Origin of the sequence: Microbacterium sp. RURRCA19A (assembly GCF_900156455.1) — a bacterium.
In the GTDB taxonomy this organism is placed as follows: domain Bacteria; phylum Actinomycetota; class Actinomycetes; order Actinomycetales; family Microbacteriaceae; genus Microbacterium.
Map to the genome: position 1 here is coordinate 1 of NZ_FTNQ01000004.1, position 113,559 is coordinate 113,559.

Consider the following 113,559-nt stretch of genomic DNA (forward strand, 5'->3'; position numbering starts at 1 on the left):
CGAAACTCCGGCGGGTGGGCAGCAGGCATCTCACGGACTCCTTCCGAGACGATCATCGCCTCAACATTGGTGTCCGAGAAACCGGGTCAGGCTCCCTTGGGGCAGCTGCCAGCGTGTGATTATTTGGCCCTTTGTCCACGTGTTCCCGCTGATCGAGTCGACAGTGATCGGGACGCCCGGCAGCTTCCGATAGTCGGGAATTGTGGATTTGTCCGTGTAGCCGTTGAGTTCCAGTCGAGCCCAGTCTCGTAGCGCGCTCGAGCCGGTCTCGGCGCCGAGCAGCAGACACTTGCGTAGCAGCCCGGCAAGGGGCTCGGTCTCGTCGAGGGCGCGGTCCCGAAGTGATCGCAAGAGCGAGTCGGTCATGTCGGAATCTTAGGTGTCACCCACGACATCGCGGACCCACCGGCTTGCGGACGTCGCGAAACCGCCGGCTTCCCGGATACCTGATTCGGCACCATAAACTCCATCCTCGTTTCCAAGGTTAGGAGCGTCCAACAAACCCAGGGCGCTTCAGTTCGCCGTAACACTCGCATGAGGTGTCGTCGGGCGATCGCCTAGTAATGTCGCAACCCCGCGCTACTGTCGCCTTCATGAGAGGCATTCGCTGTCCGACTACCCGCGCTCCGATTGAGACCGAGGCCGAGGCGCGCACGATCGCGGCCGGCGTGTGGAAAGGGGCAACCGCGATGCGCTGCCCTTACTGCGGATGGTGGCACGTCGTCGGCAACGGTACCCCCATCGAGCGCCCGAGTAAGCCGATGCGGTCGAGGCGCAGGCGCTAACCTGTCACACTCTGACCTCGCCCTGGACGCGGTCCGCTTATCCAGGGAAGAACTTTGAGCATCGGCTCTATTCGGCTGACCCCAGGTCGGTGAAGAACGGAAGTGGAGATTCATTCGCGAGATTCGCGCGCTTCACTGGGACGTCCTCAGCCTTAACGTACGTCGCGACCGGAATCGTGCTGTTCCGCGCCCGCTGTTCCATCTCGCCCGTGACCGAGAGCTGAACTTCACGCGCGTGAGCTTCTAGGGCGAGTTCGTATTGCTCTGGAGTCAGTGACACCTGGACGACGCGAGGCACACCGTTCACCCGCGCGGACAGCTGGATGGTGCGGTCTGGCTTGGAAGAGACACGGTGAAGCTGCACCACTTCGCCCGAGATTGCCACGAGCTTGGGTTCAGGGGCGCTCTCGAAGTGCCGTACGGCGTCCGCTAGGACGATTGCGTCGGGCGGGACGAATTCGAAGGATGCCCCGTGTTGATCAAGCTCGGGCACGTCCAGCACATCGTCGTTGTTGTAATGAACTGCCACACTGGCCTCTGCGTCGCCCACAATCTTTGCCAACGCTTTGAGGAGCTCGAGAGACACCCCGTCGGTGACGTGCGTGTCGAAAGCTTCGACCGAACCGCCGTGCCGGACCTCATGTACTGACTCCACGACGGCGCCAAGAGCCGTCTGCAGAGTGCTCGTTATGGTGCGGCCGGCGTAAGCAGGGGCTTTGGCCGCTTCCTTCGCTTCGGGGGCGGACGTGCTGAACTTCCCGTGGGCAGGGGTGAGCGCTGTCACGACGTAACTGCCGATCTGCGTCTGGCCCATCAGGCATTTGTCCAGGAACGCTTCGGCTATCGCCGTGTCGTTGTTCAGGAATCGTCGCCGCGAATGACTGGTTGCCTTGGCGGCGGCGACGAGCAGGCCCCGCGTGCCTTCCACCATGCTGTCACCGTCCTTCCACGCAATGACGCCAGACTTGTTCCCTGTCTCGCGGCGGCTTAGCACCTCATCAAGCTGCCGGCTCACCATTGCTTCGACCATCTGCACTACCTGATCGAACTCCTGCCCGTACTCGCTGTGCAGCGCAAGCAAGGCTCGATGTACCAGGAGGGCACTGTCGGAGAGGTCGTCGCGGAGCGGTAGCACTACTTCCTGAATCGGACCCCGAAGCTCGCGGGTGGCCGGCTCCCAGTATTCGATACGGTCACGGAAGGTTCCGGTGGATTGCCAACCCAGGCGCTTGAGCGCGTTGCGGAGGACGCGAGGCTGCACTTCACCGTCACTCATGGCATCCCACCTGCCCTCAGCCTGGCCATGATCTGGCACAGAATTTCGTCATCGAAGACGCTAGTGCGGGGCACCGACACTGACACGGATTTGGTGTTCCCGGGGTGCTCGGGCATGCCCCGGAGGGACCGCCAATACAGCGCGTGCCGCATCAGACTGTATGGCGGGTGCACGCGCGACCATTGCGCCTGGTCGGAGGGCATGTCGAGCACAACGAGGATGGAATCCATTCCGGGCGAGGTGGAACGCATCTCGTCATAGCGAGCGCGCGACAGCGAAATGGATATCGCGGTGCCCGAGGCGTTCCAGCCTGCGGAGGTCGCCTTCAACTGAACGTCCAGCGGAACCTTCACACCGTTCACCTTGTGGGTCACTTGGAGGTCAATGCCGTCATCAACGGTGTAGCGGCTTGCGGTGCAGCCTGCAGCAGCGATGACTGCGAGCATGATGCCCTCTTGAAAGGCCTCCATGAGCGCTGTCTTGCGCGAAGACGAGCCGCGGACGAGCGGAGTGCCTGTCGTGGCCTCCGTGGCGCTCGCGAACACAGTCACCTTCGAATACTAAGGGCCAACCTGAGAACGGCTTTGAGTGTTGCTGCTTCGTGTTCGGTCTGCCAAGCGCGTGAATTGAGAGATGAGACGTACCGGCCGCCGGAGGAAGGGCGTGAAGAAACCGGCCCCACGAGTGAGTCAGGGCCACCGAACGAGGCGGCGGGATATGAACTGTTCTTGTCTGGGCCTCCGCGCGGCGGCGGCTCCACATCGCTGGAACAGACACGCCTGACGGGGGTTGTGCTGAGTGGCAGTCCAGGGAACGAGGGCCTGGCGTTGTGAACCTGGCGACACGGATGCCAGTTCCGCCCTCGGCGACCGCTTCAGTCGTGAGGTGCCCAGTTAGCGGGAGGCGACGACGACCTCGCGGAACAGCGTGCAACGTGGGCGCGGAGGGCCGTGACTCGTTCTGACTCCCAAAACCCCGTGGAGAGAATCTCCCCATCCGAGAGGATGGTGATGTCCGGAAGGAGGGCGAGGTCTTGGAGTCGGCTATATGCTTCCCGCCGAATCGTGAGAGCCTCCTCTTCCAAACCGGGAGGGTGGCAGAGCAGCAGATCCAGGTCAGAAGCGCGGGATATGCACTCGCCTGCCCCGGTACACCGAAGCGAGGATCCGAATAGCCCCACGATATACAGCGGCGGTGTGATCGTACGGAGAATTTGATCAGCGGCGTCTAGGTGGCATGTAGTCAAGGAATTTCTCACCATCATGATAGACCGCACCAAGCAATTCGACCGACTTGAAAAGACCGACTTGTCTTTCTCGACAGTATGCTTTCGCCTCCGGAGAATATTGGTTGTAGTTCATTGTAGAAACGATGCAATTGATTTGTGGCGACGCTTTCATGATCTCGATGACGTCGGCAACTGACAGTATGTACTTATTTGATAGATAGATTCGAAGTTCTGTCTTATTGCCGCGATTCAGGATGATATGGTGTTCGTCAATCTGGAAGACTTCCTCCACGACTGGATTGGTGGACAGTTTCTCGACGAGGAAGACCATCTGCTCGGGGCGGGGTCGCTTCTCGTAGTATCCGTGCTCGGGCAAGTTTCAACCATCGCTCTCATGAATCGGGATTGTCAAACACGGTCGCAAGTCCTGCAGGGAATCTTGGTGCTGTGACACCGACGTCAATTCCCAGATGGCGCTCCTCGAGCGCCCTGCGATGAGTGTCGAAGAGGGCGACCTCGACGTGTTCGCTGGTTTGCAGTAGGTGAGAATTAGCTTCGAGCATGGCGGAAATTCGCGCGTTGTTTGGGATTATTACCTCAGAAACCTGCCTCAGCCATGTGTCTGCTGACTCCGGTATAGCCGCGGCAGGGGAATCAGGGCCATATGTCATCCAGATGGCCTCATTCTGTGCCAGGAGTCTAAGGAGCGCGGCGTGAGCTTCCTCTCGAGTGGTGAACTGTTGGGCTCCCAGCATCCCGCGAAGGCGGCGTTCATGTCCTCTCTTCCACTGGACGAGTAGCTCCGTCGGGAAGTCGTCAGGGGACCGATCCACGATCGTGTGGCAATTCGGACACAAGAGTATGAGATTTGAGAAGCTCGTCAGGTCTTCGTCAGACAGGTTCTCGTCCCCACGTGGGCCGGCATCGCTCGCTGCCACAATGTGGGCAACCTCCGCGAGCTTCACCGCGCCACCGTGGGGGAGTTCGTACCAGAGTGATCCTGTTGGGCAGTCTGGCCGTTCGCACCATCCGCCCGCGGCCCCAACCAGACGGAGAACTGTCTGGTCATGGATGTTACGTCCACGGGCCCTTGCGCAGATCGCTTTTGCCATGGCGTGAACGCTCCTCAGGCCTCTTGTCCGATGCAGAATACTCCGCCGGATGAGGCGACGGGTTAGCTACGGCCTTCTCGGTCACCCGCCTACCCCAGCCCTGGACGACAGTGGCTGCCGAATCTGGAACCAGGACATCGAAGACGAGGCTTCCTAGCTGAGCGGTTGCCTCTTCGTCCCCGAAGAGGCCGCGATGGCGATTGCGCGAGGACGATGGACGGTCGAGACGGCGGCCAGGCGATTGGACGTCAGCGCTCAGATGATCAACTTCAGGCCGAATGCCGCTGGCGCCCGAGTTCGGGTAGCACGTGAGAGGCGTCGCCGTGTGGCGCAGAGCCTTGACGATTGTCTTCCTGGCACAGCTGCTGTCGTGCTGCTGCGAGAAGGCGCAGCGCGCATTGCTCGAGCGTGTTCGAAACGAAGAAGAGAAGGAGGCGGCGGGCGACAATCCGGTTACCGGTAGCTACCGCCGCGTAGGCGTAACTGCACTCCCTCTTTGACGAGGCGCTGCCGGACGTTGTTGTAGCTGGTGTCCAGGCGGGTTGCGATGGCCATGATTGACTGGCCGTGCTGGTACAGCATCCCTGCCATCTCGACCTGCTCGTGGGTCAGCGGCCTGCGCCGTAGCGCTACCCCCTCGTCTCGAAGCAAGCGCAAGACACCAGTCTTGGAGAGCCCGTAGGTCTGACAGAGACTCGGCGTCGTCGCGCCGGACTCGTAGTCAGCGACGATCCGCTTGATCTGAGCCGGTTCGAGGCGCCGGCGAAGCGATCGCGCCGCCTGTTCGCTGGGTGTGGTCGTGGGTGACAAAGTTCCGGCGACACCCGCTATCTTCCGCAGTTCTACCAGGGGTGGCGGGAGGAGTACCGATTTGTTCGAGTAGTGGTGTACTGGCTCTACTTCCGGTATGGGACTCTGGTCTTACTCGAACAATTGTGCCTCCGGCGGACCGCTTCTGTGTCCCGAACTCGATGCTCGTGCATGTCCTCACTGCCCCGAGTTCGCCAGCCGCTTGACCGTCACGGCAGCGTCAAGCAGGCATGTCCATAGTGGTGATCTGCGGTCGTTTCTCCGGCGTCGTCTGGCATGTGGTGTCTGGCGAGCGCTCCGTTGCGGTTGGCGGACTGGCTCTGCGCTTCTCGGCTAACCATCGTGACTTTGCTGAAACATTTCTATGTGTAGGGTGAGCATCACCTGGGGGCCAGGTTCTTGTCGCTCGGTTCGGGCGAGCTAGTCGGGGGTACGTGTTGCTGAGTCGCGCGCGCATTTTTTGGGTTTCGGCGGTCGCGATTTTCGCGCTTCTCGTGGGTGTGGGGGTTCCTGCGCAGGCGGCTGAGGTGCCGGTGTCGGAGCCCCCGGCCGAGGTGAGCGACCAGCCGGCACTCCCGGCTGGTGAGGCCTCTGAGGTGGTGGCTTCCGTGCCGGAGGGGTCCTTCGATGCGCCGACGGAGGAAGTCGCTCCGGAGCCTGTCTCGACGGTCGCGCCTGCCGCGCCCGTAACGACATCGTTCGGGTCGAGCGAGATCGATCACGACAACCTCGAGGTGGTCTCACGGACGGAGGATTCGACGACGTACCGGACGCCCGATGGTGGGTTGGCGAAGTACCTCACCCCGGGACCGCAGAACGTCGAGACCGAGGACGGGTGGAAGGAGATCAACACCGACCTGTCGTCCGCAGACGACGGGTGGAAGGTCGATGATCACCCGCTCCACCCCGCGTTCGCCCCCTCCGCGGCGGATACGGATGCTTTGTCGGTGTCCCGGGACGGGCACGACGTGTCGATGTCGCTGATCGGCGCGGTGGAGGGGGATGTGGCGGCGCCGTTTTGGTTCTGGGACGACCACACCGAACTGACCTACCGGGACGTTAAGCCGGGGATCGACCTGGAGTACGAGGTGCAGTCCGGTGGGATCAAGGAGAACCTGGTCCTGAAGACGCTGCCGACGACGAACGCCTGGGTGTGGCGGCTTGATCCGGGCTCGTTGACGCCGGCTCTGAGCGAGGACGGCTCGGTCGCGTTGTCGGACGACTCAGGCAAGACGGTGTTGCTGATTCCGGCGCCGGTAGCGTTTGATTCCTCGGGGGAGCAGGGCCAGCGGGAGCCGGTTTCGATTGCGCCGACTCCGCGGCTGACGAAGTCTTCGGACGGTACGTGGCGATATGGGCTACAGGTTTCATACCAGTGGCTTACCGACCCGCAGCGGGTGTACCCGGTCATCATCGATCCGGGATTCGCAATCACGGGTTCGACGGCGTACAAGTCCGATGGCGTGGTGCAGAACAACGCTCTGTATGTCGGAAACACGCGTCAGGGTAATTCCAACGTGTATTGGCGGTCGGTAGTTGGTGTCGATTACGGCGACATTCCGGGCCAGTTCATCGCTGGCGCGCAGCTAAGCCTCGGCTATGCCGGTGAGGGTACTACGACGAATCAACAGGGGTGGGTGCACGAAGCGAGCTGCCTTGGGTACGAGTGTCGGTCGTCACACATAACGGGCTACAACGTCGGCACCGGATGGGTGGATACCGACGGCACAGGTCTGGCGGAGCGTCTGATCAACCGATTCCGTGAGGGCGGTCGCCCCGCGTGGTTGGTCGGCGGCAACGAGGACGGTTCATATTCGTTCAAGAGCCTCGATGTCAGCATGTGGATCAGCTACTGGGGCTACCCGTCGGTGTGGACGAGTTCTCCCGCGAATGGTGCCAAGGGTGTGAGCGTGGCACCGGTGCTCACACTCGGGGCGTCCAATCCCGGTAACCGTCCCCAGACCTATGCGTTCGAGATCGCCACTGACCCGGGCATGAGCAACTTTGTCTTCACGAATTCGTGGCAGACGGGCACGAGTGTCCAGATCCCCGAGGGTGTGCTGCGTCCGGGCACGGACTACTACTGGCGGGCCCGTGTCGTTGACGACACGAACGGTCACCTCGGGCAATTGACGGATAAGTACTCGAGTGTGGTGAAGTTCACCACCAACCAGGTTCCGATGCCCCCGGTGGGTTCGGCGACGCCGGGCGCGTTGCAGACGGAGGCTGTCCCAGCGGTGACGACGCTTACGCCGACGCTGCAGGTCGACCATGTCGCGGACACGGATTCGGTTGGGGGGTCGATGACGTATCAGTTCAAGATCGCGACGGGTTCGGATGGTAAGTCGGGTGCGGTGACCGCGTCGGGGTGGATCGCGCCTGGGGCGGACGGGAAGGTGAAGTGGACCGTCCCGGTGGGTGCGTTGCAGGACGGCGGGGTGTACAGCTGGAAGGTCGCTACCCGTGATGGGGCGGACACGAACTGGTTTAACCCGTGGGTCAAACGGTTCCGCGCCGACTTGCGGTTGGGATCTTCCGGCCCGTCGCCGTTCGATACCGCGGGGCCGGTGACAACGAACCTCGCCAACGGGAACGCGACGGTGTCGTTCGCCTCGCCCACCGTCGATGCACTCGGCGGCCCGATGGGGATGTCGTTCACCTACAACTCCCAGGAGGTGCCGGGAGCGAACCGTGGCCTGACTGGGGAGTACTTCGATGCCCGCGTGAGCAGCGGTGCTCCGAGCAGTTTCGATCTCACTGGCAAGGTCCCGGTGTTGGTGCGGACGGATCCGGGGGTGTATTTCGACTGGGGAACCCGTGCGCCCGCGGATGCGCTGCCAGCGGACTACTTCATGGGCAGGTGGACCGGGTTCATTACCGTCCCGCCCGCATTCGTCGGCAAGCAGGTGCAGTTCGGGCTCCGTCAAGACGACGGCGCGCGCCTCTGGGTCAACGGGGAGAAGCTCGTCGACAACTGGGCCCTCTCCTCACCCACGAAAACATGGGGTCCCGCGCGCCAATTCGGTGGCAACGCGATGCCGGTCCGGTTCGAGTACTTCGAGAACAACGGAACCGCCGTCGCTGAGATGTGGGTCCGGGTCGACGGCGCGGAGTACGTCGTCCCGCCGAACTGGTTCACCAAGAAAGTACAGACACTCCCCGAGGGCTGGGGTGCGTCCGCCCCGATCGCGGGTGCGAGCTCCAACTGGGTGTCCGCACAGATCACCGATTCCTCGATCATCCTCACCGACGTCACCGGCCGTGCCCACACCTACCTCAAGGTCTCCGGCGGCGGATACCAGGCCCCGTCCGGTGAATACGGTGTGGCCAGCCTCGACGGCAGCGGACTCGTGGTGTTCACCGACGAAGACGGCACCGTCTATCAATTCACCAAGGAGGGACGGGTGTCTTCGGCCACTCCGCCGGAGGATGTCCGCAAGGCCGCCGCGCCGCAGACGATTCTGAACGCGAACGGTGTGGCCGCCCAGATCGTGGACCCAGTGTCCAAGAGCGGCAGCAGCTACCTCCGCCAGATCACCTTCACCTACCAAGACGGTAGCCAGCAGGCCTGCCCGACGCAGTCCGCGACCGGGTACGCCACGACTCCGGTGGACATGCTGTGCAAGATCGCCTACCCCGACGGGACGAACACGCAGCTGTTCTACAACACCGCGGGTCAGCTCGCCCTGATCCTGGACCCGGGCAACGAACGCACCATGTTCGGCTACCAGTCCAACGGGTGGCTCAAGCAAATCCGCGACGCCACCGCAAACGACAGCATCCCCGTCGATATCGCCTCCGGCACCAACGACGCCGCATCCACCCGCATCACCTACACGGGAGACAAGGTGGCCACGGTCACACTCCCCGCACCCGACGGAATCTCACAAAGCACCCGACCCTCCCGCACCTACGGGTACGAAAGCGGGCGCACCTCTATAACGATCGCCGGACTCACTGATGCCGTCCAATGGGCGGAGTACGACGCCGCGTGGCGGCAGACCGCTCGCGTCAGCGCAATGGGAGTCCGAACGACTCAGGCCTGGGATCCGGCAAAAGACCTCGTCCTCTCTAGCACCGATGCCACCGGGCTGGTCTCAACCCGCATCTATGACACCGTGGACCGGGCGGTAGAAGCGTACGCGGCGGCACCCGCGGCGTGCTTCGGTTCCGAACGACGCCCCGTTGCCAATGCGGAGAGTGTCAGCGCGTGCGGGATCACACCCGCGAAGGCCTCGACCGTGTACGACGAGGGACTGCGCGGCCTCCAGGTCGCCTACTACAGCAACACCCGGAAGCTGTCCGGCAAGCCCGAGGCGTACGCGCTAGGCGTGGGCGGTCCCGACGGGGCGTTCCAGAAGGACTGGGGAGAGGCATCGCCCATACCCGGCACGATCTCGGCCGACAACTTCTCGCTCCGCGCGACAGGACTGGTCACCTTTGCTCAGGCCGGCACCTACCAGCTCCGCACTTACAGCGACGACGGTGTAAGGGTCTGGCTTAACGACGTCCTGATGATCGATCGATGGGTCGATCAGTCACCGACGGATGCGGACAGCGCGTCTTTCCAAGTCGCCGCTGGTGAAGTACGACGTGTCCGCGTGGAGTATTACGAAAGCGCTGTCGGCGCGCGCGTTGACCTGCAGTGGAAGCTGCCCGGAGCGAGCGGATTCCAGATCATCCCCGGCAGCCAGCTACGACCCGACTACGGCCTCGTCACTAGGTCCCAGGCCGATGATGCGACCTCGGTCTCTGGCGCTATCGCTCCTACCGTCACCACCACGACCACGTACCAAGACCCCATCGTCGGCCAGCCAACCCAAACCGCCGTCGACCCGAGCGGGCTGAACCTGAAGACCACCGCAACCTACGAGACGCTCAACGGCACGGGCTGGCTCCGCCAACTCCGACGCTCGCTTCCCGCCGCCTCGGCGGTCGGTCCGACAGACGCAAACAGCACGACCCGCACGTACTTCAGCGACACCGGAACGTGGAGCACCGCGAACTGCGGCGTCCCCGCCGGGACTCCCCAGTTCGGCAAGCTCAAATCCGTCACCGGCCCAACGCCGACCTCCGGAACTCCCACAACTACGTACTACTTCTACGACGTAATGGGACGCCTCGCCGGCACGAAAGTTGACGGGGACACCGCCTGGTCCTGCACCACCTACGACGCCCGCGGCCGCGTAACCAAACAGGTTACTGCCGGCGCCACCGGTGTCTCGCCGACCACGGTGAACACCACTTACACTGCCAACGCGACCGGACTTTCCGTCGCCGTCACCGGACCCACGATTGCGGGCTCGACGAATTCGATGATCACGACCAAGACCGACCTGCTCGGCCGCACCACCTCCTACACCGACGTCTGGGGAACCGTCACCACTCCCACTTACGAGGCACTGACGGGACGTCTACTGAAGGTCTCGACGGCAGCGACCGGCATTCCCAGCACGGACACGGAGTACACCTACGACCTCGACGGGAAGATCACGCAGGTCAAGAGCGCCGGGCAGGTCTACGCCGTACCCACATACGACACGAACCAACGGATCAGTCAAGTCATCTACGGTGGCGGTGCCACCCTCGATGTCACTTGGGATGTCAAGCGGGGGACGGTACAAAAGAACACCTGGACGTTCCCCGGATCCTCGGTGATCACGGACTCGGTGACGCGGTCCACGGCCGGCCGAATCGTGCAGGAGAAGATTGTGGACGGAACTGCGAGCTATACCTCCACATATGGGTACGACTCTGCCGGGCGACTCATCAACGCCGCGATCCCAGGCCACGAACTGACCTACCAGTTCGCATCCAGCGGGGGCTGCGGCCCCAACACCGCCGCCGGTTTGTCCGGCAACCGGACCGGGTACATCGACGCGTATACAGCACCAGGAGCTAGCACCCCGGCTACCACGACGACGCAGTACTGCTACGACTGGGCGGACCGGTTACTTTCCACCGTCGTAACTGGCGCGTCGCCCAGTGCGACGACAGTGACCGACGGACTCGCTGCTAGCGACATCGCATATGACGTTCGGGGGAACACGAGTCGCCTCGCTGACATGACATTCAGGTACGACGCGTTCAATGCCCACGTTGGGACGACATATGCAGACGGTACAACGGTTGCAGTGGTGCGGGACGCAATAGGCCGTATCGTGTCACGCACGATGGACCCGGCCGGGTCGACGCCAGCGACTACGACCCGCTACGTCTACACAGGTGACAGCGACACACCCTGGGCATCGGTGCCGGCTTCGGGCATGCCGGTTCGCACGATCTCGCTACCGGGTGGAGTGAGTGTCGATGTGCCCGCGACTGGCGCAGCGACGTGGTCCTACCCATCCCTCCAGGGCCACACGCTGACTACTAGTGACGGCAGCGCTAATACCGGGGTGCGGCTGTACGACCCATTCGGTCAGCCCCTTGCGTCAGGGAGCTTGGCTATCGGTACCGCTGATGCGGACAACTCGGGCATGGTCAGCGACACCACCGGATGGCACGAGTCCGCTCAGAAGTTGACGGAAACCGCGGGAACCAGTCTTCTGATCGAGATGGGCGCGCGACTGTACGTGCCCGCGCTTGGCCGGTTTCTGCAGGTGGATCCGGTCGAGGGCGGCGTCGACAATGACTACGTATGGCCCACCGATCCCATCAGTCGCAATGACCTCAGCGGTCGAGCGTGGTGGGAAGACGCGGCCGGATTCGCCGGTCAGGCTTTTGGTGCCGCGGCCAAGTGGGTCTGGGACAACAGACGGGAGCTTGGGCATGTAGCCATCAACATTGCGGCCGGGGTGCTGACCGTGGCCGCAACCGCGGCTGTCTGCGCGGGAACTGTAGGGGTGGGCTGTGTCATCGCCGCTGGGGCTGCATTCGGGCTCTTGACGAATGTTGTTCCTCACTTTGCGCTGGATCGAGCAATGGGTCACAGGACAACTGCGGGGGAGGCCGTAAAATACGTATTGGGGGCTCCGATCCGCGGAGCTCTCGGTGTGCCGATGCAACAGACGAGGCAAGCGATTATGAGTAGTGCCGTGAGTGCATTGAGATCTGCTGTTGGGTCTTTTATGGGCGCGGCCAGATCTGCGGGCAGTGCCCTTGGAGGCGCAGTACGATCGCTAACGAGAGGATGGCGTTTCTTTTGAGCCAGGACTACAAAAGCTTCTTCGCTAGCTTTTCCAAGAGGCGCGCATTCTTTTGGTTTGCTTGTTTGGGCTTATCTTCGTTCCTCTTAACCTTCAATCATCTTTTTGGCGATTTCTACTGGCTGTGGACTCTTTCGCTTCCTCTCATCCTCATCCTCATCATCGGCGAGTGGATTCGGTCGCGGCGCGAAAAGGGGCGACGGGAGGCAGATGCTGCTGAATCGATCGACTAAAGTAGACGGTTCCAACTCAATTCGGCCGGGCTTGCCGGTTGGGTTGACCGTGCTATTGCACAAAATAGATCTACCGCTGATTAACGGAGAAAGATCCCATCTGTGATAGATGGACAACAGACGGTTTGCCCTCACTGGAGTGGGTGCGGCCGGCGGCTCCGGTGGGTGTCGGGCGCTCTAGAGTTGGTTCTTCGATCTTGGCTGGCTCGATCTCCGCGTCAATCACGTAGATGGACTACCCACAGCATCCACAGTCGCCCGAAGTCGGCGCGCGATGTGGCCCCTGAGGGGGCGGCAAATACCGTTACTCAATTAGTGGGACCTAAGAGTTCGGCCGATGTGCGAATAAGACCGTGAGCAGCATCCGATATTCGACGCTGCCGACCGCGACCAATAGGCAGCTTCTCAGCGCGGAACAGGCGGCGATCAGCTATCAGAAGGATTTCGCACAGGATAGTCTGAACAGGGCAAGCCCCGTGAAAAACGGCCGGACAGCTCTGGGCTACGTGATCATCCTGGGTCTCCAGCTGAAGAATGCCCAGTGTTCCACTTGGTGGGGGGATGGCGCTCATGCGAGGAGACATTTTGCCGGGGGTGGCGGCGTGCTCAGGATGATGCTGCGATGAACATTCCTGCCGACGATGAGACGTTCTCGCTGGAGTCCCTGGTTTCGCGGCTGCGCGGTCTTCCGGACAGCGTGATCGAGCTCCTCTGGGATCCGTTTGAGCTTCCCAGTCAGGATTTCGGGGGGATCCTGATGAGCCTCCCGGAGGGGTGGACCCCCAAGGGCTCTCCGTCGCTCGAAGAGGTGCGGCTCGCGGCGCGAATGGGCGTGGGGGTCGCGTGGGGGTCGTGCTTCGATCTTGAGTGGCTCGGTTCTGATATCCGGTACATCACCGCCCTGATGTGCTCTCCGACGGCTGAACAGACGGGCCACCTCGAACGGATTGAGGAGGCCTCGTCGCTGAGGTGCCTGATGACACCGTTTCTCGGGGTTGAAGGCGTCATCGATATCTCCCACTTGACTCAGCTTCGGAAGCTCGTCACCGGTCAGAGCGCGTTCCTCGGTGGATTCGGGCTTCCGCGTCTGGAGGATCTCCGGTACATGGGCGAAAGCTTGCCCGATGGCGTCCGCACGGGACCGGCCGTGGCATACGCCGTCTTCGACGTCGCCCGCTTCGACGCGAAGATTCTCGAGAACTCGAGTGGACTGCGTAACCTTCAGGTCGAGCGAGCACGTCACGTCGACCTGAACACCTTCGCGGGATTCACCTCGCTGGAACATCTGTCCTTGCGGCTCTGTAAGCGCGTGACGGGTGTCGAAGGTCTGAGTCGGCTGCCCTCCCTCAGAGAGCTGCAGATGGCCTTCGTCACCAAACTGGCGGAGCCGGAACAGCTGCTCGACCTCGATCAGAGCAGTCTGCACGCATGGGGCACCCCTGACCTGGATCCCGAGCTCGTCCGTAGGGCCAAGGAATCGGGGCTCACCTGGTCGGTGAGTCCCGTGTCGAAGCCCGCGGATATCGTCCGTGTCTCGGAGATCTGGGAGGGTGGCGGCTACGAAGTCACTTTCGACGAGTGGAACCACCTCGCCGCAGCTCTCGGTCCGGACGAGGGCGATCTCCCCTCCACCGAGGATGTAGAACGCGTCCTGCGGCGTGCGGTGGAGGTGCATGGCTCGCGCGCCCTTCGTCAGTCGGTGCTGTACGACTCCGAAGCCGAAGCGGTCATCGTCCAAGTGCCCAACCGTCGCAGTGCCAATCGTGTGCGCGACATCTGGCTCCAGGAACTCCACGATCCCGACATCCTGAACAAGATGCGCCCAGAAGGCTGACGTTCGCGGCAATCCAGGGGAGCAACGTGCGTCGCCGCGGGCAGTTCACTGATACCTACAGCCGCGTGTGCGCAGTTGAACTCCCTCTCTGATCAGACGCTGTCGCACGTTGTTGTAGCTGGTGTCGAGGTGAGACGCGATTGTGGCGATTGGATGGCCGTGCTCGTACATCGCTCGTGCGACCTGGACCTGATCGTCGGTGAGCGGTCTACGCCGTAGCGCTACCCCCTCGTCTCGAAGCAAGCGAAGAATGCCGGTCTTCGACAGACCGTAGGTCGCACACAGACTCGGGGTCGTTGCGCCCGACTCGTACTCGGCGGCGATTTGCTTGACCAGGACCGGTTCGAGACGCCGGCGAAGCGATCGACTCACCTGCTCGACCGGCGTCGCGGACGCGGCAAAATTAGGCGTCAGATCAGCTAATTTCTGCAGTTCCATCAGAGGTGGCGGGAGGAGCGCCGATTTATTCGAGTAGCCGTGTATTGGCTCTACAACATCTTCGTTCGCACGAACCAAGCGCCGGATACCGTCCGGCGCTTCGCGTTCACGGGCGGGCTCCCCGCGCCGGACGGCGCTCGTCACACGCGCCCCCACTTCTAGGGGTTCTCGGCCCCGATATCGCCGCTCCACCCTGTGCGCCGCGGGGACGGCTCCTATTCTGGCGAAGCTTCGCGTCGTCAACCCGAAAGGCACGCCCCGTGCGATTCTCCGAGACCATCACTCCCATCTCCGCCGTCGAATACCACGGATTCTGGGGTTCGTTCTGGGACCTGATCTGGTGGTTCCTGGCCGTCTTCATCTTCATCAGCTACCTGTTCGTCCTCTTCTCCGTCATCGGCGACCTGTTCCGCGACCGGAAGCTGAACGGGTGGGCGAAGGCGGCGTGGGTCATATTCCTGGTGTTCTTCCCGATCCTCACCGCGCTGGTGTACCTCATCGTCCGCGGTCGCGGGATGGGGGAGCGCAGCCAGGCGCAGGCCGCTCGTTACGAGGAGGCCCAGGCCGCGTACATCAAGTCCGTCGCGGGTCAGACGCTGACCCCCGCGGATGAGATCGCGAAGGCGAAGGCACTCCTGGACGCCGGGACGATCTCGCAGGCCGAGTTCGACCGGCTGAAGGTCAAGGCTCTCGGCTGAGCCCACTCCTCCACCATCCGAAGGAGAGCGCCGGTGCCCGGCACCGGCGCTCTCGAGAGTCCACTGGGAAGGTCACGATGACGGATGCGAAGACTTCGGCCGCGACGACCACGGGCACGGCGTCGTGGCTTCCGCTCATCGTCGTGGTGTTGACGCAGGTCCAGGCGTCGTTCGCCGTCAATGCCCTCACCGTCTCGATGGCGGGGATCACCACCGATCTCAACACTCCGGCCACGTCGGTGGGTACGGCGATCACCGCGGGCACGTTCGCGATGGCCGCCTTCATCCTTCTTGGTGCGAAGATCGGCGCGCGCTTCGGCACCCGCGGTGTCTTCCAGATCGCGGTCGCCATCCACGCGGCGGCCATGGCGGCCGTCGCGTTGAGCCTCAGCCCGGGGATGCTGTTCATCGCGCAGGCGTCGTCGGGTGCGGTCATCGCCCTGATCGCACCGGCGTTGACGGTGTTCATCGCCACGAACTACAGCGGCGATCGCCAGGCGAAGGCGATCGGGCTCCTGGCCGCGGCGATCCCGCTCGCCGGCATCCTCGCCCTCCTTCTGGCCGGCTGGTTCGCCGAGACCATCGGGTGGCGGTACTCCTTCGCCCTGATGGTGGCCCTCGGCGTGGTCAATCTGCTGCTCAGTTTCCGGTTGAAGCGTGTCCCTGCGCAGCGCGATCTCCGGATCGACTGGACGGGTGCACTCCTGGCGGCCGTGTCCATCATCCTGCTGAGCTTCGGCTTCTCAGGGCTGAACTCGTGGGGTCTGTGGCTGGCCACCGCGCAAGCCCCCTTCGACGTCCTCGGTGTTTCCCCCGCGCCGCTGCTCATCATCCTCGGACTGATCGGCGGACAGCTGTTCTTCCTGTGGGTCGGCAAACGTCAGCGCGAGGGCGCCCCGCGCATCTTCGACCTGCGGGTGCTGGCATCCGGAACCGAACTGGCCATCACCGCGTGCATGTCGATCATGCTGTTCGTCGGCACCGCGGCGAACTTCCTGATCCCGCTGTACATGCAGGTGGTGCAGGGTCTGACCGGCATCCAGACGTCGTTCTCGATCATCCCCTACACGATCTCGATCTTCCTGGCGTCGACCTTCGTGGCCTACCTCTACAAGGTTGCGCCGCCGCGGATCATCGGGTCGGTCGGGTTCGTGGTGGTGGCGGCGGCGCTGTCGCTGATCGCGTTCACGATCCGCGGCGACTGGGGCCAGGTCTTCATCGTGATCGGCCTCGTGCTCCTGGGCCTCGGCCAGGGAGCGATCGTCGCCCTCGTCTTCAACACGCTCCTCTCGTCGGCCCCGAAGCAACTCGCCGGTGACGTGGGAGCCTGGCGTGGCCTCGTCCACAACCTCAGCGGTTCGGTGGGGATCGCCGTGGCCAGCGCCTTCGCCGTCGGCATCCTGGCCGCCACCCTTCAGGCGAGCGCCGAGGCGCACCCCGAGATCTCTCCGCAGCTCATCAGCGAGGTCAATATCAACGAGGCCGACTTCCTCACGAACACCCAGTTGGAGGCGATCCTGCAGACGACGAGCGCCTCCGAAGCCGAGACCGCCGCTGCGATCCAGGTGAACGAAGAGGGACGCGTGCTGGCTCTGAAGGTGTCTCTCCTCGCGCTCGCCGGCCTCGCGCTGCTGGCGATCATCCCGGCGACCCGCATGCCGGGCCGTATCGCCGGGGAACTGCCCGAACAGGTGGAGCCCGACGACCCGGATGCCATCGACGCGAGCATCCCCCTCAACCCGGTGGCACAGAAGGAGACGTCGTCATGACGCAGGAGACCGCATCCATCGATTCCCCGTCCGTGCCGGGCCTCGTCGAGCTCGACGCGGTCGTCGTCACCCGGGGTGACGGAGCGGAGGACGCCGAGGCCGTCGGCTACGTGGTCTTCGCCGAGGGCGAGGTGCCGCCCGCGCTCGGACTCGATCGCGAGGCGCTCGTTCGAGCCGGCTTCGACGCGAAGGTGGGGAGCATCCTCTCCATCCCGGTGGCTTCCGGGCCCGATCTCATCGCGGTCGGCGGGGGCGCCCCGGGCGACCTGACCCCGGCGCTCCTCCGTGACGTCGCGGCCGCGTTCGCCCGCGCCGCGGCCCGTCGGGCGCGCATCGCGCTCGTCGTGGAGCGTGACCTGCCGGACGGCGCAGGACCTGCCGAGCCTGCCGCGCTCGTCGAGGGGGTTCTGCTCGCACGTTACGGCTACACGGGTCTGAAATCCGAGTCGAAGCGCGTCCCGCTCGAGTCGCTCCGGCTTTCGGTCGCGGGGGTCGCCGACGACGCCATCGAGCGGGGAGCGGCAACGGCGCGCATCACCGCGCGCGCCGCCGTCGTGGCGCGCGACCTCGCGAACACCCCGCCCGGACGCCTCACGGCGACACGGATGGCGGAGGTCGCCGTCGAGCTCGGTGCGACGTACGGGTTCGACGTCGAGGTGTTCGACCGGGCCGCCCTCGTCGAACTCGGCTGCGGCGGCCTGCTCGGGGTGAACCAGGGGTCCTCCGAGGAACCGCGCATGGTCAAGCTCGCCTACCGTCCGGCGGGCGGTGGCACCCGCCACCTCGGGCTCGTCGGCAAGGGCATCATGTACGACTCCGGCGGGATCAGCCTCAAGCCGTCCGACCCGATGCATCTGTTGATGAAGATGGACATGGCGGGGGCCGCGGCCGTGCTCGGCGCGTTCACCGCCCTGCGCGACAGCGGCGTCTCGGCGGCGGTCACGGGCTGGCTGATGTGCACCGACAACATGCCGTCCGGAACGGCGTACAAGCTGGGTGATGTCCTCGTCGCCCGCGACGGGACCACCGTCGAGGTGAAGAACACCGACGCCGAGGGGCGCCTGGTCATGATGGATGCCCTCGCGCTCGCCGTGGAGGACGAGGTGGATGCCATCATCGACATCGCCACCCTCACCGGCGCCGCGCTGATGGCCCTCGGCGGGTCGACCGCGCCGTTCTTCTCCAACGACCCGGCCACGGCCGACCTGGCCCTCGCGGCGTCCGCCGCGACCGACGAACCGGTGTGGCGGATGCCTCTGGAGAAGAAGTACCGGGCGCAGCTGGACTCCTCGATCGCCGACATGTCCAACCTCGGCGGTCCCTACGCGGGAGCGACCACCGCCGCACTCTTCCTGTCCCACTTCGTGCGCGACATCCCCTGGGCGCACATCGACATCGCCGGCACGATGCAGACGGAGAAGGACGACTCCTGGCGGTCGGCGGGGGCGACGGGCTTCGGCGCGCGTCTGCTGCTGCACGCCGCCGCGCACTTCGGATTGGATGCGTCCGCCTGACCGCGGGCCTCCGACCTTCGCCCTTCTCCTTCGAATCGGTGCCGAGATGGACCCCATCGTCGCGACGCTGACGATCCTTCTGCTCGCCGTCGTCGCCTTCGTCAGCAACCGCGTTCCCCTCGGCGTCGTGGCCATCGGAGTCGCTCTCGCGCTCTACTTCACGGGAGTGCTGCCGTTGTCGACTGCGCTCTCCGGCTTCGGTGACCCGACGGTCCTCTTCATCGCGGCGCTCTTCGTCGTGAGCGAGTCGTTGGATGCCACCGGGGTCACCGCCTGGGCGGGGAAGGTGGTGATCGCCCGGGCCGGCACGCGTCGCGTCACCCTGCTCGTCATCCTCAGCCTTCTCGTCGCGGGACTCACGGCCCTCATCAGCGTCAACGGTGCCGTGGCGGCGCTCCTCCCGCTGGTCGTCGTGGTCGCGGCGCGAGCGGGGATCCACACCTCCCAGCTGCTGATGCCGCTGGCCTTCGCCGCGCACGCGGGTTCGATGCTCCTGCTCACGGGGACGCCCGTGAACATCATCGTGTCGGAGGTGGCCGCCGAGAACGGCGGCCGCGCGTTCGGCTTCTTCGAGTTCGCCGCCGTCGGTGCGCCCCTGCTGGTCGGCACGGTGGCGATCTTGGTGGTCTTCGGCCGCCGACTGCTGCCCGAGCGCAACGGCGGAGTGATGTCCGTCGACCTGTCCGACCACGCGCGGCTCCTCCGGCGGCAGTATTCGCTCGAGGGCGACACCGGGCTGATCCTGGGACCGGCTCGGGGCGTGACCGAGGTCATCGTGCCCCCGCGGTCGCCCCTGATCGGGGTGCGGATGACACCGGGAATGGTCACGCCCAGTGGCGACCTGGTGCTGCTGGCCGCGCGTCGCGGCGAGGAGGTCCTGCGCGCGGGCGAGTTCCGTGCGCAGCTCGGTGACGTGCTCCTGCTGCAGGGGGCGTGGGACGACTTGGTCGCCCGCACGGAAGGACCCGAGGTCCTGGTCGTGGACACCCCCGCGCAGCTGCGTCGTTCGGTTCCGCTGGGCGTCGGAGCCAAGCGCGCGATGACGATCGTCGGACTCATGGTCGTGCTGTTGGCCACGGGTCTCGTTCCCCCCGCGGTCGCGGCTCTCCTCGCCGCGTGCGCTCTTGTCCTGACTCGGACGGTGTCGCCGTCGCAGGCGTACCACTCGATCTCCTGGACGACGGTCGTGCTGATCGCCGGCATGATCCCGCTCTCCACGGCGTTCACCGAGACCGGCACGGCAGATCTCGTCGCCGGCTGGCTCCTCGCCGTCGTCGGGGATGCCGGCCCCCAGATCGCGTTGCTGGCCCTGGTCGTCCTCACCGTCGTCCTGGGGCAGCTCATCAGCAACACGGCGACGGTGCTGATCGTCGCGCCGATCGCGGTGGCCGTGGCCACGACCCTCGGCGCCTCCGTGCAGCCGTTCATGATGGCGCTGACGGTGGCCGGAGCGGCATCCTTCCTCACTCCGATCGCCACCCCGGCGAACCTGATGGTGCTCGAGCCGGGCGGGTATCGGTTCGGAGACTATTGGAAGCTCGGCATCCTTCTGGCCGTGTTCTTCGTCGTCATGGCCGTGTTCTACGTGCCCCTGATCTGGCCGCTGTCATGAGCGCGACCTCGCGCGGCGCCTGGTGGCCGAGAAAGCTGCGAGTGCGGGCGACGGATCTCGTCGACGTCCTCGTCTACCTCGTGGTGCTGGGGGCGTTCATCCAACTCTTCCCCAGCGTCATCGCCGAATCCTTCCTCCTCGCCCTCCTCACCGCCGTCGTCCTCAAGATCGTGATGGACATCCTGCTGGCCGTGAAGAAAGCGACGGTCGCGAGACTGCGCGGCGCACGGACGGGAGTGGCACGCGCGGTCAACATCGCGACGCTGGTCCTCCTTCTGCCGGGGAGCAAGTTCGTCGTCCTGGAGCTCATCGCCCTCCTGTTCGGGGACGCCGTGAAGCTGGGCGGATTCTTCGCGGTGACGATCCTGGTCGTGGTGCTGACGCTCGCGCGGGGCCTGGTGCGGGCGCTCCTAGCGCCTTCGGCGACGCCGCGCCGGGAGGACGCGGCCCTCTGACGCCCCGCTCGGCGGATATCAGGACGCCGAGGTGTCCGGCCGGATCCCGGCGTCGTTGCCGGATCGATCGAAGGCCGCCCGCACCGTGCCCTGCGTCGTACCGGCCACGGCGGACACCGCGGCCGTCCGCCCCGGGGGGAGTCTCCGCACGGTCACATGCTCGAGCCCCGGCAGCTCGAGAATCTCCACGATCCGGTCGGCGAGCTCGTCCGAGATCCCCTCGTCGTCGACGCCCCCGCCCCCGATGAGGAGGACGCGGACGCCCCCCTCGCGGGCCGCGTCGATGGCGGCGGTCACGCGCGGATGGAACAGGTCGCCGGCGCGGAGACGGTCTCGGATCCGGCCCTCGACGATCCCGATCCGGCGCTGAGTGCGCTCGTCCAGGTGATCCGCCGCGGCGATGTCGCGCAGGAGGGGCTCGCTCTCATCTGTGACGCGGGCGAGTTCGTCCTGATACGCGCGGGTCGCCGTCACCGCCGCATCGGACAGCATCTCGGCGCGCTCCCGATCGGAGCGCGCAGACGTCTCGCGCCGGACGATGCGGCGCAGGGTGCTGAGCCAAATGAAGCCGATGGCTCCCGCGACGAGGGGCCCGGACACGATCCGTCCCCAGGACGGATCGGCCTCGCCGCTCGTCAGCGCCCAGCCGGTGCCCGCCGCGATCAGCAGGACGAGGCAGACGCCGCCGACGAGTGGTCGGCCGCGGGGAATGAGGAGCGCGATCGGGTACGACGCGAAATCGAACAACCAGACGATGTGCGACACGTCCGGGGAGGTCAGCACGATCACGGCGATCGTCGCCCCGAGCGACACGACCGCCGCGGTCGGTGCCGCCGGGAGTCGTCCCCGGGGTGGAAGAGTCACCGCGACGGCCGCGACGGCCGCCAAGGCGTAGGCGAGCAGCACCAGGCCCGTGTCGACCGCGAAGGCGTGGACTTCCAGACCGTGCGCGATCCCCGTCATCCACACGAACAGGAGGGCGACCCTCGCGGGGAGTCCGTCGAGGCCCGATCCGGCGGCGGGCGGAATCATGGATGCCACTCCACGACCACCGTCGTGCCCGCCGGGGAACTGTCGATGCGGGCGTCGCCGCCGGGAAGATCCCGCATCCGGCCGATCACGCTGGAGCGCACCCCCAGACGTTCGGGCGGGATCCGTTCGAGCACGAATCCCGGTCCTGCGTCCGTGAGCGACACCGAGAGGGCTCCGTGGGCGGCGCGAACCCTCGCCTCCACGGCGCAGTCCGGAGCGTGACGAGCGACGTTGCGTGCGGCCTCGGCCACGGCCGCGCGCACCGTTTCGGTGGCCCGTCTCGGCACGAGCGACGCATCCCCGTCGCTCGTCAGCACCACATCCGGCAGGATCTCCCGCAGCGTCGCGGAGATCCGGCTCCGCGCGTCCAGGCCGGTGACCATCGCCCCGTCGTCGGGGGCGACGAGCGTTCCCCGCAGCCGGCGCAGGGTGCGCCCCGCCTCGGTGCGCACCACGTCGGGCGTGGGGCCGGTGAGGTGGAGCGCGACGGAGAACACCGACAGCAGCTCGTCGTGCACGACGCGCGCGAGCTGTTCCTCGCGGCGCGCCCGCGCATCCAGCAGGGCGCGACGCGCCTCCTCCGCGCGGGCGGCGTTCTCGGCCCGGGACAGGGCGACCAGACGCGAACGCATGGCAAGGAACAGCACGACGAACACGATGTTGCCCAGATGGAGCGGTGTCTGGGCGGCGATGAGATCGGGTACGCGCCCCAGGAAGACGATGCCCGACAGTGCGGGGAGGAACGCGGCCAGGAGCGGGAAGATCACCGCCACGGGGGGAGCGGCCAGCAGGACGAGATAGCAGACGGCCACCGATTCAAACCGCCAGACCCAGGGGAACAGCGCGTCGGGGTCGGGGCCGCGGTACGCCAGGAACACGGTCATCTCCAGCACGATCACCAGGACGACGACGGCGGCCCACGTGAGCTGCAGGGTCGCCTCCGAGGCGCGGCGGCCCACGACCGCGTTCGTCAGGACGAGAAGGACCATGGCCGCCCCGAGCCCGTTCCACCAGGCGCTGAAGGACCCCACCTGGCTCGCCGCCCGGGTGTATTCCGCCACGATCAGAACGACGGCCGACAGCGACATGAGCATGCCGAGCGATCGGTCGACCGAGGGGCTTCGATCGCCGGCGCTGAGCGGATGCCGGATTCTCATTGTCCGAATTCGACGATGCCGTCCTCGACGGCCCGCCTGAGCAGATCGACCTTGGTGGTGGCCTTCCGCTCGACCGCGGCGTATTTGGCGCGCACTCGGCGGATGTGATCCAGAACGGTCTCGCGCGAGATGTGCAGAAGAAGTGCCACATGTTCCGCCGTCTCGCCCGAGGCGTACAGTCCGAGGACTTCCGCCTCCCGCGTCGACAGGGCGGCATCGACGAAGTGGGTGTCCTGATCCAACGCGGCGGCCCAGTCCGTCGTCGCCGACACCTCTCCGTTGTGCACCGCCCTCACGGCGTCTACGACGACGCGGGGGGACTCGCTCTTCCGGATCGTTCCATCCGCGCCCGCCCGTGCGGCATCCCGCACCAATTGCGGTCGGTCCCCCGACGTGTACGCGATGATCCGCGCGCGCGTTCCGGAAAGAGCAGCGATGTTTTCCGCCGGGCTGGAGCGATCCGCCAGGACCAGGTCGAGAAGGACGACGTCCAGCGCCGGAGAATCGCGCAGGAGCTGGTTCACGGTCGAACCCGTCGCCAATACTCGAAGATCGGATTGCGCATTGAGGAATGCGGCCGTACCTATGATCACCGCGGGATGATCGTCGACGATCCCGATGCGAATGATTTCTCTTCCCCCGGGCGGCACGCTCGAATGCTACCGCGGGAGGAATGGCCCGTGTGCGGCACCCGTCACCGCTGAGCCGCCTCCGGTTCGCGACCGCATCGGTGTCTTAGAGAAATCTCAGAGTCACCGCGTCACGATCTTCGCCATGACCTCGAACCCTCGTCCCGCGCCGCAGACGCGAGTGCCCGACCCTTCGCCGATCTTCTGGGTCGCGAAGGCCGTATCGACGGCGCTGGGGGAGGCGGTGTCGGACTTCTCGATCCGGGCTCTCGATCCGGTGGTCGCCGTGCTGCTGGGGTTCGTGTTCTTCGTCCTGGCCCTGGCATGGCAGCTCACCCGGCGGCGCTACCTCCCCGGGGCCTATTGGCTCGCGGTCGCGGCGGTCGGGGTCTTCGGGACCATGGCGGCGGATGTCGTCCACGTCGTGATCGGCCTGCCGTACGAGGCATCCGCTGCGCTCTACGCGCTCGCTCTGGCATCCGTCTTCGTCCTGTGGCGCCGTCGCGAGGGCACGCTGTCGGTGCATGACGTCACGACGACGCGACGCGAACTGTTCTACTGGGCCGCGGTCGTGGGCACGTTCGCGCTCGGCACGGCGGTGGGCGACCTGACGGCCGTCACGTTCGGGCTCGGCTATCTCCCCTCGGTCGCGGTGTTCGCCGTTCTCATCGCGGTCCCGATCATCGCCTGGCGGATGGCCTGGTGGACCGGCGTGTTCGCGTTCTGGTTCGCGTACGTCCTCACGCGTCCTCTCGGAGCGTCGGTGGCGGACTGGCTCGGCAAGCCGGTCGACGAAGGCGGGGTGGGCGTGGGCGCCGGGTGGGTGTCCCTCGCGCTGGCGGCGGTCATGGTGGTGCTCGTCGTCGTCATGCGGGCCCGCCGCGGGTCACCGGCGCCGGCGGCCGCGGCATCCCTCGGAGGACACTCGCGGCAGACTCTGATCTGATGTGCGCACGGCCGGTGTCGGCGTGGGGGAAGAGAGGCGGAGCATGAGCGGATCAGGGAGCGCGCGGCCGCGGCTGCTCCTGGTGGAGGATGACGACCAGCTGGGGCCCGTCATGGCCACCGTCCTCGACGAGGTGTACGACGTGACCCTCGTCGCGGACGGCGGCGACGCGCTCGATGTCGCGACCTCGCGGACCTTCGACGTGATGATCGTGGACCGGCGCCTCCCCACCGTCGACGGGCTGACCGTCGTCGAAACCCTCCGGCGCTCGGGTGCGGGCGTCCCGATGCTGATCCTCACCGCGCTCGGCGCCGTGCAGGACAAGGTGCGGGGTCTGGATGCCGGGGCGGACGACTATCTCGTCAAGCCGTTCGAGTTCGACGAGCTCTTCGCGCGGTTGCGTGCGATCCGGCGGGTGCGGACCGGGGAAGGGCCGTTCGTGCGCGTCGGCGACTGGGAGTTCTACCCGGAGTCGCGCGCCGTGTACTCGCCGTACGACGGGCGGATCATCCTGACGGAGCGCGAGAGTTCGCTCCTCGCCCTGTTCGCTGTCCACCCGCAACGCACGTTCTCGCGCGACGACATCCTCCGCGCCGTCTTCTCGCCGGATGACACCCCCGGAGCCGTCGACACCTACGTGCACTACCTGCGCAGGAAGACCGATCCCGGCATCGTGCAGACCGTCCGCGGCCGCGGGTACCGCCTGGGGCTGATGTGATGCGGCCGACGCGACCTCGTGACGCCGACAGCGTGCTCGTCCGGTCGGCGGCGTGGCGAGTGGCGCTCACGATCGCGGGCGCCGTATCGGTCCTGGTGCTCGCCGTACTGGTGGCGGCGTTCTCGGTGGTGCTCACGCAGATCCGCCTCGGCGACCTGCTGCACCCGACCCCCCGCACGACGCTCGTCGACGTGGACGCCGTGGACATCCTGCTCGGCGCGGTCGTCATCGGCGTGTGCGCCATCGCCTCGGCGTGCCTTCTGGGCTTGCTCGTCACTCGCCGGGCGGTGCGTCCGCTCGTGGATGCGCTCCGGCGCCAGCGCGAGTTCGTCGCCGACGCGTCCCACGAACTGCGCACACCGCTGGCGATCCTGGATGCCAGGATCCAGATGCTCCACCGCTCCGTTGCGGCCACCGACCCCCACGCGCGGGTGGTGGAGGAGATCCGCGCGGACTCGCGGACGTTGAACGCGGTCGTCGCCGATCTCCTGGAATCCGTGGAGATGCCGACGTCCTCGGGCGGCGAACCCACCCCTGTCGTGGGGATCGTGGAGTCGGCGGTGACGGCGATGACCGTCCTCGCGCGGAGGCGCGACGTCCACCTCGTGAGCGGGCCCCATGACGAGGGCCTTCGCGTCGACATCCCTCCGGCGGGCCTCCAGCGGAGCGTCGTCGCTCTCGTCGACAACGCCGTCAAGCACTCGCCCGCCGGCGGAATCGTGGTCGTCGTGGCGCGCCGCGACGGCCGCCACGTGCGCATCGACGTCACCGATGAGGGTCCCGGCATCCGCGGGATCGCCCCCGAGCGGGTGTTCGACCGATTCGCCCGTTCGGCGCACGCCGTGGACGGCGGCGGCTCTTCCCGCACGGGGTTCGGGATCGGTCTGTCGCTCGTCCAGGAGGCGGTGACCCGCTACGGGGGGTCCGCGAGCGTCTCGGACACCTCGGATGCCGGCACCACCATGACCCTCCGTCTCCCCGCCTCGGCTCGACGGCGTCGTTGAACCGGAGCGGGGGAGAGCCTCATGCTCCGGAAACCGAAGAAGCCCGGCGGTGTCGCTGACGACGTCCGCACGGGCTTCTTCTGCCGCTCGGGTGCGGCTCGGGTACGTGCTATTCAGTTAGAGATTCTTACTACTTGCGGTGTTTATTTCTTATTCATCGCACGGGTATCGGCTGATTCAGCGAAATCTCGCGCGAGTCGAAGAGGCCCCTTTTTGCGATGACCATGGTGTAGCCCCGGGATCGCAGTTCCTGTGCCGCCTCTTGCGTCAAAGGACGCCGGTCGATCTTCTCCCACCCATTGGCGAGCCGGTATCCGTGTGTGATTGTGCGTGCGCGTGGCATTACAGATTCCTCCCCACGCACATATTTGCATCATGCAGTGCCAAAATGCCAATCCAGTCGGAATATTCGCGTGAATATGCCGGGAACGGTGGGCTTCCGGTCGGTCGATCCCCGGTTTCCGTCCGGCTCGCCTCAGCCTGGCACGCAGCATCCTTCGCTGTGTAGGGACGCGAGGCAGCTCACATGCAGTTGATAGAAAGCGGATCCCGGGGTCTCGCCGATGTGGCCCGCGTCCAGATTCTCGTGGAGTTTGAATACGCCGTCCAAATTGTCCCTGGGATCGCTCCCAATTGCGGGATGGTGGGGAATTCCGTGCACACAGAACCGCGCCCTGCGGTGCAAACGCTCCCACGTGCAGGCTGCATTCCTTTAAAGGCATGACGCGGGGGAGTCTCGACGACCGAGAATCACGGATCCGGATGCGGCGGTCCGCGCCCCTCGTCAGGGTCCCCGGGGCGCGTCCGGTCGGTCCTCCACGTCCCACAGCGTGTAGGAGGTCACCGAACCGGCCGGAAGCCCGAGATCCTCGTCGGCGGCCCGCAGGCTCGTCTCGACCCCCAGGATCCGACCCGAGTCGAGGGACACGAGGAGCGTGGCATCCGTGTTCGGTGTGCCCGTCGGGATCCCGCTGAATCCGATGGCGGCGCGCCCGACACGGTCGGTCGTGCGGCCGAGCAGTCGGAGGTCCGACGTGCTGCGCACGACATCGAGGAGGGCGGCCTCCTGCGCGTCACTGAACGTCCACTCGCCCAGCAGGCTCTGCGCCGCGATGATCGCGTCGCCGGACGTCAGGGGAGACGGCGGGCCGACCGCCGCGGTCATGACCTCCCGCATCCCTTCGACCGTCGCGGGTGGCGGCTGGCTCGAGAGCGGGTGGAACTGACCCCGTACGTACGACATGTCTCCCACGACCGTGCCCGGTGCGGGTCCGTCGGCGGGCACCGTGTCGCCGGCGGCGTCGGTCGACTCCGCCGTCGTCGTGACCACGGATCCCGAGAGATCGGCGTTCCACGACACGTCGACCCACTCGCGTCGGAACACCGTCGCGTCGGGGTCGCCGACGGAGACGCTGAAGAACCACCCCAGAGTGAGCGACCGGCGCACCGCGTCGTCGCGCCCGGGGTTCTGTGCGAGGCGATCCTGCGCGGCGGCGAGAAGTGCGGGCACGTCGTCGTCCACCGCCGAATACTGCAGCGGCGCGGGCGTCAGCGCGGTCGCCGTGGGAGCGGGCCACCAGACCACGGCGCCCACCACGAGCGCCACCACGGCGGCGACGGCGGCGGCGAGGCCCGGCAGCACGCGCCGACGCCCGCCACCGGTCGCGCGCGGAGGGCGGTCCAGGATCTCGCGGAGGCGTCGCTCGGCGGACAGGGGCACGGGCGCGTCCGACGGTGTCCGCGCGGGGTCGAGGGCGCGCAGCGCGCGCACCAGATCATCGTCGGTCACCGGGCACCTCCTCCCACGCGGCGGCGGAGTCCTGCAACGCGGGTCGCAACCGCGCGCGCACCCGGTTGAGGCGGGTCCACACGCTCCCCGGGCTGAGGGACATCACCACGGCCACCTCTGCCGCGGAGAGCTCCTCCCAATAGGTCAGCCAGAGGATCTCCCGATCGCGAACGGGGAGTGCGCGGACGGCCTCCACCAGCCGTCGGGTCATCTCCGACTCGGGTTCCCCGGCGAGAGAGCGCACCTGGTGCTCGATGTGGGTCCACAGCGCCTCCTCCCGGTCCCGGCGTCGGTATTCGTTGGCGATGAGGTTGCGCGCCGTCCGGTAGAGCCAGGGCAACCCGAACGGCTCGGACGGGGTGCGCTTGCGCCAAGCGATCTCGAAACACTCCATCGTGAGATCGGCGGCCGCCTCGCGATCGGAGACCCGGCGCTCGATGAACCGTCGGACGCCGGTGTAATGCTCGCGGAACAGCCGGACGAACTCGATCTCGTCGTTCATGGGCGCGCGTTCCCGTGTGCTCGACGGGGCTGTGTCGCGCGCGCCCGGATCCTTACAGGGCGTCGCCGGGAAAATCTTCTCGAACCGGATGTAAGGAATCGCGGATGACGGACACGACAGAGGTGGGGGCGGGCGTCCGAGCGACGCCCGACGGCCCGCACCAGGCGGATGTTCGGATCTGAGGCCGGCGGGTGAGGGGTTGCGTCGCATGGGGGTGGCGCAACCCCTCGAATCCTCGTGCACCCCGGGGTGTCGGAGCGCTCGGGTGGCGGTGCCGGCGTCACAGGTCGCGTTCGGGGTCGGCCCGCAGCCCGTCGAGCGCGAGTCGGACGATGTCGCGCCCGAGCCGGTCGCCGTCGACCTCGCCCTCGGGTCGGTACCACTCGACGACCGAGTTGATCATCCCGAAGAGCAGACGGGCGGCCACCGAGGACTCGACGTCGTCGCGGACGCCGCCCTCGGACTGCGCTTCCGCGACGAGGACGCCGATGCGATGGTCGAACGCGCGGCGGCGCACCAGCGCGGCCTGCTCGACCGGTCCGTTGCCGCGCACGCGGAGGAGAAGCGTGACCGCCGGCAGATGCGTCACGAGGACGTCGGTCGCGCGGCCCAGGACGAAACGCAGACGGTCCGTGGCGGACCCCGCGGTGGCGCCCGGCTCGCCGAGCACGGCCTCGAGGGCGTCGAGCGCACTGTCCAGCGCGACCGCCAACAGCTCCTCCTTGGACGAGAAGTGGTGGTACAGCGCGGACTTCGTCACACCCAGGCGCGCGGCCAGGTCGGCCACGCTCGTGGCGTCGTACCCCTGCTCGTTGAACAGCCGCACGGCGACCGCGAGCATGCCCTCGCGGTCGTACCCGGGCCGACCGCGCCGCGCCGGGGGAGGAGACGGGGGGAGCGGACCGGTCACGGTGCCCAGTGTGGCATCCGCGGACGTCCGCCGCTCAGCGGTGATCGCGCCACGAGTGCTGCGGCGCGTACCCCAGCAGGCGCCGGGCCTTGTCGATCGAGAGCAGGGTCCGGGTGTCGTCCAGGTCGGTCCGCGTCTCGACGTCGGGGAAGACCTCGGCCACGAGCTCCGCGTTCGGGCGGGTCATCACGGTGTCGGCGGCGGCGATGATGAACGTGTCGAATCCGGCGGGGGCGTTCTCGAGCGCACGCTGAACGGCCTGGGCGCCGTCGCGGGCGTCGATGTAGCCCCACAGGTTCCACTTCCGCGTCCGGGCGTCGGCGTCGAACGGGAACTCGGCGTAGTCCTCCGGCACCATCACGTTCGAGAAGCGCAACGCGGTGATGGAGAGCGAGGGATGCCAGCGCACCAGCTCGGTCGCGAGACGCTCCTCCAGCACCTTCACCAGCGAGTACACCGACTCGGGGCGCGGGGCGTACTCCTCGTCGACCGGGATGTAGGGCGGGTCGATGTCGAACGGCAGACCCAGCACCGTCTCACTGGACGCGTACACGATGCGGTGGATGCCGAGGCGCACGGCTGCCCAGAACACGTTGAACGTGCTGGTCATGTTGTTGTGGAACGTCGCGATGTCCGACCGGATGCCGGGAGCCGGGATCGCTCCGAGGTGGACGAGCGCGTCCACACCGTCGTGCTGGTCGTTCACGCCCGCGAGGGCGTCGATGACCTGACCGTAATCGGTGAGGTCGACCTGGACGAACCCGGGTCCACGCTCGCCACGGAGGTCCAGGCCGATGACGTCGTGGCCCGCGGATCGCAGCTCGCGCGCGACGACGGTGCCGAGTTTGCCGGATGAGCCGGTGAGAGCGATGCGCATGGGCGTCCTTCGATCGGGGGCGTGCTCACGACGTTACCGGCCGCCCGCCGCGACGAGGTCTTCCGACGGCCGAAGGGCCCGCGCCGTCGCGTGGTACGGCACGGGCCCGGGGCGGGGACGCGTCAGGCGACGCGGGTCTCCTGCGGCTCGTCGTCGTCGTCGCTCGGGATGTACACGTCCACGACGGTGACGTTGATCTCGGCGACCTTCATGCCGACGAGCTCGGTGATGGCCTGGTGCACGGCGGCACGGACGTTCGAGGCCACGCGCTGCAGCTGCTCGGGGTAGTCGACCTGGATGTCGATGTCGGCGGCGACCTCGGTCTCGCCCACCTCGACGCTCACGCCCTGGGCGTGGTCCTTGGCGCCGACGGCCTGACGGATGTTGCCGATGACGCGGGCCGCTCCGCCACCGAGGGCGTGCACGCCCGGAACCGAGGCGGCGGCGATGCCGGCGACCTTGGCGACCACGGGGTCGACGATGACGGTCTTGCCGACCTCGGGGGTGGTGGGAGTGGTGGATGCCATGAGTTCGTCCTTTCGTCAACCGTCCGCGCGCTTCGGGCGCGGGGTGTTTCGCTATGGGGACGCGCCGGGGTCGTGATTCGTCACGAACCCGACCTGGCAATCTGCTGACAGGAACAGGCATGACCTCTTTGTCCACCGCGACCGACGCGTTCCTCGCGTCACGCGCGGCTGACGGTGATCAGATCGCCTTCGGAGTGCTCGTACGTCGCCACGCCCCGTTCCTCGTCGCCTTCGCCACGAAACTGACGGGCTCGCGCGCGGATGCCGACGACTGCGTTCAGGAAGCGCTCATCACCGCGTGGCGGCGACTGCCCGACCTCGCCGACCCCGAGAAAGTGCGCAGCTGGCTCACCACGATCGTCTCCCGCAAGGTGACCGACCGGATGCGCTCGCGGAAGATCTCCGAGCAGATCGACGAAGAGATGGTGTCGGTCGGGGATGACCCGGAGCGCTCGGTTGTGGCATCGTCGCAGATGGACGCGTTGAAGAAGGTCCTGGCCGATCTCCCCGAAGAACTGCGCGTCGTGTGGGTGCTCCGCGAGATCGGCGGCCACAGCTACGACGAGATCGCGACCGAGGTCGGAGAGACCGCCGCCACCGTTCGCGGGCGGCTCGCCAGGGCGCGCAAGACCGTGTTGGAACGCATGCAGGAGTGGAGGTGATCGGATGAGTGAGGACGTGGACGACGTGGACGACGTCGGCGGTTCGGGATACTCGCTCGAGGATCTCTCCGCGTATCTCGATCGAGGGCGCACCCCCCGGATCCTCGCGATCGAGCGCAACGCCGAATGTCAGGCCCTCTTGGGATCCATGGAGCGGATGGGCCGTCTCTCGCGCGAGATCGTCGACGAGCAGGCCTCGGAACCGCTCGCGGAGTCCTGGTACGACGAGATCATGCGCGAGGTGATGCGCGAGTTCCGCGCCGGCCGGGACATCCCCCTGACCCGCACGGCGGACGGAACGCAGCTCGTCGTCACCGAGGGCGCCCTCTACGAACTGATCCGCACGGTCGGCGACGATGTCGCCGGCGTCCTGGTCGGCCGCGTGCGCATCGATCAGCCGGAGCCCACCGATGCGCTCGACGTGCGGGTGACGGTGAGCGTGCTGTTCGGATATCCGATGCAGCGCACCGTGGACCTGATGCGCGACGGCATCCGTGCCGCGATCGAGCGTCATGGCGAGCTGAGGGTGGGGCGCGTGGATGTCACCGTGGGTGATGTGCACGTCGACGTGGAGGACGAATGATGACGGAAACCGCTGCCGATCTCGCGCCGCGCATCGACTTGGCCGTGACCGCTGTCGCCGGTGTCCGGGAGTCCTACTCGGCGCGACCGGTCGTGGCGCGCGCGTACGAGCGGATGGCCGAGGTCGAGGGATCCCTGTCGGCGGTCGACGAGAAGGACGGGGCGCGCGCGGTCACCGTCTGCATCGGCGTGTCGTCGGACGACGACAGCGCGGCGGTCGCGTCGGCGGTCGCCGACGCCGTGCGCCAGGCCGGGGCCGACGCTCCCGCGGACACCGTCCGTGTCCGGGTCGCGCGCCTGGTGGCACCTCGATCCTGAGCGATCTCGCGGCCACCTCACGGCGCCGCGCAATACGCTGAGAGGACCGAACTCTCACCCCCCACGGAGGTCGCATGACCGCGCAGCCCGTCATCGCCGTCACCGGATCCACCGGAGCCGTGGGAGGGCGCGTGGCCCGCGACCTCGCGGCCCGGGGCATCCTGCAGCGTCTGCTCGTCCGCGACGCGTCGCGCGCGCCCGAGCTCGCGGGTGCCGAGGTCCGCGTCGCCGGATACTCCGACGCGGATGCCGCGGTCGCCGCGCTCGCCGGGGTCGAGACGTTGTTCATGGTCTCGGCGTCCGAGTCCGCCGACCGGGTCGAGCACCACCGGACGTTCGTCGAGGCCGCCGCGCGCGCGGGCGTCCGGTCGATCGTCTACACGTCGTTCCTCGCCGCGGCCCCCGACGCCGTGTTCACCCTGGGACGGGACCACGCCGCCACGGAAGAGATCATCCGCGCCTCGGGGATGTCGTGGACGTTCCTCCGGGACAACTTCTACATGGACATGATGGAGCTCTTCGCGGGCGATGACGGCGTCATCCGCGGCCCCGCGGGCGGCGGGCGCTGCTCCCTCGTGTCGCGGTCCGACGTGGCGGCGACGGCGGTGGCGGTCCTTCTCGACCCGGCCGCCCACACCGATACGGCGTACGACCTCACCGGTCCGGAGGCCCTGACGCTCGCCGAGGTGGCGGAGAAGATCTCCGCCGTCCGGGGTCATCCGGTGCGCCATCTCGACGAGACGCTCGACGAGGCGTACGCCTCGCGTGCGGTCTACGGGGCGCCGCCGTGGCAGGTCGACGCCTGGGTGAGCACGTACACCGCGATCGCGAGCGGCGATCTGGCGCGCGTGTCCGGCGACGTCGAAGCTGTGACCGGCCGCCCCGCGCAGAGCTTCGACGAGTTCCTCGGCGCCGTCGCGTGAACGGTCGCGCCGCCGGAACGCGGCGACGCGACCGTTCGGGTCAGCGGCGGAGGATCCGGCGCGCGATCCGGTTCCCGAGGAACTGCGCCAGCTGGACGAGCACGATGATGATGCCGATGGCGATCCACATCGTGAGGAAGTCCCACCTGCGGAAGCCGTAGGTGAGGGCGAACGAGCCCAGGCCTCCCGCGCCGACCGCGCCCGCGACGGCGGTCATGTCGACGATGGCGACCACGACGAACGTGTACCCCAGGATGAGCGGGCCGAGCGCCTCGGGGACGAGGAGCGTTGCGATGATGCGCCAGGGTCCGGCGCCCGCGGCTCGTGCCGCCTCGATCACACCGGGGCTGATCGTGACCAGGTTCTGCTCGACGATCCGTGAGAATCCGAACGTCACCGCGATCGAGAGAGGCACGACCGCGGCCGTGGTGCCGATCGCCGTCCCGACCACCGCCGCCGTCACCGGGGACAGCGCCAGGATCAGCACGATGAAGGGGATCGGACGGAACACGTTCACGAAAAGGTTCAGCACCACGTTGACCGCGCGGTTCGGGAGCACCCCGCCCGTACGGGTGACGTAGAGCGCGAGTCCGAGGAGAAGTCCTCCGATCCCGCCGAACACCATGGTCAGCAGCACCATCGTGAGGGTCTGACCGATCGACTCGAGCAGGATCGGTCCGTACCGGTCCCAGCTCCACTGCGTCGCGGCGGGAACGATCAGAGCACTGAGTGTCGTCATCGTGCCACCTCCTCGACACGGGTGACCGCGCGCAACTGCGCGATCACGGCATCCACCGATTCATCCGACCCCGTCAGCTCGACCGTGAGCGAGCCGAAGGACCGCTGCTGTAGGGAGCTGATCCCCCCGTACAGCAGCTCGAAGGTCACGCCCGCGCTCGCCGCGCGCGACAGGATGCCGCCGATCCCGGCGCCGTCCACGACGTCGGCGATCACGATGCGACCCGGATGTGCCTCGCGCAGTCGCGCGAGGTCCTCGGTGCCCGGGCGGTCGTGCAGCGCCGTGGAGACGAACGCCCGCCCGGTCTCGGAGGTCGGTTCGGCGAAGACGTCGAACGCGGTCCCCGTCTCGACGATCCGCCCGGCGCTGAGGACGGCGACCCGGTCGGCGATCGACCGGACGACGTCCATCTCGTGCGTGATGACCACCACCGTGACGCCCAGTTCGCGGTTGACGCGGCGGAGCAGGTCGAGCACGTCCGCCGTGGTCGCCGGGTCCAGGGCGCTCGTGGACTCGTCCGCCAGCAGGATCGGGGGAGAGGTGGCCAGAGCGCGCGCGATCCCGACCCGTTGCTTCTGACCCCCCGAGAGCTGGTCGGGGTAGGCGTGCGCACGGTCGAGCAGCCCCACGAAGTCCAGCAGCTCGGCCGCACGCTTCTCGCGGTCGGCCTTCGACCAGCCCGCGACCTTCAACGGGTAGATGACGTTGCCGGCGACCGTGCGGGAGGCGAACAGGTTGAACTGCTGGAAGATCATCCCCGTCCGGCGGCGGATCGGGCGCACCTGCCGCTCGGGCAGGGTCGAGATGTCGACGCCGTCGACCACGACCGTGCCCGAGGTCACCCGTTCGAGCCCGTTGATCAGGCGCACCAGGGTGCTCTTGCCCGCACCGGACTGGCCGATGACGGCGAAGATCTCTCCCGCGGCGATCTCCAGGTCGACACCGTCGAGCGCGGTGACGGTGCTGCCGTCGACGTCATACGACTTGGTGACGCCCGAGAGGCGGATGAGTGGCGGCATGCGGGATCAGGCCCCCGCTTCCTTCTGCTTCTCGATCTGGGCGAGCCACTCGCGCACCTGCGCCGGCTTCTCCTCGACGATGCGGGCAGTTCCGCTGGACTCGGACACGACGATGTCGGTCACGCGCGGGTCGTGGTACGCCTCCCAGACCTTCTGGTAAACGGGGTTGTCCTCCTCGCCGGCGCGCGAAGCGATGATGTTGATGTACGGCCAGCTGTTCGCGTCGGAGGGGTCGACCGAGAAGATCGCCTTGTCGATGATCCCGGCGTCCGTGGCGAAGTTGTTGTTGACGATCGCGGCCGCGATGGACGGGTCCTGGAGAGCGGGGGCGGTGAGCGAGGCGTCGACCGGCTCGACCTTCACGCGGCTGGTGACGATGTCGGCCGGGGTCGGGGTCGTCGCGTCGTTCAGCGTCAGCAGCCCCGCGGACTGCAGCACCTTCAGCGCGCGCGCCTGGTTGGTGGCGTCCTGCGGGACGGCGACGCGGCCGCCCTCGGGGATGTCGGCGACGTCGGAGTACTGCTCCGAGTAGATCGGGAGGGGCACGATCAGGGTCGGCCCGACGACGGCGAGACCGTCGCCCGTGGCGACGTTGTGGTCGGACAGGTAGTCGATGTGCTGGAAGGCGTTCAGGTCGATCGATCCGTCGGCCAGCGCGGGGTTCGGCGTCTCGTAGGAATCGAACGCGACGACCTCCAGGTCGATCCCCTCCTCCGCCAGGATCTCCTTCAGGACAGGCCAGTGGCCCTGGGCCGCGTCGGTCGTTCCGAGGCGCACGGTGGTGCGTTCACCGCCCGCCGCGGGGGTGTCGGACGACGCGAACAGGCGCGGGATGAGCAGGGCTCCCGCGACGACGACGGCGACCGCGACGATGGCGATCGCGGCGTACAGTCCGCCGCGGCGGCGGGGCTTGGAGGGAAGGGTGGGCCCGGTCGGGCCGCTCGTGCTGTCACTCATGGTGGTCTCCTTGGTGCATCGCCCGGTTCGGGCGTCCGAGCACGGTACGCAGACCTCTGCGGCATCCCCAAGTCGCGTGACGAAGCGTGACCCGAGGTGACCGGATGCCACGCTTCCGCGCCGAAGCGACGGAATCGTCGGGTATGCTGACCGCGTGCTGACCTGTCGCTGTTGTCGCTGAACGCCCCCGCGTTCTTCTTCGACGACCCCGTCAGCCGCGCCCTCGGGCGCATCGACCCCCAGGACTCCATCGTGCGTTACGCCCAGAGCGTCGCCGACCTCGTCGGCAACACCCCCCTCGTCCGTCTGAACCGGGTGACCGACGGCATCGCCGCCACGGTCCTCGCCAAGATCGAGTACTTCAACCCCGGCGGCTCCGCCAAGGACCGCATCGCGGCCAACATCGTCGACGCGGCCGAGCGCGACGGTTCGCTGCGCCCCGGCGGCACCATCGTCGAGCCGACGAGCGGCAACACGGGCGTCGGTCTCGCCCTCGTCGCGCAGCAGCGTGGCTACCGCTGCGTCTTCGTCGTGCCCGACAAGGTCGCCGAGGACAAGCGCGCGGTGCTGCGCGCCTACGGCGCCGAGGTCGTCGTCACCCCGACGAACGTGGAGCCGGACGACCCGAACTCGTACTACAGCGTCTCCGACCGCCTCGTGCGGGATATCCCGGGTGCGTTCAAGCCCAACCAGTACGCCAACCCGAACGGTCCGCGCAGCCACTACGAGACCACGGGTCCCGAGATCTGGCGCGACACCGAAGGTGGCCTGACGCACTTCGTCACGGGCGTCGGCACCGGCGGCACGATCAGCGGCACCGGCCGCTACCTGCGCGAGGTCGCCGGTTCCTCCGTGCGGATCATCGGCGTCGATCCGGTCGGCTCCATCTATTCGGGCGACGACATCCACGGCTACGACGTCGAGGGCGTGGGCGAGGACTTCTGGCCGCCCGCCTTCGACCCGACGGTCGTCGACGCCTACGAGCGCGTGTCGGATGCCGAGTCGTTCGCGATGACGCGCCGCCTCGCCCGCGAGGAGGGGCTGCTCGTCGGCGGCTCCAGCGGCATGGCGGTCGTGGGCGCCGTGCGCGTGGCGCAGGACCTCCCCGCCGACGCCGTCGTCGTGGTCCTCCTCCCCGACCACGGTCGCGGCTACCTCAGCAAGATCTTCGACGACCAGTGGATGACCGCGCGCGGCTACGCCGTCGAGCCCGTGGCATCCGTTCTTCCCGTTTCGAGCCCTCAGGAGCACTCCGCATGAGCACCCACGACGCCGCCCGCGGCTTCGACAGCCTCGCCGTCCACGCGGGCCAGGCCTTCGACCCGACCACCGGCGCGGTGATCCCGCCCGTGCACCTGTCCACGACCTACGCGCAGGACGGCATCGGGGGCCTCCGCGGCGGCTACGAGTACGGACGCAGCGGCAACCCCACGCGCGCAGCGCTCGAGACGCAGATCGCCGCGCTCGAGGGCGGCGCCCGCGCGCTGTCGTTCGCGTCGGGCCTCGCCGCCGAGGACGCGCTGCTGCGCGCGGCCCTCGTCCCCGGCGACGAGGTGCTGCTCGGCAACGACGTGTACGGCGGCACCTACCGCCTGCTCGCGCGCGTGCTCGGTCCCTGGGGCGTGAAGCTCCGCGTCGTCGACATGAGCGACCTGGATGCCGTGGCCTCCGCCATCGAGGAGCGCGCGCCGCGCATGGTGTGGGTCGAGACGCCCAGCAACCCGATGCTGCGCATCACCGACATCGCAGGGCTCGCCCGCCTCGGTCACGCGGCCGGTGCGATCGTCGTCGTGGACAACACCTTCGCGTCGCCCGCGCTGCAGCGACCGCTCTCTCTCGGAGCCGACGTCGTGGTGCACTCGGCCACGAAGTACCTCGGCGGTCACTCCGACGTCGTCGGCGGTGCGCTCGCGTTCGCCGACATCGATCTCGCCGAGAAGACGCAGTTCCTGCAGTTCGCGGCCGGCGCCGTCTCGGGGCCGTTCGACGCGTACCTCACCACCCGCGGCATCAAGACCCTCGGCATCCGGATGGAGCGTCACAGTGCCAACGCCCACGCCGTCGCCGAGCACCTGGCCGGTCACGACCGCGTCGCGAAGGTCTACTACCCGGGGCTTCCGTCGCACCCCGGCCACGCGCTCGCGGCGTCGCAGATGAGTGCATTCGGCGGCATCGTGTCGCTCGAGCTCGCCGACGGCGCCACCGCGCGCCGCTTCGCGGAGTCGACGCGCCTGTTCACCCTCGCCGAGTCGCTCGGCGGCGTCGAGTCGCTCGTGAACTACCCGGATGCCATGACCCACGCGTCCGTCCGCGGCACCGAGCTCGCTGTGCCCGACACGATCGTCCGCCTGTCGGTGGGCATCGAGTCGGCTGCGGACCTGGTGGCCGACGTCGATCAGGCGCTCGCCGCGCTCTGACGCGTCGCGCACTGACGCGTCCGGGCGCTGCTGCGTCGGGTACTGGCGCGTCCCGGGCGCTGCGGCGTCGGGCGATGGCATCCAGAAACGCGATCCGCGACGAGAAACGTGCCGGCGTGGCGTGTCTCGTCGCGGATCGCGTTTATCGAGCGGTGTGGACCCGCGTCAGCGCTCGGCGCGGGCGAGGTTCTGCTCGAGTTCGTCACGGGTCTGGCGCACGACGTACGCCGGGGTGTCGCGCTCGACACGCCAGCTGTCGGCGAGCGGGCCGACGTTGACGGTGTCGAATCCGAACTCGTCGTAGATGCGCGTCACGAGGGCGACGGCCTCGTCGGAGTCGCTCGAGGTGGCCAGCGCACGGCGGCCCGGCGTGCCGGCCGGAGCCCCGTCGGTGAGGATGTCGGCGGCCGGGATGTGGTTGAACGCCTTCACGACGGTGCTCTCGGGCAGGTGCTCCTGCAGCATCTGCGCGGTGGTGGTGCGCTTCTCGTCGAGCTCGGCGATGTGCCCGTCGCGCTCCCAGTAGTAGTTGTTCGTGTCGAGCACGGTCTTGCCGCGCAGCGGCTCGACCGGCACCTCGCGGTACGCCTTGAGGGGGACGGTGACGACGACGAACTCTCCCGCCTCTGCGGCTTCCTGTGCCGAAGCGGCACGCGCGTGCTCGCCGAGCGCGCCGACGACATCGGCGAGCGTCTCGGGGCCCCGGGAGTTCGCGATCACGACGTCGTACCCGCGGTCGACGAATCCCTTCGCGACGGCCTGGCCGATGTTTCCTGCTCCGATGATTCCTACGGTGGTCATACCTGAACCGAACGAGCGGGACGCCGAACGCATTCCCGGCCAGATCGACGCATCGAGTTAGTTAGTTAGCAGCATGAGATATCTGTGTCAAGCGGGAGAAGCGTGGGCGTGGTCCCGGTAACTTCTCTTCTGTCGCACCCTCGCGATCGTGGTCGCAGACCGGTGTTCGGGTCACCGTTCCGCTTGACCTGTGAGGGCGACGGCCCCCGGTGGACGCGGCTTCGGACCACCGGGGGCCGCTTTCTTTCCCCGGGGATGCCGTGACGTCGCTGTGTCCACGAAGTGGAAGACTGGTCCGTCGGCGGGCGCCGGCCCGTGCAGCCCCCGTCTCGCAAGGATCTCCGCCCCGTGATCGACACCGCCCGCCCGAAACGTTCCGCCCGCTTCTACGCCGTCTGCATCGGGGTGGGGCTGCTCGCCGGACTCATGTCCGGCCTCTTCGGTGTGGGCGGCGGCACCGTGATCGTGCCCCTGCTGGTACTCGCCCTCGGATTCGATCAGCGCTTCGCCGCGGGCACCTCGCTCGCGGCGATCGTGCCCACCGCCTCCGTCGGCGTCATCACCTACGCCGTCGACGGGCACGTCGCGTGGATCCCCGCGCTCATCCTCGCCGTCGGCGCGGTCGGCGGCGCCCAGATCGGCACGTGGCTGCTGCCCAAGCTGTCGCAGACGGCCCTGCGCTGGTCGTTCGTGGCGTTCCTGGTGGTCGTGATCGTCAGCCTCTACTTCGTCATCCCCTCCCGGGACGCCGAGCTGGAGCTGACCTGGATCACCGGACCGGGGCTCCTGGTGCTCGGCGTCATCACCGGCATCCTCGCGGGTCTGCTGGGGGTCGGCGGCGGCATCATCGTGGTCCCGGCGCTGCTGCTGCTGTTCGGCACGAGCGATCTCATCGCGCGGGGGACGTCGCTGCTGATGATGATCCCCACGGCGATCTCCGGCACGGTCGGCAATCTGCGCCGCTCGAACGTCGACCTCGTCGCCGCCGCCTGCGTCGGCATCGCCGCGTGCACGACGACCGCCCTCGGAGCCTCGCTCGCGAAACTCGTCGACCCCTTCGTCGGCAACGTCCTGTTCTCCGTCTTCCTCGTCTTCATCGCCACCCAGATGGCCGTGAAGGCCGTGCGCGGGCGGCACCAGCGCTGAGGCCGCGGGGGAGCGGTCGGTAGACTGACCCGGTGCCCGTGAACCCCGAACTGGTCGGTCGTGTCTTCCCGCCGACCGCGCCGTACCTCGTCGGTCGAGAGAAGGTGCGCGAGTTCGCCCGCGCGGTCTTCGCCGACGCCCCGCAGCACTCCGATCCCGCGGCCGCCCGCGCGCTCGGCTACCCCGACGTGGTCGCGCCGCCGACCTTCGCGATGGTCGTACAGGATCTGACCCTGCAGCAGCTCCTGGGCGACCCGGACTCCGGCATCGTCCTGTCGCGACTCGTGCACGCCGAGCAGCGCTTCCGGTACTCGCGGCCGATCGTCGCGGGCGACGAGCTCACCGCGACGTTGTCGGTCACCGGCATCCGCACGCTCGGGGGCAATGCCATGATCACGAGCGAGGCGGAGATCGTGGATGCCGACGGCGCCCACGTCGTGACGACGACCAGCGTCCTGCTGGCGGGGGAGGGCGACGCATGAGCACGTTCACCGTCGGCGAGGTCATCGCCGAACGCTCCGTCCAGCTCACGCGGGAGTCGCTCGTGCGGTACGCGGGCGCCTCCGGGGACTTCAACCCCATCCACTACCGCGACGACGTCGCCGCCGAAGTCGGCCTGCCGGGCGTTCTCGCCCACGGAATGCTCACGATGGGGGTCGCGGTCGGAACGTTGGCCGAGGCGCTCGGCGACACCGGCCGCATCCTCGAGTACGGCGTGCGGTTCACCCGCCCCGTGGTCGTCGACCCCTCCGAAGGCGCCGAACTGCACGTCAGCGCGAAGGTGGGTGCCGTCGACGACGAGACCGCCCGTGTCGACCTGACCGTCACCCACGCGGGCACGACGGTGCTCGGCAAGGCGCAGGTGCGCGTCCGGCTGTCCTGATGCCCGAGCTCACCCCGGTCCCGCTCTCCGCGCTCACGACCCTGCGCACCGGCGGTCTGCCCGAGCGGACGATCGAGGCCCGCACCCCCGACGAACTCGTCGACGTGCTGCGTGAGCTGTGGGCGACCGGCGAGCCGTGGCTCGTCGTCGGCGGCGGCTCGAACCTCTTCGTCGGCGATGAGCCGTTCGAGGGCACCGTGGTGCTGGTGCGCACGTCCGGCATCGAGGAGCTGCCCGGCTCCCGGCCCGACACCGCACGGTTGCGGGTACAGGCCGGCCACGACTGGGACGCTCTCGTCGCCGAGACGGTCGCGCGCGGACTCGCCGGCATCGAGGCCATGTCCGGGATCCCCGGGACGGTCGGCGCCGCCCCCGTGCAGAACATCGGGGCCTACGGGCAGGAGATCGTGCAGACCCTCGTCGAGGTGGACCTGATCGACGAGTCCACCGGCGAGGTGTCCACCGTTCCGGCATCCGATCTGGGGCTCGGCTTCCGCACCTCGGTGCTGAAGCAGCACTACGGATCGGTGCCGGCGCGCTCGGCCGTGATCGTCTCGGTCACGCTCGAGCTCGAACGCGTCGGCGACGGTGAGCGCCCTCTCGCGGGTGATCAGCTTCGCGGGGCCTTGGGACTGGATGCCGATGCGGCGGTGTCGCTGCGGTGGATCCGCGAGCACGTGCTCGCCACCCGCGCGCGCAAGGGCATGGTGCTCGACGGTGAGGACCCCGACACCTGGAGCGCCGGATCGTTCTTCCAGAACGCCATCGTGTCGGAGGCGTTCGCGCGGACGCTCCCCGTCGAGTGCCCGAAGTGGCCGCTCGGGCCCGCCGTCGACCCGGTGACCGTGATTCCGCTGGCGGCGTTCAGCGGCGTGGTGCCGCCGCCGATCGCGGAGTCGCACGACGTCAAGGTGAGCGCCGCGTGGCTCATCGAGCACGCGGGTCTGTCGCGCGGCTTCCGATTCCCCCGGTCCCGCGCCGGCCTCTCCACGAAGCACACGCTGGCACTCACCAACCGCGGAGGGGCGACGGCGGGCGAGATCGCCGAGCTCGCGCGCTTCGTGCAGAACAGGGTCCAGTCCGAGTTCGGCCTGCTGCTGCAGCCCGAGCCCGTGCTGGTGAACGTCGAGCTGTAGCCGGAGTTCCTGGCATCCGGTCTGCCGTCACGGCATCCGCCGCACCGTCGTGCGGAGTTCTCGCGCGACACGCCGTTCGGTGGTGCCTCACGCCGGCGTGTCGGTCAGGGACTCCGCGGGACGGTACTGGCCGGCGGGCGCAGGGTCCGGTCGGTCGAGGGGGGAGTGGATGCCACGACCCGGGCCGTCGTGCGGAGGTCGTCGCCGACACGCCGCCCGGAAACCTCGCCGGCCGGTGTGTCGCGGACGAACTCCGCACGACGGTGATGCCCGCCCCGGGGAAGCTGCCCGCCGCCGCCCGTCAGGAGAACAGACGCTGGAGGCGCTGGACGCCCTCCAGCAGCTCGGCGTCGCCGAGGGCGTACGACAGGCGCAGGTAACCGCTCGGGCCGAAGGCCTCGCCGGGAACCACCGCGACCTCGGCCTTCTCGAGGATGAGGTCGGCGAGCTCGAGCGAGGTCGTCGGGGTGACGCCGTCCCACTCGCGGTTCAGCAGGCCGCGCACGTCGGGGTACACGTAGAACGCGCCGAGCGGGTTGGGGACCTCGACGCCGTCGATCTTCGCCAGCTCGGACACGATCAGCCGGCGACGTCGGTCGAAGGCCTCGCGGAACTGCTCGGCCTCGTCCTGCGGGCCGTTGAGGGCCGCGGCGGCGGCGATCTGCGCGACGTTGTTGACGTTGCTCGACAGGTGCGACTGCAGGTTGCCGGCGAGCTTCATGGCATCCGCGGGTCCGACCATCCAGCCCACGCGCCAACCGGTCATGGCGTAGGTCTTCGCGACGCCGTTGACGAGGATCGTCTGGCCGGCCAGTTCGGGCACGGCCTCGACGATCGAGACGGCGCGGGCGCCCTCGTACGTGAGGTTCTGGTAGATCTCGTCCGTGATCACCCAGATGCCGTGCTCCAGGGCCCAGCGGCCGATCTCGGCCGTCTCCTCCGGGGTGTAGACCGAGCCGGTCGGGTTCGACGGCGACACGAACACGAGTACGGTCGTCTTGTCGGTGCGGGCCGCCTCGAGCTGCGCGACCGTGACCTTGTAGTCCTGGTCGGCGCCCGCGAACACCTCGACGGGCACGCCGTCGGCGAGTGCGATCGCCTCGGGGTACGTCGTCCAGTACGGCGCGGGCAGCAGCACCTCGTCGCCGGGGTTCACGACGGTCTGGAACGCCTGGTACACGGCCTGCTTCCCGCCGTTGGTGACGATCACCTGCGCCGGAGCGACCTCGAGGCCCGAGTCGCGGAGGGTCTTCGCGGCGATGGCCTCGCGCAGCACCGGGAGCCCGGCGGCGGGGGTGTAACGGTAGTTGGCCGGGTTCTGCAACGCCTCGGCCGCGGCATCCACGATGAACTTCGGGGTCGCGAAATCGGGCTCGCCGGCGGCATAGGAGATGACGGGGCGGCCGGCGGCCTTGAGGGCCTTGGCCTTCGCGTCGACCTTCAGGGTCGCGGATTCGGCGATGGCGGAGAGCTTGCGGGAGAGCGGAGCGCGGTCGGTCACGGCGTAGAGCCTACTCGGCACGCCCGGGATGCCGCGGGCTCCGGGGCGGGCGTCACCGAAGGGTTACACGGACGAGCCGAAGAACACCCAGACGACGGGGAGGACGAGCAGCACGCCGAGAGACGCGCCGATGATCGAGAGGACCGGATTCCGGTTCTGCCGCACGCGCAGGACGATGCCCACCACGCCGATGATCAGCGCGACCAGGCCGAGGAAGCCCATGATCGGGAGGAGGACGATCCCGAGCCACCAGATCGCGTTCATCTCGGGGGCGAGCCCGATGAGGAAGATCATCAGCGCCGGCAGCAGGATGAACGCCGCGAGGATGATCGCGACGATGCCGAAGCCGTCGCTGGCGCGGCGACCGGCCGGTGAGACAGAAGCCATGTCGTCACGGTAGCGCGTGGCAGGCGCGCTGTCGCCGGTGCGTTAGCGTGGCGTCGTGACAGTAGGGGCCCCGGAGCGCACGCGCGTGCATCGTCGGGGGCTCGGCCTCCTCTTCCGCCTGGGGCTCGCGACCGCGATCGTCGGGGTCGCGACCGGACTCGCCGTGCTGCTGCTCGTCTGGATCGTCCACACCGTCGAGCACCTGGTCTGGGGGCACGAGGAAGGACCGTTCCTCGACGGCCTCGCCTCCCCGTCGGTCTGGTGGCTGCCGATCGTGACGGTGGGCGGTGCGGGTGTCATCGCGGCCCTGGGCTGGTACCTGCTGCGCCGCTTCGGGCGGAAGATCGCCAGCGTCGAGCAGGGTGTCGCGGGCGCGCACATGCCGTGGTGGGAGACGCTCGCCGACACCGTGATCCAGGTCACCTCCGTCGCCCTGGGCGCCTCGATCGGCAAGGAGGTCGCCCCGCGCGAGCTCGCCGCGATGGGCGGGTCGAAGATCGTGCGGTGGTTCCGCCTCGACGCGCGATGGGGGCGCATCCTCATCGCCGCCGCGGCGGGCGCGGGTCTGGCCGCGGTGTACAACGTGCCGCTCGGCGGTGCGCTGTTCGCGATCGAGATCCTGCTCGCGCAGTTCAGCGTCGGCGCCGCCGTGATCGCGTTGTCGGTGAGCGCGATCGCGACCCTCGTCGCGCGGCCGCTGGTCGGCGACGGCTCCCTGTACCACGTGGCATCCATCGACGTGAACGCGTCGCTCATCGTGGCGGCGATCCTCATCGGACCGCTCATGGGATGGGGTGCGACGAGCTTCGGGGCCGTGACGTCGCTCCTGGCGAAGGTGCGCCCGACGGGGTGGAAGCTCCTCGTCGCGTTGCCGCTGACCTTCACCGCGGTCGGTGCGCTCGGCGCGGTGTTCCCCCTGATCCTCGGCAACGGTCGCGCCCTCGCCACCGCCGGCTTCGACCTCACGCAGCCCGCGCTGCTGCTCCTCGCGCTCGCCGTCCTGAAGTACGTCGCGACGGTGGTGTCCCTCGGTTCGGGGGCGGTCGGCGGCACTCTGCAGCCGTCCGTCGCCATCGGGGCGAGCCTCGGTGCCGCGGCCGCCGCGGGATGGGCGTTGATCTGGCCGGGGGCGGATGCCACGGGTCTGGCGATCGTCGCCGCCGCGGCGTTCCTCGCCTCCAACATGCGCGCACCGTTCACCGCCATCGTGCTGGTGATCGAGTTCACCGCGACCGGGTTCGACCTGCTGCTGCCGATCTTCCTCGCGGTCGCCGGATCCCTCGCCGCCGCGCGGTTGACCTCGCGGGCGAGCCTGCGACGCTTCGCGCCCCGCGACCCCGGGCGCGAGTAGATCCGAGCACCACGAAGGGCCGGGACTTCGCAGCCCTGGCCCTTCGTGGTCGGCGTTTCAGTCGAGGTACTTCGCGTACGCCGGCAGGGTGAGGAACGCGGGGAACTCCTCGCGCAGCGCCACCTCGCGGAACACCTCGGCGGCGTCGTCGAAGCGGTCGCCGTCGAAGCGGGTCGCCCCGGCGATCACCTCGCCGAGCAGCCCCTCGACGTACTCCCGCGTGATCCGCGTGCCGTCGGCGGTGGAGCGATCCTGGTGGATCCACTGCCAGATCTGCGAGCGCGAGATCTCGGCGGTCGCGGCGTCCTCCATGAGGTCGTCGATCGCGACGGCCCCGAGGCCGCGCAGCCACGCCTCGATGTAGCGGATCGCCACCGCCACGTTGCCGCGCACTCCGCCGGCGGTGATGGGCAGGCCGATCCGCAGGTCGAGCAGCTGCTCCGGGCGCACCGCGACGTCGTCCCGCAGCCGGTCGAGCTGGTTGTCGCGCTCGCCGAGCACGGCGTCGAACTCCGCGCGGGCAACCGGGATCAGGTCGGGGTGGGCCACCCACGTCCCGTCGAAGCCGTCGCCGGCCTCGCGCCGCTTGTCGGCGGCGACCTTCTCGAATGCGGCCTCGGTCACCTCGGGCTTACGGCGGTTGGGGATGAAGGCGCTCATGCCGCCGATCGCGTAGGCGCCGCGCTTGTGGCACGTCTGGACGAGCAGCTCGGTGTAGGCCCGCATGAACGGCACCGTCATCGTCACTTCGCTCCGGTCGGGCAGGACGAACCGGGCGCCGCGCCCGCGGTAGGTCTTGATGATGGAGAAGATGTAGTCCCACCGACCCGCGTTCAGACCCGCGCAGTGGTCGCGCAGGGCGAAGAGGATCTCCTCCATCTCGAACGCCGCGGGCAGTGTCTCGATGAGAACCGTGGCGCGGATCGTGCCGTGGGCGAGGCCCAGGCGCTCCTCGGTGAACGAGAACACGTCGTCCCACAGCCGTGCCTCGTCGGCGGACTCGATCTTCGGCAGGTAGAAGTACGGTCCGCGCCCCGCCGCGATCAGCGCGTGCGCGTTGTGGAACACGTACAGCCCGTAGTCCACGAGCGAACCGGATGCCGGGAGCTCACGGCCCGCACGATCGATGACGGTGATGTGCTTCTCGGGCAGGTGCCAGCCGCGGGGACGCATCACGATCGTGGGCGTGCGCTCGGCGGTGACGCGGTACTCCTTGCCCTCGGGGCTCGTGTGGCTCAGCTGCCCGCGGATCGCGTCGAACAGCGAGAGCTGGCCGCCGATGACGTTGCGCCACGTGGGGGAGGTGGCATCCTCCTGGTCCGCGAGCCACACCCGCGCGCCGGAGTTCAGCGCGTTGATCGTCATCTTCGGGTCGGTCGGCCCGGTGATCTCGACGCGGCGGTCTTCGAGGCCGGGACCGGCGCCGGCCACCCGCCACGACGGATCGTCGCGGATGTGCGCGGTGTCGGAGCGGAAGTGCGGGTCGTCGCCGTTGCCGATCTCGAAGCGGCGGCGCTCTCGCGCGGCCAGGCGGTCGTGGCGGCGCCGGGCGAACCGATCGTGCAGCTCGGTGACGAACGCGAGAGCCGCGGGGGTGAGGATCTCGGCGTCGCGTCCTTCGAGGGGGCGCTCGATCCGCAGGCGCGGAGCGGGGGTGGATGCCGAGGGCTCGGGGCCGGGGCGGTCGGTGGTGGGCGGGGGTTCGATGAGGGTCATGATCGTGGCTTTCTGTGAGCTGGCATCCCGCCCGCGTCTCCGACCATGTCCCGAAAGTGGCGGCCTGGGGGTGGCCCAAGCGACCAGAAGTGGGACATGCACTGCGAAAAGTGGGACGAGGGGTGGGGCGGGAGCCGGCGAGTGTCAGTGGAACTGCGCGGTCTCGGTGGAGCCGGCGAGGGCGAGGGTGGCGCTGTCGGGGTTGAGCGCGGTCGAGACGACGTCGAAGTAGCCGGTGCCCGCCTCGCGCTGGTGGCGCGTGGCGGTGTACCCGTTCGCTTCGGCGGCGAACTCGGCCTCCTGCAGCTCGACGTACGCGCTCATGGCGCGTTCGGCGTAGCCGCGGGCGAGGTCGAACATCGAGTGGTTCACGGCGTGGAAGCCGGCCAGCGTGATGAACTGGAAGGCGTAGCCGAGGGCGGCCAGGTCGGCCTGGAACGTGGCGATCTGCTGGTCGTCGAGGTGGCGCTTCCAGTTGAAGCTCGGCGAGCAGTTGTAGGCGAGGAGCTTGCCCGGGTAGCGGGCGTGGATCGCCTCGGCGAAGGCGCGGGCGAGCTCGATGTCGGGCTCTCCCGTCTCGACCCAGATGAGGTCGGCGTAGGGGGCGAAGGCGAGGCCGCGCGAGATGACGGCATCCAGGCCCGGACGCACCCGGTAGAAGCCCTCGCTCGTGCGCTCGCCGGTGAGGAACTCCGCGTCGCGGGGGTCGACGTCGCTGGTGAGCAGGTCGGCGGCGAGGGCATCGGTGCGGGCGATGATCACCGTCGGCACGCCCGCGACGTCGGCCGCGAGCCGCGCGGCGTTGAGGGTCCGGATGTGCTGCTGCGTGGGAACCAGCACCTTGCCGCCGAGGTGGCCGCACTTCTTCTCGCTGGCGAGCTGGTCCTCCCAGTGGATGCCGGCGGCCCCCGCCTGGATCAGCGACTGCGCCAGCTCGTAGGCGTTGAGCGGCCCCCCGAAGCCGGCCTCGGCGTCGGCGACGATCGGCGCGAGCCAGTCCCGGGTGATCTCGCCCTCGGCGCGCTCGATCTGGTCCTGCCGCAGCAGGGCGTTATTGATGCGGCGCACGACGGCCGGCACCGAGTTCGCGGGGTAGAGGCTCTGGTCGGGGTACGTCTGACCCGCGAGGTTGCCGTCGGCGGCCACCTGCCAGCCCGACAGGTAGATGGCCTTCAGGCCCGCACGCACCTGCTGCACGGCCTGGCCGCCGGTGTAGGCGCCGAGGGCCCGGATGTACTCCTCGGTGTGGAGGAGGTTCCACAGGTTCTCCGCGCCGCGGCGGGCGAGCGTGGACTCCTCGCGGACGCTGCCGCGGAGTCGGACGACGTCCTCGGCCGAGTACGTGCGCTCGATGCCGTCCCACCGCGGGTCGTTCTCCCACGCGGCGCGGATCTCATCGGCGGTCTCGGTCTGGTCGCCGGCGCGCAGGGGCGGCTGGGCGGGGGTGGCCTGGATCGTCATGTCGTCCTCCTTCGGGTGCCGGGCATCGGTGCCCGTGGAGACCACTGTCGGCGAAGAACACGACCTCGACCCGAGATTTCCGCTGTGAATTTTTGCCGTTCTTCTGTTTCGGTGAGATCATCCCGACATGGACACCGGAGTCTCCCTGACCGCGGCCGCCGCGGCATCCGACGATGAAGGCGTGGACACGCTCACGATCGGCAAACGCATCCGGCAGCTGCGCACGGCGCGCGGCCTGACGCTGGACGAGCTCGCCACCGCGGTCGGCCGCGCCCCCAGTCAGATGTCGATGATCGAGACCGGGCGGCGCGAGGCGAAGCTCACGCTCCTGCAGGCGATCGCGCGGGCGCTCGGCACGGGTCTGGACGCCCTCCTGGATGCCGAGCCCCTCGGCGAGCGCGCCTCGCTGGAGATCGCGGTCGAGCGCGCGATGCGCGGGTCGACGTTCCAGGCGCTCGGCATCGCGCCCTTCCGTGTCGGCAAGACCGTGCCGGACGAGGCGCTCGCCGCGATGCTCGCGCTCCAGTCCGAGATCGAACGCCTCCGCGACGAGAGATCCGCCACCCCCGAGGAGGCCCGCCGCGCCAACGTGGCGCTGCGTCGTCTCATGCGCACGCAGGACAACCACTTCCCGGAGCTGGAGCGCACGGCATCCGAGATCCTCGCCGCGGTCGACCACCCGGGTGGCCCGCTCACGCAGCGCGCGGCCAGTGACATCGCCGCCTACCTGGGCTTCTCGCTGCACTACGTGCCCGATCTGCCGCAGACCACCCGCAGTATCGCCGACGTCAAGAACGGGCGCCTCTACCTGTCGACGCGCGTCGCGAAGGGCGATCCGCGCGCGGCCGTGCTGCAGGCGCTGTCGAGCCGCATGCTCGGGCACACCGAACCGAAGAGCTACGGCGAGTTCCTCCGTCAGCGGGTCGAGACGAACTACCTCGCCGGGGCGCTGCTGATCCCGGAGGCGCACGCCGTGGCGGCGCTGACGGAGGCGAAGGCCCGCCGCGCGCTCAGCATCGAAGATCTCCGCGACACCTACTCGGTGTCGTACGAGACCGCCGCGCACCGCTTCACCAACCTCGCGACGGTGCATCTCGGCATCCCGGTGCACTTCTTGAAGGTCCACGAGTCGGGGACGATCACCAAGGCGTACGAGAACGACGACGTGAACTTCCCGACCGACCGGCTGGGGTCGATCGAGGGGCAGATGTGCTGCCGCCGGTGGACGAGCCGCGTGGTCTTCGACGAGGACGACCGCTTCAACCCGTACTACCAGTACACCGACACCGGCAACGGCACGTACTGGTGCACCGCGCGCGTGGAGCAGTCCAGCGAGGGTGCGCACTCGGTGAGCGTGGGCGTGCGGTTCGACGACACGAAGTGGTTCCGCGGGCGCGACACCCCCAACCGCGCCGTCTCGCGGCACGCGGTCGAGACGTGCTGCCGGCGCCCGCCCGCGGAGCTCGAGGCGGCGTGGCGCGACAACGCCTGGCCGAACGTGCGGACGCCCCGCACCCTGCTGGCGACTCTGCCCACGGGGGCGTTCCCGGGGGTCGACACGACCGAGGTGTACGAGTTCCTGGAGGCCCACGCGCCGAGGTGACGGGCCGGCACCCGCCACGGGGTGGGCGTGCCGTGCCGTGGTGTCGTGCCGCCGTGCCGTGCCGCCGTGCCGTGGTGCCGTGCCGCCGTGCGGAGTCCGTGGGCGACACGCCGATTCGGGATGCCAGGCGGCGGCGTGTCGACGGAGAGCTCCGCGGGAGGGTCCGCGTCGGAACCGATGGCTTGCGAAAAAACCGCACACATGTAAGGTTTCTGGCACGAGCTCCGTCCCCCCGGAGCGCTTTCGATGAGGAGAGCCCGTCATGAAGCACATCCGCTTGGCATCCACCGCGATCGCAGGACTCGTCGCCTGCGGTCTCGTCACCGCCGCGCCGACGACCGCCGCCCCACCGGGGCCGCCGCCGCACGCGGGATCGCACGCTCCGACCGGACCCGGCGCCCGCGACCTGCAGCGCTACGCGGAGGACACCTGGGCCTCGATGGTCGCCATGGCCCACCCCGCGACAGGGCTCCCCGACGACAACATCGGGGGAGACCTGGATGCCGCCACGGCATCGGGCTACACCTCGCCCACGAACATCGGCGGTTACCTGTGGTCGACGGTCACCGCGCGCGACCTCGGCATCATCGGCGCCGACGAGGCGCGCGACCGTCTCACCGCTGCCGTCTCGAGCCTCGAGCGCATGGAGCGCAACGATGCCAGCGGCATGTACTACAACTGGTACGCGCCCGACACGGGCGCGAAGCTGGAGATCTTCCCGACGTCCGGCGAGGTGATCCACCCGTTCCTCAGCACCGTCGACAACGGATGGCTCGCCGCGGCGTTGCGGATCGTCCGCGAGGCCGAGCCGACCCTCGCCGACCGCGCCGACGCGCTGTACGAGTCGATGGACTTCTCGGCGTTCTTCGATCCCGCGGGGGCGCCCGGGCTGCCCGCGGGAACGAACCGGGGCGGCTTCTGGGAAGAGCCGCCCGGCGACGGCTGCGCGGTTCCCGCCCCGATGTACAACGGCAGCGGCGCGCAGGCGTACTACACGTGCCACCACTACGACACCACGGTGAGTGAGAGCCGCATCGCCACGTACCTGGGCATCGCGCAGGGTGGCATCCCGGCGACCGCCCTGTACGGAACGCACCGCACGATGCCGGCGGGCTGCGACTGGGCGTGGCAGGAGCAGTCGCCCACGGGTGAGACCCGCACTTACGACGGCGTCGGCGTGTACGAAGGGGTGTATGCCTACGACGGCATGTCGTTCGTCCCGAGCTGGGGCGGCAGCATGTTCGAGGCGCTCATGCCCGACCTGCTCGTCCCCGAGGCCGAGTGGGGTCCGCGGTCGTGGGCGCTGAACCACCCGATCACGGTCGAGGTGCAGAAGCGCCACGGTCTCGACGAGGCCGGATACGGCTACTGGGGCTTCTCGCCCGCCAGCAACCCGTTCGGCGGGTACAGCGAGTACGGCGTCGACATCGCCGGCATCCGCTCGGATGGGTACACCTCGGATGCCGAGAAGACCGACGTCGACATCGACCGCCCCGGCTGCACGACCGGGACGAACCCCGACCCGACCTTCGGTGACGGAGTGGTCACGCCGCACGCGGCCTTCCTCGCCCTGCCGTACGACCGCGCGGGAGTGCTGAAGAACCTCCGCGGCATCGAGAAGAAGCTCGACGCCTATGGCCCGGGCGGGTTCTACGACGCCGTCGCGGTGAAGAGCGACACCGTCGCGAAGCGCTACCTCTCGCTCGACCAGTCGATGATCCTGGCCGCGATCGGCAACGCCCTCACCGGCGACAGCCTCAAGGACTACTTCGTCGACGACGAGCTCGAGCAGCGGCTGCGTCCCGCGATGGAGCAGCAGGTGTTCGGCTCGTCGTGGGGCACGCGCCGCCACTGACCGACTGCCCGACCGATGCCCGGTACCCTCGCGGGACCGGGCATCGGTGCGTGCGGGAGGAGACGGATGACGGACGAGGGGATGCCGCGCGCCCCGCGCGGGAGCTATCCGAAGGGTCTTCAGCGGCGCCAGCGGATCGTCGACGAGGCCATGGTCGTGTTCGCCCGATCGGGGGTGACCAGCGGATCGCTGCGCGAGGTCGCCAAGCGCGTCGGGCTGACCCCCGCCGGGCTCCTGCACCACTTCGCGACGAAGGAGGAACTGTTCGCCGAGGTGCTGCGCCAGCGCGACGAGCGCGTCCGCGCCGCCGCCGGAGACCCCGCGGAGCACACCCTCGTCGAGCAGATGGGCAAGGTCGTGGCGCACAACGCCACCGCCCGTGGCCTCACCGCGCTCTACACGGTGGTCGTCGCTGAGGCGAGCGACCCCGAGCATCCTTCGCACGTCGCGTTCGCCGCGCGATACCGCGACAGTGCGGCGCGGGCTGCCGAACTGCTGCGGGCGGGGCAGACGGCCGGGGAAGTGCGGGCCGACATCGACCCCGACCGCGCCGCGCGCCTCCTGAGCGCCGTGATGGACGGGCTGCAGCAGCAGTGGCTCCTCGACGATTCGGTCGACATGTCGGCGCACTTCGCCGAGTTCGTGCGCGGGTACCTTCAGCCGCGGCCCTGACGCCTGGCATCCGTCCGCCGGCGCCCGGGCGTGTGCCGTCGTGCGTGCCGTCGTGCGGAGTTCGTCGGGAACACGCCGGTTCGGGACGCCGCGCGGCGGCGTGTTGGCGACGGACTCCGCGGTGCGGATCAGGCGGCCACGCCGCAGTACCGGCTGTCGACCGGGCAGCGGCGTGTGCCGTCGTGCGGAGTTCGTCGGGAACACGCCGGTTCGGGACGCCGCGCGGCGGCGTGTTGGAGACGGACTCCGCGGTGCGGTCCCGCAAGTTCGGTGTCGACGGGGTGACGTCCCCCCTCGGTGAGAGTGCCGACGGGACGGCGTCACCGATCGGAGAGATGGATGCCGCGGTCGAGAAGTCCGCGGAGTGCGAGCTCGACGGTCGGCCAGTCGTGGATCACCATCGCGTAGTCGAACCGAAGGGTCACGAATCCCCACGCGGCGGCGTTCGCGTCGCGCACGAGGTCGTGGTGCCGCCGTTCGGGGCTGGCGTGATTCTCGATGCCGTCGACTTCGACGACCAGGCGCTCGCCCAAGAGCAAGTCCACACGGCCGACCGAGACGAGATTCTGCTGTGTGCGCACGCGAATGCCCCACTCCCGCAACCGCCATCGGACGAGCGTCTCGAGACCGCTCTCGGCGTCCGCGCGAGCGAAGGCGATCGCCTCACGCCCGGTCTCGTTGGTGTTCGCGGCGAGCCAAGTGAGATCTGCGCCCCCGATCCGCCTCTGGTGCAATGCCGATTCGAGCGCGACGAGGAAATCCTCGACCCCGCAGCATCGGAGGATCTGCCGGAGGACCTCGCGGACGTGGGGCGGTTCGAACGCGTCGTGATCGATGCGATCCCAGTGGGTCACGGCGCCGCCTGACCGACGGTGACCGTCTGGGCGGACGGCGACGTGCAGCGGTTCGGCACGGGCGAGCACCCACAGGCCTTCGTGCCGCGCCGCCGAGACGCAGGCGAGCGTCCCTCCGAGGAGCGCTGCACGTTGTGCGATGCCGCACGTGTCGGCATCCGCGTACACTCCGCGTCGGAGACGCGTCAGCGAGCCATTGCGGTGCGCCGCGTCGAGCCGTCGACGTGACATGCCGCCGGAGAACATCTCTGCCCGCGTGCGGATGCGGGCGCCGGAGGTGCACATGAGGCAACCCTGGCGAATCCGTCGTCCTCCCCGAGGTGCCCGGCCTCCCTTCAGTGGAGGAACCGCCCCACGGGCCTCCTGGGGAGGGGCCGTGCCCGGGTCTCCGGGCGCGTGCCGTCGCGCGGAGTTCGTCGGGAACACGCCGGTTCGGGATGCCGTGCGGTGGCGCGTCGGCACCGAAGTCCGCCGTGCGGATCGGGCCGCCTCGCCGCAGCGACGGCTGTCGACCGGGCCGGGGTGCGCGCCGTAGTGCGGAGTTCGTCGGGAACACGCCGGTTCGGGGGTGCCGCGCGGCGGCTCGTCGGGGCCGAAGTCCGCGCGACGGCCCACCGAATGCGGAACCCCGACCGCCGGCCGGGTTGCCGCGATCGAATTTATGCGCTTAAACTGTCCGAGACACCGCGCCCGACGACGGGCGCCCGTTCGAGGAGGAACACGATGAGAAAGACCCGATGGGGCGCTGTCGCCGTCGTTGCGGCGGCCGCGATCGCGTTGACCGGATGCGGACGTACCTCCGATGCCGGCCCGGGTGCCGCCGAGGCCGGCACCATCGGTGACGCCAAGGCCGAGGGCACGCTCACGATGTGGGCGATGGGCGCCGAGGGTGAGGCGCTGCCCGAGTTCGTGAAGACCTTCGAAGAGGCCAACCCCGGTGTGACCGTCGACGTCACGCCCGTTCCGTGGGACGCCGCGTACAGCAAGTTCCAGACGGCCATCGCCGGCGGCAACACCCCCGACCTCGCCATGGTCGGCTCGACCTGGATGGCCGACTTCGGCGACGCGCTGCAGACGGTTCCCACCGACCTCTCGACCGACGGCATCTTCCCCGGCGCGATCGACTCCACGAAGATCGACGACCGTGCGACCGGCGTGCCGTGGTACGTCGACACCCGCGTCCTCTACTACCGCACCGACATCGCCGCGAAGGCCGGCTGGAACCAGGCGCCCGCCACCTGGGACGAGCTGAAGCAGATGGCCGCCGACATGCAGTCCAAGGGGGGTGCCGAGTACGGCATCCGCCTCCCCTCGGGCAACGACTCCTTCCAGGGGAACCTCTGGATGCCATGGTCCAACGGCGCCGAGCTGGAGAACGGCTCGAAGTGGACCCTCGACACCCCCGAGACGGTCGAGGCGCTGGACTACTACCAGAGCTTCTACACCGACGGCATCGCCAACCCCGCGGCCGATCGCTCGGCCGGGGCGCAGGAGGCGGACTTCGTCTCGGGCACGACGCCCATGTTCATCGACGGTCCGGCGTTCATCGGTCTGCTCGACGACCTGGGCGGCGAGGGCTTCGGCGACAAGATCTCGACCGCGGTGCTGCCCGCGAAGGAGTCGTCCACCTCGTTCAGCGGCGGCGCGAACCTCGCCGTGTTCGACGACTCGAAGAACGCCACCAGCGCCTGGAAGCTCGTGCAGTGGCTGACCGAGCCCGAGACGCAGGCCGCCTGGTACGAGGCGACGGGCGATCTCCCCGCGGTCCAGGATGCCTGGAAGTCCGACGCCCTGGCCTCGTCGAAGACCCTCGCGGCCTTCGGTACGCAGCTGGAGACCGCCCAGTCGGTGCCCGCCGTCACCACGTGGGTGCAGGTCGCCGCCGCCGGTGACGCGATGCTCGAGAAGATCCGCCTCGGCCAGCAGTCGCCGGCCGACGGGCTGAAGGAGCTCCAGGCCACCGCCGATCAGCTGGGTCTGGGCTGAGACCATGACGCAGGCAGTCGTGGGTGCGACCGGACGGGCTCCGGCCCCCGGTCGCGCCCGCGCCGGCGGGGCGTCGAGCCGCCGCCGGCGCCAGGGATGGGTCGCGTGGGGCTTCGCCCTGCCGTTCGTCGCGGTCTTCGCGGTCTTCATGGTCGTGCCGATCGTGGGCTCCTTCGCGATGTCGTTCACCGACTTCACCGCGCGCGACATCCGCTCGCCCTTCGGGGTGAACTTCGTCGGACTCGAGCAGTACCTCTCGGTGCTCGGCGACCCGGTGTTCCTCACCTCGCTGGGCGTGACCGCGACGTTCGTCGTCGTCGGCATCCCGGTCACCATGGCGATCGCGCTGGCCCTCGCCCTCGCGCTCAATGCCAGCCGGGGGCGGTTCGTCTCGATCCTGCGCGTGGGCTTCTACGCTCCGGTCGTGACGAGCATCGTCGCGGTGGCCGTCGTGTGGCGCTACATCCTGCAGCCGGAGGGGCTGCTCAACTCGGCGTTGGCGATCATCGGCATCCAGGGTCCGGATTGGCTCAACGACACCCGCACGGCCCTGCCCTCGCTCATCGCGATGGCGGTGTGGCGGAACGTCGGCACCCTCATGGTGATCTTCCTCGCCGGGCTCCAGGCGATCCCCACCGACGTGAAGGAGGCCGCCCTCATGGACGGCGCCTCGTCGTGGCGGCGTTTGACCTCGATCACCCTCCCGCTGCTGCGCCCGACGCTGCTGCTGGGGGCCGTGCTCATCTCGGTCGGGTTCCTTCAGTTCTTCGAGGAGGCGTTCGTGATGACCCAGGGCGGGCCGCTCAACTCCACGCTCTCGGTGGCCTATTACACGTTCAAGCAGTTCGGCTTCGGGCAGTACGGCACGGCCTCGGCCGCGAGCTACCTGCTGTTCCTGGCCATCGCGCTGCTCAGCCTGGTGCAGTTCCGCGTGCTGCGCTCGAAGGATTGAGGGAGGATGCCATGACGCTCACCACCCCTGCCGCCCCGGCCGCGGTCGCAGACCGCACCGAGCAGCCCCGCCGCCGCGCCGAGAGGCGCGTCACACCCGGTCGTGCGCTGACCTACGGCGTCCTCGTCGTCGGGCTGATCGTGTGGATCCTGCCGTTCGCCTGGATGCTCCTGGGTTCGGTCAAGACGCAGCGCGAGATCCTGCAGCGCCCGCCGACCTGGTGGCCGCAGGATTTCACCTGGGAGAACTTCGGCGCCTGGTTCGGGCAGCTGAACTTCGGGCAGTTCTTCGGCAACAGCATCGTCGTGGCGCTGTTCACCGTCGCCGGCAACCTCGTCTTCTGCTCGATGGTCGGCTACGCGCTGGCGAAGATGGACTTCCCGGGCAAGAAGGCCCTGTTCCTCGTCGTCATGCTGACGCTGATGGTCCCGGGTGTCGTCACCTTCGTCCCGCTGTTCGTGATGGTGTCCTCGCTCGGGCTCGTCGACAGCTACGCCGCGCTGATCCTGCCGTTCGTCACCACTCCGCTCGGCGTCTTCCTCATGCGACAGTTCATGCTCGGCATCCCGGATCCGCTGCTGGAGGCCGCGCGCATCGACGGGGCCGGGGAACTGCGGATCTTCGCACGGATCGTCATGCCTCTGTGCGGACCGCCGCTGGCGACACTCGGCATCCTGACCTTCCTCGCCTCGTGGAACAACTTCCTCTGGCCGCTCGTGGCGGCGCAGACCGAGGCGAAGTACACCCTCCCCGTCGCCCTGTCGTTGTACTCGACCGGGCAGAGCGCCACGAACTACGGCCTGCTGCTGGCGGGATCGGTGCTCGTGATCGCGCCGATCATCCTGCTGTTCGTCTTCCTGCAGCGGTACTTCATCCAGGGCATCGCCTCCACCGGACTGAAGTGATCCGCGACCGATCCGAAAGGATGCCATGACCTCCGCCCGCTTCCTCACCGCCCCGGACGGGACGCGTTTCCGCGACCTCAACGGCAACGGCGCGATGGACCCGTACGAAGATCCGCGCCGCAGCGTGGACGAGCGCACCGATGATCTGCTCGGGCGCCTCAGCCTCGAGGAGAAGGTCGGTCTGATGTTCCAGACCGTGATCGAGGTCGGCGAGGACGGCGAACTGCTCGAGACGCCGGGAAAGATCTCGAAGTCCCCGACAACCACGGTCGTCGTGCACAAGAACATGACGCACTTCAATGTGCACGCGATCCGCACGGCCCGGCAGGCGGCGACCTGGAACAACAATCTCCAGGCCCTCGCCGAGACGACGCCGCACGGCATCCCGGTCACGATCAGCACGGATCCGCGCCACGCGTTCGTCGAGAACACGGGAGTGGGGTTCGCGGCGGGACCGTTCTCGCAGTGGCCGGAAGGTCTCGGACTCGCGGCCCTCGACGACGTCGAGACGGTGCGCGAGTTCGCAGAGGTCGCGCGGCGCGAGTACGTCGCGGTCGGGATCCGCGCGGCCCTGCACCCGCAGATCGACCTCGCCACCGAGCCGCGGTGGGGCCGTCAGGCGCAGACCCTGGGGCAGGATGCCGCGCGCGTCGCGGAGTTCACGGCGGCGTACCTCCGCGGGTTCCAGGGCGAGCAGCTCGGCCCGGACAGTGTCGCGTGCACGACGAAGCACTTCCCGGGCGGGGGACCGCAGCAGGACGGTGAGGACGCGCACTTCCCCTACGGCCGCGAGCAGGTGTACCCGGGCGGGATGTTCGACTACCACCTCGAACCGTTCCGCGAGGCGATCCGCCGCGGTACCGCGGGCATGATGCCGTACTACGGCATGCCCGTGGGGCTCGAGCTCGACGGGCGTGCCGTCGAGGAGGTCGGCTTCGGGTACAACAAGCAGATCGTCACGGGCCTGTTGCGCGAGGAGCTGGGCTACGACGGCGTCGTCGTCACCGACTGGGAGCTCGTCAACGACAACCATGTCGGCGATCAGGTGCTGCCCGCGCGCGCGTGGGGCGTGGAGCATCTCACCGCGAGCGAGCGCATGGAGAAGATCCTGGATGCCGGCGCCGACCAGTTCGGCGGCGAGGAGTGCGTCGAGATGCTGCTGGACCTCGTCCGCGCGGGCCGGGTGTCCGAGGAGCGCATCGACGCCTCGGCTCGGCGCCTTCTGCGGGTGAAGTTCGAGCTGGGCCTGTTCGACGACCCGTACGTCGATGTCGACGAGGCCGAGCGGATCGTCGGCAACGCCGAGTTCCGGGCGGCGGGGGAGCGAGCGCAGGCACGTTCGCTCACGGTGCTGGTGAACGAGGGGGCGACGCTGCCGCTCCGCCCCGTCAGCGCCGTGTACGTCGAGGGTTTCCGCGCCGGCGACGTGGACGAGCTCGGCACGGTCGTCGCCGATCCGGCGGACGCCGATCTCGCCGTGGTGCGCATCGGTGCGCCGTTCGACCCGCGCGACGACCTCTTCCTGGAGGCGTGGTTCCACCAGGGCTCCCTCGAGTTCGCGCCCGGCCTGGTGTACCGACTGCAGAAGATCGCGGCATCCTGCCCGCTCGTGCTGGTCGTGAACCTCGATCGACCGGCGATCCTCACGCCGTTCGTGGGGCACGCGTCCGCGATCGTCGTCGACTACGGCAGCTCGGCGCGCGCCGTCCTGGACGCCCTCACCGGGCGCGTGGCGCCGCGGGGCCGCCTGCCGATCGAGATCCCCCGCTCGATGGATGCCGTTCGCGCGTCGCGCGAGGATGTACCGTCGGACACCGGCGACCCCGTCTTCCCCGTGCACTTCGGGCTGGAGCTCGCGGGTGTGGAGGACGCGCCGGAGCCGAGCAGGGGGTACGTGCACCGATGAGCGAGACGGACGCGACGCGTCGACCGACCGTGTACGACGTGGCCCAGGAGGCCCGGGTGTCGATCGCGTCGGTGTCGTTCGCGTTCCGACGTCCCGACAAGCTCAGCGATGCCACGCGCGAGCGCGTGCTCGAGGCCGCGCGGCGGCTGGGCTACGCGCCCAGCGCGGCCGCGCGCGGCCTCGCGCACGGCCGAACCGGCACGCTCGGACTGCACGCGTTCGACCTGCTGCTGGAGCGGGCCGACCCGCTCACGCAGACGCCGTCGCTGACAGGGCTCGCCACGCCGCGGCTCGACGCCGACGGCGTGATCCCGTGGGCGCAGACCGACGACGACGTGCTGTCGGATCCTCGGGCCTTCCCGCTGTACGTCGACGAGGTGCAGCGCGGATTCGAGCTGGAGTGCTGGGCCCTGGGACGCCCCGTGATGCTCAGCAGCGGCGCCGGCACCGACGTCTCGGTCGCCGACACCGCCGGCCGCGTCGACGGGCTGGCGATCTTCCCCTCGCCGCAGACGGCCCCCGCGCTGGCCCGGTACGCCCCGACCATCCCCATCGTGCTGTTCAGCGCCGCCCCCGGCGACGATCACCACCACCGGGTGCGCGTCGACAACGCCGGGGGGATGCGCGCCCTCGCCGACCATCTCGTCCGGGAGCACGGCATCCGCGACATCGCCTTCGTCGGGCGTCCCGAGGCCTCCGACACCGCCGAGCGTCTGACCGGGCTGCAGGACGCCCTCGCCGACCGCGGGATGTCGTTGCGCCCGCAGGTGGTGGATGCCACCGTTCGCGGCGAGGACGAACTCGTGCCCCAGCTGCGCGCGCTCCTCGCCGACGGGCGGATGCCGCAGGCCCTCGTGTGCGCGACGGACCAGCACGCGTTCGCGGTGCTCGACGCGCTCGCCGCGGAGGGACTGCGAGTGCCCGACGACGTCGTGGTGACCGGCTTCGACGGCACGCTCGCCGCCCGCCTCAGCTCCCCGCCGCTGACGACCGTCCGGCAGCCGATGGAGGCGATGGGCCGCGCGGCGGCGCGCATCCTCGCCGGGGTCGCGGGCCCCGCCGACCGTCCCTTCGACGTGGTGTTCGAGCCGCGACTCGTGGTGCGCCGCAGTTGCGGCTGCCCGGGCTGACCCCCGGCACCGTGGCATCCGCCCCGGCTCGTGCCCTCGAGCGGACTTCGTCGGTGACACGCCGGTGGCGGTGGCGGTGCGGCGGCGTGGCGGACACGGACTCCGCGGGACGGCGCGTGTCGGAGAGGAGCGGGATGCCGGAACTCAGGCCTGCTGGACCCGCAGCGCCGCCCACAGTTCGGCGCGGGTGGCGAAGGAGCCGAGGTCGCGCTCGAGCAGACGCTCGGCGAGGGCGAGGCGCGTGCGGACGGTGTGCCGGTGGACTCCGAGAGCCTGAGCGGTGACCTCGTGCGAACAGTCGTGGTCGAGCCAGGCCCGGAGCGTCTCGACGAGGCGTGATCCCTCGGCGTCGTCGTGCGCGGTCAGCGGCGCGAGTTCGGCGGCGGCGAGGCTCGGTGCTTCGGGCCCGAGGGCGGACAGCACGCCCGATGCCGCGACCTCGCGGAACGTGGTCACGGCATCGCGCCCGCGGTCGCGTGCGACCCGCGCCTGCTCCACCGCCGCTGCGAAGCGGTCGTAGCCGCCGGGATCGGACACCCCGATCCGTGCCCCGAACCGTTCGGCCGCCTCGTCGATCGCCTGCCGCTCATCGGCCGGGACGACGATGACGACGCCGTCGTCCGCCCGGCCGAAGAACACCGCGCCGCGGCGTTCGTCCGCGCGCAGCTCGAGGAGTTCCGCCAACCCGCTGTTGCGGGCGGCGGCCGCGTCGGTGAGGGCGACGACGATGGGGGCGGTCGGGAGCGGCCCCCACGCGTCGCGCGCGATGCGGCGCGCGAGGGTCGGGTCGTCCGTGAGCAGCGATTGCACGAGACCGGCGCGCAGCGCACCGCGAGCACGGCCGAGGCCCTGGTGCTGCTCGAACGCGAGTCCGGCCATGGCGATGACCGCCGTGACCACTCCGCGCCCCTCTTGGTCGAGCTCGCCGGCGGCGATCGCGATGACTCCCCGGAGATGCCCTCCCCGGCCCAGGGTCTGCAGCGTGAACGGCCGTCCCGCGATCCGCAGCGCCGATGCCGCCCGGGCGCCCCGGCGGAGGACCGCGGCCACCTCGTTCCCGAGCGCCCCGGCGGTCTCGGCATCCAGGTCATCGGCGGGATGCTCGCGCATGAGCTCTCCCGCCGCGTCGTACAAGCCGACCCAGGTGCCCAGCTGTCGCGCCAGTTCGGCGAGGGTGGCGCCGAGTCCGTCGGGGCGGAGGGCCGCGAGCGCGATCGACCGTTGCGCCGAGAGCGCCCAGGTGCGCCGGGCGAAGGCCTCGGCGGCGATGGCCTCCGCGTTGGCGCGGGCGACCGCGATGAACGGGGTGCGGTACGGGACCTCGAACAGGGGCAGGCCCGCGTCGCGGCAGGCGGCGGCGAGTTCGGGAGGGATGCCGTCGCGCACGACCTCCGTGCCGAATCCGAGGCCCGCGACGCCCCTCGCGGTCAGCCTCTGCACATACTCGGCGGCCGACGTGGCGTGGCGGCCCTGGAACTGGGTCCCCGTCGTGAGCAGGACCTGACCGTCGGACAGGAACGGCGTCGGGTCGGCGAGGTCGCTGCTGTGCACCCAGCGCACCGGGCGCTCGAGCACCGCCGGTTCGCCGTTCTCCAGGCGCAGGTGCAGATCCGGGCGACGCAGCAGTGCGCCGAGAGTGGGGATGTCGGTGGCGTCCATGGGGCTCCCGCGGAATCCGCTGTACTGGTCGTACAGCCGGGTATCCAGAATGTACATCACGGAGGGTGTCGGGTTTCGGCGCCCTTCCCTACGCTCGCGACATGACCGCACTGCACACCGTCACCGCGCCCCCCGTCGGCGGACCCTCGCTCCCGCAGGAGCGCCGCCTGGTCACGAGCATCCCCGGCCCCCGCTCGCAGGAGCTCCTCGAGCGCAAGGCCGCCGCGGTCTCAGCCGGCGTCGGCCACACCGCTCCCATCCACGCCGTCGCCGCCGGCGGGGGAGTGATCGTCGACGCCGACGGCAACTCGCTCATCGACCTCGGCTCCGGCATCGCCGTGACCAGCGTCGGCAATTCTCACCCGGCCGTGGTCGCCGCCGTGCAGGAACAGGTCGCCGCCTTCACCCACACGTGCTTCATGGTGTCGCCCTACGAGTCGTACGTCTCGGTGGCTGAAGCGCTGAACCGTCTGACCCCGGGCGACCACGCCAAGAAGAGCGCGCTGTTCAACTCCGGTGCCGAGGCGGTCGAGAACGCGATCAAGATCGCGCGCAAGCACACCGGCCGCCAGGCGGTCGTCGCCTTCGACCACGCCTACCACGGGCGCACGAACCTCACGATGGCGCTGACGGCGAAGAACATGCCGTACAAGAGCGGCTTCGGACCGTTCGCCGCCGAGGTCTACCGCGCCCCGCTGTCGTACCCCTACCGTGACGGCCTCTCCGGTGCCGAGGCGGCCGCGAAGGCGATCTCGCTCATCGAGAAGCAGGTGGGGGCCGAGAACCTCGCCGCCGTCATCATCGAGCCCATCCAGGGCGAGGGCGGCTTCATCGTCCCCGCCGAGGGCTTCCTCCCGGCGCTCGTGGACTGGTGCCGCGCGAACGGTGTGGTCTTCATCGCCGACGAGGTGCAGTCCGGCTTCGCCCGCACCGGTGCGATGTTCGCCTCGGAGATCTTCGGGATCGTCCCCGACCTCGTCACCACCGCGAAGGGCATCGCCGGCGGCCTGCCGCTGGCGGCCGTGACCGGTCGCGCGGAGATGATGGATGCCACCCACACCGGCGGCCTCGGCGGCACCTACGGCGGCAACCCGATCGCGTGCGCCGCGGCGCTCGCCGCGATCGACGCGTTCGAGAACGACGGTCTCGTCGAGCGGGCGCAGGCGATCGGCGAAGTGCTGAAGGGCCGTCTGCACGAGCTGCAGCAGAGCGACCCGCGCATCGGCGACGTCCGCGGACACGGCGCGATGATCGCGGCCGAGTTCGTCGACCCCGCCACCGGCGCGCCCGACGCCGCCCTCACCGCGGCCGTGGCCAAGGCCGCGATCGCCGAGGGCGTCATCGTGCTCACCTGCGGTACCTACGGCAACGTCATCCGGTTCCTCCCGCCCCTGTCCATCGGCGACGACCTCCTGAACGAGGGCCTGGACGTGGTCGCGGGAGTCCTCGCGCGCCACTGAGCACCAAGACCCGAGGGGGTGGCATACGACCCGAACGAGCCACCCCCTCGTCCGCATCATCCGGGTCACGAGGCAGAGAGAGAAGATTTCATGGACGAGATCACGCGTGACGTCGTCGTCATCGGGGCGGGAGCCGCGGGCCTCACCGCCGCGAACGACCTGCGCAAGGCCGGTCTGTCGGTCGTCGTGCTCGAGGCACGCGACCGCGTCGGCGGGCGGCTCTGGACCGACGTCGTCGACGGGGCCATGCTCGAGCTCGGCGGCCAGTGGGTCTCGCCCGACCAGCAGGCGCTCATCGACACCGTCGCCGACCTGGGGCTGTCGACCTACAGCCGCTACCGCGAGGGCGACAGCGTCTACGTCGGTCCCGACGGTGTGGCACGGCGCTTCACCGGAGAGATGTTCCCCGTCGCGGCCTCGACCGAGAAGGTCATCGATGAGATCACCGCGCGCCTGGATGCCATGGTCGCCGAGATCGACCCCGACAAGCCGTGGGAGCACCCGAACGCCGCCGAGTGGGACAAGATCTCGTGGGATGCGTGGCTGCGTCAACAGACCGACGACGACGAGGCGGTCCGCAACCTCGCCTTCGCCACGGGATCCGCGATGCTCACCAAGCCCACGCACACGTTCTCGCTGCTGCAGTCGCTGCTCATGGCGGCATCCGCCGGCTCGTACTCCCACCTCGTCGACGCCGACTTCATCCTCGACAAGCGCGTCGTCGGCGGCCTGCAGCAGGTGCCCGAGCTCCTCGCCGAGCGGCTCGGTGACGACGTGCTGTTGAACCAGCCGGTGCGTCGGATCGTCTGGGGTCCCGACGCGGTGGCCGCCGAGCGCCCCGCCGATTCCGTGACCGGACGCCGCGTGGACGACCTGCGTGCGCTGACGGCCCGCGTCGAGGCGGCGAAGTCCTCCTCCTCGGGCGTCACCGTCGTCACCGACGACCTCACCGTTCGCGCGCGCTTCGCGATCCTGGCGCTCGCCCCCGTGCTCTACCCGCGCATCTCCTTCGACCCGCCGCTGCCGCGCCGGCAGCACCAGATGCACCAGCACATCTCGATGGGCTTCGTCATCAAGGTGCACGCGGTCTACGACCGTCCGTTCTGGCGCGAGCAGGGACTCTCGGGCACCGCGTTCAGCCCCTACGAGCTCTCGCACGAGGCCTACGACAACACCAACCACGGCGACGAGCGCGGCACGCTGGTCGGCTTCGTCTCCGACCAGAACGCCGACGACCTGTTCCGTGTGAGCGCCGAGGAGCGCAAGGAGCGCATCCTCGAGTCGCTGTCCCACTACTACGGTCCCGAGGCGAAGAACCCGGTCGTCTACTACGAGAGCGACTGGGGCACCGAGGAGTGGACCCGCGGAGCGTACGCGGCGAGCTTCGACATGGGCGGTCTGAACCGTTACGGCGCCGACCTGCGTGAGCCCGTGGGCCCGATCCACCTCGCCTGCAGCGACATGGCGGGTGCCGGATACCAGCACGTCGACGGGGCGATCCGCCAGGGTCACCGCGCCGCGGACGAGATCCTCGAGCGGGCCCGCGGATGACCGCCCCGGTGGTCGTGGGATACACCGCGACCGACACCGGTGCCGACGCCCTCGCGCTCGGCATCCGGTTGGCCCGGGCGATCGGGGCACCGCTCGAGGTGGCCCTGGTCCTCCCCGACGACGCGCGCAGCGTGATCACGCCCCCGGATGCCGCCTACGCGCGGCTCGTGGCCGAGCAGGCGGAGCGATGGCTCGCCGAGGCGGCCGCCACGATCCGGGATGCCGTGCCCCACCGCGAGCACCTCCGGCACGCCGACTCGTTCGCGGAGGGCCTGCTGGGCTTCGCCGACGAGATCGGTGCCGGGTACATCGTCGTGGGGGCCGCGAACGGCGGCCTCCGCGGACGCCACCGCCTCGGCACGGTCGCCTCCGAGCTGCTGCACTCCTCGGACGTGCCCGTCGTCCTCGCCCCCGAGGGCTCACGCCGCGTCGACCCGGCGGTCGGAATCAGCCGGGTCACGGCCGCGATCGGCAGCCGGCCCGGGGCCGACGTGCTGCGCGAGGAGAGCATCGCGCTCTCGGCCGCGGCATCCGTCCCTCTACGTCTGCTGTCTCTCGTGACCGTCGACCTGCCGCCCGGGCTCGAGACCGGAGCGATCCGCATCGCCGGTGCGCGGCACGCGGAGGAGGTCCTGTCCCAGGCCCGTGTCGAACTGCCCTCCGACGTCGCGGCCGAGGTCGTCGTCGCCGACGGCGACAGCATCGAGGAGGCCGTGCGCGACCTCCCGTGGGACCCCGCCGAGCTCGTCATGGTCGGCAGCAGCCGCCTCGCGCAGCCGCGCCGCCTGTTCCTGGGGTCGACCGCGGCGAAGATGCTGCACGAACTCCCCGTCCCCCTCGTCGTCGTGCCACGCAGTCGTGCCGACGTCTCCACCCCGGAAGGATCGCGGCCATGACCGCCCCCGCACCCACCACCGGCAGCGACGCCGGCGGCCTGTCGAAGAAGGGGTTGAGCGCCGGCACGATCGGACTGCTCGGCGCCGTCGTCATCGGCATCTCCTGCATCGCCCCCGCGTACACCTTCACCGCCGCGATCGGCCCCACCGTCGGGGCCGTCGGCGTGCAGGTCCCGGCGATCATCCTCGTCGGGTTCATCCCGATGCTCCTGGTCGCCTTCGGCTACCGCGAGCTCAACAACCGCATGCCCGACTCGGGGACCTCGTTCACGTGGGCGGCCCGCGCCTTCGGCCCGTGGATCGGCTGGATGGCCGGCTGGGGGCTCATCGCCGCCACCGTCATCGTGCTGTCCAACCTCGCCGGCATCGCCGTCGACTTCCTCTTCCTGCTCATCTCGCAGCTCACCGGGCAGCCCGGCATCGCCGATCTGGCATCCAATCTCCCGATCAACATCGTGGTGTGCCTGCTGTTCGTGCTGGGCGCGACCGTGGTGTCGTACCGCGACATGCAGACGACGCAGAAGCTGCAGTACGTGCTCGTGGGCTTCCAGGTGATCGTGCTCGTCGCGTTCGCCGTCGTCGCCGTCGCGCACGTCCTACGGGGGGATGCCTACGACGCGACGCCCTTCGACTGGTCGTGGTTCAACCCGTTCGCGGTGTCGTCGTTCAGCGCCTTCGCCGCGGGGGTCTCGCTGTCGATCTTCATCTTCTGGGGATGGGACGTCACCCTCACCATGAACGAGGAGACGAAAGACCCCGAGAAGACCCCCGGGCGTGCGGCGACCATCACGGTCGTGACCATCGTGTCGCTGTATCTGCTGCTGGCGGTGTCGATGATCATGTTCGCCGGAATCGGCGACGGCGAGTTCGGTCTCGGCAACCCCGAGATCCAGGACAACGCCTTCTTCGCGCTCGCCGGACCCATCCTGGGGCCCTTCGCGGCGTTCGTCTCGCTCGCGGTGCTCACCAGCTCGGCATCCTCCCTGCAGTCCACGTTCGTGGGGCCGGCGCGCACGCTGCTGGCGATGGGCCACTACGGGGCGCTGCCGCCGAAGTTCGCCGCGGTGAGCCCGCGGTTCTTCACCCCGGGCTACGCCACGATCGTGTCGGCGATCGTGGCCGCCGGGTTCTACGCCGTGATGCGCGTGGTGAGCGTCAACGTGCTCTCGGACACGATCCTCACCCTCGGCATCATGATCTGCTTCTACTACGGTCTGACGGCCTTCGCGTGCGTCTGGTACTTCCGGAAGCAGTGGTTCGACTCGGTGCGCAACGTCTTCTTCACGCTGCTCTTCCCTCTCGTGGGCGGGGTGATCCTCGCGGTGATCTTCGTCACGACGCTGATCGACAGCATGAACCCCGAGTACGGCAGCGGATCCGAGATCGGCGGTGTCGGACTGGTGTTCGTCCTCGGCGTCACCATCATCGTGCTCGGCGCGGTCATCATGGTGGTGCAGTACTTCCGCCGGCCGGCGTTCTTCCGTGGCGAGACGCTCTCGATCGACGCCCCGGCCAGTGCGCGCCGGGGCCGCCGCCTCGCCCGATGACCTCGACCACGAGCCCTTCGACCACGACACCGAACACGGGAGCCCACATGAGTGACTACGCCGTCGTCAACCCCGCCACGGGGGAGACCCTCGCCGAATACGACACCCTGTCCGACGCGGGCGTCGAGGCCGCCCTGACCGCCGCGCACGACGGTTACCGCGTGTGGTCGCGGACCGCTCCGGCCCAGCGTGCCGAGGCCCTGCGCCGCGTCGCCGAACTACACCGTGAGCGTCGCGACGACCTCGCCGCGATCATCGTGCGCGAGATGGGCAAGCCGCTGGAGGCCGCGCTCGGCGAGGTCGACTTCGCCGCGGACATCACCGAGTACTACGCCGACAACATCGACAAGATCACCGGCGACAGCCCCATCGACATCCTCGGTGAGGGCACCGCGGTCATCCGCCGATCGGCGCTCGGTCCGCTGCTGGGCATCATGCCGTGGAACTTCCCCTACTACCAGGTCGCCCGCTTCGCCGCCCCGAACCTCGCGGTGGGCAACAGCATCCTGCTCAAGCACGCGCCGCAGTGCCCCGAGTCCGCCGAGGCGCTGCAGCTGATCTACCGCGACGCCGGGCTCCCCGAGGGCGCGTACGTGAACATCCGCGTGACCAACGACCAGGCCGCCACGATCATCGCGGACCGCCGCGTGCAGGGCGTCTCGGTCACCGGCTCCGAGCGTGCCGGTGCCGCGGTCGCCGAGATCGCCGGTCGCAACCTCAAGAAGGTCGCGCTCGAACTCGGCGGTTCCGACCCGTTCATCCTGCTCTCGACCGACGACCTGGATGCCGCCGTGCAGGCCGCCGCCGACGCGCGTCTGGACAACAACGGTCAGTCCTGCAACGGTGCCAAGCGGTTCATCGTCGTCGACGACCTCTACGACGCGTTCCTGTCGAAGTTCCGTGCCGCCCTCGGTGAGGCGAAGGTCGGCGACCCGTTCGCCGACGACACCGTTCTCGGGCCCCTCTCGTCGCTCGCCGCGGCGGAACGTCTCGACGAGCAGGTGCAGCGCGCCGTCGCCCAGGGCGCGACCCTGGAGGTCGGTGGCACGCGCGACGGCGCGTTCTACCCCGGCACGGTGCTCACGGGCGTCACGAGCGACATGGACGCCTACGGCGAGGAGTTCTTCGGCCCCGTGGCCACGGTCTACCGCGTCTCGGGCGAGGACGAGGCCGTCGCGATCGCGAACGACACCGGATTCGGTCTCGGCTCGTACGTCTTCACCACGGATGCCGCTCAGGCCGAGCGCGTCGCCGAGCGGATCGAGGCCGGGATGGTCTACGTGAACATGGTGCTCGCCGACTCGCCCGAACTGCCGTTCGGCGGCGTGAAGCGCAGCGGCACCGCGCGCGAGATGGGGCTCCTCGCGGCGGACGAGTTCGTGAACAAGAAGCTGATCCGCACGGCCTGAGTCGTGTCCGTCCCCCGGCGCGGTTCGCCACGCCGGGGGACATGGCATAGACTGGGACGTGCAGTAGAAATCTGCATTCTTTCGCCGTGCCCCGCGCACAGGCGGCATCCCTCCCCGAGAGATTCCTGGCGAAAGCGTGTCGGTTTCGCATCCTGGGCCCCCCGCGGGTCTTAGGGCGGTAGCTCAATTGGCAGAGCAGCGGTCTCCAAAACCGCAGGTTGCAGGTTCGATTCCTGTCCGCCCTGCGCACAGCGCACGCTGGCAACGAGAAGCGACCTAGGTGGTTCGATGACGCAGGACGAGGCGAAGGGCGAGATCGTCGCAGAACGCGGCGCGCCCCGTGAGAAGAAGCTCAACTTCTTCGCACGGATCGCTCTTTTCATCCGTCAGGTCATCGCGGAACTGCGCAAGGTCGTCACCCCGACGCGGCAGGAACTCGTCAAGTTCACCGCCGTGGTCCTCGGATTCGTCGTCGTGATGATGGCTCTCGTGTACGGCCTCGACGTGCTGTTCGTGTGGCTGACCAGCGCCGTGTTCGGCGTCCCCGGCGGCGCCGGCGCCTGACCGGCGCTTCGGCGGACGCGCGGCCCCACGAGCGGCCGCCCCAGAACGGAAGAGATCACCAGTGTCTGAAAGATATGTCGACGACGCCGATTGGGCGCCCACGGCCGAGCAGTCCAGCGAGGACGACGAGGCGCAGGAGGGCGACATCCTGGCATCCCAGGAGCACGCTTCGGATGCGGCTGAGCACACCGCCATCCACATCGTCGATGACGAGAACGACGACGTCGACGACGAGCTCGACGACATCGACATCACCGACCCGGAGGCCGACGCCATCGTGAACGACGCTCTCGAGATCGACGAGGCCAGCGAGGCCGAGGCCGCCGCCGAGGTGCTCAACGACTCCCTCGAAGAGGAAGCCGCCGACGAGGCCGCGGAGGCCGCCGACGAGGTCACCCCCTACGACGGTCCCGACATCAACGGCGAGCCCGACGCGCCCGTCCTCGACGAGGAGTTCGTCGAGGAGGTCTCCGCCGCCGCCGGCGTGGTCGACGAGGCCGAGGCATCCCTGTCTCCCGCCGACGCCGCCGAGGCTCCGGTCGACGAGGACTCCGCCGACGACGAAGACCTCGACCCCTACGAGGCGTTCCGGGTCGAGTTGCGCTCGCTGCCGGGCAAGTGGTACGTCATCCACTCGTACGCGGGCTTCGAGCGCAAGGTGAAGGCCAACATCGAGCAGCGCAAGTCGACGCTCGAGGTCGAGGACGACATCTACCAGGTCGAGGTCCCGATGGAGGACGTCGTCGAGATCAAGAACGGCCAGCGCAAGATGGTCACGCGTGTCCGCATCCCCGGATACGTCCTCGTGCGCATGGATCTGAACGAAGACACCTGGTCGGTCGTGCGTCACACCCCCGGTGTCACGGGCTTCGTGGGCAACGCCCACAACCCGACGCCGCTGCGTTTCGACGAGGCGTTCAACATGCTCAAGAGCCTCGTCGAGGTGAAGGAGACCGCACCGGCCAAGGGCGGTGCCGCCAAGGGTGCTCCCGTCGCCCAGCGCGTCATCCCCGCCGAGGTCGACTTCGAGGCCGGCGAGACCATCACGATCAAGGAGGGCTCGTTCGCGGGTCTTCCGGGCACGATCAGCGAGATCAAGCCCGAGAGCGGCAAGCTCACGGTGCTCGTGTCGCTCTTCGAGCGCGAGACCCCGGTCGAGCTGTCGTTCGACCAGGTCACCAAGATGCTCTGACGCCCCGCGCGTTCGCGAACGCCCCGCCCGGCCTGTGCCGTGCGGGGCGTTCGCGGTTTCGCGGCACGGTGGCGCCCGGCGGGGCGGCGCCCGGCACGGCCGTGTCGTCGCTGCGGCATCGAGTCGCCGCCCACCGCCGATAAACGCTCTTCGCGGCGAGACACGGCTTGCCGTGCCGTTTCTCGTCGCGGATGCCGTTTATCGCGGAGGTTACCCCGAGCGCGGATTGCGGCCGATGCCGAGCAGCTGCGCGGTGTCGGCCGGACGGACGAGCGGGAGTCCCGCGGCTCTCAACGCGTCGTAGGGTCCGTCCCCGCGGAGGGCGCCGGCGTAATCCCAGCGCGCGATACGCCAGCCTGCGCGCCGCAGCGCGTCCTCGCGGCGCTTCTCGTTGCGAACGGTCGTGGCCGCGTCAGCGGGGTCGTCGTCGCTGTACTTCATCCATCCGTCGACCTCGCCGAGCACCCGGAACTCGGGCCAGCAGAAGTCGGACCGGTACACGCGTCCGGCCACGCGGTGCTCCGCCTGCAGCAGCGGTTCCGGGAAACCGTGCCAGTGGGCGACCGCTCGGCTCACGGACTCCGCGACGGACTCGGAGTCCGCGGTCATGTGCTCGCACACCCACTCGACGCGGCGGCGCCCGCGGATGGAGCGCTGCGCGGACATCGTCTCCCGGACCCAGTCCGGTGTCACGTCGAGCCGACGCGACGCCGCATCGGCGACCGCCAGGCCGAACGCGGGCGGCAGCGCGCGTGCGAGGTCGACCACCGCGTCCACGGGACGGGAGATGCGTCGCCCCTCGATGGTCGTGCAGCGACGTGCGTCGGCGCTGGTGTGGGCGATCACATCCCCATGGGCGAGAGATCGGGAACGTCGGTCGTCGAAGACATGGATGCGGAGGGGATGCCCGAACAGCGGCAGGCTCAGGAGCGCGGCAGCCGACTCGTGCGAGAAGATCGCGTCCGGCCGGATCAACGCGTACGCGTGCACACGCGCCAGATACCTGTCCCAGGGGGCGAGGCCGTCCCAGTCCTCCCGCCGGGTGTAGACCCCGGGTCGCACGCGGTGGAGGTCGCCGTCCTTGTGCGGGTACCGGCCCGCGCGCTCGGCATCCGCCGTCCGGATGAGCGGCGCGGGGGAGGGGCGGAGCGTGAGAGCGTGCATTGGCCGAGGATGCCAGGTGCAGGCGAGCCTGTTCCGCGGCCTGTGGATAACTCGACTACGGCATGGCATCCGCCTCTTCGCCGCCGATAAACGCGATCGGCGGCGAGAAACTGCGCGTCGTGCCGTGTCTCGCCGCCGATGCCGTTTATCGCGGAAAGGGCGCGGGCGCAGGGCGCGGGCGCAGGGCGCGGACGCAGGGCGCGGAACGCGGCCGGGGAGCGGGAGAACGCGGATGCCGGGACATCGCGTATGATGGGGAGGTTGCTCGTGCGTCTGTGCGAGCGCGACCGCTGTCCGGAACGGCCGGACGTGCGGGAGAGAGGGTGCCGCGAGGCGCCCGCTCGAGAGAGGAAAAGGATATGGCACCCAAGAAAAAGGTGACCGGCCTGATCAAGCTCCAGATCAAGGCGGGCGCGGCCAACCCCGCGCCGCCCATCGGTCCGGCGCTCGGTCAGCACGGCGTCAACATCATGGAGTTCTGCAAGGCGTACAACGCGGCGACCGAAGCCCAGCGCGGCAACGTCATCCCCGTCGAGATCACCGTCTACGAGGACCGCAGCTTCACGTTCATCCTGAAGACGCCCCCCGCCGCCGAGCTCATCAAGAAGGCCGCCGGTCTCGCCAAGGGCTCGTCCACGCCCCACACGGTCAAGGTGGGCAAGCTCACCAAGGACCAGGTTCGCGAGATCGCCACGACCAAGCAGCCCGACCTGAACGCGAACGACATCGAGGCCGCGGCCAAGATCATCGCCGGCACCGCCCGTTCCATGGGCATCACGGTCGAGGACTGAGGGAGATAACAATGGCTACCAAGTCCAAGGCATTCCGCGCCGCTGCTGAGAAGATCGCGGCCGACACGTTCTACACCCCCGCCGAGGCCGTCGCCCTGGCGAAGGAGACCGGCTCGAAGAAGTTCGACTCGACCGTCGAGGTCGCGCTGAAGCTCTCGGTCGACCCCCGTAAGGCCGACCAGATGGTCCGCGGCACGGTCATCCTGCCCCACGGCACGGGTAAGACCGCGCGCGTCATCGTCTTCGCCAACGGCCCCGCGGCCGAGGCGGCTCTCGCCGCCGGTGCCGACGAGGTCGGCGGCGCCGAGCTCATCGAGAAGGTCGCCGGCGGGTACACCTCGTTCGACGCCGCCGTCGCCACCCCCGAGCTCATGGGTCAGGTCGGTCGCCTCGGTAAGGTCCTCGGACCCCGCGGCCTCATGCCGAACCCCAAGACCGGCACCGTGACCCCCAACCCGGCCAAGGCCGTCGAGGAGATCAAGGGCGGAAAGATCGAGTTCCGCGTCGACAAGCACGCCAACGTGCACTTCGTCGTCGGCAAGGCCTCGTTCTCGGCCGAGCAGCTCGACGAGAACCTGAAGGCTGCGCTCGAGGAGATCGTCCGCCTCAAGCCGTCCAGCTCGAAGGGTCGTTACATCCAGAAGGGCGCCGTTTCGACCACCTTCGGTCCCGGCATCCCGCTGGACGTCAACTCGCTCGTCTGACATCCCCGTCGAAAGCCCCGCTGCGCCTCGCGCCGGCGGGGCTTTCGCGTGCTCTGCACGAACGTGCAATACGGCGTCATCCGGGAAGGATGCCGCCCCGACCCGTGTTGGGCCGGGGGTGCCTTCGCGCACACCCCCGGACCCCCAACCCGCACCACAGCAAGGAACAGCCATGCCCCGTCGTCGTCTTCCCGTCCTCGCCGCCGCCCTCGGCGCCCTCGCGCTCGCGCTCACCGCGTGCAGCGGCGGCTCCACGTCCGGATCGACCGAGCAGGGCGACGCGTACGGTCTCGTGACCGGCGGCACGCTCACCGTCGCCACCGAGGGCACGTACCGCCCCTTCTCGTTCCACGACGAGTCCGGCGCCCTGACCGGATACGACGTCGAGATCGCGCAGGCCGTCGCCGACAAGCTGGGGCTGAAGGTGCGTTTCCAGGAGACCCAGTGGGATGCCATCTTCGCCGGGCTCGACGCGGGACGCTTCGACGTCATCGCGAACCAGGTGTCGATCACTCCCGAGCGCCAGGCGAAGTACCTCTTCAGCTCCCCGTACACGGTGTCGCGCGGTGTCGTGGTGACGACCGAGGACGACTCGTCGATCTCGAGCTTCGCCGACCTCGCCGGCAAGACCACCGCCCAGTCGCTCACGAGCAACTGGTACGAGCTGGCCACCTCCAGCGGCGCCCAGGTCGAGGCCGTCGAGGGATGGGCCCAGGCCGTCGCTCTGCTGAAGCAGGGCCGTGTCGATGCGACGGTCAACGATCAGCTGACCTTTCTCGACTACGCGAAGACCAACAGCCCCACGGGTCTGAAGATCGCCGCCGAGACCGAGGACACCTCTGAGAGCGCCTTCGCGACGGTGAAGGACAAGCAGGCTCTGACGGATGCCATCGACGGAGCGCTCGAGGAGCTCCGTGCCGACGGCACCCTGGCGGAGATCAGCCAGAAGTACTTCGGCGCCGACGTCACGAAGTAAACCCCGGACGCGCGCCCGCTGCTCCCGCCTAGCGTGGGAGGGCGGGCGCGCCGCGTTCGCCACTGGAAGGAGGCCGAGTGAACGACATCTGGACCCTGCTGCTCGATTCGTTCTGGCCCATGGTGCTGGCGGGGCTGCGGGGCACCATCCCGCTGTCGCTGGCGTCGTTCGCCATCGGGTTGGTCATCGCCCTCGGGATGGCACTGCTCCGGCTTTCGCGCACCGCCGTCCTGCGCGGCATCGCGCGGTTCTACATCTCGGTCATCCGGGGGACGCCTCTGCTGGTGCAGCTGTTCGTCATCTTCTACGGGCTGCCGGCGGTCGGGGTCGTCATCGACCCGTTCCCGGCCGCGGTGATCGCGTTCTCGCTGAACGTCGGCGGGTACGCCGCCGAGGTCATCCGTGCCGCGATCCTCTCGGTTCCGCGCGGCCAGTGGGAGGCGGCGCACGTCGTCGGTCTGTCGCGCCGCAAGACCCTGACGCGGATCATCCTGCCGCAGGCCGCGCGGGTCTCCGTGCCACCGCTGTCCAACACCTTCATCTCGTTGGTGAAGGACAGCTCTCTGGCATCCCTCATCCTGGTGACGGAGCTGTTCCGGCAGGCCCAGAACATCGCCGCCTTCTCGTACGAGTTCATGGCGGTGTACCTGGAAGCGGCCCTGATCTACTGGCTGTTCTGCCTCGTCCTGTCGGCGGGGCAGGGCGTGCTCGAAAGGAGGCTCGATCGCCATGTCGCGCGGTGACGACGCCCTGACCCCTGTGGATGCCCCGCTGTTGAGGGTGACCGGCCTGCAGAAGAGCTTCGGCTCGAACCGCGTGCTCGACGGCGTGGATCTCGAGGTCCGTCGCGGCGAGGTCCTCGTGCTGATCGGCCCCTCGGGCTCCGGCAAGACCACGGTGCTCCGCTGCCTCAACGGACTCGAGACGCCCGACGCGGGTGTCGCGTCCTTCGACGGCGGTCCGACGATCGATTTCGGACGAAAGGCGTCGAAGGCGGATCTCGGCGCCATGCGCGACCGCTCCGCGATGGTCTTCCAGCACCACAACCTCTTCCCGCACCTCACCGTCCTCCAGAACGTCATCGAGGGTCCGGTGCAGGCGCACGGCGTGCCGAAGGCCGAGGCGATCGTCCGCGCCGAGGCTCTCCTGGCCCGCGTGGGGCTGACGGAGAAGCGCGACGCGTACCCCTCCGAACTCTCCGGCGGTCAGCAGCAACGCGTCGGGATCGTGCGGGCGCTCGCCCTGCAGCCCGATCTCCTTCTCTTCGACGAGCCGACGAGCGCCCTCGACCCCGAGTTGGTGGGGGAGGTGCTGAAGGTGCTGCGCGGCCTCGCCGACGAGGGCTGGACGATGGTCATCGTCACGCACGAACTGGGGTTCGCGCGCGAAGTCGCCGACGAGGTGCTCTTCTTCGACGAGGGCGTCATCGTGGAGCGCGGTGCCCCCGAGGTGCTCTTCACCGCGCCGGAGAAAGAGCGCACGCGCCGATTCCTCGATCGCCTCCTCCGGCCGCTGGACTGACCGTGACGCGGCTGGCGGAGCTTCTCGGCATCGGTGTCCCGATCGTTCTCGGGCCCTTCGGCGGCCTGTCCTCGATCGAGCTGACCGCGTCGGTGAGCGCCGGCGGCGGCCTCGGATCGTTCGGGCTCTACGGCTACACGCCCGAGCGCATCCACGACACGATCGCCCGGCTCCGGGACGCGACCGCTCGGCCGATCGCGGTCAACCTGTGGTGGCCGCGCGGCGACGAGGTGGCCCCGGCGGATGTCGACCTGACCCCGGTCCTGGATGCCACGGCCCCGCTCTTCGCCGCTGCCGGTGCCGCACGCCCCGACATCCCCGCGGCTTTCCTCCCCGCGGTCGCGGACCAGCTCGACGCGGTGTTCGCGGCCCGGCCCGACGTGCTGAGCCTGGTGTACGGGGTCCCGGATGCCGTGACCGTGGCGCGGGCGCGGGAGGGTGGCATCCGGCTCGTCGGCACCGCCACCTCGGTCGCCGAGGCCGTCGCGCTCGAGGACGCGGGGGTGGACGCCGTGGTCGCCACTGGCATGGAGGCGGCCGGCCATCGCGTGTCGTTCCTGCGTGATCCCGCCGCGTCTCTCGTAGGGACGTTCGCCCTCGTGCCGCAGGTCGTCGACGCGCTGTCGGTGCCGGTGATCGCGGCCGGCGGTATCGCCGACCGCCGCGGGGTGGCCGCCGCGTTCGCCCTGGGCGCGGAGGGGGTCCAGGTCGGCACGGCGTTCCTGCGCACGCGGCAGTCCGCGGCGACGGCGGCCCACCGCGCGGCCATCGCCGCCGCAGCCGACACCGAGACCGTGCTGACGCGGGCGATGAGCGGACGGTGGGCGCGTGGCATCCCGAACCGTGCCGTCCGCGAGATCGAGGCCGCGGGTGCGATCGCGCCCTTCCCCGCGCAGAACTGGCTCACCGGGGTCTTCCGCGCCGCGGCCGCGGCGGCGGGGGAGGGTGAGCTGCTGTCGCTCTGGGCAGGGCAGGCGGCCGGTCTCGCCCGGGCGCGACGACGCCGTGGAGGTGCTCGCCGAGTTGCGCGCGGGGCTGCCCGGGGCGTCCGGTTAGGCCGAGTCCCGGATCCGGAAGCCGTCGCCGTCCGCGGACTCGGGGGTCTCGGTCACCTCGACGCGCTCGACGCGCGCCAGCGGCGGACCGTGCTGCGCCCAGGTGACGAGGGCCTCGACGGCCGCCGCCGTTCCGGCGATGTGCGCCTCGACCGCGCCGTCCCGACGGTTGCGCACCCAGCCGCTCGCGCCGACGCGTTCGGCCTCGGCGCGGAGGGCCCACCGGAAACCGACGCCTTGCACGTGACCGCGGACGGTGATCTCGACGGATGCCATGGCATCCATTGTGACCTCACCCGGTGAACACGGGGAGGACGAGGGAGATCGCCAGCCCCCACATCACGAGGGCGATGACGCCGTCGAGCACCCGCCACGACTTCGGGGAGTCCAGCCAGCGACCGAGGTAGCGGGCCCCGAAGCCGAGGGCCGCGAACCACACGAGACTCGCCGCCGCCGCCCCCACCCCGAAGACCCCACGCTCCGCACCGTGCGTCGCGGCGACGGAGCCGAGGAGGAACACGGTGTCCAAGTACACGTGCGGGTTCAGCCAGGTCAGCGCGAGGCAGGTGAGCACGGCGGCGGCGCGGGTGGTCGTACGCGTACGCGTGTCCACGGCCGCCCCTCGGGCGGGTGCGGCGGTGTGCGCCTCGACGTGGAGGCCGAACCCCGCGGGGCGCAGCGAACGCCGGGCCGCGACGACGCCGTAGCCGACGAGGAACAGCGCGCCGGCCCAGCGTACGACGTCGAGCAGCCAGGGGACGGCGGTCACGACCGCGCCGACACCCGAGACGCCCAGGGCGATGAGGACGGCGTCGGAAACGGCGCACACGGTCACCACGGCGAGAACGTGCTCCCGGCGGATGCCCTGGCGCAGGACGAAGAGGTTCTGCGCGCCGATGGCGACGATGAGCGACAGGCCGAGCCCGAAACCGGCGAGGAGGGAAGAGAGCACGACGCGACGCTATTGCCCCCACCGTATCAAGTACAGTTCAGGATTCTCATGAACCATTAGCATCGCTTCATGTCGATTCCCCTGGACCTCGCCCGCACGCTCGCGGCCGTCGTGGACGAGGGAACCCTGGATGCCGCAGCCCGCCGTCTCCGCATCACCCCGTCCGCCGTCAGCCAGCGGCTGCGGGCGCTCGAGGACCAGCTGGGTCGCGTGGTCCTCGTCCGATCGAAGCCGGTGCGCGCGACCGCGGCCGGTGACGCGGTGGTCCGGCTGGCGCGACAGCTCGCGCTCCTCGAGCACGACGCGCTCACGGCGATCGGAGCGGACGGCGGAGCCGTGGCATCCCTCCCGCTGGCGGTGAACGCCGATTCGCTCGCGACGTGGTTCCTGCCGCCGCTCCAGCGCGTCGCGGAACGGCACGCCGTCGTGTTCGACCTGCATCGCGACGACCAGGACTTCACCGCCGGGCTCCTCGAATCGGGGACGGTGATGGCGGCGGTCACGTCACGCGCAGCGCCGGTGGCCGGCTGCCGCGTCCGCCGTCTCGGTGTCCTGCGCTACGAAGCCGTGGCCGCCGCGTCCTTCTCCGCGCGGTGGTTCCCCCGGGGCGCGGACGTCGGCGCGCTCGCGGACGCGCCGGTCGTCGACTTCGACCGCCGCGACGATCTCCAGACGCAGTGGCTCGCCTCCCGGGGGGCGTCGGTCGCGGAACCGCCCCGGCATCGGGTGCCCGCGTCGCAGGACTTCGCGACGGCGGTCCGCCTGGGTCTCGGGTGGGGGCTGCTTCCCGGATTCCAATCCGCCGATGGTCTCGCCGACGGCTCGCTCGTGCGACTCGGCGGCGATCCGGTCGACGTGCCGCTGTTCTGGCAGCAGTGGAACCTCACCTCACCGCTCCTCGACGAGGTCGCCGACGAAGTCGTGGCCGAGGGACGGCGGGTGCTCGCGGTCGACGGGCTCAGTCGTCGCTGACGCGCAGCACGATCTTCCCGCGGGTGTGGCCCTTCTCGAGCTCGCGGTGGGCGTCGGCGGCATCCTCCAGGTCGAACACGCGGTCGACGAACACGCGCACGGCCCCCGAATCCAGGAGGCGCGCGATCGTCGCGAGCGCACTGCCGTCGGGGATCACCTTGTACCCGGTCGAGCGGATGCCGCGCGCCGAGGCGGCTTCGCGGAAGCCGGTCCAGCCGCCCGTCGGCACCTCGATGAGCAGCCCGCCGGGACGCAGGACCTCGAGTGATCGCGTCCCGGTGTCGTCCTGGACGTTGCCGATGAGGTCGATGACGACGTCGACGTCGGCAATGGCCTCCTCGAACCGGACCGCGGTGTGGTCCACCACCTCCGCGGCGCCGAGTTCGCGCAGCCAGTCGAGGTTGCGCGGCGACCCGGTGGCGATGACGTGCGCGCCGAAGTAGGCGGCGAACTGCACCGCGAAGTGTCCGACGCCACCGCTCCCCGCGTGGATGAGGATGCGCTGATTCGCGTGCGCGAGGGCGGTCTCGACCACGAGCCCCCACGCCGTGAGCGCGGCGAGCGGCACCCCCGCAGCCTCGACGTGCGAGAGCGAGGTGGGCTTTCGGGCGAGCGAGAGGGAGGGGACGACCGCGTACTCGGCGTAGGTCCCCGGAGTCCGCGGCGTCGGTGTCATCCCGAAGACCTCGGTCCCCACCGGGAAAGGATGCCCCTCGTACGGGGCCTCGACCACGACGCCGCTGAAGTCGTATCCGAGAGTCGCCGGCCACGCGGTGATCGCGCCGCACGCGCCACGACCGGCGCGCGTCTTCGCGTCGATCGGGTTGATGCCCGCCGCGACGACGCGCACGAGCACCTCGCTCAGGATGGGACTCGGGGTCGGTACGGTCGCGGTGTGCAGGGCCTCGGGCGCTCCGGGAGCGTCCAGGACCGCCGCGCGCATGGTCTCGGGAAGTGGGGGACCGGGCGCCTCGACGCTGGCCTCGGGACGCGACGATCGGAATCTCATCGGGCGCTCCTCCTCGGGGGTCACGTCGACGGCGGCTCCGCCTCGACTCCCTCAGTCAAGCGCGCCATTGTCTCCGCGGTGTTACACCTCGATCACCGTGTCGCGTCGCCGCACCGGGAAGGAGCCTCCGTGTCAGTCGCGGTCGGGCACTTCGCCCACGGCGAGGGCGTGGAGCATCACCGAGAGGTGTTGGATGTCGTCCACCGACCAGTCCGCCATCGCATCGTGCAGACGGCTCTCGTGCGGGGCACGGGCCTCGGCCAGCCGCCCGTGCCCGAGCTCCGAGACGGCGATGAGCCGCGAACGTCGATCGTGGGGATCGGGGGTGCGGGTGACGAGCCCGAGGTCTTCCAACTCGCTGATCGACCGGCTGAGGAAGCCCTTATCCGCGGCGAGCCGCTCGGCGAGGGCGGACAGGGTCATCGGCCCGAACCGGCTCACCACCGACAACGTCTTGAACGTGGCGGGAAGCATCCCGGGGCTGACCCGTTCCGCCGCCTCGGCGACGAAGCGACGGAACACGGTCATCAGCTCCGAGAACGACTGCTCGAGCGCGTGCACGGCGGCTTCGCGCGCGGCGTCGGGTTCGCGGGTCACGTCACCCATCCTCCCCCATCGGCGCGCCGGAGCGCGTGCGACGCCGCGAAGCGGCATCCACGGTCGGCACCGCGCCGGTCGTCGACAGCGTCGCCATGCCGGCGGGGACGGAGACGGTGGCGAGGTCGGCCTCGCTCGCGGCGACCCGCTCGGACGTGGTCATCCGGGTGAGCGGACGGTTGGGCAGGAACAGGATCGCGAGGAGGCTCACGATCGCCACCGGCACCGCGATGAGGAACGCGTGGGCGATGGACTGGGCGTAGATGTCCTCGACGATCACGCGCACGGTGTCCGGCAGCGTCGACACCTGCGGGATCGTGCCCGACTGCAGCGCCTGGGCGACCGGGGCTCCGGCCGCACCGAGTCCGGCGATCGCCTTCTGCACGTCGGCCGCGCGATCGGTGAACAGGCCCGTCGCGGTGCTGGCCAGGACCGCCCCCATGACGGAGACGCCGATGGTGCCGCCGAGGCTGCGGAAGAACGTCACACCGGAGCTCGCCGCCCCCATCCGGGCGGGATCGGCGGTGTTCTGCACGATGAGGACGAGGTTCTGCATGGTCATGCCGACGCCCGCGCCGAGCAGGAACATGTACACCGACACCAGCGCGAAGTTCGTGTCGTAGTGGATCGTCGACAACAGGTAGGTCCCCGCGATGAGCAGCACGCCACCGACGATGAGGAACGGCTTCCACCGGCCGAAGCGCGAGATGAGCGCACCGACGATGACGGATGCCAGCAGCAGCCCTGCGATCATCGGGATGGTCATGACACCCGCCTCGGTGGGCGTGGCACCGCGGGCCATCTGCATGTACTGGCTGAGGAACACCGAGGTGCCGAACATGGCGAGGCCCGTCGCGATCGAGGCGATCGTGGCCAGCGTGAACGTGGCATCCCGGAAGAGCGTGAGCGGCACGAGTGGCTCGGACGAACGCAGCTCCACCACGATGAACAGGATCGCGGCGAGGACGGCGCCCCCGACCATGAGGAGGGTCTCGGTGCTCGCCCAGTCGAACGATCGGCCGGCGTTGGTCACCCAGATCAGCAGCAGCGACACGGCCGTCGACAGCAGCACGATGCCGAGGTAGTCGATCTTCACCTTGCGCTTCTCGCGCTTCGGGAGGTGCAGCGTGCGCTGCTGGATGAGCAGGGCCGCCACGGCGAACGGGAGGGCGACGAAGAAGTTGAACCGCCAACCGAAGGCATCCGTGATGACGCCGCCGAGGAGCGGGCCGCCGACTGTCGCGACGGCCATGACGGCGCCGAACAGGCCCATGTAGCGTCCGCGCTCGCGGGGGCTGATGATGTCGGCCATGATCACCTGGCTGAGCGCGGCGAGGCCGCCGGCGCCGAGGCCCTGCACCGCGCGGAACGCGATGAGCATGTCGGTGTTCTGGGAGAAGCCGGCGGCGGCGGTCGCGAGGACGAAGATCGCGATCGCGATCTGGATCAGCACCTTGCGGTTGAACAGGTCGGCGAGCTTGCCCCAGATGGGCGTGGAGATCGCCGTGGTGAGCAGGGTCGCGGTGACGACCCACGTGTAGGCGTTCTGGTCACCCGAGAGGTCGTGGACGATGACGGGCAGCGACGTCGAGACGACGGTCGAGGCCAGCATCGACACGAACATGCCGAGCAGCAGTCCGGTGAGGGCGGGGAGCACGCGCCGCGGGGCGGCGGTCTCCGGAGGGGATGAGGTCATGCGGGGCTCTCCAGGGGAGGAAGAAGGATGCCGCGACGACGTCGGCGCGTTAGTTGACGAAGATCAACTATACGCCGAATGTTTGATTCCGGTCAACTATCCGTCGAGGAGCGCGAGGGCGCGGTACCTCTCGGTCGGCTCGGGGCGGGGAGCGGGCGCGCGCCCCGCGGTCGTGCGGCGATACAGCTCGTCGATGAGGGAAGTGGCCAGGCGCACGAGCGAGGAGATCTCCTTCTCATCGCGGTCCACCCACTGGCAGCGGGGCTCGTCGCCGATCGGCACGAAACCGTCGTGCTGCTCCCATGCGACCAGCGTGCGCTCCGCCCCGAGGACGTGCTGCTGCCACCACACCTGACGCAGGTACGTGCGAGGGATCGAGCGCCACGCCTTGTTCGTCGTCTTGATCTCAGCCAGGACGATGCGTCCCTCCCCGTCGACGACGACACCGTCCGGTGTCGCGAGATGACGCTTCTCGACGACAGCGTGGTAGAGCGCCGACGACGGCTGGATGCCGTGCGTCGCGGCGACCCAGGCCGCGATCTCGGGCTCGCGCCGACGGCCGTGCGCCGTGTAGGCGTTGCCCGAGAAGTTCGAGCCGAGGAGCTTGGCATCCGCCGCCCGCGCGATCGCATTGGTGCTTGTGAGCGTCGCGACGTCGGTCGCGGTGATGCCGCGGCTCCGGGCACGGATCCACGCCACCCGGTCGCGGGAATCGGCGACGATCCGCGACTCGAGGTCGGCGCTGCGAGAGGCGACGAGCTCGGGGGACATGCGTTCGAGACTAACCCCGTCGCGCGGTGTGGCTGCGCGGGCTGCCCGGCGTGCCGGGCGAACGGTGGGCGCCGAGACCGCATCCAATTGCCGAGCACGTAGCCGTTCGGGGCCCATTCGATGCGGTGTCGACGATTCGTTGCGGTTTCGTGGATGCCGTGCGGGCGGGGTGGCCATTCCTCCACAGGGCGTGGGGCTGTGGACGGTGGCGGAGGTGCGTGGCGCTGAGCGGGCAATGTGGAGGAATGCAGGGCGAAACGGATCTCGACCGGGCACGTCGCATGCTGTACCGACGGGCGGATCTTCTCGATCGCGGCGTCGCTGAAGCCGCGCTGCGTCGTGCGGGTGTCGAGGGCGCGTGGCACCGCTTGTGTCCCGGCGTCTATGTCGATCGCAGTCTCTACGCCCCCCTGCGCCCGGCGGAACGCCACCTGCTTTCGGTCGTCGCGGCGGTCGACCAGGCCCGTGGAGCAATCGGCGTCGTGTCACATCTGTCGGCGGCGGTGCTGCACGGCCTGCCGCTCTACCGGTTCGACGCGGAGCGCGTCGCTGTGACGGTCGCGGCCACGGCGCACCCGCCCAGCGGGCCACGCGTGCGCCGGCACACGGATGCCCTCCATGATGGCGATGTGGTCGAGATCGGCGGCATCTGCTGCACGTCGATGGACCGGACGATCATCGACGTCGCGCGCACGGAGCCGCTCGAAGCCGCCCTCAGCTGCGCCGACTCCGCGCTTCGCCGCGAAGTCATGACGGGGCGACGCTTCGACTCGGCCGCGCAGGAGGAATGGCGTGAGCGCATGCGGATTCGGACGGCTCGCGCCGCAGGCAGTCGTGGCATCCGCAACGCCCGTCGGATCGTCGAGTTCGCGGACGGGCGCGCCGAACTGCCGGGAGAGAGCGTGAGCAGGCTGCAGCTGCACCGCCTGGGCTTCCGCGACCTCGACCTGCAGGTCCCGGTCGAGGGGCCGCATCGATCCATGTACTACGTCGATCTCGCGTTACGCGAGGTCAAGACGTTCTGGGAGTTCGACGGCGAGGTCAAGTACCGCGACGCGGCGATGCGGAAGGGGCGCTCGGTGGAGGACGTGCTCCTCCAGGAGAAGCGGCGTGAAGACTGGATCCGCGGCAGCACCCAGTGGCGACTGTGCCGCGGAGGCTTCTCCGACATCGCCACCCCCGAGGCCCTCGCTCGACGCCTCGCCGCCTTCGGCGTGCGCTCGCCCAGGTGACCGCGCGACGGTTGTGGCGGTGGCGAAACCGCATCCGATCGTCCAGAACGCATGCGAATGCGGCCCATCGGATACGGTCTCGTCGATCGGGAGCGCTTTCGCAGCCTGGGGCGGGGCGGGGCGGGGCGGGCGGTTTGGCGGGAGGGGGAGGGATCGGGTACAGTGGGGGCAAGCCAAAGACCGCCGGTCATCGTCGTGCGTGCACGAAGATCGAAGCGTCTGCCGAAAGGCAGAGGACCTGCGCAGGTGTATGTGACTCCTCCCGATCGGGAATCCGAGCTCCGTGCCCTGCGCCGGAGCTCTTCTTTTTTGCCGTCGCCCGGTGTCTTGGCCGGCGCCCCGCTTCCGCGGAGCGCCTCGTACACACAAGGAGTGGCCATGGCGCAGAAGGACGCATCGGTCGCCGAGCTCACGAAGCACTTCGAGAACTCGACTGCCGTTCTGCTGACCGAGTACCGCGGTCTGACGGTTGCCCAGCTCAAGCAGCTGCGCAACGACATCCGTCAGGACGCGGAGTACGCCGTGGTGAAGAACACGCTGACCAAGATCGCCGCCGCCAACGCGGGGGTCTCGGGACTGGACGACGAGCTCAAGGGCCCGTCTGCCATCGCGTTCGTGCACGGCGACCCCGTCGCCGTCGCGAAGAGCCTGCGTGCCTTCGCCAAGGCTAACCCTCAGCTCGTGGTGAAGGGTGGCTACTTCGATGGCGCCCCCCTGACCGCGGATGAGGTCAACAAGCTCGCCGATCTCGAAAGCCGTGAAGTCCTGCTGGCGAAGCTCGCCGGTGCGATGAAGGCGACGATGACCAAGGCGGCATACGTCTTCCAGGCGCTTCCGTCGAAGGCCGTTCGCACGGTCGACGCGCTGCGCGAGAAGCAGGACACCGCGGCCTGACCCGGCCCGGATGACAATCCCGATCAAGGAGAAACACAATGGCTAAGCTCAGCACCGAAGAGCTGCTCGACGCGTTCAAGGAGCTCACCCTCATCGAGCTCTCCGAGTTCGTGAAGGCGTTCGAGGAGACGTTCGACGTCACCGCCGCCGCCCCCGTGGCCGTGGCCGCAGCCGGCCCCGCCGGTGGCGCCCCCGCCGAAGAGGTCGAGGAGAAGGACTCGTTCGACGTCGTCCTCGAGGCCGCCGGCGACAAGAAGATCCAGGTCATCAAGGTCGTCCGCGAGCTCACCTCGCTCGGCCTCGGCGAGGCCAAGGCCGTCGTCGACGGTGCCCCCAAGGCCGTGCTCGAGGGCGCGAACAAGGAGACCGCCGAGAAGGCGAAGGCTGCCCTCGAGGAGGCCGGCGCTTCGGTGACCCTGAAGTAATTCAGTCACCTTCGCGGTACACGAAGGCCCGGATGCCACTGGCATCCGGGCCTTCGTCGTTCCCGCGTGATGACACCGGGTTTCACGCGGCGCGGCACTGATGTTCACCGTTTCGAAACATCGGAGTCTGGGAAATCGATATGTCTTCCTCTACGGTCGAAGAGACCCCCCGTCGATCCCCCCACCGACGTCGCTCCGTCGCGCGTCGTTCTTTGGAGACCCATGCATCACGCACCCTCCCGCGCGCCCGCGCGCCGATTCACCACCACGCTGAGCGCCGTCCTCGGTGCGGCGCTCCTCGGGTCCGCCCTGGTTCCCGCCCCCGCTTTCGCGGCCGACGGCCCCCGGGTGGTGATCAACGAGGCCTACCTGAAGGGCGGGAGCGCCGGCGCTCCCTTCGCCGAGAAGTTCGTCGAGCTCTACAACGCCGGCGACACCGCGCAGGACCTGACCGGGTGGTCGCTGCAGTACCGCTCTGCGACGAGCGTGGCGGCGCCCACCGGTGCGAACACCCAGGCGCTGAGCGGCTCGATCGCGCCGGGCGGGTACTACCTGATCGGCCTCCCCGGGAATGGGACGACCGGGGCCGATCTGCCCGGCCCCGACCTCACGAGCGGGCTGAACCCGTCGGGGACGACCGGCCAGCTCTTCCTCGCGAACGTCGCGGAGTCGCTCGCCCTCCCGGCGGGAGACGTCGACGACCCCCGCGTCGTGGACTTCCTCGGATACGGCGGCGCCGTCTCGTTCGAGGCGGCGCCGGCCGTGGTCGACGGCCCGAACGGAACCCCCAATTCCCTCGTGCGCACGGACTTCACCGACACGGGGGACAACTCCGCTGACTTCACCAACGCCACGACGGTCACCCCGCAGTCCTCCGGGTCGACGCCCTCGCCCGAGCCGACGGACGACGCGCCGAGCGACCCCGGCCCCGGGGCTCCCGCCGACACCGTCGCGATCCGCGACATCCAGGGCACCGGTGCGACCACGCCGTACGCCGGTACCACGGTCACCACCCGCGGCGTCGTCACGGCGGCCTACCCGACCGGCGGGTACAACGGCTTCTTCCTCCAGACGCCGGGCACCGGCGGCGACATCGACGTCGCGGCGCACACCGCATCCGACGCGATCTTCGTCTTCGGCTCCGCCGCAACCGCCCAGGTGAAGAAGGGCGATTTCGTCGAGGTCACGGGTCCGGCGAGCGAGTACTTCGGGCAGACGCAGCTCACCGTCGCCGCCGATGGCGTGCGGGTGCTGGACGAGACGCCCGCAGCCGTCGAGCCGGCGAAGATCGAGTGGCCCGCGACCGACGAGGAGCGCGAACGCTTCGAGGGCATGCTCCTCGCGCCGCAGGGCGACTTCACCGTCACCAACACGTACTCGACCAACCAGTACGCCGAGGTCGGACTCGCGGCGGGCACCGGTCCGCTGCGCACCCCGACCGACGTCGCGCGCCCGGACACCGATGAGTATCGCGACGTCGTGAAGGACAATGCCGCGCGCGCGATCGTCCTCGACGACGGGGCTTCGCTGAACTTCCTGTCGACCGCGAAGGACGTTCCGCTGCCGTACCTGTCGCTCACCGATCCCGTACGCGTGGGGGCGGCCGTCACCTTCGAGACGCCCGTCATCCTGGATTTCCGCAACAACGCGTGGAAGTTCCAGCCGACGGAGCAGCTCACCGTCGACAACGCGGAGACCGTCCAGCCGGCGACGTTCGAGAACACCCGTACCGACGCGCCCGCGGCGGTCGGCGGCAACGTGAAGATCTCGAGCTTCAACGTGCTCAACTACTTCACGACCACCGCTGCGAGGGTCGGCTGCACCTCTACGTACAACGACCGCGCGGGCAACCCCGTCACGGCCGACCGCTGCCCGGACAACGGCCCGCGCGGCGCCGCGAACGACGAGAACCTTCAGCGCCAGCAGGCGAAGATCGTCGCCGCCGTCAACGGTCTCGGTGCCGACGTCGTCTCGCTGGAGGAGATCGAGAACTCGGCGCAGTACGGAAAGGACCGTGACGAGGCCCTCTCGACGCTCGTCTCCGCCCTCAACGCCGCGCTCGGGTCCGAGCAGTGGGCCTTCGTCCCGTCGCCGGCTGCACTCCCGGCGTCGGAGGACGTCATCCGCACGGCGTTCATCTACAAGAAGGCGGTCGTCGCGCCGGTCGGCGAGAGCGTCATCCTCGACGATCCCGCGTTCGCCAACGCCCGACAGCCGCTCGCGCAGGGGTTCGCCCCGATCGGCGACACGGATGCCACGATCCTGGCGATCGTGAACCACTTCAAGTCGAAGGGCGACAGCGACCCGAAGGCCACGGGCGACAACGCCAACGGCATCCAGGGTGCCTTCAACGGCGACCGTGTACGCCAGGCGGAGGCCCTCGGGAACTTCGCGGCGCAGCGGTCGGCGGCGCTCGGTACGGACGATGTGTTCCTGCTCGGCGACTTCAACGCCTACACGCAGGAGGACCCGATCGAGAAGCTCCGCTCGTTCGGCTTCGAGCCGCTCGAGACCGGAACGGGCAAGTACTCGTATTCGTACGACGGGCAGTCCGGTTCGCTCGACCACGTCCTCGCGTCGCCGTCGGCGCGGGGGCTGGTCACGGGAACCGACATCTGGAACATCAACGCGGTGGAGGCTCTGGCTCTCGAGTACAGCCGTTACAACTACAACGCGCTGAACTTCTACGAGACCTCGCCCTACCGTTCGAGCGACCACGACCCCGTGATCGTGGGCCTCGACCTGTCGTCGACGACTGACATCAACCTGCTCGGCATCAACGACTTCCACGGCCGCATCGATGCCAACACCGTGAAGTTCGCGGGTACGGTCGAGCAGTTGCGGGCCGAGGGGGGCGACGACCGTACGCTGTTCCTCTCCAACGGCGACAACATCGGCGCCTCGCTCTTCGCGTCGTCGCTGTTCGAGGACCGCCCCACGATCGATGTTCTGAACGCTCTGGAACTTGCCGCCTCCGGCACCGGCAACCACGAGTTCGACAAGGGGGCGGATGACCTCGCCGGACGGGTGTCGGATCGCGCGGACTTCCCGTACCTGGCGGCCAACGTCTTCAAGGACGGGCAGCCGCTGCTTCCCGGCTACGCGATCTTCGAGGTCGACGGCGTGCGCGTGGGCGTGATCGGCGCCGTCACGCAGCAGACGCCCACGCTCGTGTCGAAGGAGGGCATCAAGGGCATCGAGTTCCGTGACCCGGTGGCGGAGGTCAACCGCGTCGTCACGGAGATCGACGACCAGGTCGACGTGATCGTCGCCCAGTACCACGAGGGCACCGAGCTGAGCGGTTCGACCGCCACGCTCGCGCAGGCCGTGGCCGAGGGCGGTGCCTTCGCCGAGATCGTGAACGACACGGATCCGGCCGTGGATGCCATCTTCACCGGCCACACGCACGCCGAATACGTGTGGGACGCGCCCGTCCCCGGCGGCGACGGCACCCGCCCGATCCTGCAGACCGGCAGCTACGGCGCCAACATCGGACAGATCGTCCTGTCGGTGGACGAGGACGGGGATGTGGTGCGGTACACCGCCCGCAACGTCCCGCGCCTGTCTGCAGCGGACGCGGCGGCGAGCGCGGCGCTGGACGCGGAGCTCATCGCGACGTACCCGCGCGTGGCGGAGGTGAACGACATCGTCACCGCGGCGCGCGCCGAGGCGGATGTGGTCGGCCGCGAGCCCGTCGGATCGGTGACGGCAGACATCACGACCGCCTTCCAGGAGGGCGGCTACGTCGACGGCGTCTACACCGGCGGCAAGCGCGACGACCGCTCGAAGCAGTCCGCGCTGGGCGGTCTGGTGGCCGACGCGCTGCGCGAGACCCTCGCCGACCCCGAGCGGGGCGGCGCGGACATCGCGGTGGTGAACCCGGGCGGACTGCGGGCCGAACTGTTCCGCGACACCGACGGGGTGATCACGCTCGCCGAGGCGAACGCGGTGCTGCCGTTCGTGAACAACCTGTGGACCACGACCCTCACCGGGGAGCAGCTGCGGGTGATGTTCGAGCAGCAGTGGGGCGATGCTTCGGGTCGCGGCACGACGAATCTCGCGCTCGGCGTCTCGGACAACGTCCGTTTCACCTACGACGCCACCCGCCCCGCGGGCGAGCGCGTTCTCGGCATCTGGATCGATGGCGTGGCCGTGGACCCGGCGGCGGAGTACCGGGTCGGCTCGTTCAGCTTCCTTCTCGGGGGCGGGGACAGCTTCTCGGTCTTCCAGGAGGGGAAGAACACGCTCGATTCCGGTCTCGTCGACCGGGACGGCTGGATCGCCTACCTCCGCACCCACCCCGGCCTCACCCCCGACTTCACCGCGCGCGGTGTGCAGGTCACGGGTCTGCCCGCCGAGGTCACGCCCGGAGACGAGTTCGCCTTCACCGTGTCGAACCTCGATCTCACGTCGCTCGGCGCGCCGCAGAACACGTTCCTCGCGGCCTCGTTCGGCGCGGGTGAGACGACGGAGGCTCCGGTCGCCGGCGGGTCGGCGACGGTCACCGCGACGGTGCCCGCGGACGCCCTCGACGTGATCGAACTGCAGCTCACCGCTCAGCCGACGGGCACGCTCGTGACGGTCCCGCTGCGGCTCGCGGACGCCACGGCGGTCGGCGGCGGCTCTGAGGGCGGCGACGCGTCGGCGTCCGGGGGTGCGCTTGCGATCACCGGGACCGACGGCGCGTGGATGGGGGCCGGCGTCCTCGCCGCCCTCGCGCTGCTCGGTCTGGGAGTTGTGGCCCGACGCCGGTCGGTGCGCCGGATCGACTGACGCGGAGCGACACGGGACCCCGGATGCCTGGCATCCGGGGTCCTTCCGCGTCAGGCGCTGCGCGGGGGAGCGGTCGAGGCGCGCACCACGAGGCGCGCCGGGGCGAGCGTACGGGGCGGAGGCGCCTCGCCGTCCAGCATGGAGAGCAGGAGGCGCGTCGCCTCGACGCCCTGCTGCTCCGGGTACTGTTCCACGGTGGTGAGGGAGAACATCTCGGCGTAATCGTGTCCGTCGATACCGACCACGCTCAGCTCTGTCGGCACCGAGATGCCCATGCGGCGCGCGGCGATGATCACGCCGATCGCCACTTCGTCGCACGCGGCGACCACCCCCGTCGGGCGCGAGGCCGCATCGGCGAGGAAGGACGCCGCGGCGGCGTAGGCGTCGGTGATCGTCAGCGTGGAGGGGACGCTGCGGATGCGCACGGCGAGCCCGCTGTCGTTCATCGCGTTGCGGTAGCCGATCGAGCGCTCGTCGACGTCGCGCGCCGGTGCGTCGGTGGGCGGTGTGCTCCCGACGAACGCGATGTCGGTGTGGCCCAGCGCGATGAGGTGCTGCGTCGTGATGCGCGTGATGCCGATGTTGTCCAGGCCCAGGGTCGGGATGCCCTGCAGCGGGTTGCCGATGCAGACGGTCGGCTTGTCGATGGCGAGCAGCCGCTCGAGGTCGGTGTCGCCGGGTTCGAGGGCGACGGCGATGATCCCGTCGAACCTCTTCCGGGCGAGGTACTTCGAGTACAGGCTCTCGCGGTCGCGCGACCCGGGCTCAGCGACGTACAGGGTGACGTCGTAGCCCTGCGAGATCAGCGACCGTTCGACGCCCTCGATGATGGCACCGAAGTACCAGCGATTGACCTTGGGGACGATCAGGGCGACCGTACGCGTGCGTCCCGTTGCCAGGCTCACGGCGCTCGTGGACGGGACGTATCCGAGGGATGCCGCGGCGTCGGTGACCCGCCGGCGGGTGTCGTCCGAAACATAGCCGCCGCCGGTCAGCGCGCGACTCGCCGTCGACTTGGACACGCCTGCCAGGCGTGCCACATCGGCGATTCCGCTCATGAGCCGTCTTCCTCGAGGGTCGTCGACGTCCGTGTCGACGTCAAGAAGAGTATCCGACAAATGACGAATCTGGAACCGGTTCCTCTACGTGTCGGTCCCAAAAAAGCCCGCCATTCCGCCAGTTATGGAGTCGTGATGAAAGTTTGTTGCGGAACTGGTCGTTGTCGCTTACGGTGATCTGGAATCGGTTCCCGACGGGTTCCGGTGCAGCACAGAACTCAAAGAGGAGAAATCACATGGGCATGTCACAGCGGTATCGCCTGCTGGCTCCCGTCGGTCTGCTGGCAGTCGGTGCGATCGCGCTCGCGGGCTGTGCCGAGGGCGACTCGGGCGGATCCGGCAGTGGCTCGGAGGGCACCACCACGGTTCGCATCTCCGGCGGCATCACCGGTAGCGAAGCCGACCTGCTGAACCAGTCCTTCGACCAGTTCACGAAGGACACGGGCATCAAGGTCGAGTACACCGGCGACAAGAGCTTCGAGGGCAACATCGTGACCAAGGTCACCGGTGGCGACGCCCCCGACATCGCGATCGTCCCCCAGCCCGGTCTTCTGCAGACCCTCGTCGGCACGGGTGACGTCCAGAAGGCCTCGGACGCGGTCTCGGCCAACGTCGACAAGTACTGGGGGAAGGACTGGAAGTCCTACGGCACCGTGGACGGAGACTTCTACGCCGCCCCGATGCTCGCCAACGTCAAGGGCTACGTCTGGTACTCGCCGGCGAAGTTCAAGGAGTGGGGCGTTTCGATCCCCAAGACCTACGACGAACTGCTCGCCCTGACCAAGACCATCCAGGAGAAGACGGGCGCCGCTCCCTGGTGCGCCGGCTTCGCCTCGGGTGACGCTTCGGGCTGGCCCGGCACCGACTGGATCGAGGACCTCGTCCTGCGTCAGTCCGGCCCCGAGGTCTACGACCAGTGGGTCGCCAACGAGGTCAAGTTCACCGACCCGCAGATCAAGCAGGCCTTCGACGCCGTGGGGGAGATCCTCCTCAACCCGTCGTACGTCAACGCCGGCTTCGGTGACGTCAAGAGCATCAACTCGGTCGCCTTCGCCGACGTCGCGGCCAAGGTCGCGGACGGCAGCTGCCCGATGACGCACCAGGCTTCGTTCCTGTCGTCGAACTTCCTCACGGTCAAGAACGCCTCCGGCGGCGAGGTCAAGGTCGCACCCGACGGCGACGTCTACGCGTTCCTCCTCCCGGGTGTGAAGGAAGGCGAGCAGTCGGTCGAGGGTGGCGGCGAATTCGTCGCGACGTTCTCCGAGGACGCGAACGTGCAGAAGGTGGCGGAGTTCATGTCCAGCCCCGAGTTCGCCGATGCCCGCGTCAAGCTCGGCGGTGTGATCTCGGCCAACAAGGGCGCCGACCCGTCGCTGGCCTCCAGCGAGTTCCTGCAGGAGGCCATGAAGGTCGTGCAGAACCCCGACACCACGCTCCGCTTCGACGCGTCCGACCTCATGCCGGCGACCGTCGGTGCCGGTTCGTTCTGGAAGGGCATGGTGAGCTGGATCGACGGCACGCCGACCGACACGGTGCTCAGCGACATCCAGGCCGGTTACAACAACTGACCCCGACCGCAAGATCGGTGGGCCGTCCGCTTCGGCGGGCGGCCCACCGGTACCGTAAGCCCACACGGTGCCGCCGCGCGGCCCGTCCATCGATGAGCACGACGGCGTGTTCGGGAGGGAAGTCATGACACAGATCAGGCAGGCGGAGAGGCCCTCAGCGGCGTCTCCCCGACACGACACGCCGGATGCCGAGACGGCATCCCGCAATCTCGCACGGAGGCACCGGACCACCGTCACGGTCGTCGTCATCGCGCTCATCGCGGTGGTGGCGCTGTTCCTCTTCATGGTCACGCGGGCGCCGTCCGAGACCAAGCCCACGACCATCGGGTTCTCGCTGAACAGCTTCTTCAAGACGCTCGGCGAGATGAACCCGCTCGTGCAGATCCCGCTCGTGCTGCTCGTCTTCGGCGCCGTGGTGGGTCTGCTGCTCCTGCTCATCGAGTACGCGCCGCGGTCGGGCAAGCGCTACTTCTGGATCCGCCTGGTCGCGTGCTTCGCGATCCCGGTGATCGCCTTCATGCTGCTGCGTCCGTACCAGAACGCGGTCATCTACGTCCTCGGGATCGCGGTGATCCTGGGCGGCATCCTGTTCTACGCCGACTACCGATCGCGTCAGGGCGCCGGCTACCTCTTCCAGCTGATCCTGTTCGCCGCCCCGGCCGCGATCCTCCTGCTGATGGGCCTGGTCTACCCGGCCCTGTCCACTCTGGTGCAGTCGTTCCTCGACAAGACGGGCCAGAACTTCGTCGGTTTCGACAACTACGTCTGGACCTTCACCAACCCCGAGGGCTTCTGGTCGGTCATCAACACCCTCATCTGGGTGCTCCTGGCCCCCACCTTCGCCACCGCGATCGGTCTGGCGTACGCCGTCTTCATCGACCGCGCCGCGGGGGAGCGGTTCCTCAAGGTCCTCATCTTCATGCCGTTCGCGATCTCGTTCGTCGGCGCCGGCATCATCTGGAAGTTCGTCTACGACTTCCGCCAGGGCGACCAGATCGGCATCCTGAATGCGATCGTGACCTCGCTCGGCGGTCAGCCGGTCTCGTGGCTCTCGGCGACGCCGCTGATCAACACGCTGCTCCTCGTCGTCGTGTTCATCTGGAGCCAGACCGGACTCGCCATGGTGATCCTGTCCGCCGCGATCAAGGCGGTGCCGCCGGAGCAGATGGAAGCCGCCGAACTCGACGGGGCGAACGCCTGGGAGCGGTTCATCAACGTCACCGTCCCCGGCATCCGCTCGTCGCTGATCGTCGTGCTCACCACGATCGCCATCGGCGCACTGAAGATCTACGACATCGTCGCGGTCATGACCGGTGGGCGCAACGACTCCACCGTGCTCGCCTTCGAGATGGTCAACCAGCAGCAGCGGTTCCAGAGCTACGGGCACTCCGCGGCGCTGGCCGTGGTGCTGTTCCTGTTCGTCCTGCCGCTGATCATCTTCAACGTGCGTCAGATCCGGAAGCAGAGGGAAGTGCGATGACCACCTCCACCGTGGTGCTCGAGCCCACCGACGACAAGCGCTCGGCGCGTCAGGTCGCCCGCGACACGCGCAAGCACGAGGCGATGGCGCGCAAGCGTCTCACCTCGAAGGGAGCCACGATCGCGGCCGTCGCGATCGCGTTCTTCTGGACCATCCCCACATTCGGCCTTCTGGTCACGTCGTTCCGTCCCGGTTCCGACACCCAGTCGACCGGATGGTGGACCGTCTTCATCGACCCGGCGTTCACGCTCGAGAACTACCGTCTCGCGCTGACCTCGGGCGGGACGGCGCTGACGTTGGCCGCATCGTTCGTGAACTCGCTGGCCATCACGATCCCGGTCGTGCTGTTCGCGTTGGCGATCGCCTCGCTCATCGCGTACGCGTTCGCCTGGATCGACTTCAAGGGTCGGAACTTCTTCTTCATCTTCATCTTCGCGCTCCAGATCGTGCCGCTGCAGATGGCCCTCGTGCCGCTGCTCAGCCTGTTCTCGCGCGGTCTGACGATCAACGACGTGACGATCTTCCCGGGCCTGGAGCTCCGCGGCGTGGAGCACAGCTTCGCGACCGTGTGGATCGCGCACGTCATCTTCGCGATGCCGTTGGCGATCTTCCTCCTGCACAACTTCATCGCGGAGATCCCGCACGAGGTGATCGAGGCGGCGCGCGTCGACGGTGCCGGGCACGGCCAGGTGTTCTTCCGCCTGATCCTCCCGCTCGCGGCTCCCGCGCTGGCATCCTTCGCGGTGCTGGAGTTCATCTGGGTGTGGAACGACCTGCTCGTCGCGACGATCTTCGCGCCATCGTCGTCGCTACCGCTGACGCAGTCGTTGAACTCGCTGTCGGGCACGTGGGGCGACCAGTGGTTCCTTCAGTCGGCCGGAACGTTCATCTCGATCCTCGTGCCGTTGATCGTGTTCTTCCTGCTGCAGCGGTTCTTCGTCCGCGGCCTGCTGGCGGGCGCGACCAAGGGCTGAGACCCGCACGAACCACGAAGGACGTGGCATCCGTCGATCGGATGCCACGTCCTTCGTGCGTCGGGGCGTCGGGGCGTCGGGGCGTGGGGGCGTGGGAGTGCCTGTGCGATAAACGGCATCCACGACGAGACACGGGGGGACAACGCGTTTCTCGTCGTGGATAGCGTTTATCGGGAGGGGTGGGGCGCTGGGGCGGCTGGGCGCCGGGGCGGCCGGGACGCCGGGGGCGCGGGGGCGGCTGGGCGCCGGGGCGACCGGGGGCGCTGGGGGCGCCGGGGCGGCCGGGGCGGGGCGGAGGGGGCGTCAGCCGGTGCAGGACAGGCGGGACCGGATGTCGCGCATCGCGTCGATCTCGGCGGACTGGCCCGTGATGATCGCTTGCGCCACGTCCTTCACCCGCGGGTCGCTGCCGAGCTCGATGACGGCCTCGGCCATGGGGATCGCGCCCTCGTGATGCCGGATCATGAGGCCGAGGAAGAGGCAGTCGGCCGGCTGTCCCTCGAGGGAACGGAGCTGGTCGAGTTCGGCCTCGCTCGCCATCCCCATCTGGGAGAGGAGCTCGTCCTGCGAGAGCGCCGACGTGTCGCCGTGGCTGTGCGCACCGGACGGGGCCATCCATTGCATCAACGGCTGGGAGGACGCCTGCGGCAGCCCCCACTGCACGAGCCACCCGAACATCTCGCCGCGCTGACCCGCCTGGGTGGTGGCGATGTCGTAGGAGAGCGTGCGCAGCTCATCGTCGGAGGTCTTGCGGTAGATCTCCATCGCCATGAGCACGGCCTGCGTGTGATGGACCTGCATGTCCCGCGCGAAGCCGGCGTCCGCGGACGTCGTCGACGGGGTCGCGGGGGCGGCGGTCGCGCCGAACGCGGTGAAGCGTCCCACGGCGAACGCGACCGCCAGCAGCGCGACCACGGCCAGCGCGACGACGATGCGCCGCGCGGCCGGCCGGGCCGCGGTGTCGTCGTCGGTCACGTCACGCCTTGCCGGGTCCGTCGATGGCGCCCGAGCAGGCGGCGTTGGGCTCGGGGGCGTTCTGGCTGCGCCAGTACTCGGTGAAGAACTCGCCGATGCGGGGATCCGTGGGATCGTCGACCTTCAGCTGGTGGTTCCACGCGCTCACCGCGACGGGGGTGTCCATGCCCGGGTAGGGCGAGAGGATCGCGTAGCTGGAGGGCATGACGGCCTTCAGCGCGTCGATGCCGGCCGCGTCGACGCGCTCCGGGTCGTAGGTGATCCAGATCGCCCCGTGCTCGAGCGAGTGCACCGCGTTCTCGTTCTGCTGCGGCTCGGTGTACACGCCGCAGTTCAGCCAATAGGGGTTGTGCGGCCCGCCGGCCGGGGGCGTCTGCTCGTACGTGACCGCCCCCTGGACGTGGTCGGAGCGGTTCTGGAACGTCTCCACGCCCTGGATCTCGCGACCCGTGGTGTTGCCCGCCTGATAGCTGGGCGCCGGGGCGGGGGCGAGGGCGAAGGATGCCACGACGACGGCGACCACGGCGAGAGCGGCGGTCGATCCCACGACCCACCACACGAGCTTGCTGCGCTTGCGGCGCGCGATCTGCTTCTGGTACTCCGCGAGCTTCTCCTGTCGCTTCTGCTCGCGTTGCTGCTTCACGGTCAGGTTGATGTCGGCCTGCGTGGCGGGGTTGCCGCTCGTGCGCTTGTCGGGGGAGGGGCTCATGCGGTCTGTGCTGTCTCTCTCTGGGGCGGGAGGCTCGGCGCGGGCCGATTCCGCCCAGCCTATGCGGATGAATGCGGTGGTGGCCTGGGAGGAACCCGCGAGGGGGATGGTGGAGACCCCGGGCCGCGCGATAGTATGACGATGTCGAATCGATTCGAGGTTCGACGATCCCCCCGAATTCACAGCCCGGCTTCGTCCGGGCCGTCCGTGTTGCGAAAAGAACTGACTGACTGACGTGCTCGATACCGCCTCCCAGCCCGTGATCCCCCCGACCGCCCGCGCCGAGTCCTCGGCCACGGGCGCCATCCGTGCGCTCGGAAGCAATCCGGCGACAGCACCGATCGTGCTGCACCCCGGTGACAGCATCTCCGCGCGACGTCGTGTCCTCTACATCGTCCTGCTGGGCGCGTTGACGGCTCTCGGTCCGTTCACGATCGACCTGTACCTCCCCGCGTTCCCCGTGCTCGAGGCCGACTTCCAGACCTCGGCCGCCGCGATCCAGCTGACCCTCACGGGCACCATGATCGGCTTCGCGCTGGGCCAGCTCATCGTCGGACCGCTCAGCGACAAGGTCGGTCGTCGCATCCCGCTGCTGGCGGTCACGGCTCTGCACGTCGCGGCGAGCGTGTTCGCCGCTCTCGCCCCGACCCTCGGGACGCTGTCGATCGCGCGCGTGCTCATGGGGGCCGGAGCCGCGGCGGGCGGCGTCGTGGCCGCCGCCATCGTCCGCGACCTGTTCGGCGGTCGCCGCCTGGTCGTGATGCTCTCGCGCCTCGCCCTGGTCTCGGGCGTCGCGCCGGTGCTCGCTCCGCTCGCGGGGTCGCTGCTGCTGTCGGTCATGCCCTGGCGCGGCATCTTCTGGGTGCTCGCCGCGTACGGCACGGTCATGCTCGTCTCGGCGATCGTCTTCCTTCCCGAGACGCTGCCCGCAGCCCGTCGTGGGGGAAAGGGTGCGACCACCGTCTGGCAGCGGTACGCGAGCGTCTTCCGCGACCGGGTGTTCATCGGCGTGCTCGTCATCGGGGCTATGACGTTCAGCGGCCTGTTCTCCTACCTGTCGGCGTCTTCGTTCCTCTTCCAGCAGAGCTACGGCTTCGACGCGCAGCAGTACGGCGTGCTGTTCGCCGCGAACTCCGTGGGCCTGGTCATCGGCGTGCAGATCGCCTCGCGCCTCGCCGCGCGGTTCGGCCCCCAGTGGGTGCTGGCTTTCTCGACCGCCTCGCTCGTGCTGTGGGGCGTGGTCATCGTCGTCTTCGACCAGCTCGGTTTCGGCCTGTGGGGCACGATCATCCCGCTGTTCCTGTTCATGACCTCGTGCGGCTTCACGTTCCCGTGCGCACAGGTGCTCGCCCTCGACCGGCACGGCAAGGCCGCGGGCACGGCCCAGTCGATCATCGGTGCGGCGAACTTCGGCATCGCCGGTGTGATCTCTCCCGTCGTGGGCCTGCTCGCGACCGGATCGGGGATCACCGCGACGACCATGGCATCCGTCATGGTGGGCTGCGCGATCCTCGGGGTGCTGTCGCTGTGGCTGCTGGTGCGTCCGCGCACCGTCGAGCGCCTCGCCCCGTGAGGGCCGAACAGTAGCAGAGGGCGAAGCGCCGGTCCGGGTGGTGCCGGGAGGCCCGGCGGACCGGCATCATGGGGCGATGGACCTGGATGCCGCGCCCCCGCCGTTCGTGACGGTGCGCTCCGAGCGCGTCCGCGCCGTCCTCGGCCTGGTGCTGATCGCGCTGGCGTGCGGGTTGGGGGCCTGGGTCTTCTTCCGCGGGCCGAGCCCGTTCGCGATCGACGTGTGGTGGAACCAGCTGTTCGCCTCGGCGCCGATCCAGCCGTTGCTGACGATCGCCCTGGTCATGAACCAGATCGGCGGGTACGTCACCGCGATCCTCATCGTTCCGCTCGGGGGTGCGCTCGCGCTGTTCCTCACCGGTCGGCGCTGGACGGCGGTGTACTTCCTGGCCGCGTCGGCGGGCAGCGCCCTGCTCGTGCAGGTGCTCAAGCACACGTTCGGCCGCGCGCGACCCGAGGACATCCTCGTGCTCGCCGACTACGGCTCCTTCCCCTCCGGCCACACCGCGAACGCCGCGACGATCGCGGTCGTCGCCGCGATCGTGTTCCCGACCCTGTGGGTGCGGATCGTCGGTGGGGCGTGGATCGTACTGATGGCGTTCAGCCGCACGTACCTGCACGCCCACTGGCTCTCCGACACGATCGGGGGCGCGCTTCTGGGCGCGGGTGCTGCCCTCGTGCTCGCGGTGGTGTTCTCGCGCCTTCGGGCCCGCGACGACGACCGGGCGACGCTCCGGCGCAACCGTCGGATCCCGGATGCCGCGTCCTCCGCACCGACCTAGGCTGACGGCATGAGCGACACAGTGCCGTCCGTTCCCGGTCCTGCCGACGACCCCGAGGTCGCCCGATTGCGCGCCGAAGCCGAGGCGGCGGAGGCCGAGCTCCGCCTGGCGCGGGCCCGCGCCGATCTCGCCGCGGCGGAGGCGGCGGCCGCGAAGGCCCGCGCAGCCGCAGCCGGGGATGCCGGGGATGCCACGGTCGCCGAGCCGACGCCGGTTGCCGACCCGGCGCCGGCCGGCGCTCCCGCGCCCGCACCGGCTCCTGCTGCCGAGGCCCCCGCGCCGACCGTGCCGCTGACCGACGCGCAGGTCGCCACGGTCGCCGCCGGATACGCGGGTACCGGTGCGGCCCTCGACCTCGGGGTCCTCGTCAACGGCGGGCCCGTGGCATCCGTCCCCGTCCGGATCCCGCTCGCGATGACCAACCGGCACGGGCTCGTGGCCGGTGCCACGGGAACCGGGAAGACCCGCACGCTGCAACTGCTCGCCGAGCAGCTGTCGGCGAACGGTGTGCCCGTGTTCGCCGCCGACATCAAGGGCGACCTGTCCGGCGTGGCCGCTCCCGGCGCCTCGAGCGAGAAGCTGCTCGCCCGGACGAGTGCGCTCGGGCAGGCGTGGACGCCGCGGGCGTACCCGACCGAGTTCTACGCCCTCGGCGACGACGCGGCATCCGGGATCCCGGTCCGCGCGACCGTGTCGGGGTTCGGGCCGTTGCTGCTCAGCCGCGTCCTGGGTCTGAACGCGACACAGGAATCGAGCCTCGGTCTGGTGTTCCACTACGCCGACGAGAAGGGGCTCGCGCTCGTCGACCTGTCCGACCTGCGTGCGGTGCTGACGTTCCTCACCAGCGACGAGGGCAAGAGCGAGCTGAAGGACCTCGGTGGCCTGTCGGGGGCGACCGCGGGGGTCATCCTGCGCGAACTCGTCGCGTTCTCGGCCGCGGGCGCCGACTCGTTCTTCGGCGAGCCCGAGCTCGACGTGACCGCGTTCCTGCGCACGACCGCCGAGGGCGAGGGAGTCGTGAGCCTCCTCGAGGTGCCGAACGTCGCGTCACGGCCCGAGCTGTACTCGACGTTCCTGATGTACCTGCTCGCGGAGCTCTACGAGGTGCTGCCCGAGGTCGGCGACCTCGACAAACCGAAGCTCGTGTTCTTCTTCGACGAGGCGCACCTGCTCTTCCGCGAGGCGTCCAAGGCGTTCCTGTCCGCGATCACGCAGACGGTCCGCCTGATCCGCTCCAAGGGCGTCGGTGTCTTCTTCGTCACGCAGACACCGAAGGACGTGCCCGGCGACGTGCTCGCGCAGCTCGGATCGCGCGTCCAGCACGCCCTCCGTGCTTTCACGCCCGACGATGCGGCGGCGCTGCGCGCGTCGGTGCGGACGTATCCGGCATCGGGCTACGACCTCGAACGGGTGCTGCAGGAGCTCGGGACGGGGGAGGCGATCGTGACCGTCATGGACGAACGCGGCACCCCGACCCCCGTCGCCTGGACGAGACTGTTCGCGCCGCGCGCCTCGATGTCGCCGATCCCCGCCGCCGACCTCGCCGCCGCCGTCTCGGCATCCCCCCTGTTCGCGCAGTACGGGACTCCGATCGACCGCGAGTCGGCCCGGGAGATCCTCGCGGCGCGCATGCAGGCGGCGACCTACGCGCGCGAAGCCGCCGAGCGGGCGAAGCAGGCGGCCGCGGACGAAGCCGCGTACGCGAAGCAGCAGGCCGCGATCGAGAAGGCGCACGCCGACGCTCAGAAGAAGGCCCAGCGCGAGTACGACCGGTTGCTGAAGGGCACCGCGGGTCCGCGCGCACGTTCCAGCGCGCCGACCACGCCGCTCGACGACGTGCTGGGGCGCGGGGCGACGAAGACGATCCTCACCGGCGTCATCCGGGGCCTGTTCGGCACCGGCCGCCGCCGCTGAACCCCGCGGGGGTCAGATCCGACGGACTTCCAACGGCATCGTCGAGGTGTCGATGAGCGGGTCCTCGTCCTGACGGGCGACGACGGCCTCCGCTTCGGCGGGCGTCTCGACCGCGGGCACCGAGCCCAGGAGCGGCCGACGTGCCGTCTCGCGCATCGCGAAGAGCGCGACGAGTCCGAGGGCGGCGAAGAACATGATGTAGAACGCCGGCATGAGGGTGTTGCCCGTCCACTCGACCAGCGCCTGACTGAACAGCGGCGTCGTCCCGCCGAACAGCGACACCGCGATGTTGTAGGCCACGGCCATCGCGCCGAAGCGCGACGCGGTCGGGAACAGGGCGGGGAGAGCGGATGCCGAGATCGCGACGTAGAACGCCACCGGCACCGCCGCGAGCGCCAGGGCGATCATGACCGCCCACAGCTCGCCGATCTGCATGATGAGGAACGCGGGGACGAGCAGCACGATCGCGGAGCCCGCCGCGATCGCGTAGACCGGCTTCCGGCCGATCCGATCACTGAGCCTGCCGATGAGCGGGAGGCTGGCCGACATCACCAGGAGCACCGGGACCGTGGCCACGGCCGCACCGAGGTTGGAGATGCCCACCTCGGTCTCGAGGTACGTGGGCATGTAGCTGGTGAGCGCGTATCCGGCGGTGTTCGTCGCCGCGACCAGCGCGATTCCGATGAGGAGCGCGCGCCAGTGGTGGCGGACGATGCCCGCGAGTCCCTGACGGGCCATCGGGTCGTCGGAGCCGGTCTCCTGCGCGGCCTCGACCGCGTGGGTCTGTTCGAACGACGGCGTCTCGGGGATGCGGAGGCGGAAGTAGATCGCCACGATGCCGAGCGGGATCGCCAGGAGGAACGGGATGCGCCACCCGTAGTCGACCATGGCGTTCTCGCCCGATATCGCCGTGGTGATCGCGGTCGTCGTGGCCACCGCGGAGGCGCCCGCCGCGAAACCGACGTACGAGCCCACGTCGAGCCACGACGACCAGAAGCCCCGGGTGCGATCGGGCGAGAACTCCGAGACGTAGGTCGTCGCGCCGGCGTACTCACCACCGGTCGAGAAGCCCTGCACCATCTTCAGCAGGTACAGCGGCACGATCGCCCACAGGCCGATCGCGGAGGAGGTGGGCAGGATGCCGATGAGCGCGGTGGCCGTGGCCATCATCGCCATCGTGAGGAACAGAACCTTCTGCCGCCCGATGCGATCGCCGAGGGGACCGAGCACGAAGCCGCCGAACGGGCGGACGAGGAACGAGATCGCGAAGCCGAGCAGGGTCACCAGCAGGCCCCACGGCTCGGGCAGGTCGGAGGTGAACACCACCGCCAACGTCACCGCCAGGTAGCCGTAGATGCCGAAGTCGAACCACTCCATGAAGTTGCCGACGACGGTGCCGCCGATGGCGGTGCGCACGCGCTTCTTGTCGACGACGATGACGTCGTCGACCTCGAGTCGAGGGGATCCGGATGCCGCGGGGGGATGCTGGCTCATACTTCCACCCTTACCCCGATCGGCGTGCGCTTTCCAGCCGACGGGGTGCGCGGGGCGGATCTGCTATCCGGCGGCCCGCGCCTCAGGAGAACGACAGGACGTTGTCGCCCCACGCGCGGCGCAGCTCGCCGTCGAGGTCCGACACGACGACATCGTGGCGGTCGATCACGAGCGTCGCGCGCGCGTCGTCGCCGTCGGCGGTGAACGTCGGCCACGCGGGCGCGTCGGGGGCCGACGGCGCATCGCCGCGGGCGAACGCGGTCCACCGCGCCTGCATCCGCGCCGAGATGAGTTCGGCCACGCGGCGACCGCCGAGACGGAAGGTGAGGTCTTTCGGACCGCTCACGAGATTGCCCCACAGGTAGGGCAGCTCGGTGGCGTGCGTGGCGCCGAGACCGATGAGACGCAGGAACGGCGAGGCGTGGTCGAAGCGGTACAGCCATACCGGTGCGACGGTCGAGTGCCCCTCGGCGAGCCACAGCGTGGGCAGGCGGAAGCCGATGTCGCGGGCCACCCCCAGACCGATCGCGCGGTGCCGGACGTGCTCGTAGGCGGTGAGCACCTGCTCACGCGTCGGCAGTTCGACCCCGGTGTTCTCGGCCGCCATATCGGCGAACATCTGGTCGATCCGGTCGCCGGTGATGGGGATCAGCGGCGACTTCATGAACGAGAACAGCGAAGCCTCGTCCTTGTTGGTGCCGATCATCAACGGCACCGGGATGCCACGACCGGCCCGGAGCGCGGTGATCGGGGCCTCCGGGAGCAGCTCGCCGTCGACGACGGGTGCGAAGGCCAGGGTGCCCGGGTCGGTGGTGGGGACCGCGGCGTACACGGCCTTGCCCGCGGCCACGATCGCCTCCACCGGGGCGGCCTGGACCGCGGCGGGAGCCCCGGCATCGTCGGGGTCGATGCCCAGCTCGCCGAGGAAGCTGCGGGCCACCTTCTCGGCCCGGGCGGTGCCGTACACGCTCGACGCGGGGGAGGACTGCGCGATCGCGCGGTGGAACAGCCCCCGCGCGGACGGCGTCGCGAGGAGGGTGGTGACCAGCCCGCCGCCCGCCGACTCGCCGAACACCGTCACCCGGTCGGGGTCGCCGCCGAAGGCCGCGACGTTGCGCTGCACCCAGCGGAGCGCCAGCAGCACGTCCTTGAGGGCGAGGTTGCCGTCGAAGCCGGCGTCGGGCAGTGCGCCCGAGAGGTCGAGGAAGCCGAGGGCACCCAGACGGTAGTTCACGGTGACCACGATGACCCCGCCCGTCGACACCATCGACGTGGCGTCGTACAGGGGCTGGCTCGACGACCCGAACGTATAGGCGCCGCCGTGCAGCCACACCATGACCGGTCGGCCGGACTCCGAGGCGTCGGCCGGCGCCCACACGTTCAGAGACAGGCAGTCCTCGTCCTCCACGGCCGCGTCGCCGAGCGGAACGGCGGGGTTCAGCGGCTGGGGGCAGACGGGGCCGAAGGAGGTGGCATCCACTTCCCCCTCGGCATCCGGGGTGGGGAGCGGGTCGCGCCAGCGTCGATCGCCGGTGGGCGCGACGGCGAAGCGGATGCCGCGCCAGGAGAGCACCGAACGGTCGAGGAGGCCTCGGAAGGTGCCGGCGGGAGCGGTGACGGTGACGGGAGCGTCCATGGGCTCGACGCTACGCGCGGCGACCGAGACGCGCGCCGGGATGTTCGGTGGACACGACAGAACCCGCCCGCCCGGCCTCGTCCGCGACGAGGAAGAGCGCCTCGAGCACCGCCTCTCCGCCCCGGCCGGTCAGGCGCGCGCCCAGCCGGTCGGCGCGCGAGCCCGGCCTCAGCCGCGCCCCCGCGACGGGCGCACCGGGCGAGGTCACCCGGACGCGCAGACGGGGGCCGGCGGCCGTCGCCGCCAGACGTATCTCAACGCGCGCCGCTCTCACGCGCGCGTGCTTGGCGGCGTTGAGCAGCCCCTCGGCGACGACGTCGATCACGTCGCCGGCGAGGGCCGGGTCCGCGCGCAGCGCGTCGGCCGCCTCGTCGGCGACATCGCCGTCGACCGGCATCGCCGTCCCCCACGTCTGCAGCAGGGGAGCGAGCGAGGACGACCGTTCGGCCGGGGAATCGAACACGCCCCGCACGGCCGTCGCCAGAGGGGGGAGCCCGGCCCGGAACCCAGCCACGTCGGCGGGAGAGGCATTCGGATGCTGCAGCGCGAAATGCACCGCCGCGCCCTGCGCGTCGGAATGGACGAGGTCGGCGGCGCGGTGCAGACCCGCCCGGACCCGGCGTGTGCCCAGCTCGTCGGCGCGACCCCGGTCCGCGATCGCACTCGACAACCGTCGACGTTCCACCCGGAGTCGGTGCAGGCCGCTGCGCCCCCGCGCGAGGGCGAGGGCGAGGGCCGGATAGGTCAGCGCGGGCACGGCCGCGAGCGGCAGCGGGACCCCCTGCGACGTCGCGATGGCCGTGAGCGCCAGCCCGACCAGCACGGTCGACGCGACGAAGACCAGGGCCCGTGCCCGCGGGCGACGAAGGAGAGGAGGTACGCGCGGGAGCAGGTCGGCCGCCGACCCGCAGACGAGAGCGCCCACCAGCCCCAGCAGGAGATCGACCGGCGCGACGGCGCGCAGGGCATAGGGGAGGACGGCGAGCCCGTAGAGCGTCGCGGCCAGGCCGACGGGCGGCAGGCGCAGCGCGAGCGGCGTGCGGGGGAGCCCGGGGACCTCGACGCCGCCGCCGGTCACCGCCGCCCCGGGTGTCGCGGCGGCACGCGCGGACAGGTCGCGGGCGTGGTCGCGAAGATCGGATGCCAGGGCGCGGACGTCGGCGACCGTTTCGAGGCGCGCCGCCTCCAGCGCGTCGGCGACCGCCGCGACCGCGGCCCGGGCATCGGCGGTATAGGCGCGCACGCGCGCGGCGCCGTCGTCCCACTGGGCGAGCACCTGGGCGAGCAGGGCGTTGGTCTCGCGCGTCGACCGGACGATGTCGACGAGGACGGCGGTGCCCACCAGCGCGATCGTCCACACGAGGAGGTTGGTGGCGGCGCGCAGCGCACCGTCGCCCGGGGGGAGGACGGCCAGCCCGGCGGCACGCGAGACCGCGTCGAGCAGGAAGGGGCGGGCGACCGCGGTGGCGGCGAGGGCGAAGACGACCAGCGCCGCCCGCGCGCGAGGGCGTCGGAGGGTGCGCTCCGCCACGGCGACACCGACCCACACGACGGCGCACACCGTCGCCGTCACCACGGCGACGAAGGCGCGCTCTGCGTCCGACAGCCCCGCGGGCAGCGGGGCCAGGACCGTCAGTGACACCGCGGCGATCGCGACGAACGTCCAGCGCGTGACGAAACGACCGCCGGAGAGCGCGCGGTTCCCCGCGCGCAGCAGCGTCCTCACGCGACGGGGCCGAACTCGGCGAGATAGAGCGCGCTCGCCCGCACGCGCGGGTTCGTCCCCACCGCGCCGAGGTCGAGTCGGGCGAAGATGCGGCTCACCGCGCGCTCGACCGCGCGCGTCGTCGTGCCCCGCTCGCGCGCGATCTGCTCGTTCGACCACCCGCGCGCGACGAGGGCGAGCACCTCGATCTGCCGACGCGTGAGCCCGGCCAGTGGCGAGGTGCGCTGCGGTGCCGGGGGAGCGGGTGGTGTCGTCGTGCGCAGCGCCGCCTCGATGGCATCCACCACGACATCGGCGGAGCTCACGTCGAGTTTGGACACGAACACGGCGCCCGCCGGGCCGGGGCTCCCGGAGCCGGCGACCGCTCCCGGGAAGCTGCTGAGGAAGACGACCGCGAGGTGCGGGGCGAGACCGGTGAGGATCGTGGCCAGTTCGACGCCCGAGGGGCGCGAACCGAGATCGATGTCGGTCAGCAGCACATCGGGATCGGTCCCGGCGAAGAGGGTCGTCGCTTCGGCGGCGTCGGCGGCGCCGGTGACCTCGAAGCCGCGGTGCGCGAGCATGTCGCACAGCAGGACGCGCATCGCCGGTTGATCTTCCACGACGAGCACGCGACGTACCCACGTGGTCTCCACGCACTCACACTATCCACGTCAAGCCCCCCGCGATGTCGGGGGCCGGGCGTACCGTTTCGGCATGAGCGAGCTGTCCGCCCCCACCGGCCGTGAACCCGTGCTCGTCGCCCAGCCTCGTCCCGACGGCTCGGCGCCGCGTGCCCTGGTCCTCGGCGCCACCGGCTACCTCGGCGGGCGTCTCGTGCCGCGGCTGCTCGCGGCCGGCTACCGGGTGCGGGTGCTCGCCCGTGATGCCCGGCGCGTCGGGGCGTTCCCCTGGGGTCGCGACGTCGAGACGATCGAGGGCGACGCGACCGACGCGGCGGCGGTGGCGCGCGCCGTCGAGGCCGTCGACGTCCTCTATTACCTCATCCATTCGATGGGCGGCGGCCGCGACTTCGAGAGCACCGATCGCCGCGCGGCCCGCACGGTCGCCGACGCCGCCGCAGCGGCCGCCGTGTCGCGGATCGTCTACCTCGGCGGTCTCCACCCCGACGACGCCACGCTGTCGGCGCACCTGCGATCGCGTGTCGAGGTGGGTGAGATCCTGCTCGCCAGCGGTGTGCCGACGCTGGTGCTGCAGGCCGGCGTCGTGATCGGCTCGGGCTCGGCGTCGTTCGAGATGGTGCGGCACCTGACCGATGTGCTGCCGTACATGCCGGCACCCAAGTGGGTGCGCAACCGCATCCAGCCGATCGCCGTGCGCGACGTGCTGCACTACCTGCTCGGGGCCGCGCGCGTCGCCCCGAACGTCAACCGCGCGGTCGACATCGGCGGTCCTGATGTGCTGCGGTACGGGCAGATGATGAACGGCTACGCCCTCGAGGCGGGGCTCCACCAGCGCGCGATCGCGTCGTTGCCGGTGCTGACGCCCCGGCTCGCCTCGCACTGGGTGAACCTCGTCACCCCGATCCCCAAGTCGATCGCCCGGCCGCTCGTGGAGTCGCTGCAGAACGACTGCGTCGTGAAAGACCGGGCGATCGACGATCTCGTGCCGCGCCCCGAGGGTGGGCTGATGCCCTATCGCGAGGCCGTGCGGCGCGCGCTCGGCCGGGTCAACGACGACGCCATCGAGACGAGCTGGCAGGATGCCGAGGTCTCCGGCGCCCCGAGCGACCCGCTGCCGAGCGACCCCGACTGGGCCGGCCGCCTGGTCTACACCGACGAGCGCACGATGCGCACCAGCGCCAGCCCCGCGCAGCTGTGGTCGGTCATCGAGGGCATCGGCGGCGAGAACGGGTGGTACTCCTCGCCGTTGCTGTGGGCGATCCGCGGGTGGATGGATCGCCTCGTCGGCGGCGTGGGCCTCGCCCGCGGACGCCGGAGCCGCAGCGTCGTGACCGTCGGCGATGCGCTGGACTTCTGGCGCGTCGAGGCGATCGAGCCGGGGCATCTCCTGCGGCTGCGCGCCGAGATGAAGGTGCCCGGCGGCGCGTGGCTCGAGCTGCGGGCGAGTGCCGACGGCGACGGCGCCCGGTTCGACCAGCGAGCGCTGTTCTTCCCGACCGGCCTCGCGGGGCGCCTGTACTGGCTGTCAGTGCTGCCCTTCCACGGTCTGATCTTCAGCGGCATGGCCCGGCGCATCACCGCCGCCGCCGAACACGTGCAGCGCGACGACCTGGAGCCGAAAGCGAAGGCCGGGCGCATCGCTCCCGAGGTGCCCGAGGTCGAGACGATCCCCTCCGCGGCCGACACGCGCGCCTAGGCTGGGACGGTGCCGTACACCGCCCGCGTGATCACCGTGTCCGACCGCTCCGCCGCCGGTCTCCGCGAGGATCGCGGCGGTCCGCTCGCGGTATCGCTGCTGCGCGAGGCCGGCTTCGACTGTGCCGAGGCGGCCGTCGTGCCGGACGGGGCCGACAGCGTCGAGACCGCTCTGCGCGCCGCCCTCGCCGCCGGAGCCGGACTCGTCGTCACCACCGGTGGCACGGGGATCGCGCCCACCGATCGCACCCCCGAGGGCACCGCTCGCGTGATCGACCGTGAGCTTCCCGGCGTCGCCGAGGAGCTGCGTCGCCGCGGGCTCGCCGACACCCCGCTCGCGGTGATCTCCCGCGGCCTCGCCGGAATCGCCGACCCCGCGACCCTCGTCGTCAACCTCCCCGGATCCACGCGGGCCGTGGCATCCGGGATCGCCGTCCTCGCGGAGCTCGCTCCGCACGTCCTCGACCAGCTCGCCGGAGGAGACCACTGATGAGTGCCGTCCGCATCGCCCGCCTGTCCGAGGAGCCGCTCGACCTCGACGCTCATCTGCGTGCCGTCGAGGATGACGCCTCGGGCGCCGTCACGACCTTCGTCGGGCGCGTGCGCGACACCGACCCGGATGCCACGGATGCCGTCGTCGCGCTGGAGTACAGCGCTCACCCCGACGCGCCCGCCGCACTCCACCGCATCGCCGAGCGGGCCGCCGCGGGCACCGACGCCATCGTCGCGGTGAGTCACCGCGTGGGGCGGCTGGAGGTCGGGGAGGCCGCCGTGATCATCGCCGTCGCCTCGGGCCACCGCGCGGCGGCGTTCGAGGTGTGCCGCACGGTGATCGAGACGATCAAGACCGACCTGCCCGTGTGGAAGCGTCAGGTCGAGGCCGACGGCACGACCGCGTGGAAGGGCCTCGGGGGCTGACGCTCAGCCGCCCGCGAACGGCGGCAGCACGTCGACGTGCGCCACGCCCGCGAGGGGCGCGTCGTCGTCGCGGCGCTCGCCGTCGACGAGCACGGCGCAGCGGTCCAGGATGCCGACGAGCGCGGGGTGGTCCGTGAGCACGGCGGCGCGCAGCGCGAGGAGGGTCGACTCGGCGCGGTCCTCGGCATCCGTCCCCGCGGCCTCGGCGGCGGCGGCGAAGTAGCGGACCCGCACACTCACGCGGGCTCCCCGGGGCGGTGCCAGTCGCCGGACTTGCCGCCCGTCTTGGACACGATCCGCACGTTCTCGATGCTGGTGCCCTTGTCCAGGCCCTTCACCATGTCGACGATCGCGAGGGCGGCGACCGAGACGCTCGTGAGCGCCTCCATCTCGACGCCGGTGCGGTCGGCGGTGCCGACGGTGGCCTCGATCTCGACGCCGTCGTCGACGATCTCGAGGTCGACGGAGGCGCGGTGCACCCCGATCACGTGCGCGAGGGGGAGGAGCGTCGGCGTCGACTTGGCGGCCTGGATGCCGGAGATCCGCGCCACGGCCAGCACGTCGCCCTTCGGCGCGGTGCCGCCGCGGAGCGCGGCGACGACCTCGGGGCTGCAGCGCACGAAACCGCGCGCCGTCGCGGTGCGGACGGTGGGCTGCTTGAGAGTGACGTCGACCATGCGGGCATGGCCCGCGGCATCCAGGTGGGTGAAGGTCATGGAATCAGCATGACATCGACGGGGTCGCCGACGGCGACGGCGGACACCTCGGCGGGGACGATCGCGAACGCCTCGGCGCGCGCCAGCGACGCCGCGAGGTGCGAGCCGGACCCGCCCGCGGTGGCCGGGCGCACCGTTCCGGCGACGAGATCGACGGCCACCGGGAGGTACTGGCGGCGGCCGGGCGGCGTGCGCCACGACTCGGATGCCGTGAGCCGGGCGTGGCGGCGATCGATCGCCGTGCGGCCCTGCAGGGCGAGGAGTGCCGGGCGCACGAACACCTCGAATGAGACGGCGACGCTGACCGGGTTGCCGGGGAGGCCGAACACGAGCCGCCCGTCGTCGAGGACGCCGAACGCCTGCGGCTTGCCGGGCTGCATCGCGACCTTGTCGAACGCGATGCGGTCGGACAGCGCCTGGCGCACAGGCTCGTAAGCGCCCGCGCTCACGCCTCCCGTGAACACGACGACGTCGGCCTCCGCCGCGCGCGCCAAGGCCCCGTCGACGGTGCCGGCTTCGTCGGTGACGTGCGCGACGAGCACGACCTCGGCGTCCGCGTCGGCGACGAGCGCGGCGAGCAGCGTGGCGTTCGAGTCGGGCGTCTGTCCGCGGCCCGGTGCCGTCCCGGGAGCCACGAGCTCGCTCCCCGTGGACACGACCGCCACCCGCGGACGGCGGCGTACCTCGAGACGATCGACGCCGGCCGCCGCGGCGGCGGCGAGGGCGTACGACCCGAGCCGTTCGCCCACCGTGAGCACGGCGTCGCCGGTGCGGACGTCACCGCCGCGACGGCGGATGAACGCGCCCGCGGTGGCGGGGGCGTGGAGCACCTCGACGGTGCCGAGGGAGTCGGCGAGGCCGCCGGCGGTGTCCTCGAACGGGACGATGGCGTCGGCGCCCGTCGGCACGGGGGCGCCCGTCATGATCCGCACCGCCTCGCCCGGCCCGAACGCGGGGTCGTCGGCCGACCCGGCCGGCAGATCGGCGACGACGCGCAGCGGCACCGGGCTCTCGGCATCCGCCCCCTCGACATCGGCGAAGCGGACGGCGAACCCGTCCATCGAGGAGTTGTCGTCGCCGGGGAGGTCGTGCCGGGCTCGGACGTCGGCCGCGAGCGTCCGTTCCGCCGCCTCGTCCAGCCGGACCGTCTCGACGGGCAGGGCGTTCACGGCGGCGAGGATGCGGGCGCGGTGCTCTTCGACGGTCAGCAGCTCAGACACGCGGGGTCCTTCCGGCGAGGGGGATGACGTCCTGGCGGGCGCGCAGTGCGTCGATCACGACGAGACGCCCGAGCAGAGGCTCGCCGGCGCCGGTGATGAGTTTGATCGCCTCGGTCGCGAGCAGGCCCCCGACCTGCACGCACAGCGACCCCAGCACGCCGACCTGCGCGCACGTCGGCGGTTCGCCGACGGATTCGGGCGGGAAGACGTCGCCGAGGGTCACGGGGGCGTGGCCCGCGGGCGGCCGCGACCAGAACACCGTGGCCTGCGCCGACCACTCCTGCACGGCGCCCCACACCAGCGGCACCCCGAGATCGTCGGTCGCGGATGCCACGGCGCTGCGGGTGTCGAACGTGTCGCTGCCGTCGATCACGACGTGCGCGTCGCCGAGGAGGTCGCGGGCGTTGTCCGGGGTGAGGCGCGTGGTCTCCTGCCGCACGCGCGTGAGCGGGGAGAGATCCCGGATCGCGCGCGCCGCGGACGCCGTCTTCGGTGCGCCGATGTCGTCCACACGGTGCATCAGCTGCCGCTGCAGGTTCGTGCGCTCCACGACGTCGTCGTCGATCACGATCAGTTCGCCGACGCCCGCGGCGGCCAGGGCCAGCAGCACGGGGGAGCCGAGGCCCCCCGCGCCGACCACGGCGATGCGGGCGGCCGCGAGTCGCCGCTGTCCCTCTTCGCCGATCCCGGCGAGGACGGCGTGACGGGCCGTGCGGATGAGTTCCTCGGGGGCGAGGGCGGCCACCGGGTCGACGAGCGGCCTCATCCGCCGATCGCGCTCATCGTGCGCTCGGGCTGGATGAAGTCGGCACGCGCCAGGCCGACGCGGTCCGAGCCGTGGGCGCGGGGCTTGCGCCACATGGCATCCCGCCAGATCTGCGCCAGGCCTTCGTCGCTCGCGCCGTCGCGCAGCGCCGTGAGCAGGTCGGTCTCCTCATGCGAGAACAGGCACGACCGGATGCGGCCGTCGGCGGTGACGCGCGTGCGCGTGCAGGCAGCGCAGAAGGGCTCGGTGACCGAGGAGATGATGCCGACGTGACCGGCCAGGGTGTCGTCGCCGCGGCGACGCACCTCCCAGCGTTCGGCGGGCGCCGCCCCGCGACCGCGGGGATCGGGCGCGAGGTCGAAGACCTCCTCGAGCGCGGCGCGGATCTCGCGCGCCGGCACGACCTGCGTCTCGGTCCAGGAGCGGTCGCCGTCGAGCGGCATGTCCTCGATGAACCGCATCTCGTAGCCATGGGTGACGGCCCAATCCACGAGCGGCGCCATCTCGGTGTCGTTGATGCCGCGCAGCAGCACCGCGTTGATCTTGATGGGACCGAGGCCCGCGGCCCGGGCGGCGTCGAGCCCGGCCAGGACCTTGTCGAGGTGGGGGCGGCGGGTGAGTTCGGCGAACGTCTCGGGGTGCAGGGTGTCGAGCGAGACGTTCAGACGCGTGAGTCCCGCGTCCTTCAGGGCCTGGGCGCGGCGATCAAGTCCCACCGCGTTGGTGGTCATCGCGATCGGCAGGTCGGGGTGGTCGGCGCGGATCCGCGCGATGACGTCCTCGAGGTCCTTGCGCACGAGCGGTTCGCCGCCCGTCAGGCGCAGCTCCTCGGCGCCGAGCGCGCGGACGGCGACGCGCACGATCCGCGCGATCTCCTCGCCGGTCATGAGCTGCTGCTGCGGCATCCACGGCAGGCCCTCCGCGGGCATGCAGTAGGTGCAGCGCAGGTTGCACTTGTCGATCACCGACACGCGCAGGTCGCGGGCCACGCGGCCGAACCGATCGAGCAACCCGCCCTCGCGGGGCGCCCCGGTCTCGCGCACGGCATCCATGGGTCG

General features: G+C 69.6%; 99 protein-coding genes, 1 tRNA gene and 1 pseudogene. 58 read left to right on the top strand and 43 right to left on the bottom strand.

The annotated features are described in order from the left end of the window. Positions 1-60 precede the first annotated feature (60 nt). The 5 genes from BW982_RS17905 to BW982_RS17915 form a co-directional block, all read right to left on the bottom strand. Positions 61-366: an AbiTii domain-containing protein gene (locus tag BW982_RS17905; RefSeq protein WP_139327477.1), complete on the bottom strand. Its 306-nt coding sequence runs from the start codon at positions 364-366 to the stop codon at positions 61-63. Between the two features lie 486 nt (positions 367-852). Next, positions 853-2,061 (bottom strand): hypothetical protein, encoded by a 1,209-nt coding sequence (locus BW982_RS14325; protein WP_139327478.1) that lies wholly within the window; start codon positions 2,059-2,061, stop codon positions 853-855. Further along, positions 2,058-2,612, bottom strand: a complete 555-nt coding sequence (locus BW982_RS14330) for a DUF4365 domain-containing protein (RefSeq protein ID WP_139327479.1) — start codon at positions 2,610-2,612, stop codon at positions 2,058-2,060. Before BW982_RS14330 ends, BW982_RS14325 begins: the two co-directional genes overlap by 4 nt. Positions 2,613-3,278: 666 nt before the next feature. Next, the gene (locus tag BW982_RS17910) at positions 3,279-3,665 is read right to left on the bottom strand and encodes a hypothetical protein (protein WP_139327480.1); all 387 of its coding nucleotides are present in this window, start codon (positions 3,663-3,665) and stop codon (positions 3,279-3,281) included. 16 nt (positions 3,666-3,681) lie between these two features. After that, a complete protein-coding gene (locus tag BW982_RS17915; protein WP_175611119.1) occupies positions 3,682-4,254 on the bottom strand; it encodes an HNH endonuclease in 573 nt (190 codons plus the stop codon). A gap of 1,391 nt (positions 4,255-5,645) precedes the next feature. Here BW982_RS17915 and BW982_RS14345 point away from each other — a divergent pair. The 3 genes from BW982_RS14345 (at position 5,646) to BW982_RS14355 (ending at position 14,426) form a co-directional block, all read left to right on the top strand. Further along, on the top strand, positions 5,646-12,359 hold the full coding sequence (locus BW982_RS14345; protein ID WP_076494397.1) for a PA14 domain-containing protein: 6,714 nt from the start codon (positions 5,646-5,648) through the stop codon (positions 12,357-12,359). 586 nt (positions 12,360-12,945) lie between these two features. Further along, a complete protein-coding gene (locus BW982_RS17920; protein WP_139327482.1) occupies positions 12,946-13,218 on the top strand; it encodes a hypothetical protein in 273 nt (90 codons plus the stop codon). After that, positions 13,215-14,426, top strand: coding sequence for a hypothetical protein (locus BW982_RS14355; protein WP_076494400.1), 1,212 nt, complete (start codon positions 13,215-13,217; stop codon positions 14,424-14,426). Before BW982_RS17920 ends, BW982_RS14355 begins: the two co-directional genes overlap by 4 nt. Positions 14,427-14,471: 45 nt before the next feature. Here the strand turns inward: BW982_RS14355 and BW982_RS17925 are convergent, their stop codons facing one another. After that, positions 14,472-15,008 carry a helix-turn-helix domain-containing protein gene (locus tag BW982_RS17925; RefSeq protein WP_139327483.1) on the bottom strand — a complete coding sequence of 179 codons (537 nt, stop codon included), beginning with the start codon at positions 15,006-15,008 and terminating at the stop codon, positions 14,472-14,474. Positions 15,009-15,124: 116 nt separating this feature from the next. Here BW982_RS17925 and BW982_RS14365 point away from each other — a divergent pair, with 116 nt between their 5' ends. The 5 genes from BW982_RS14365 to BW982_RS14385 all read left to right on the top strand — a co-directional run bounded on the left by BW982_RS14365 (position 15,125) and on the right by BW982_RS14385 (position 20,912). Beyond that, entirely contained in the window at positions 15,125-15,562 is a 438-nt protein-coding gene (locus tag BW982_RS14365; RefSeq protein WP_083696726.1) for an SHOCT domain-containing protein, read from the top strand. Positions 15,563-15,639: 77 nt separating this feature from the next. Then, positions 15,640-17,331 (top strand): MFS transporter, encoded by a 1,692-nt coding sequence (locus BW982_RS14370; RefSeq protein WP_083696727.1) that lies wholly within the window; start codon positions 15,640-15,642, stop codon positions 17,329-17,331. After that, a complete protein-coding gene (locus tag BW982_RS14375) occupies positions 17,328-18,845 on the top strand; it encodes a leucyl aminopeptidase family protein (RefSeq protein WP_083696728.1) in 1,518 nt (505 codons plus the stop codon). The genes BW982_RS14370 and BW982_RS14375 overlap by 4 nt, the downstream gene beginning before the upstream one ends. 46 nt (positions 18,846-18,891) lie before the next feature. Continuing rightward, complete coding sequence (locus BW982_RS14380; protein ID WP_076494402.1) at positions 18,892-20,457, top strand: SLC13 family permease; 1,566 nt, start codon at positions 18,892-18,894, stop codon at positions 20,455-20,457. After that, positions 20,454-20,912: a hypothetical protein gene (locus BW982_RS14385; protein ID WP_076494404.1), complete on the top strand. Its 459-nt coding sequence runs from the start codon at positions 20,454-20,456 to the stop codon at positions 20,910-20,912. The genes BW982_RS14380 and BW982_RS14385 overlap by 4 nt, the downstream gene beginning before the upstream one ends. An 18-nt stretch (positions 20,913-20,930) precedes the next feature. Here the strand turns inward: BW982_RS14385 and BW982_RS14390 are convergent, their stop codons facing one another. Genes BW982_RS14390 through BW982_RS14400 form a run of 3 tightly spaced genes read right to left on the bottom strand, consistent with a single transcriptional unit; the run spans position 20,931 to position 23,751 of the window. Further along, a complete protein-coding gene (locus BW982_RS14390; protein WP_076494405.1) occupies positions 20,931-21,944 on the bottom strand; it encodes a hypothetical protein in 1,014 nt (337 codons plus the stop codon). Beyond that, positions 21,941-23,101 (bottom strand): sensor histidine kinase, encoded by a 1,161-nt coding sequence (locus tag BW982_RS14395; RefSeq protein WP_076494407.1) that lies wholly within the window; start codon positions 23,099-23,101, stop codon positions 21,941-21,943. The genes BW982_RS14390 and BW982_RS14395 overlap by 4 nt, the downstream gene beginning before the upstream one ends. Next, a complete protein-coding gene (locus BW982_RS14400; RefSeq protein WP_083696729.1) occupies positions 23,098-23,751 on the bottom strand; it encodes a response regulator transcription factor in 654 nt (217 codons plus the stop codon). The genes BW982_RS14395 and BW982_RS14400 overlap by 4 nt, the downstream gene beginning before the upstream one ends. 124 nt (positions 23,752-23,875) lie before the next feature. Between BW982_RS14400 and BW982_RS14405 the strand changes: the two genes are divergently transcribed. From BW982_RS14405 to BW982_RS14415, 3 genes are read left to right on the top strand one after another with little or no spacing between them, the layout of a single operon-like run. Then, positions 23,876-24,676 carry a COG4705 family protein gene (locus BW982_RS14405; protein ID WP_076494409.1) on the top strand — a complete coding sequence of 267 codons (801 nt, stop codon included), beginning with the start codon at positions 23,876-23,878 and terminating at the stop codon, positions 24,674-24,676. A gap of 43 nt (positions 24,677-24,719) precedes the next feature. Then, positions 24,720-25,394: a response regulator transcription factor gene (locus BW982_RS14410; RefSeq protein WP_076494411.1), complete on the top strand. Its 675-nt coding sequence runs from the start codon at positions 24,720-24,722 to the stop codon at positions 25,392-25,394. A 59-nt stretch (positions 25,395-25,453) separates the two neighbouring features. Then, positions 25,454-26,398, top strand: a complete 945-nt coding sequence (locus tag BW982_RS14415) for a sensor histidine kinase (RefSeq protein ID WP_254845613.1) — start codon at positions 25,454-25,456, stop codon at positions 26,396-26,398. Positions 26,399-27,182: 784 nt separating this feature from the next. Here the strand turns inward: BW982_RS14415 and BW982_RS14425 are convergent. The 5 genes from BW982_RS14425 to BW982_RS14445 all read right to left on the bottom strand — a co-directional run bounded on the left by BW982_RS14425 (position 27,183) and on the right by BW982_RS14445 (position 31,003). Further along, positions 27,183-28,187 carry a hypothetical protein gene (locus BW982_RS14425; RefSeq protein WP_076494416.1) on the bottom strand — a complete coding sequence of 335 codons (1,005 nt, stop codon included), beginning with the start codon at positions 28,185-28,187 and terminating at the stop codon, positions 27,183-27,185. After that, positions 28,174-28,689 (bottom strand): RNA polymerase sigma factor, encoded by a 516-nt coding sequence (locus BW982_RS14430; RefSeq protein ID WP_076494417.1) that lies wholly within the window; start codon positions 28,687-28,689, stop codon positions 28,174-28,176. Before BW982_RS14430 ends, BW982_RS14425 begins: the two co-directional genes overlap by 14 nt. A 280-nt stretch (positions 28,690-28,969) precedes the next feature. Beyond that, a complete protein-coding gene (locus BW982_RS14435; protein ID WP_083696731.1) occupies positions 28,970-29,530 on the bottom strand; it encodes a TetR/AcrR family transcriptional regulator in 561 nt (186 codons plus the stop codon). A 103-nt stretch (positions 29,531-29,633) separates the two neighbouring features. Continuing rightward, positions 29,634-30,476, bottom strand: a complete 843-nt coding sequence (locus BW982_RS14440; RefSeq protein WP_076494421.1) for an NAD-dependent epimerase/dehydratase family protein — start codon at positions 30,474-30,476, stop codon at positions 29,634-29,636. 122 nt (positions 30,477-30,598) lie between these two features. Beyond that, on the bottom strand, positions 30,599-31,003 hold the full coding sequence (locus tag BW982_RS14445) for an Asp23/Gls24 family envelope stress response protein (protein ID WP_076494423.1): 405 nt from the start codon (positions 31,001-31,003) through the stop codon (positions 30,599-30,601). A 119-nt stretch (positions 31,004-31,122) separates the two neighbouring features. On the opposite strand from BW982_RS14445, the gene BW982_RS14450 reads away from it, so the two are divergent. The 4 genes from BW982_RS14450 (at position 31,123) to BW982_RS14465 (ending at position 33,488) form a co-directional block, all read left to right on the top strand. Then, a complete protein-coding gene (locus BW982_RS14450) occupies positions 31,123-31,665 on the top strand; it encodes an RNA polymerase sigma factor (protein WP_076494424.1) in 543 nt (180 codons plus the stop codon). A gap of 4 nt (positions 31,666-31,669) precedes the next feature. Further along, positions 31,670-32,248 carry an Asp23/Gls24 family envelope stress response protein gene (locus tag BW982_RS14455; RefSeq protein WP_076494426.1) on the top strand — a complete coding sequence of 193 codons (579 nt, stop codon included), beginning with the start codon at positions 31,670-31,672 and terminating at the stop codon, positions 32,246-32,248. Continuing rightward, positions 32,248-32,565, top strand: a complete 318-nt coding sequence (locus tag BW982_RS18295) for a hypothetical protein (protein WP_076494427.1) — start codon at positions 32,248-32,250, stop codon at positions 32,563-32,565. The genes BW982_RS14455 and BW982_RS18295 overlap by 1 nt, the downstream gene beginning before the upstream one ends. Positions 32,566-32,639: 74 nt before the next feature. After that, positions 32,640-33,488, top strand: coding sequence for an SDR family oxidoreductase (locus BW982_RS14465; protein ID WP_076494429.1), 849 nt, complete (start codon positions 32,640-32,642; stop codon positions 33,486-33,488). A 40-nt stretch (positions 33,489-33,528) separates the two neighbouring features. On the opposite strand, the gene BW982_RS14470 is transcribed toward BW982_RS14465, so the two are convergent. From BW982_RS14470 to BW982_RS14480, 3 genes are read right to left on the bottom strand one after another with little or no spacing between them, the layout of a single operon-like run. Further along, on the bottom strand, positions 33,529-34,227 hold the full coding sequence (locus BW982_RS14470) for a methionine ABC transporter permease (RefSeq protein ID WP_076494430.1): 699 nt from the start codon (positions 34,225-34,227) through the stop codon (positions 33,529-33,531). Continuing rightward, positions 34,224-35,246: a methionine ABC transporter ATP-binding protein gene (locus BW982_RS14475; protein WP_076494432.1), complete on the bottom strand. Its 1,023-nt coding sequence runs from the start codon at positions 35,244-35,246 to the stop codon at positions 34,224-34,226. The genes BW982_RS14470 and BW982_RS14475 overlap by 4 nt, the downstream gene beginning before the upstream one ends. Positions 35,247-35,252: 6 nt before the next feature. Then, the gene (locus BW982_RS14480) at positions 35,253-36,203 is read right to left on the bottom strand and encodes a MetQ/NlpA family ABC transporter substrate-binding protein (protein WP_076494433.1); all 951 of its coding nucleotides are present in this window, start codon (positions 36,201-36,203) and stop codon (positions 35,253-35,255) included. Between the two features lie 171 nt (positions 36,204-36,374). On the opposite strand from BW982_RS14480, the gene BW982_RS14485 reads away from it, so the two are divergent. Beyond that, positions 36,375-37,463, top strand: a complete 1,089-nt coding sequence (locus BW982_RS14485) for a pyridoxal-phosphate dependent enzyme (RefSeq protein ID WP_254845614.1) — start codon at positions 36,375-36,377, stop codon at positions 37,461-37,463. Further along, the gene (locus BW982_RS14490; protein WP_076494435.1) at positions 37,460-38,620 is read left to right on the top strand and encodes a cystathionine gamma-synthase; all 1,161 of its coding nucleotides are present in this window, start codon (positions 37,460-37,462) and stop codon (positions 38,618-38,620) included. Before BW982_RS14485 ends, BW982_RS14490 begins: the two co-directional genes overlap by 4 nt. A 165-nt stretch (positions 38,621-38,785) precedes the next feature. On the opposite strand, the gene BW982_RS14495 is transcribed toward BW982_RS14490, so the two are convergent. Further along, positions 38,786-39,421, bottom strand: coding sequence for an NADPH-dependent F420 reductase (locus BW982_RS14495; protein ID WP_076494437.1), 636 nt, complete (start codon positions 39,419-39,421; stop codon positions 38,786-38,788). Positions 39,422-39,769: 348 nt separating this feature from the next. On the opposite strand from BW982_RS14495, the gene BW982_RS14500 reads away from it, so the two are divergent. From BW982_RS14500 to BW982_RS14515, 4 genes are read left to right on the top strand one after another with little or no spacing between them, the layout of a single operon-like run. Continuing rightward, the gene (locus tag BW982_RS14500) at positions 39,770-40,567 is read left to right on the top strand and encodes a sulfite exporter TauE/SafE family protein (RefSeq protein WP_139327485.1); all 798 of its coding nucleotides are present in this window, start codon (positions 39,770-39,772) and stop codon (positions 40,565-40,567) included. Between the two features lie 32 nt (positions 40,568-40,599). Beyond that, on the top strand, positions 40,600-41,049 hold the full coding sequence (locus BW982_RS14505) for a MaoC family dehydratase N-terminal domain-containing protein (protein WP_076494439.1): 450 nt from the start codon (positions 40,600-40,602) through the stop codon (positions 41,047-41,049). Continuing rightward, positions 41,046-41,450 carry a MaoC/PaaZ C-terminal domain-containing protein gene (locus tag BW982_RS14510; protein ID WP_076494442.1) on the top strand — a complete coding sequence of 135 codons (405 nt, stop codon included), beginning with the start codon at positions 41,046-41,048 and terminating at the stop codon, positions 41,448-41,450. The genes BW982_RS14505 and BW982_RS14510 overlap by 4 nt, the downstream gene beginning before the upstream one ends. Next, positions 41,450-42,586 (top strand): UDP-N-acetylmuramate dehydrogenase, encoded by a 1,137-nt coding sequence (locus BW982_RS14515; protein WP_076494445.1) that lies wholly within the window; start codon positions 41,450-41,452, stop codon positions 42,584-42,586. Before BW982_RS14510 ends, BW982_RS14515 begins: the two co-directional genes overlap by 1 nt. A 301-nt stretch (positions 42,587-42,887) precedes the next feature. Here BW982_RS14515 and BW982_RS14520 read toward each other — a convergent pair whose 3' ends face one another. After that, positions 42,888-44,087, bottom strand: coding sequence for a pyridoxal phosphate-dependent aminotransferase (locus BW982_RS14520; RefSeq protein ID WP_076494447.1), 1,200 nt, complete (start codon positions 44,085-44,087; stop codon positions 42,888-42,890). 63 nt (positions 44,088-44,150) lie between these two features. Beyond that, complete coding sequence (locus BW982_RS14525; protein WP_076494449.1) at positions 44,151-44,474, bottom strand: hypothetical protein; 324 nt, start codon at positions 44,472-44,474, stop codon at positions 44,151-44,153. A gap of 55 nt (positions 44,475-44,529) precedes the next feature. Between BW982_RS14525 and BW982_RS14530 the strand changes: the two genes are divergently transcribed. Next, a complete protein-coding gene (locus BW982_RS14530; RefSeq protein WP_076494451.1) occupies positions 44,530-45,825 on the top strand; it encodes a chloride channel protein in 1,296 nt (431 codons plus the stop codon). Positions 45,826-45,882: 57 nt separating this feature from the next. On the opposite strand, the gene aceB is transcribed toward BW982_RS14530, so the two are convergent. Then, the gene (gene aceB, locus BW982_RS14535) at positions 45,883-47,541 is read right to left on the bottom strand and encodes a malate synthase A (RefSeq protein WP_076494453.1); all 1,659 of its coding nucleotides are present in this window, start codon (positions 47,539-47,541) and stop codon (positions 45,883-45,885) included. A 144-nt stretch (positions 47,542-47,685) separates the two neighbouring features. Beyond that, entirely contained in the window at positions 47,686-49,002 is a 1,317-nt protein-coding gene (gene aceA / locus BW982_RS14540; protein ID WP_076494796.1) for an isocitrate lyase, read from the bottom strand. 127 nt (positions 49,003-49,129) lie between these two features. On the opposite strand from aceA, the gene BW982_RS14545 reads away from it, so the two are divergent. From BW982_RS14545 to BW982_RS14555, 3 genes are all read left to right on the top strand, one after another. Continuing rightward, positions 49,130-50,605, top strand: coding sequence for a helix-turn-helix transcriptional regulator (locus BW982_RS14545; RefSeq protein ID WP_076494455.1), 1,476 nt, complete (start codon positions 49,130-49,132; stop codon positions 50,603-50,605). A 262-nt stretch (positions 50,606-50,867) separates the two neighbouring features. Further along, on the top strand, positions 50,868-52,460 hold the full coding sequence (locus tag BW982_RS14550; protein WP_076494458.1) for a glucoamylase family protein: 1,593 nt from the start codon (positions 50,868-50,870) through the stop codon (positions 52,458-52,460). Between the two features lie 66 nt (positions 52,461-52,526). Next, a complete protein-coding gene (locus BW982_RS14555; RefSeq protein WP_076494460.1) occupies positions 52,527-53,132 on the top strand; it encodes a TetR/AcrR family transcriptional regulator in 606 nt (201 codons plus the stop codon). Between the two features lie 320 nt (positions 53,133-53,452). Here the strand turns inward: BW982_RS14555 and BW982_RS14560 are convergent, their stop codons facing one another. After that, complete coding sequence (locus BW982_RS14560) at positions 53,453-54,271, bottom strand: endonuclease domain-containing protein (RefSeq protein WP_076494463.1); 819 nt, start codon at positions 54,269-54,271, stop codon at positions 53,453-53,455. Positions 54,272-54,709: 438 nt separating this feature from the next. Between BW982_RS14560 and BW982_RS14565 the strand changes: the two genes are divergently transcribed. From BW982_RS14565 to BW982_RS14585, 5 genes are read left to right on the top strand one after another with little or no spacing between them, the layout of a single operon-like run. Further along, complete coding sequence (locus BW982_RS14565) at positions 54,710-55,972, top strand: extracellular solute-binding protein (protein WP_076494465.1); 1,263 nt, start codon at positions 54,710-54,712, stop codon at positions 55,970-55,972. A gap of 4 nt (positions 55,973-55,976) precedes the next feature. Further along, positions 55,977-56,924, top strand: coding sequence for a carbohydrate ABC transporter permease (locus BW982_RS14570; protein ID WP_076494467.1), 948 nt, complete (start codon positions 55,977-55,979; stop codon positions 56,922-56,924). Between the two features lie 11 nt (positions 56,925-56,935). After that, on the top strand, positions 56,936-57,829 hold the full coding sequence (locus BW982_RS14575; RefSeq protein WP_076494469.1) for a carbohydrate ABC transporter permease: 894 nt from the start codon (positions 56,936-56,938) through the stop codon (positions 57,827-57,829). 25 nt (positions 57,830-57,854) lie between these two features. Further along, complete coding sequence (locus tag BW982_RS14580) at positions 57,855-59,735, top strand: glycoside hydrolase family 3 protein (RefSeq protein WP_076494471.1); 1,881 nt, start codon at positions 57,855-57,857, stop codon at positions 59,733-59,735. Continuing rightward, on the top strand, positions 59,732-60,865 hold the full coding sequence (locus BW982_RS14585; protein WP_076494473.1) for a LacI family DNA-binding transcriptional regulator: 1,134 nt from the start codon (positions 59,732-59,734) through the stop codon (positions 60,863-60,865). The genes BW982_RS14580 and BW982_RS14585 overlap by 4 nt, the downstream gene beginning before the upstream one ends. Positions 60,866-61,009: 144 nt before the next feature. On the opposite strand, the gene BW982_RS14590 is transcribed toward BW982_RS14585, so the two are convergent. Beyond that, positions 61,010-62,581 carry a PucR family transcriptional regulator gene (locus tag BW982_RS14590; RefSeq protein WP_368483032.1) on the bottom strand — a complete coding sequence of 524 codons (1,572 nt, stop codon included), beginning with the start codon at positions 62,579-62,581 and terminating at the stop codon, positions 61,010-61,012. 44 nt (positions 62,582-62,625) lie between these two features. On the opposite strand from BW982_RS14590, the gene gabT reads away from it, so the two are divergent. From gabT to nusG, 8 genes are all read left to right on the top strand, one after another. Next, complete coding sequence (gene gabT / locus BW982_RS14595) at positions 62,626-63,984, top strand: 4-aminobutyrate--2-oxoglutarate transaminase (RefSeq protein ID WP_076494798.1); 1,359 nt, start codon at positions 62,626-62,628, stop codon at positions 63,982-63,984. 90 nt (positions 63,985-64,074) lie between these two features. Further along, positions 64,075-65,535 (top strand): flavin monoamine oxidase family protein, encoded by a 1,461-nt coding sequence (locus BW982_RS14600; RefSeq protein ID WP_076494477.1) that lies wholly within the window; start codon positions 64,075-64,077, stop codon positions 65,533-65,535. Then, positions 65,532-66,431, top strand: coding sequence for a universal stress protein (locus tag BW982_RS14605; RefSeq protein WP_076494480.1), 900 nt, complete (start codon positions 65,532-65,534; stop codon positions 66,429-66,431). The genes BW982_RS14600 and BW982_RS14605 overlap by 4 nt, the downstream gene beginning before the upstream one ends. Next, positions 66,428-67,978 (top strand): APC family permease, encoded by a 1,551-nt coding sequence (locus BW982_RS14610; RefSeq protein ID WP_076494482.1) that lies wholly within the window; start codon positions 66,428-66,430, stop codon positions 67,976-67,978. Before BW982_RS14605 ends, BW982_RS14610 begins: the two co-directional genes overlap by 4 nt. A gap of 47 nt (positions 67,979-68,025) precedes the next feature. Then, positions 68,026-69,387, top strand: coding sequence for an NAD-dependent succinate-semialdehyde dehydrogenase (locus BW982_RS14615; protein WP_076494484.1), 1,362 nt, complete (start codon positions 68,026-68,028; stop codon positions 69,385-69,387). Between the two features lie 172 nt (positions 69,388-69,559). After that, positions 69,560-69,632: transfer RNA gene (locus BW982_RS14620), tRNA-Trp, on the top strand. 43 nt (positions 69,633-69,675) lie between these two features. Next, positions 69,676-69,951, top strand: a complete 276-nt coding sequence (gene secE / locus BW982_RS14625) for a preprotein translocase subunit SecE (RefSeq protein WP_076494485.1) — start codon at positions 69,676-69,678, stop codon at positions 69,949-69,951. A gap of 61 nt (positions 69,952-70,012) precedes the next feature. Continuing rightward, positions 70,013-71,143 (top strand): transcription termination/antitermination protein NusG, encoded by a 1,131-nt coding sequence (nusG, locus tag BW982_RS14630; RefSeq protein WP_076494487.1) that lies wholly within the window; start codon positions 70,013-70,015, stop codon positions 71,141-71,143. A gap of 210 nt (positions 71,144-71,353) precedes the next feature. Here nusG and BW982_RS14635 read toward each other — a convergent pair whose 3' ends face one another. Further along, complete coding sequence (locus BW982_RS14635) at positions 71,354-72,307, bottom strand: hypothetical protein (protein ID WP_076494489.1); 954 nt, start codon at positions 72,305-72,307, stop codon at positions 71,354-71,356. Between the two features lie 359 nt (positions 72,308-72,666). Between BW982_RS14635 and rplK the strand changes: the two genes are divergently transcribed. The 6 genes and pseudogenes from rplK to BW982_RS14665 all read left to right on the top strand — a co-directional run bounded on the left by rplK (position 72,667) and on the right by BW982_RS14665 (position 77,355). Further along, entirely contained in the window at positions 72,667-73,098 is a 432-nt protein-coding gene (gene rplK / locus BW982_RS14640; protein ID WP_076494491.1) for a 50S ribosomal protein L11, read from the top strand. Between the two features lie 11 nt (positions 73,099-73,109). After that, the gene (gene rplA / locus BW982_RS14645) at positions 73,110-73,802 is read left to right on the top strand and encodes a 50S ribosomal protein L1 (protein ID WP_076494493.1); all 693 of its coding nucleotides are present in this window, start codon (positions 73,110-73,112) and stop codon (positions 73,800-73,802) included. A gap of 172 nt (positions 73,803-73,974) precedes the next feature. Then, a complete protein-coding gene (locus BW982_RS14650) occupies positions 73,975-74,778 on the top strand; it encodes an amino acid ABC transporter substrate-binding protein (protein WP_076494495.1) in 804 nt (267 codons plus the stop codon). A 77-nt stretch (positions 74,779-74,855) separates the two neighbouring features. Further along, entirely contained in the window at positions 74,856-75,521 is a 666-nt protein-coding gene (locus BW982_RS14655) for an amino acid ABC transporter permease (protein WP_076494497.1), read from the top strand. Beyond that, positions 75,508-76,299: an amino acid ABC transporter ATP-binding protein gene (locus BW982_RS14660; protein ID WP_303046689.1), complete on the top strand. Its 792-nt coding sequence runs from the start codon at positions 75,508-75,510 to the stop codon at positions 76,297-76,299. The genes BW982_RS14655 and BW982_RS14660 overlap by 14 nt, the downstream gene beginning before the upstream one ends. 2 nt (positions 76,300-76,301) lie before the next feature. Continuing rightward, positions 76,302-77,355: pseudogene (locus BW982_RS14665) on the top strand (NAD(P)H-dependent flavin oxidoreductase). Here the strand turns inward: BW982_RS14665 and BW982_RS14670 are convergent. Together BW982_RS14670 and BW982_RS14675 are read right to left on the bottom strand one after the other, a co-directional pair. Further along, positions 77,352-77,639 (bottom strand): acylphosphatase, encoded by a 288-nt coding sequence (locus BW982_RS14670; RefSeq protein WP_368483033.1) that lies wholly within the window; start codon positions 77,637-77,639, stop codon positions 77,352-77,354. The pseudogene BW982_RS14665 and the gene BW982_RS14670 overlap by 4 nt on opposite strands. 7 nt (positions 77,640-77,646) lie before the next feature. Continuing rightward, positions 77,647-78,306 (bottom strand): LysE/ArgO family amino acid transporter, encoded by a 660-nt coding sequence (locus tag BW982_RS14675; RefSeq protein WP_076494501.1) that lies wholly within the window; start codon positions 78,304-78,306, stop codon positions 77,647-77,649. Positions 78,307-78,375: 69 nt separating this feature from the next. On the opposite strand from BW982_RS14675, the gene BW982_RS14680 reads away from it, so the two are divergent. Continuing rightward, complete coding sequence (locus BW982_RS14680) at positions 78,376-79,278, top strand: LysR family transcriptional regulator ArgP (protein WP_076494504.1); 903 nt, start codon at positions 78,376-78,378, stop codon at positions 79,276-79,278. Here BW982_RS14680 and BW982_RS14685 read toward each other — a convergent pair. From BW982_RS14685 to BW982_RS14700, 4 genes are all read right to left on the bottom strand, one after another. Then, the gene (locus BW982_RS14685; protein ID WP_254845620.1) at positions 79,265-80,221 is read right to left on the bottom strand and encodes an NADP-dependent oxidoreductase; all 957 of its coding nucleotides are present in this window, start codon (positions 80,219-80,221) and stop codon (positions 79,265-79,267) included. The genes BW982_RS14680 and BW982_RS14685 overlap by 14 nt on opposite strands. 198 nt (positions 80,222-80,419) lie before the next feature. Next, positions 80,420-80,893 (bottom strand): MarR family winged helix-turn-helix transcriptional regulator, encoded by a 474-nt coding sequence (locus tag BW982_RS14690; protein WP_076494509.1) that lies wholly within the window; start codon positions 80,891-80,893, stop codon positions 80,420-80,422. Further along, positions 80,886-82,580, bottom strand: coding sequence for an MDR family MFS transporter (locus BW982_RS14695; RefSeq protein ID WP_076494512.1), 1,695 nt, complete (start codon positions 82,578-82,580; stop codon positions 80,886-80,888). The genes BW982_RS14690 and BW982_RS14695 overlap by 8 nt, the downstream gene beginning before the upstream one ends. 96 nt (positions 82,581-82,676) lie before the next feature. Further along, positions 82,677-83,351, bottom strand: coding sequence for a YqaJ viral recombinase family protein (locus tag BW982_RS14700; protein ID WP_076494515.1), 675 nt, complete (start codon positions 83,349-83,351; stop codon positions 82,677-82,679). 245 nt (positions 83,352-83,596) lie between these two features. On the opposite strand from BW982_RS14700, the gene BW982_RS14705 reads away from it, so the two are divergent. The 4 genes from BW982_RS14705 (at position 83,597) to BW982_RS14725 (ending at position 90,675) form a co-directional block, all read left to right on the top strand. Then, a complete protein-coding gene (locus tag BW982_RS14705) occupies positions 83,597-84,583 on the top strand; it encodes a hypothetical protein (RefSeq protein WP_076494517.1) in 987 nt (328 codons plus the stop codon). A 378-nt stretch (positions 84,584-84,961) separates the two neighbouring features. Continuing rightward, positions 84,962-85,477, top strand: a complete 516-nt coding sequence (gene rplJ, locus BW982_RS14710; protein WP_022879998.1) for a 50S ribosomal protein L10 — start codon at positions 84,962-84,964, stop codon at positions 85,475-85,477. A 38-nt stretch (positions 85,478-85,515) separates the two neighbouring features. Then, positions 85,516-85,902, top strand: coding sequence for a 50S ribosomal protein L7/L12 (gene rplL, locus BW982_RS14715; protein ID WP_076494519.1), 387 nt, complete (start codon positions 85,516-85,518; stop codon positions 85,900-85,902). Between the two features lie 222 nt (positions 85,903-86,124). Continuing rightward, positions 86,125-90,675, top strand: a complete 4,551-nt coding sequence (locus BW982_RS14725) for an ExeM/NucH family extracellular endonuclease (RefSeq protein ID WP_083696732.1) — start codon at positions 86,125-86,127, stop codon at positions 90,673-90,675. 50 nt (positions 90,676-90,725) lie between these two features. On the opposite strand, the gene BW982_RS14730 is transcribed toward BW982_RS14725, so the two are convergent. Continuing rightward, complete coding sequence (locus tag BW982_RS14730; protein ID WP_076494521.1) at positions 90,726-91,733, bottom strand: LacI family DNA-binding transcriptional regulator; 1,008 nt, start codon at positions 91,731-91,733, stop codon at positions 90,726-90,728. Between the two features lie 236 nt (positions 91,734-91,969). Between BW982_RS14730 and BW982_RS14735 the strand changes: the two genes are divergently transcribed. From BW982_RS14735 to BW982_RS14745, 3 genes are all read left to right on the top strand, one after another. Continuing rightward, positions 91,970-93,301, top strand: a complete 1,332-nt coding sequence (locus BW982_RS14735; protein WP_076494523.1) for an ABC transporter substrate-binding protein — start codon at positions 91,970-91,972, stop codon at positions 93,299-93,301. A 283-nt stretch (positions 93,302-93,584) separates the two neighbouring features. Then, positions 93,585-94,781, top strand: a complete 1,197-nt coding sequence (locus BW982_RS14740; RefSeq protein ID WP_254845621.1) for a carbohydrate ABC transporter permease — start codon at positions 93,585-93,587, stop codon at positions 94,779-94,781. After that, positions 94,778-95,755, top strand: a complete 978-nt coding sequence (locus BW982_RS14745; protein WP_076494525.1) for a carbohydrate ABC transporter permease — start codon at positions 94,778-94,780, stop codon at positions 95,753-95,755. The genes BW982_RS14740 and BW982_RS14745 overlap by 4 nt, the downstream gene beginning before the upstream one ends. Before the next feature lie 303 nt (positions 95,756-96,058). On the opposite strand, the gene BW982_RS14750 is transcribed toward BW982_RS14745, so the two are convergent. Continuing rightward, entirely contained in the window at positions 96,059-96,730 is a 672-nt protein-coding gene (locus tag BW982_RS14750; protein ID WP_076494527.1) for a DUF305 domain-containing protein, read from the bottom strand. Position 96,731: 1 nt separating this feature from the next. Further along, positions 96,732-97,439 (bottom strand): thioredoxin-like domain-containing protein, encoded by a 708-nt coding sequence (locus BW982_RS14755; RefSeq protein ID WP_076494529.1) that lies wholly within the window; start codon positions 97,437-97,439, stop codon positions 96,732-96,734. A gap of 235 nt (positions 97,440-97,674) precedes the next feature. Between BW982_RS14755 and BW982_RS14760 the strand changes: the two genes are divergently transcribed. From BW982_RS14760 to BW982_RS14770, 3 genes are all read left to right on the top strand, one after another. Then, positions 97,675-99,012, top strand: coding sequence for a multidrug effflux MFS transporter (locus tag BW982_RS14760; protein WP_083696733.1), 1,338 nt, complete (start codon positions 97,675-97,677; stop codon positions 99,010-99,012). A gap of 76 nt (positions 99,013-99,088) precedes the next feature. Continuing rightward, positions 99,089-99,793, top strand: coding sequence for a phosphatase PAP2 family protein (locus tag BW982_RS14765; RefSeq protein ID WP_076494531.1), 705 nt, complete (start codon positions 99,089-99,091; stop codon positions 99,791-99,793). A gap of 9 nt (positions 99,794-99,802) precedes the next feature. Further along, on the top strand, positions 99,803-101,707 hold the full coding sequence (locus BW982_RS14770) for a helicase HerA-like domain-containing protein (RefSeq protein WP_076494533.1): 1,905 nt from the start codon (positions 99,803-99,805) through the stop codon (positions 101,705-101,707). A gap of 12 nt (positions 101,708-101,719) precedes the next feature. Here the strand turns inward: BW982_RS14770 and BW982_RS14775 are convergent, their stop codons facing one another. The 4 genes from BW982_RS14775 to BW982_RS14790 form a co-directional block, all read right to left on the bottom strand. After that, positions 101,720-103,201: an MFS transporter gene (locus BW982_RS14775; protein ID WP_076494535.1), complete on the bottom strand. Its 1,482-nt coding sequence runs from the start codon at positions 103,199-103,201 to the stop codon at positions 101,720-101,722. An 82-nt stretch (positions 103,202-103,283) separates the two neighbouring features. After that, the gene (locus BW982_RS14780; RefSeq protein ID WP_076494538.1) at positions 103,284-104,837 is read right to left on the bottom strand and encodes a carboxylesterase/lipase family protein; all 1,554 of its coding nucleotides are present in this window, start codon (positions 104,835-104,837) and stop codon (positions 103,284-103,286) included. Positions 104,838-104,847: 10 nt separating this feature from the next. Next, positions 104,848-106,563 (bottom strand): ATP-binding protein, encoded by a 1,716-nt coding sequence (locus tag BW982_RS14785; protein ID WP_076494540.1) that lies wholly within the window; start codon positions 106,561-106,563, stop codon positions 104,848-104,850. Next, positions 106,560-107,198, bottom strand: coding sequence for a response regulator (locus tag BW982_RS14790; RefSeq protein WP_076494542.1), 639 nt, complete (start codon positions 107,196-107,198; stop codon positions 106,560-106,562). The genes BW982_RS14785 and BW982_RS14790 overlap by 4 nt, the downstream gene beginning before the upstream one ends. 61 nt (positions 107,199-107,259) lie before the next feature. Between BW982_RS14790 and BW982_RS14795 the strand changes: the two genes are divergently transcribed. Genes BW982_RS14795 through BW982_RS14805 form a run of 3 tightly spaced genes read left to right on the top strand, consistent with a single transcriptional unit; the run spans position 107,260 to position 109,799 of the window. Continuing rightward, entirely contained in the window at positions 107,260-108,882 is a 1,623-nt protein-coding gene (locus BW982_RS14795; protein ID WP_076494545.1) for an SDR family oxidoreductase, read from the top strand. A 9-nt stretch (positions 108,883-108,891) separates the two neighbouring features. Beyond that, the gene (locus tag BW982_RS14800; protein WP_076494547.1) at positions 108,892-109,371 is read left to right on the top strand and encodes a MogA/MoaB family molybdenum cofactor biosynthesis protein; all 480 of its coding nucleotides are present in this window, start codon (positions 108,892-108,894) and stop codon (positions 109,369-109,371) included. Next, complete coding sequence (locus BW982_RS14805) at positions 109,371-109,799, top strand: molybdenum cofactor biosynthesis protein MoaE (RefSeq protein ID WP_076494549.1); 429 nt, start codon at positions 109,371-109,373, stop codon at positions 109,797-109,799. Before BW982_RS14800 ends, BW982_RS14805 begins: the two co-directional genes overlap by 1 nt. 3 nt (positions 109,800-109,802) lie before the next feature. Here the strand turns inward: BW982_RS14805 and BW982_RS14810 are convergent, their stop codons facing one another. From BW982_RS14810 to moaA, 5 genes are read right to left on the bottom strand one after another with little or no spacing between them, the layout of a single operon-like run. Next, entirely contained in the window at positions 109,803-110,039 is a 237-nt protein-coding gene (locus BW982_RS14810; protein WP_083696734.1) for a MoaD/ThiS family protein, read from the bottom strand. Beyond that, the gene (moaC, locus tag BW982_RS14815; protein ID WP_076494553.1) at positions 110,036-110,515 is read right to left on the bottom strand and encodes a cyclic pyranopterin monophosphate synthase MoaC; all 480 of its coding nucleotides are present in this window, start codon (positions 110,513-110,515) and stop codon (positions 110,036-110,038) included. Before moaC ends, BW982_RS14810 begins: the two co-directional genes overlap by 4 nt. Next, positions 110,512-111,735 (bottom strand): molybdopterin molybdotransferase MoeA, encoded by a 1,224-nt coding sequence (gene glp, locus BW982_RS14820; protein WP_076494555.1) that lies wholly within the window; start codon positions 111,733-111,735, stop codon positions 110,512-110,514. The genes moaC and glp overlap by 4 nt, the downstream gene beginning before the upstream one ends. Then, the gene (locus BW982_RS14825) at positions 111,728-112,501 is read right to left on the bottom strand and encodes a HesA/MoeB/ThiF family protein (RefSeq protein ID WP_076494557.1); all 774 of its coding nucleotides are present in this window, start codon (positions 112,499-112,501) and stop codon (positions 111,728-111,730) included. Before BW982_RS14825 ends, glp begins: the two co-directional genes overlap by 8 nt. Next, a complete protein-coding gene (gene moaA, locus BW982_RS14830) occupies positions 112,498-113,553 on the bottom strand; it encodes a GTP 3',8-cyclase MoaA (protein WP_076494559.1) in 1,056 nt (351 codons plus the stop codon). The genes BW982_RS14825 and moaA overlap by 4 nt, the downstream gene beginning before the upstream one ends. Positions 113,554-113,559: the final 6 nt, after the last annotated feature.

Excerpts from the sequence above, each read along its gene's own strand:
- BW982_RS14370 (WP_083696727.1), top strand. The coding sequence starts at position 15,640 with ATGACGGATGCGAAGACTTCGGCCGCGACGACCACGGGCACGGCGTCG.
- BW982_RS14765 (WP_076494531.1), top strand. The coding sequence starts at position 99,089 with ATGGACCTGGATGCCGCGCCCCCGCCGTTCGTGACGGTGCGCTCCGAG.
- BW982_RS14560 (WP_076494463.1), bottom strand. The coding sequence starts at position 54,271 with ATGTGCACCTCCGGCGCCCGCATCCGCACGCGGGCAGAGATGTTCTCC.
- rplL (WP_076494519.1), top strand. The coding sequence starts at position 85,516 with ATGGCTAAGCTCAGCACCGAAGAGCTGCTCGACGCGTTCAAGGAGCTC.
- BW982_RS14590 (WP_368483032.1), bottom strand. The coding sequence starts at position 62,581 with ATGTACATTCTGGATACCCGGCTGTACGACCAGTACAGCGGATTCCGC.
- BW982_RS14450 (WP_076494424.1), top strand. The coding sequence starts at position 31,123 with ATGACCTCTTTGTCCACCGCGACCGACGCGTTCCTCGCGTCACGCGCG.
- BW982_RS14445 (WP_076494423.1), bottom strand. The coding sequence starts at position 31,003 with ATGGCATCCACCACTCCCACCACCCCCGAGGTCGGCAAGACCGTCATC.
- BW982_RS14585 (WP_076494473.1), top strand. The coding sequence starts at position 59,732 with ATGAGCGAGACGGACGCGACGCGTCGACCGACCGTGTACGACGTGGCC.
- BW982_RS14605 (WP_076494480.1), top strand. The coding sequence starts at position 65,532 with ATGACCGCCCCGGTGGTCGTGGGATACACCGCGACCGACACCGGTGCC.
- BW982_RS14600 (WP_076494477.1), top strand. The coding sequence starts at position 64,075 with ATGGACGAGATCACGCGTGACGTCGTCGTCATCGGGGCGGGAGCCGCG.
- BW982_RS14685 (WP_254845620.1), bottom strand. The coding sequence starts at position 80,221 with ATGCGCGCGGCGGTCCTGGACGCTCCCGGAGCGCCCGAGGCCCTGCAC.
- rplJ (WP_022879998.1), top strand. The coding sequence starts at position 84,962 with ATGGCGCAGAAGGACGCATCGGTCGCCGAGCTCACGAAGCACTTCGAG.
- BW982_RS14465 (WP_076494429.1), top strand. The coding sequence starts at position 32,640 with ATGACCGCGCAGCCCGTCATCGCCGTCACCGGATCCACCGGAGCCGTG.
- BW982_RS14495 (WP_076494437.1), bottom strand. The coding sequence starts at position 39,421 with ATGACCACCGTAGGAATCATCGGAGCAGGAAACATCGGCCAGGCCGTC.
- BW982_RS14780 (WP_076494538.1), bottom strand. The coding sequence starts at position 104,837 with ATGGACGCTCCCGTCACCGTCACCGCTCCCGCCGGCACCTTCCGAGGC.
- BW982_RS14755 (WP_076494529.1), bottom strand. The coding sequence starts at position 97,439 with ATGAGCCCCTCCCCCGACAAGCGCACGAGCGGCAACCCCGCCACGCAG.
- BW982_RS14575 (WP_076494469.1), top strand. The coding sequence starts at position 56,936 with ATGACGCTCACCACCCCTGCCGCCCCGGCCGCGGTCGCAGACCGCACC.
- aceA (WP_076494796.1), bottom strand. The coding sequence starts at position 49,002 with ATGACGATCCAGGCCACCCCCGCCCAGCCGCCCCTGCGCGCCGGCGAC.
- BW982_RS14670 (WP_368483033.1), bottom strand. The coding sequence starts at position 77,639 with ATGGATGCCATGGCATCCGTCGAGATCACCGTCCGCGGTCACGTGCAA.
- BW982_RS14565 (WP_076494465.1), top strand. The coding sequence starts at position 54,710 with ATGAGAAAGACCCGATGGGGCGCTGTCGCCGTCGTTGCGGCGGCCGCG.
- BW982_RS14725 (WP_083696732.1), top strand. The coding sequence starts at position 86,125 with ATGCATCACGCACCCTCCCGCGCGCCCGCGCGCCGATTCACCACCACG.
- BW982_RS14615 (WP_076494484.1), top strand. The coding sequence starts at position 68,026 with ATGAGTGACTACGCCGTCGTCAACCCCGCCACGGGGGAGACCCTCGCC.
- BW982_RS14455 (WP_076494426.1), top strand. The coding sequence starts at position 31,670 with ATGAGTGAGGACGTGGACGACGTGGACGACGTCGGCGGTTCGGGATAC.
- BW982_RS14805 (WP_076494549.1), top strand. The coding sequence starts at position 109,371 with ATGAGTGCCGTCCGCATCGCCCGCCTGTCCGAGGAGCCGCTCGACCTC.
- rplA (WP_076494493.1), top strand. The coding sequence starts at position 73,110 with ATGGCTACCAAGTCCAAGGCATTCCGCGCCGCTGCTGAGAAGATCGCG.
- BW982_RS14375 (WP_083696728.1), top strand. The coding sequence starts at position 17,328 with ATGACGCAGGAGACCGCATCCATCGATTCCCCGTCCGTGCCGGGCCTC.
- BW982_RS14410 (WP_076494411.1), top strand. The coding sequence starts at position 24,720 with ATGAGCGGATCAGGGAGCGCGCGGCCGCGGCTGCTCCTGGTGGAGGAT.
- BW982_RS18295 (WP_076494427.1), top strand. The coding sequence starts at position 32,248 with ATGACGGAAACCGCTGCCGATCTCGCGCCGCGCATCGACTTGGCCGTG.
- aceB (WP_076494453.1), bottom strand. The coding sequence starts at position 47,541 with ATGACCCTCATCGAACCCCCGCCCACCACCGACCGCCCCGGCCCCGAG.
- BW982_RS14325 (WP_139327478.1), bottom strand. The coding sequence starts at position 2,061 with ATGAGTGACGGTGAAGTGCAGCCTCGCGTCCTCCGCAACGCGCTCAAG.
- BW982_RS14690 (WP_076494509.1), bottom strand. The coding sequence starts at position 80,893 with ATGGGTGACGTGACCCGCGAACCCGACGCCGCGCGCGAAGCCGCCGTG.
- BW982_RS14380 (WP_076494402.1), top strand. The coding sequence starts at position 18,892 with ATGGACCCCATCGTCGCGACGCTGACGATCCTTCTGCTCGCCGTCGTC.
- BW982_RS14775 (WP_076494535.1), bottom strand. The coding sequence starts at position 103,201 with ATGAGCCAGCATCCCCCCGCGGCATCCGGATCCCCTCGACTCGAGGTC.
- BW982_RS14405 (WP_076494409.1), top strand. The coding sequence starts at position 23,876 with ATGACCTCGAACCCTCGTCCCGCGCCGCAGACGCGAGTGCCCGACCCT.
- BW982_RS14650 (WP_076494495.1), top strand. The coding sequence starts at position 73,975 with ATGCCCCGTCGTCGTCTTCCCGTCCTCGCCGCCGCCCTCGGCGCCCTC.
- BW982_RS14440 (WP_076494421.1), bottom strand. The coding sequence starts at position 30,476 with ATGCGCATCGCTCTCACCGGCTCATCCGGCAAACTCGGCACCGTCGTC.
- BW982_RS14740 (WP_254845621.1), top strand. The coding sequence starts at position 93,585 with ATGGTCACGCGGGCGCCGTCCGAGACCAAGCCCACGACCATCGGGTTC.
- BW982_RS14395 (WP_076494407.1), bottom strand. The coding sequence starts at position 23,101 with ATGAGAATCCGGCATCCGCTCAGCGCCGGCGATCGAAGCCCCTCGGTC.
- BW982_RS14660 (WP_303046689.1), top strand. The coding sequence starts at position 75,508 with ATGTCGCGCGGTGACGACGCCCTGACCCCTGTGGATGCCCCGCTGTTG.
- BW982_RS14430 (WP_076494417.1), bottom strand. The coding sequence starts at position 28,689 with ATGAACGACGAGATCGAGTTCGTCCGGCTGTTCCGCGAGCATTACACC.
- BW982_RS14555 (WP_076494460.1), top strand. The coding sequence starts at position 52,527 with ATGACGGACGAGGGGATGCCGCGCGCCCCGCGCGGGAGCTATCCGAAG.
- BW982_RS14355 (WP_076494400.1), top strand. The coding sequence starts at position 13,215 with ATGAACATTCCTGCCGACGATGAGACGTTCTCGCTGGAGTCCCTGGTT.
- BW982_RS17905 (WP_139327477.1), bottom strand. The coding sequence starts at position 366 with ATGACCGACTCGCTCTTGCGATCACTTCGGGACCGCGCCCTCGACGAG.
- BW982_RS14550 (WP_076494458.1), top strand. The coding sequence starts at position 50,868 with ATGAAGCACATCCGCTTGGCATCCACCGCGATCGCAGGACTCGTCGCC.
- BW982_RS14435 (WP_083696731.1), bottom strand. The coding sequence starts at position 29,530 with ATGCTCGCGGTCGCCGTGCGGCTGTTCAACGAGCAGGGGTACGACGCC.
- moaA (WP_076494559.1), bottom strand. The coding sequence starts at position 113,553 with ATGGATGCCGTGCGCGAGACCGGGGCGCCCCGCGAGGGCGGGTTGCTC.
- BW982_RS14475 (WP_076494432.1), bottom strand. The coding sequence starts at position 35,246 with ATGCCGCCACTCATCCGCCTCTCGGGCGTCACCAAGTCGTATGACGTC.
- BW982_RS14490 (WP_076494435.1), top strand. The coding sequence starts at position 37,460 with ATGAGCACCCACGACGCCGCCCGCGGCTTCGACAGCCTCGCCGTCCAC.
- BW982_RS14795 (WP_076494545.1), top strand. The coding sequence starts at position 107,260 with ATGAGCGAGCTGTCCGCCCCCACCGGCCGTGAACCCGTGCTCGTCGCC.
- BW982_RS14525 (WP_076494449.1), bottom strand. The coding sequence starts at position 44,474 with ATGGCTTCTGTCTCACCGGCCGGTCGCCGCGCCAGCGACGGCTTCGGC.
- gabT (WP_076494798.1), top strand. The coding sequence starts at position 62,626 with ATGACCGCACTGCACACCGTCACCGCGCCCCCCGTCGGCGGACCCTCG.
- BW982_RS14730 (WP_076494521.1), bottom strand. The coding sequence starts at position 91,733 with ATGAGCGGAATCGCCGATGTGGCACGCCTGGCAGGCGTGTCCAAGTCG.
- BW982_RS14545 (WP_076494455.1), top strand. The coding sequence starts at position 49,130 with ATGGACACCGGAGTCTCCCTGACCGCGGCCGCCGCGGCATCCGACGAT.
- BW982_RS14385 (WP_076494404.1), top strand. The coding sequence starts at position 20,454 with ATGAGCGCGACCTCGCGCGGCGCCTGGTGGCCGAGAAAGCTGCGAGTG.
- BW982_RS14510 (WP_076494442.1), top strand. The coding sequence starts at position 41,046 with ATGAGCACGTTCACCGTCGGCGAGGTCATCGCCGAACGCTCCGTCCAG.
- moaC (WP_076494553.1), bottom strand. The coding sequence starts at position 110,515 with ATGACCTTCACCCACCTGGATGCCGCGGGCCATGCCCGCATGGTCGAC.
- BW982_RS14390 (WP_076494405.1), bottom strand. The coding sequence starts at position 21,944 with ATGATTCCGCCCGCCGCCGGATCGGGCCTCGACGGACTCCCCGCGAGG.
- BW982_RS14635 (WP_076494489.1), bottom strand. The coding sequence starts at position 72,307 with ATGCACGCTCTCACGCTCCGCCCCTCCCCCGCGCCGCTCATCCGGACG.
- BW982_RS14695 (WP_076494512.1), bottom strand. The coding sequence starts at position 82,580 with ATGACCTCATCCCCTCCGGAGACCGCCGCCCCGCGGCGCGTGCTCCCC.
- BW982_RS14570 (WP_076494467.1), top strand. The coding sequence starts at position 55,977 with ATGACGCAGGCAGTCGTGGGTGCGACCGGACGGGCTCCGGCCCCCGGT.
- BW982_RS14470 (WP_076494430.1), bottom strand. The coding sequence starts at position 34,227 with ATGACGACACTCAGTGCTCTGATCGTTCCCGCCGCGACGCAGTGGAGC.
- BW982_RS14705 (WP_076494517.1), top strand. The coding sequence starts at position 83,597 with ATGCAGGGCGAAACGGATCTCGACCGGGCACGTCGCATGCTGTACCGA.
- BW982_RS14770 (WP_076494533.1), top strand. The coding sequence starts at position 99,803 with ATGAGCGACACAGTGCCGTCCGTTCCCGGTCCTGCCGACGACCCCGAG.
- BW982_RS14480 (WP_076494433.1), bottom strand. The coding sequence starts at position 36,203 with ATGAGTGACAGCACGAGCGGCCCGACCGGGCCCACCCTTCCCTCCAAG.
- BW982_RS14700 (WP_076494515.1), bottom strand. The coding sequence starts at position 83,351 with ATGTCCCCCGAGCTCGTCGCCTCTCGCAGCGCCGACCTCGAGTCGCGG.
- BW982_RS14825 (WP_076494557.1), bottom strand. The coding sequence starts at position 112,501 with ATGAGGCCGCTCGTCGACCCGGTGGCCGCCCTCGCCCCCGAGGAACTC.
- BW982_RS14610 (WP_076494482.1), top strand. The coding sequence starts at position 66,428 with ATGACCGCCCCCGCACCCACCACCGGCAGCGACGCCGGCGGCCTGTCG.
- rplK (WP_076494491.1), top strand. The coding sequence starts at position 72,667 with ATGGCACCCAAGAAAAAGGTGACCGGCCTGATCAAGCTCCAGATCAAG.
- BW982_RS14735 (WP_076494523.1), top strand. The coding sequence starts at position 91,970 with ATGGGCATGTCACAGCGGTATCGCCTGCTGGCTCCCGTCGGTCTGCTG.
- BW982_RS14515 (WP_076494445.1), top strand. The coding sequence starts at position 41,450 with ATGCCCGAGCTCACCCCGGTCCCGCTCTCCGCGCTCACGACCCTGCGC.
- BW982_RS14680 (WP_076494504.1), top strand. The coding sequence starts at position 78,376 with ATGTCGATTCCCCTGGACCTCGCCCGCACGCTCGCGGCCGTCGTGGAC.
- secE (WP_076494485.1), top strand. The coding sequence starts at position 69,676 with ATGACGCAGGACGAGGCGAAGGGCGAGATCGTCGCAGAACGCGGCGCG.
- BW982_RS14580 (WP_076494471.1), top strand. The coding sequence starts at position 57,855 with ATGACCTCCGCCCGCTTCCTCACCGCCCCGGACGGGACGCGTTTCCGC.
- BW982_RS14745 (WP_076494525.1), top strand. The coding sequence starts at position 94,778 with ATGACCACCTCCACCGTGGTGCTCGAGCCCACCGACGACAAGCGCTCG.